Annotated in this window: 105 protein-coding genes, 1 tRNA gene and 1 pseudogene (2 of these 107 only partly in view); 45 read left to right on the forward strand and 62 right to left on the reverse strand. The window is 70.5% G+C overall.

The genetic code is table 11. The features are described 5' to 3' along the window. From ABZX61_RS46620 to ABZX61_RS46635, 4 genes are all read right to left on the reverse strand, one after another. Window positions 1–1696, reverse strand: partial view of a vitamin B12-dependent ribonucleotide reductase gene (locus tag ABZX61_RS46620; protein WP_355204636.1) — the 5' portion only. Its footprint begins 1145 nt before the window's first position; only the first 1696 of its 2841 coding nucleotides appear in the window; its start codon is at window positions 1694–1696; the stop codon falls past the left edge of the window. After that, the gene (gene nrdR / locus ABZX61_RS46625) at window positions 1693–2148 is read right to left on the reverse strand and encodes a transcriptional regulator NrdR (RefSeq protein ID WP_185078046.1); all 456 of its coding nucleotides are present in this window, start codon (window positions 2146–2148) and stop codon (window positions 1693–1695) included. Before nrdR ends, ABZX61_RS46620 begins: the two co-directional genes overlap by 4 nt. Window positions 2149–3046: 898 nt before the next feature. After that, on the reverse strand, window positions 3047–3358 hold the full coding sequence (locus ABZX61_RS46630; RefSeq protein ID WP_355204640.1) for a LysM peptidoglycan-binding domain-containing protein: 312 nt from the start codon (window positions 3356–3358) through the stop codon (window positions 3047–3049). Continuing rightward, complete coding sequence (locus tag ABZX61_RS46635) at window positions 3349–3684, reverse strand: hypothetical protein (protein WP_355204642.1); 336 nt, start codon at window positions 3682–3684, stop codon at window positions 3349–3351. The genes ABZX61_RS46630 and ABZX61_RS46635 overlap by 10 nt, the downstream gene beginning before the upstream one ends. A 1189-nt stretch (window positions 3685–4873) precedes the next feature. Between ABZX61_RS46635 and lexA the strand changes: the two genes are divergently transcribed. Continuing rightward, window positions 4874–5581, forward strand: coding sequence for a transcriptional repressor LexA (gene lexA, locus ABZX61_RS46640; protein ID WP_350739229.1), 708 nt, complete (start codon window positions 4874–4876; stop codon window positions 5579–5581). A 750-nt stretch (window positions 5582–6331) separates the two neighbouring features. On the opposite strand, the gene ABZX61_RS46645 is transcribed toward lexA, so the two are convergent. Further along, window positions 6332–7177, reverse strand: coding sequence for an aminoglycoside adenylyltransferase domain-containing protein (locus ABZX61_RS46645; RefSeq protein ID WP_350739232.1), 846 nt, complete (start codon window positions 7175–7177; stop codon window positions 6332–6334). Window positions 7178–7242: 65 nt separating this feature from the next. On the opposite strand from ABZX61_RS46645, the gene ABZX61_RS46650 reads away from it, so the two are divergent. Further along, the gene (locus tag ABZX61_RS46650; RefSeq protein ID WP_350739234.1) at window positions 7243–8352 is read left to right on the forward strand and encodes an aminotransferase class I/II-fold pyridoxal phosphate-dependent enzyme; all 1110 of its coding nucleotides are present in this window, start codon (window positions 7243–7245) and stop codon (window positions 8350–8352) included. Window positions 8353–8916: 564 nt separating this feature from the next. On the opposite strand, the gene ABZX61_RS46655 is transcribed toward ABZX61_RS46650, so the two are convergent. Further along, window positions 8917–12018, reverse strand: coding sequence for a PDZ domain-containing protein (locus ABZX61_RS46655; protein ID WP_355204646.1), 3102 nt, complete (start codon window positions 12016–12018; stop codon window positions 8917–8919). Between the two features lie 165 nt (window positions 12019–12183). On the opposite strand from ABZX61_RS46655, the gene ABZX61_RS46660 reads away from it, so the two are divergent. Further along, window positions 12184–12606: a hypothetical protein gene (locus ABZX61_RS46660; protein WP_355204649.1), complete on the forward strand. Its 423-nt coding sequence runs from the start codon at window positions 12184–12186 to the stop codon at window positions 12604–12606. Between the two features lie 29 nt (window positions 12607–12635). Then, on the forward strand, window positions 12636–13604 hold the full coding sequence (locus ABZX61_RS46665; RefSeq protein ID WP_350739242.1) for a TIGR03557 family F420-dependent LLM class oxidoreductase: 969 nt from the start codon (window positions 12636–12638) through the stop codon (window positions 13602–13604). A 1-nt stretch (window position 13605) separates the two neighbouring features. On the opposite strand, the gene leuS is transcribed toward ABZX61_RS46665, so the two are convergent. Continuing rightward, the gene (leuS, locus tag ABZX61_RS46670; protein ID WP_355204652.1) at window positions 13606–16056 is read right to left on the reverse strand and encodes a leucine--tRNA ligase; all 2451 of its coding nucleotides are present in this window, start codon (window positions 16054–16056) and stop codon (window positions 13606–13608) included. A gap of 562 nt (window positions 16057–16618) precedes the next feature. On the opposite strand from leuS, the gene ABZX61_RS46675 reads away from it, so the two are divergent. After that, entirely contained in the window at window positions 16619–18523 is a 1905-nt protein-coding gene (locus ABZX61_RS46675) for a hypothetical protein (protein WP_355204655.1), read from the forward strand. Here ABZX61_RS46675 and ABZX61_RS46680 read toward each other — a convergent pair whose 3' ends face one another. After that, window positions 18524–19765 carry a cytochrome P450 gene (locus ABZX61_RS46680; protein ID WP_355204658.1) on the reverse strand — a complete coding sequence of 414 codons (1242 nt, stop codon included), beginning with the start codon at window positions 19763–19765 and terminating at the stop codon, window positions 18524–18526. Between the two features lie 217 nt (window positions 19766–19982). Between ABZX61_RS46680 and ABZX61_RS46685 the strand changes: the two genes are divergently transcribed. Next, window positions 19983–21035 (forward strand): methyltransferase domain-containing protein, encoded by a 1053-nt coding sequence (locus tag ABZX61_RS46685; protein ID WP_355204660.1) that lies wholly within the window; start codon window positions 19983–19985, stop codon window positions 21033–21035. On the opposite strand, the gene ABZX61_RS46690 is transcribed toward ABZX61_RS46685, so the two are convergent. Continuing rightward, a complete protein-coding gene (locus ABZX61_RS46690; protein ID WP_355204663.1) occupies window positions 21025–21906 on the reverse strand; it encodes an alpha/beta hydrolase in 882 nt (293 codons plus the stop codon). The two genes, ABZX61_RS46685 and ABZX61_RS46690, sit on opposite strands and share 11 nt — an antisense overlap. 75 nt (window positions 21907–21981) lie before the next feature. Between ABZX61_RS46690 and ABZX61_RS46695 the strand changes: the two genes are divergently transcribed. Beyond that, window positions 21982–23274 (forward strand): MFS transporter, encoded by a 1293-nt coding sequence (locus ABZX61_RS46695; protein ID WP_355204665.1) that lies wholly within the window; start codon window positions 21982–21984, stop codon window positions 23272–23274. On the opposite strand, the gene ABZX61_RS46700 is transcribed toward ABZX61_RS46695, so the two are convergent. Beyond that, a complete protein-coding gene (locus ABZX61_RS46700) occupies window positions 23262–24515 on the reverse strand; it encodes a cytochrome P450 (protein ID WP_355204668.1) in 1254 nt (417 codons plus the stop codon). The two genes, ABZX61_RS46695 and ABZX61_RS46700, sit on opposite strands and share 13 nt — an antisense overlap. A gap of 44 nt (window positions 24516–24559) precedes the next feature. Then, window positions 24560–26104, reverse strand: coding sequence for a GMC family oxidoreductase N-terminal domain-containing protein (locus ABZX61_RS46705; RefSeq protein WP_355204671.1), 1545 nt, complete (start codon window positions 26102–26104; stop codon window positions 24560–24562). 141 nt (window positions 26105–26245) lie between these two features. Here ABZX61_RS46705 and ABZX61_RS46710 point away from each other — a divergent pair, with 141 nt between their 5' ends. Both ABZX61_RS46710 and ABZX61_RS46715 read left to right on the forward strand, forming a co-directional pair. Then, window positions 26246–27781 (forward strand): long-chain fatty acid--CoA ligase, encoded by a 1536-nt coding sequence (locus tag ABZX61_RS46710; RefSeq protein ID WP_355204674.1) that lies wholly within the window; start codon window positions 26246–26248, stop codon window positions 27779–27781. Window positions 27782–27845: 64 nt separating this feature from the next. After that, window positions 27846–28394, forward strand: coding sequence for an AAA family ATPase (locus ABZX61_RS46715; RefSeq protein WP_355204677.1), 549 nt, complete (start codon window positions 27846–27848; stop codon window positions 28392–28394). On the opposite strand, the gene ABZX61_RS46720 is transcribed toward ABZX61_RS46715, so the two are convergent. Then, window positions 28360–28788: an SgcJ/EcaC family oxidoreductase gene (locus ABZX61_RS46720; protein WP_350739271.1), complete on the reverse strand. Its 429-nt coding sequence runs from the start codon at window positions 28786–28788 to the stop codon at window positions 28360–28362. The genes ABZX61_RS46715 and ABZX61_RS46720 overlap by 35 nt on opposite strands. 80 nt (window positions 28789–28868) lie before the next feature. On the opposite strand from ABZX61_RS46720, the gene ABZX61_RS46725 reads away from it, so the two are divergent. The 7 genes from ABZX61_RS46725 to ABZX61_RS46755 all read left to right on the forward strand — a co-directional run bounded on the left by ABZX61_RS46725 (window position 28869) and on the right by ABZX61_RS46755 (window position 33463). Then, a complete protein-coding gene (locus ABZX61_RS46725; RefSeq protein WP_355204679.1) occupies window positions 28869–29315 on the forward strand; it encodes a MarR family transcriptional regulator in 447 nt (148 codons plus the stop codon). Next, window positions 29312–29959: an HAD-IA family hydrolase gene (locus ABZX61_RS46730; RefSeq protein ID WP_355204682.1), complete on the forward strand. Its 648-nt coding sequence runs from the start codon at window positions 29312–29314 to the stop codon at window positions 29957–29959. Before ABZX61_RS46725 ends, ABZX61_RS46730 begins: the two co-directional genes overlap by 4 nt. Window positions 29960–29985: 26 nt before the next feature. Then, window positions 29986–30918, forward strand: a complete 933-nt coding sequence (locus ABZX61_RS46735; RefSeq protein ID WP_355204685.1) for a phosphotransferase — start codon at window positions 29986–29988, stop codon at window positions 30916–30918. A 1-nt stretch (window position 30919) separates the two neighbouring features. Then, window positions 30920–31789: an aminoglycoside phosphotransferase family protein gene (locus ABZX61_RS46740; RefSeq protein ID WP_355204688.1), complete on the forward strand. Its 870-nt coding sequence runs from the start codon at window positions 30920–30922 to the stop codon at window positions 31787–31789. A gap of 293 nt (window positions 31790–32082) precedes the next feature. Then, window positions 32083–32679, forward strand: a complete 597-nt coding sequence (locus ABZX61_RS46745; protein ID WP_355204691.1) for a winged helix-turn-helix domain-containing protein — start codon at window positions 32083–32085, stop codon at window positions 32677–32679. After that, complete coding sequence (locus ABZX61_RS46750) at window positions 32676–32855, forward strand: hypothetical protein (RefSeq protein WP_355204694.1); 180 nt, start codon at window positions 32676–32678, stop codon at window positions 32853–32855. Before ABZX61_RS46745 ends, ABZX61_RS46750 begins: the two co-directional genes overlap by 4 nt. Window positions 32856–32917: 62 nt before the next feature. Continuing rightward, the gene (locus tag ABZX61_RS46755) at window positions 32918–33463 is read left to right on the forward strand and encodes a YceI family protein (protein WP_355204697.1); all 546 of its coding nucleotides are present in this window, start codon (window positions 32918–32920) and stop codon (window positions 33461–33463) included. On the opposite strand, the gene ABZX61_RS46760 is transcribed toward ABZX61_RS46755, so the two are convergent. The 8 genes from ABZX61_RS46760 to ABZX61_RS46795 form a co-directional block, all read right to left on the reverse strand. After that, window positions 33464–33841 (reverse strand): hypothetical protein, encoded by a 378-nt coding sequence (locus ABZX61_RS46760; RefSeq protein ID WP_355204700.1) that lies wholly within the window; start codon window positions 33839–33841, stop codon window positions 33464–33466. Beyond that, the gene (locus ABZX61_RS46765; protein WP_355204703.1) at window positions 33838–35088 is read right to left on the reverse strand and encodes a hypothetical protein; all 1251 of its coding nucleotides are present in this window, start codon (window positions 35086–35088) and stop codon (window positions 33838–33840) included. The genes ABZX61_RS46760 and ABZX61_RS46765 overlap by 4 nt, the downstream gene beginning before the upstream one ends. After that, the gene (locus ABZX61_RS46770; RefSeq protein ID WP_350739297.1) at window positions 35081–35587 is read right to left on the reverse strand and encodes a SigE family RNA polymerase sigma factor; all 507 of its coding nucleotides are present in this window, start codon (window positions 35585–35587) and stop codon (window positions 35081–35083) included. Before ABZX61_RS46770 ends, ABZX61_RS46765 begins: the two co-directional genes overlap by 8 nt. Window positions 35588–35712: 125 nt before the next feature. After that, window positions 35713–36189: an SRPBCC family protein gene (locus tag ABZX61_RS46775; RefSeq protein WP_355204706.1), complete on the reverse strand. Its 477-nt coding sequence runs from the start codon at window positions 36187–36189 to the stop codon at window positions 35713–35715. Window positions 36190–36494: 305 nt separating this feature from the next. Beyond that, a complete protein-coding gene (locus ABZX61_RS46780) occupies window positions 36495–37754 on the reverse strand; it encodes a cyclopropane-fatty-acyl-phospholipid synthase family protein (RefSeq protein ID WP_350739302.1) in 1260 nt (419 codons plus the stop codon). Window positions 37755–37757: 3 nt separating this feature from the next. Next, the gene (locus ABZX61_RS46785) at window positions 37758–39107 is read right to left on the reverse strand and encodes an FAD-binding oxidoreductase (RefSeq protein WP_350739336.1); all 1350 of its coding nucleotides are present in this window, start codon (window positions 39105–39107) and stop codon (window positions 37758–37760) included. 131 nt (window positions 39108–39238) lie between these two features. Continuing rightward, complete coding sequence (locus ABZX61_RS46790) at window positions 39239–40222, reverse strand: 2-hydroxyacid dehydrogenase (RefSeq protein WP_355204709.1); 984 nt, start codon at window positions 40220–40222, stop codon at window positions 39239–39241. Continuing rightward, window positions 40219–41757, reverse strand: coding sequence for a serine/threonine-protein kinase (locus ABZX61_RS46795; RefSeq protein WP_355204712.1), 1539 nt, complete (start codon window positions 41755–41757; stop codon window positions 40219–40221). Before ABZX61_RS46795 ends, ABZX61_RS46790 begins: the two co-directional genes overlap by 4 nt. Before the next feature lie 119 nt (window positions 41758–41876). Here ABZX61_RS46795 and ABZX61_RS46800 point away from each other — a divergent pair, with 119 nt between their 5' ends. Then, window positions 41877–42998: a CaiB/BaiF CoA-transferase family protein gene (locus tag ABZX61_RS46800; RefSeq protein WP_355204715.1), complete on the forward strand. Its 1122-nt coding sequence runs from the start codon at window positions 41877–41879 to the stop codon at window positions 42996–42998. Here the strand turns inward: ABZX61_RS46800 and ABZX61_RS46805 are convergent. Continuing rightward, window positions 42953–44182 carry an FAD-dependent monooxygenase gene (locus ABZX61_RS46805; RefSeq protein ID WP_355204718.1) on the reverse strand — a complete coding sequence of 410 codons (1230 nt, stop codon included), beginning with the start codon at window positions 44180–44182 and terminating at the stop codon, window positions 42953–42955. The two genes, ABZX61_RS46800 and ABZX61_RS46805, sit on opposite strands and share 46 nt — an antisense overlap. 78 nt (window positions 44183–44260) lie before the next feature. On the opposite strand from ABZX61_RS46805, the gene ABZX61_RS46810 reads away from it, so the two are divergent. Then, window positions 44261–44779: a TetR/AcrR family transcriptional regulator gene (locus ABZX61_RS46810; protein ID WP_355204721.1), complete on the forward strand. Its 519-nt coding sequence runs from the start codon at window positions 44261–44263 to the stop codon at window positions 44777–44779. Here ABZX61_RS46810 and ABZX61_RS46815 read toward each other — a convergent pair. Continuing rightward, a complete protein-coding gene (locus ABZX61_RS46815) occupies window positions 44776–45228 on the reverse strand; it encodes an effector binding domain-containing protein (protein WP_355204723.1) in 453 nt (150 codons plus the stop codon). The genes ABZX61_RS46810 and ABZX61_RS46815 overlap by 4 nt on opposite strands. A gap of 97 nt (window positions 45229–45325) precedes the next feature. Here ABZX61_RS46815 and ABZX61_RS46820 point away from each other — a divergent pair, with 97 nt between their 5' ends. Continuing rightward, complete coding sequence (locus tag ABZX61_RS46820) at window positions 45326–46765, forward strand: GuaB1 family IMP dehydrogenase-related protein (RefSeq protein WP_355204726.1); 1440 nt, start codon at window positions 45326–45328, stop codon at window positions 46763–46765. A 99-nt stretch (window positions 46766–46864) separates the two neighbouring features. Here the strand turns inward: ABZX61_RS46820 and ABZX61_RS46825 are convergent, their stop codons facing one another. Continuing rightward, window positions 46865–47620, reverse strand: a complete 756-nt coding sequence (locus tag ABZX61_RS46825) for an SDR family oxidoreductase (RefSeq protein WP_355204729.1) — start codon at window positions 47618–47620, stop codon at window positions 46865–46867. A 72-nt stretch (window positions 47621–47692) separates the two neighbouring features. Here ABZX61_RS46825 and ABZX61_RS46830 point away from each other — a divergent pair, with 72 nt between their 5' ends. Beyond that, window positions 47693–48067, forward strand: a complete 375-nt coding sequence (locus ABZX61_RS46830) for an FKBP-type peptidyl-prolyl cis-trans isomerase (RefSeq protein WP_319720114.1) — start codon at window positions 47693–47695, stop codon at window positions 48065–48067. A 780-nt stretch (window positions 48068–48847) separates the two neighbouring features. Further along, window positions 48848–50371 (forward strand): ATP-dependent DNA ligase, encoded by a 1524-nt coding sequence (locus ABZX61_RS46835; RefSeq protein ID WP_355204733.1) that lies wholly within the window; start codon window positions 48848–48850, stop codon window positions 50369–50371. 48 nt (window positions 50372–50419) lie between these two features. Here the strand turns inward: ABZX61_RS46835 and ABZX61_RS46840 are convergent, their stop codons facing one another. Beyond that, window positions 50420–51679 carry an RNA-guided endonuclease TnpB family protein gene (locus ABZX61_RS46840; RefSeq protein ID WP_355204736.1) on the reverse strand — a complete coding sequence of 420 codons (1260 nt, stop codon included), beginning with the start codon at window positions 51677–51679 and terminating at the stop codon, window positions 50420–50422. 22 nt (window positions 51680–51701) lie between these two features. Here ABZX61_RS46840 and tnpA point away from each other — a divergent pair, with 22 nt between their 5' ends. Together tnpA and ABZX61_RS46850 are read left to right on the forward strand one after the other, a co-directional pair. Then, window positions 51702–52118, forward strand: coding sequence for an IS200/IS605 family transposase (tnpA, locus tag ABZX61_RS46845; RefSeq protein WP_355204739.1), 417 nt, complete (start codon window positions 51702–51704; stop codon window positions 52116–52118). Between the two features lie 508 nt (window positions 52119–52626). Next, window positions 52627–53349 carry a septal ring lytic transglycosylase RlpA family protein gene (locus ABZX61_RS46850; RefSeq protein ID WP_355204741.1) on the forward strand — a complete coding sequence of 241 codons (723 nt, stop codon included), beginning with the start codon at window positions 52627–52629 and terminating at the stop codon, window positions 53347–53349. A 796-nt stretch (window positions 53350–54145) separates the two neighbouring features. Here ABZX61_RS46850 and ABZX61_RS46855 read toward each other — a convergent pair. Further along, the gene (locus tag ABZX61_RS46855; RefSeq protein ID WP_355204744.1) at window positions 54146–54694 is read right to left on the reverse strand and encodes a DUF1707 and DUF4870 domain-containing protein; all 549 of its coding nucleotides are present in this window, start codon (window positions 54692–54694) and stop codon (window positions 54146–54148) included. A gap of 180 nt (window positions 54695–54874) precedes the next feature. Here ABZX61_RS46855 and ABZX61_RS46860 point away from each other — a divergent pair, with 180 nt between their 5' ends. Continuing rightward, a complete protein-coding gene (locus tag ABZX61_RS46860; RefSeq protein WP_350741812.1) occupies window positions 54875–55222 on the forward strand; it encodes a hypothetical protein in 348 nt (115 codons plus the stop codon). 788 nt (window positions 55223–56010) lie between these two features. Here ABZX61_RS46860 and ABZX61_RS46865 read toward each other — a convergent pair. From ABZX61_RS46865 to ABZX61_RS46890, 6 genes are all read right to left on the reverse strand, one after another. Further along, window positions 56011–57072 (reverse strand): DUF4192 domain-containing protein, encoded by a 1062-nt coding sequence (locus tag ABZX61_RS46865; RefSeq protein ID WP_355205049.1) that lies wholly within the window; start codon window positions 57070–57072, stop codon window positions 56011–56013. A gap of 776 nt (window positions 57073–57848) precedes the next feature. Next, window positions 57849–58583 carry an EI24 domain-containing protein gene (locus ABZX61_RS46870; RefSeq protein ID WP_355204747.1) on the reverse strand — a complete coding sequence of 245 codons (735 nt, stop codon included), beginning with the start codon at window positions 58581–58583 and terminating at the stop codon, window positions 57849–57851. A gap of 10 nt (window positions 58584–58593) precedes the next feature. Further along, a complete protein-coding gene (locus ABZX61_RS46875) occupies window positions 58594–59175 on the reverse strand; it encodes a Maf family protein (RefSeq protein ID WP_355204750.1) in 582 nt (193 codons plus the stop codon). Between the two features lie 34 nt (window positions 59176–59209). Further along, window positions 59210–59929 carry a DUF937 domain-containing protein gene (locus tag ABZX61_RS46880; protein WP_355204753.1) on the reverse strand — a complete coding sequence of 240 codons (720 nt, stop codon included), beginning with the start codon at window positions 59927–59929 and terminating at the stop codon, window positions 59210–59212. A 67-nt stretch (window positions 59930–59996) separates the two neighbouring features. Beyond that, the gene (ftsH, locus tag ABZX61_RS46885) at window positions 59997–61931 is read right to left on the reverse strand and encodes an ATP-dependent zinc metalloprotease FtsH (RefSeq protein WP_350741801.1); all 1935 of its coding nucleotides are present in this window, start codon (window positions 61929–61931) and stop codon (window positions 59997–59999) included. Between the two features lie 36 nt (window positions 61932–61967). Continuing rightward, window positions 61968–62552, reverse strand: coding sequence for a hypothetical protein (locus tag ABZX61_RS46890; RefSeq protein WP_355204756.1), 585 nt, complete (start codon window positions 62550–62552; stop codon window positions 61968–61970). 390 nt (window positions 62553–62942) lie between these two features. On the opposite strand from ABZX61_RS46890, the gene ABZX61_RS46895 reads away from it, so the two are divergent. After that, window positions 62943–63902, forward strand: a complete 960-nt coding sequence (locus ABZX61_RS46895; RefSeq protein ID WP_355204759.1) for a DUF3616 domain-containing protein — start codon at window positions 62943–62945, stop codon at window positions 63900–63902. On the opposite strand, the gene ABZX61_RS46900 is transcribed toward ABZX61_RS46895, so the two are convergent. Both ABZX61_RS46900 and ABZX61_RS46905 read right to left on the reverse strand, forming a co-directional pair. Continuing rightward, window positions 63892–64551, reverse strand: coding sequence for an aminoacyl-tRNA hydrolase (locus ABZX61_RS46900; RefSeq protein ID WP_355204762.1), 660 nt, complete (start codon window positions 64549–64551; stop codon window positions 63892–63894). The two genes, ABZX61_RS46895 and ABZX61_RS46900, sit on opposite strands and share 11 nt — an antisense overlap. Beyond that, window positions 64548–65813 (reverse strand): MFS transporter, encoded by a 1266-nt coding sequence (locus ABZX61_RS46905; protein WP_355204765.1) that lies wholly within the window; start codon window positions 65811–65813, stop codon window positions 64548–64550. The genes ABZX61_RS46900 and ABZX61_RS46905 overlap by 4 nt, the downstream gene beginning before the upstream one ends. 71 nt (window positions 65814–65884) lie before the next feature. Between ABZX61_RS46905 and ABZX61_RS46910 the strand changes: the two genes are divergently transcribed. Both ABZX61_RS46910 and ABZX61_RS46915 read left to right on the forward strand, forming a co-directional pair. Further along, the gene (locus ABZX61_RS46910) at window positions 65885–66832 is read left to right on the forward strand and encodes a helix-turn-helix domain-containing protein (RefSeq protein WP_350741791.1); all 948 of its coding nucleotides are present in this window, start codon (window positions 65885–65887) and stop codon (window positions 66830–66832) included. A 70-nt stretch (window positions 66833–66902) separates the two neighbouring features. Continuing rightward, window positions 66903–67733, forward strand: a complete 831-nt coding sequence (locus ABZX61_RS46915; RefSeq protein WP_355204768.1) for an SAM-dependent methyltransferase — start codon at window positions 66903–66905, stop codon at window positions 67731–67733. Here the strand turns inward: ABZX61_RS46915 and ABZX61_RS46920 are convergent. Both ABZX61_RS46920 and ABZX61_RS46925 read right to left on the reverse strand, forming a co-directional pair. After that, window positions 67730–69181, reverse strand: a complete 1452-nt coding sequence (locus ABZX61_RS46920) for an FAD-dependent monooxygenase (RefSeq protein ID WP_355204770.1) — start codon at window positions 69179–69181, stop codon at window positions 67730–67732. The genes ABZX61_RS46915 and ABZX61_RS46920 overlap by 4 nt on opposite strands. A 9-nt stretch (window positions 69182–69190) precedes the next feature. Further along, on the reverse strand, window positions 69191–69796 hold the full coding sequence (locus tag ABZX61_RS46925; protein WP_355204772.1) for a TetR family transcriptional regulator: 606 nt from the start codon (window positions 69794–69796) through the stop codon (window positions 69191–69193). 99 nt (window positions 69797–69895) lie between these two features. Here ABZX61_RS46925 and ABZX61_RS46930 point away from each other — a divergent pair, with 99 nt between their 5' ends. The 3 genes from ABZX61_RS46930 to ABZX61_RS46940 all read left to right on the forward strand — a co-directional run bounded on the left by ABZX61_RS46930 (window position 69896) and on the right by ABZX61_RS46940 (window position 71879). Next, the gene (locus tag ABZX61_RS46930) at window positions 69896–70459 is read left to right on the forward strand and encodes an ABATE domain-containing protein (protein WP_355204775.1); all 564 of its coding nucleotides are present in this window, start codon (window positions 69896–69898) and stop codon (window positions 70457–70459) included. A 74-nt stretch (window positions 70460–70533) separates the two neighbouring features. Continuing rightward, window positions 70534–70977, forward strand: a complete 444-nt coding sequence (locus tag ABZX61_RS46935; RefSeq protein ID WP_350741781.1) for a VOC family protein — start codon at window positions 70534–70536, stop codon at window positions 70975–70977. Beyond that, window positions 70977–71879: a pyridoxamine 5'-phosphate oxidase family protein gene (locus ABZX61_RS46940; RefSeq protein WP_355204779.1), complete on the forward strand. Its 903-nt coding sequence runs from the start codon at window positions 70977–70979 to the stop codon at window positions 71877–71879. Before ABZX61_RS46935 ends, ABZX61_RS46940 begins: the two co-directional genes overlap by 1 nt. On the opposite strand, the gene ABZX61_RS46945 is transcribed toward ABZX61_RS46940, so the two are convergent. Beyond that, window positions 71818–72717 carry a bifunctional helix-turn-helix transcriptional regulator/GNAT family N-acetyltransferase gene (locus tag ABZX61_RS46945; protein WP_355204782.1) on the reverse strand — a complete coding sequence of 300 codons (900 nt, stop codon included), beginning with the start codon at window positions 72715–72717 and terminating at the stop codon, window positions 71818–71820. The two genes, ABZX61_RS46940 and ABZX61_RS46945, sit on opposite strands and share 62 nt — an antisense overlap. 38 nt (window positions 72718–72755) lie before the next feature. Next, complete coding sequence (locus ABZX61_RS46950; RefSeq protein WP_355204785.1) at window positions 72756–72989, reverse strand: hypothetical protein; 234 nt, start codon at window positions 72987–72989, stop codon at window positions 72756–72758. 84 nt (window positions 72990–73073) lie between these two features. Between ABZX61_RS46950 and ABZX61_RS46955 the strand changes: the two genes are divergently transcribed. Together ABZX61_RS46955 and ABZX61_RS46960 are read left to right on the forward strand one after the other, a co-directional pair. After that, entirely contained in the window at window positions 73074–73670 is a 597-nt protein-coding gene (locus ABZX61_RS46955) for a TetR/AcrR family transcriptional regulator (protein WP_355204788.1), read from the forward strand. Further along, a complete protein-coding gene (locus ABZX61_RS46960) occupies window positions 73667–74152 on the forward strand; it encodes a DUF6653 family protein (RefSeq protein ID WP_355204791.1) in 486 nt (161 codons plus the stop codon). Before ABZX61_RS46955 ends, ABZX61_RS46960 begins: the two co-directional genes overlap by 4 nt. Before the next feature lie 65 nt (window positions 74153–74217). Here the strand turns inward: ABZX61_RS46960 and ABZX61_RS46965 are convergent. Continuing rightward, window positions 74218–74290: transfer RNA gene (locus ABZX61_RS46965), tRNA-Ala, on the reverse strand. Between the two features lie 105 nt (window positions 74291–74395). Between ABZX61_RS46965 and ABZX61_RS46970 the strand changes: the two genes are divergently transcribed. Together ABZX61_RS46970 and ABZX61_RS46975 are read left to right on the forward strand one after the other, a co-directional pair. Then, on the forward strand, window positions 74396–75079 hold the full coding sequence (locus ABZX61_RS46970) for a tRNA-dependent cyclodipeptide synthase (RefSeq protein WP_355204794.1): 684 nt from the start codon (window positions 74396–74398) through the stop codon (window positions 75077–75079). A gap of 75 nt (window positions 75080–75154) precedes the next feature. Further along, entirely contained in the window at window positions 75155–75628 is a 474-nt protein-coding gene (locus ABZX61_RS46975; RefSeq protein WP_350741768.1) for a hypothetical protein, read from the forward strand. Window positions 75629–75634: 6 nt separating this feature from the next. Here the strand turns inward: ABZX61_RS46975 and ABZX61_RS46980 are convergent, their stop codons facing one another. The 3 genes from ABZX61_RS46980 to ABZX61_RS46990 all read right to left on the reverse strand — a co-directional run bounded on the left by ABZX61_RS46980 (window position 75635) and on the right by ABZX61_RS46990 (window position 78828). Further along, window positions 75635–77110, reverse strand: a complete 1476-nt coding sequence (locus ABZX61_RS46980) for a von Willebrand factor type A domain-containing protein (RefSeq protein WP_355204797.1) — start codon at window positions 77108–77110, stop codon at window positions 75635–75637. A gap of 153 nt (window positions 77111–77263) precedes the next feature. Further along, window positions 77264–77767 (reverse strand): isoprenylcysteine carboxylmethyltransferase family protein, encoded by a 504-nt coding sequence (locus tag ABZX61_RS46985; RefSeq protein ID WP_355204800.1) that lies wholly within the window; start codon window positions 77765–77767, stop codon window positions 77264–77266. Beyond that, window positions 77764–78828: a 3-oxoacyl-[acyl-carrier-protein] synthase III C-terminal domain-containing protein gene (locus ABZX61_RS46990; protein WP_355204803.1), complete on the reverse strand. Its 1065-nt coding sequence runs from the start codon at window positions 78826–78828 to the stop codon at window positions 77764–77766. The genes ABZX61_RS46985 and ABZX61_RS46990 overlap by 4 nt, the downstream gene beginning before the upstream one ends. Here ABZX61_RS46990 and ABZX61_RS46995 point away from each other — a divergent pair. Next, window positions 78827–79798, forward strand: coding sequence for a helix-turn-helix domain-containing protein (locus ABZX61_RS46995; RefSeq protein ID WP_355204806.1), 972 nt, complete (start codon window positions 78827–78829; stop codon window positions 79796–79798). The two genes, ABZX61_RS46990 and ABZX61_RS46995, sit on opposite strands and share 2 nt — an antisense overlap. Window positions 79799–79801: 3 nt before the next feature. Here the strand turns inward: ABZX61_RS46995 and ABZX61_RS47000 are convergent, their stop codons facing one another. Both ABZX61_RS47000 and ABZX61_RS47005 read right to left on the reverse strand, forming a co-directional pair. Next, window positions 79802–80890 (reverse strand): class I SAM-dependent methyltransferase, encoded by a 1089-nt coding sequence (locus tag ABZX61_RS47000; protein WP_355204809.1) that lies wholly within the window; start codon window positions 80888–80890, stop codon window positions 79802–79804. 44 nt (window positions 80891–80934) lie between these two features. Continuing rightward, window positions 80935–81573, reverse strand: a complete 639-nt coding sequence (locus tag ABZX61_RS47005) for a TetR/AcrR family transcriptional regulator (protein WP_355204812.1) — start codon at window positions 81571–81573, stop codon at window positions 80935–80937. Window positions 81574–81595: 22 nt separating this feature from the next. Between ABZX61_RS47005 and ABZX61_RS47010 the strand changes: the two genes are divergently transcribed. Next, window positions 81596–82012 carry a hemerythrin domain-containing protein gene (locus ABZX61_RS47010; protein WP_355204815.1) on the forward strand — a complete coding sequence of 139 codons (417 nt, stop codon included), beginning with the start codon at window positions 81596–81598 and terminating at the stop codon, window positions 82010–82012. Between the two features lie 37 nt (window positions 82013–82049). Next, a complete protein-coding gene (locus tag ABZX61_RS47015) occupies window positions 82050–82262 on the forward strand; it encodes a hypothetical protein (protein WP_355204817.1) in 213 nt (70 codons plus the stop codon). Window positions 82263–82274: 12 nt separating this feature from the next. Here the strand turns inward: ABZX61_RS47015 and ABZX61_RS47020 are convergent. Next, window positions 82275–83165 (reverse strand): annotated as a pseudogene (locus ABZX61_RS47020) (LLM class flavin-dependent oxidoreductase); the annotation flags it as partial. Continuing rightward, entirely contained in the window at window positions 83166–85292 is a 2127-nt protein-coding gene (locus ABZX61_RS47025; protein ID WP_355204820.1) for an LLM class flavin-dependent oxidoreductase, read from the reverse strand. It lies immediately after the preceding pseudogene. A gap of 53 nt (window positions 85293–85345) precedes the next feature. Between ABZX61_RS47025 and ABZX61_RS47030 the strand changes: the two genes are divergently transcribed. Both ABZX61_RS47030 and ABZX61_RS47035 read left to right on the forward strand, forming a co-directional pair. Continuing rightward, entirely contained in the window at window positions 85346–85807 is a 462-nt protein-coding gene (locus tag ABZX61_RS47030) for a MarR family transcriptional regulator (protein ID WP_350741750.1), read from the forward strand. Window positions 85808–85877: 70 nt separating this feature from the next. After that, window positions 85878–86840, forward strand: a complete 963-nt coding sequence (locus ABZX61_RS47035) for a hypothetical protein (protein ID WP_355204823.1) — start codon at window positions 85878–85880, stop codon at window positions 86838–86840. On the opposite strand, the gene ABZX61_RS47040 is transcribed toward ABZX61_RS47035, so the two are convergent. The 3 genes from ABZX61_RS47040 to ABZX61_RS47050 all read right to left on the reverse strand — a co-directional run bounded on the left by ABZX61_RS47040 (window position 86816) and on the right by ABZX61_RS47050 (window position 89320). Then, the gene (locus tag ABZX61_RS47040) at window positions 86816–87208 is read right to left on the reverse strand and encodes a DUF3224 domain-containing protein (RefSeq protein WP_355204826.1); all 393 of its coding nucleotides are present in this window, start codon (window positions 87206–87208) and stop codon (window positions 86816–86818) included. The genes ABZX61_RS47035 and ABZX61_RS47040 overlap by 25 nt on opposite strands. 35 nt (window positions 87209–87243) lie before the next feature. Continuing rightward, window positions 87244–88020 carry an LLM class flavin-dependent oxidoreductase gene (locus tag ABZX61_RS47045; RefSeq protein ID WP_355204828.1) on the reverse strand — a complete coding sequence of 259 codons (777 nt, stop codon included), beginning with the start codon at window positions 88018–88020 and terminating at the stop codon, window positions 87244–87246. 91 nt (window positions 88021–88111) lie between these two features. Then, window positions 88112–89320, reverse strand: coding sequence for an FAD-binding protein (locus tag ABZX61_RS47050; protein WP_355204831.1), 1209 nt, complete (start codon window positions 89318–89320; stop codon window positions 88112–88114). A 79-nt stretch (window positions 89321–89399) separates the two neighbouring features. Between ABZX61_RS47050 and ABZX61_RS47055 the strand changes: the two genes are divergently transcribed. Beyond that, complete coding sequence (locus tag ABZX61_RS47055) at window positions 89400–89744, forward strand: PLD nuclease N-terminal domain-containing protein (protein WP_355204834.1); 345 nt, start codon at window positions 89400–89402, stop codon at window positions 89742–89744. On the opposite strand, the gene araA is transcribed toward ABZX61_RS47055, so the two are convergent. The 11 genes from araA to ABZX61_RS47110 form a co-directional block, all read right to left on the reverse strand. After that, window positions 89741–91195 (reverse strand): L-arabinose isomerase, encoded by a 1455-nt coding sequence (gene araA / locus ABZX61_RS47060; RefSeq protein WP_355204837.1) that lies wholly within the window; start codon window positions 91193–91195, stop codon window positions 89741–89743. The genes ABZX61_RS47055 and araA overlap by 4 nt on opposite strands. Next, complete coding sequence (locus ABZX61_RS47065; RefSeq protein WP_350741736.1) at window positions 91192–91839, reverse strand: L-ribulose-5-phosphate 4-epimerase; 648 nt, start codon at window positions 91837–91839, stop codon at window positions 91192–91194. Before ABZX61_RS47065 ends, araA begins: the two co-directional genes overlap by 4 nt. Then, window positions 91836–93458 (reverse strand): ribulokinase, encoded by a 1623-nt coding sequence (gene araB, locus ABZX61_RS47070; protein WP_350741825.1) that lies wholly within the window; start codon window positions 93456–93458, stop codon window positions 91836–91838. Before araB ends, ABZX61_RS47065 begins: the two co-directional genes overlap by 4 nt. A 58-nt stretch (window positions 93459–93516) precedes the next feature. Then, window positions 93517–94500 carry a LacI family DNA-binding transcriptional regulator gene (locus ABZX61_RS47075; RefSeq protein WP_355205051.1) on the reverse strand — a complete coding sequence of 328 codons (984 nt, stop codon included), beginning with the start codon at window positions 94498–94500 and terminating at the stop codon, window positions 93517–93519. Window positions 94501–94564: 64 nt separating this feature from the next. Further along, window positions 94565–95824, reverse strand: coding sequence for a multiple monosaccharide ABC transporter permease (mmsB, locus tag ABZX61_RS47080; RefSeq protein ID WP_355204840.1), 1260 nt, complete (start codon window positions 95822–95824; stop codon window positions 94565–94567). After that, window positions 95821–97353, reverse strand: coding sequence for a multiple monosaccharide ABC transporter ATP-binding protein (gene mmsA, locus ABZX61_RS47085; RefSeq protein ID WP_355204843.1), 1533 nt, complete (start codon window positions 97351–97353; stop codon window positions 95821–95823). Before mmsA ends, mmsB begins: the two co-directional genes overlap by 4 nt. Before the next feature lie 59 nt (window positions 97354–97412). Next, a complete protein-coding gene (gene chvE / locus ABZX61_RS47090) occupies window positions 97413–98528 on the reverse strand; it encodes a multiple monosaccharide ABC transporter substrate-binding protein (protein ID WP_350741730.1) in 1116 nt (371 codons plus the stop codon). 192 nt (window positions 98529–98720) lie between these two features. Continuing rightward, window positions 98721–99704: a galactofuranose ABC transporter, permease protein YjfF gene (yjfF, locus tag ABZX61_RS47095; protein WP_350741728.1), complete on the reverse strand. Its 984-nt coding sequence runs from the start codon at window positions 99702–99704 to the stop codon at window positions 98721–98723. Beyond that, window positions 99701–100714, reverse strand: a complete 1014-nt coding sequence (locus ABZX61_RS47100) for an ABC transporter permease (RefSeq protein ID WP_355204847.1) — start codon at window positions 100712–100714, stop codon at window positions 99701–99703. The genes yjfF and ABZX61_RS47100 overlap by 4 nt, the downstream gene beginning before the upstream one ends. Continuing rightward, complete coding sequence (locus tag ABZX61_RS47105; RefSeq protein ID WP_355204850.1) at window positions 100711–102222, reverse strand: sugar ABC transporter ATP-binding protein; 1512 nt, start codon at window positions 102220–102222, stop codon at window positions 100711–100713. The genes ABZX61_RS47100 and ABZX61_RS47105 overlap by 4 nt, the downstream gene beginning before the upstream one ends. A 222-nt stretch (window positions 102223–102444) precedes the next feature. Continuing rightward, entirely contained in the window at window positions 102445–103416 is a 972-nt protein-coding gene (locus tag ABZX61_RS47110) for an ABC transporter substrate-binding protein (RefSeq protein WP_355204853.1), read from the reverse strand. A 348-nt stretch (window positions 103417–103764) separates the two neighbouring features. Here ABZX61_RS47110 and ABZX61_RS47115 point away from each other — a divergent pair, with 348 nt between their 5' ends. After that, a complete protein-coding gene (locus tag ABZX61_RS47115; RefSeq protein WP_355204855.1) occupies window positions 103765–107172 on the forward strand; it encodes an alpha-L-arabinofuranosidase C-terminal domain-containing protein in 3408 nt (1135 codons plus the stop codon). A gap of 39 nt (window positions 107173–107211) precedes the next feature. Here ABZX61_RS47115 and ABZX61_RS47120 read toward each other — a convergent pair whose 3' ends face one another. Beyond that, window positions 107212–107961 (reverse strand): metallophosphoesterase, encoded by a 750-nt coding sequence (locus ABZX61_RS47120; protein ID WP_355204858.1) that lies wholly within the window; start codon window positions 107959–107961, stop codon window positions 107212–107214. 78 nt (window positions 107962–108039) lie between these two features. Here ABZX61_RS47120 and ABZX61_RS47125 point away from each other — a divergent pair, with 78 nt between their 5' ends. The 3 genes from ABZX61_RS47125 to ABZX61_RS47135 all read left to right on the forward strand — a co-directional run bounded on the left by ABZX61_RS47125 (window position 108040) and on the right by ABZX61_RS47135 (window position 111327). Beyond that, window positions 108040–109506, forward strand: a complete 1467-nt coding sequence (locus tag ABZX61_RS47125) for a PLP-dependent aminotransferase family protein (protein ID WP_355204861.1) — start codon at window positions 108040–108042, stop codon at window positions 109504–109506. Window positions 109507–109557: 51 nt separating this feature from the next. Next, on the forward strand, window positions 109558–109761 hold the full coding sequence (locus ABZX61_RS47130) for a DUF4236 domain-containing protein (RefSeq protein WP_355204864.1): 204 nt from the start codon (window positions 109558–109560) through the stop codon (window positions 109759–109761). Between the two features lie 102 nt (window positions 109762–109863). After that, window positions 109864–111327: a pyridoxal-dependent decarboxylase gene (locus ABZX61_RS47135; RefSeq protein WP_355204867.1), complete on the forward strand. Its 1464-nt coding sequence runs from the start codon at window positions 109864–109866 to the stop codon at window positions 111325–111327. Between the two features lie 34 nt (window positions 111328–111361). Here the strand turns inward: ABZX61_RS47135 and ABZX61_RS47140 are convergent, their stop codons facing one another. Next, a complete protein-coding gene (locus tag ABZX61_RS47140) occupies window positions 111362–112306 on the reverse strand; it encodes a WYL domain-containing protein (RefSeq protein WP_355204870.1) in 945 nt (314 codons plus the stop codon). 90 nt (window positions 112307–112396) lie between these two features. Here ABZX61_RS47140 and ABZX61_RS47145 point away from each other — a divergent pair, with 90 nt between their 5' ends. Further along, on the forward strand, window positions 112397–112786 hold the full coding sequence (locus ABZX61_RS47145) for a VOC family protein (protein WP_355204873.1): 390 nt from the start codon (window positions 112397–112399) through the stop codon (window positions 112784–112786). Between the two features lie 9 nt (window positions 112787–112795). Here the strand turns inward: ABZX61_RS47145 and ABZX61_RS47150 are convergent, their stop codons facing one another. Continuing rightward, window positions 112796–112897: the end of a GNAT family N-acetyltransferase gene (locus ABZX61_RS47150; RefSeq protein WP_355204876.1), read on the reverse strand. Its footprint extends 330 nt past the window's final position; 102 of the gene's 432 nt are visible here — the last part of the coding sequence; its start codon lies off the right edge, out of view; it ends in the stop codon at window positions 112796–112798.

Raw genomic sequence — 112897 nt, forward strand, 5'->3', positions numbered from 1 at the left:
GGTCCGGCTCGATGCCGGTGGTGTCGCAGTCCATCATCAGGCCGATGGTGCCCGTGGGGGCCAGCAGGCTGGCCTGGGCGTTGCGGTAGCCGTTCTTCTCGCCGAGCTTGAGGCACTCCGACCACTGGCGGGACGCCTCGGAGTGGATCTTCGCGTCCATGGAGCCGACGGTGCGCAGGTCGTCGTTGGCCGCCGCGTGCTTACGCATGACGCGCTTGTGCGGCTCGGCGTTCCGGGCATATCCGTCGTACGGGCCGACCACCGCGGCCAGCTCGGCGCTGCGGCGGTAGGACACGCCCGTCATCAGCGACGTGATCGCCCCCGCCACGGCGCGGCCGCCGTCGGAGTCGTAGGCGTGGCCCGTCGCCATGAGCAGCGCGCCGAGGTTGGCGTAGCCGATGCCGAGCTGACGGTACGCCCGCGAGGTCTCGCCGATCTTCTCGGTCGGGAAGTCCGCGAACGTGATCGAGATGTCCATCGCGGTGATGATCAGCTCGGTCAGCTTGACGAAGTTGGGGACGTCGAAGGAGTTGTCGTCCTTCAGGAACTTCAGCAGGTTGATGCTGGCCAGGTTGCAGGAGGAGTTGTCCAGGTGGACGTACTCGGAGCACGGGTTGCTGGCCGTGATCCGCCCCGTCTCGGGGGTGGTGTGCCAGTCATTGATCGTGTCGTCGTACTGCACGCCCGGATCGGCGCACTCCCAGGCGGCCTTGGCCATCTTGCGGAAGAGCTCCCGGGCGTCGACCGTCTCGATGACCTCGCCGGTCAGGCGGGCACGCAGGCCGAACTTCTCGCCCTTGTCCACCGCGCGCATGAACTCGTCGGAGACGCGCACGGAGTTGTTGGCGTTCTGGTACTGGACGGAGACGATGTCCTTGCCGCCCAGGTCCATGTCGAAACCGGCGTCGCGCAGCGCGCGGACCTTGTCCTCTTCGCGCGCCTTGGTCTCGATGAACTCCTCGATGTCGGGGTGATCGACGTCGAGCACGACCATCTTGGCCGCCCGGCGGGTGGCGCCGCCGGACTTGATCGTCCCCGCGGACGCGTCGGCGCCGCGCATGAAGCTCACCGGGCCGCTGGCCGTGCCGCCGCTCGACAGCAGCTCCTTCGAGGAACGGATGCGGGACAGGTTGACACCCGAGCCCGAGCCGCCCTTGAAGATCACACCCTCTTCCTTGTACCACTCGAGGATCGACTCCATCTGGTCGTCCACCGAGAGGATGAAGCAGGCGCTCACCTGCTGGGGCGACTTGGTGCCCACGTTGAACCAGACCGGCGAGTTGAACGCGAACACCTGGTGCGCCAGCGCGTGCTTGAGCTCGTGATCGAAGATCTCGGCGTCCTCGTCACTGGCGAAGTAGCCGTGCTCGATCCCCGTCTTGGTGTAGACGCCGACGACCCGGTCGATCAGCTGCTTCAGACTCCACTCGCGCTGCGGGGTGCCCACGGCGCCGCGGAAGTACTTGGTCGTCACGATGTTGGCCGCGTTGACCGACCAGAACTCGGGGAACTCGACGCCCCGCTGCTCAAAATTGATCGAGCCGTCGCGCCAGTTCGTCATGACGACGTCGCGGCGCTCCCACTGGATCTCGTCATACGGGTGCACGCCGGGCGTGGTGAAGATCCGCTTCATCTTCAGCCCCTTACGCGGACGCTTCCCCCCGCGCGCGACTGAACCGCTGGCCGTCTCCGTCATGACTCCCCCTTCTCCGCCTTCAACTGTGAGATCTCGGCCTCGAAGTCCGCCAGGCTCTCGAAACCGCGATATACCGATGCGAACCGCAGGTAGGCCACCTCGTCGAGGTCCCGCAACGGGCCCAGGATGGCCAACCCCACCTCGTTGGAGGGGATCTCGGCCGCGCCCTTGGCCCTGATGGCCTCCTCCACCCGCTGCCCGAGCTGCGCCAGCGAATCCTCGCCCACCGGTCTGCCCTGACAGGCCCGCCGCACGCCCGCGACGACCTTGTCCCTCGAGAACGGCTCTGTCACTCCGCTGCGCTTGCTCACCATCAGCAGTACGGTCTCCTGCGTGGTGAACCTGCGCCCGCACTCGGGACAGGTGCGGCGTCGCCTGATGGCCGCGCCGTCATCCGTGGAGCGGCTGTCGATGACCCTCGTGTCAGGGTGGCGACAGAACGGACAGTGCACGCTTTCGCCTCCTAGACCTACGGCCACCACACGCCGCGAAACCGCCGTCGAGGGACGCTCGCGCACACTCCACGACTAGCCGTGGAGCGGTACATAAAACACAAGGTGTGGTGAACTACATCGGTGTAACTACTAGATGTTGTGGTCCAACCGTAGAAGCGAGCGACCATGAACGCAAGTTGAGCAAGCCCATCGAACCGAAGTCGCTGATCAGCCCGCCGTCACCGGCGGAGCTTGGGCGTGTCGCCCGTCGAGGTGATCTTTGTGCTGCTGGAGGCGTCACACGAGTTGCTTACGCACCCCTTCGTGAACAAACCTCACAACGGTACCCAACCCCCAAACCTTCCCCCACCAGCCCCACCACCGCACCCCCCAAACCACCTCACAACCGCACAGCCTCGCAACGCCGACGGCCCCACGGGCGACCGGCCCCACGACCCGCCGACGGCCCCACGGGCGACCGGTCCCACGACCCGACCCGACCCCTGCCTCCAGGCAACTTCGCACCCCATGCGACACACCGCCGGCCAGCCACACCCGAGCAGCCTGCCGACGCGCGCTCCCACGCGTGGCCTCGCGACCCAGACGGACTCGCGACCCAGACGGACTCGCGGTATCGAGCAGACCCACAGCCCAGCCGAACTGGCGGCCCGAGCAGACTCACAGCCCGAAGCAGGGTTGCGACCCGGGCGGACCGGCAGCCCGAGCGGACCGGCAGCCCAGCCGAACTGGCGGCCCGAGCAGACTCACAACCCGAAGCAGGGTTGCGACCCGGGTAGACCGGCAGCCCGGGCGGACCGGCGGGCCGGCCGAGCTGGCGGCCTGGGCGGACTTGCGAGCCGAGCGAACTCACAGCTCGAGCGGACTGGCGGGCCGGACTCACCCGCGAGTCGGGCGGTCAGCGTAAGGCGGCGGTGTTGCTCGGGACGTACAGGCGGGTGCCCGGGCGAATGGGGGAGTCGGACAGGCCGTTCAGGCGCTTGATCTCCTCCACCACAGGGCCGGGATCGTCCCCCTGGGAGAGCGCCTCCCCGATGGCCCAGAGCGTGTCACCCTCGCGCACCTCCACCCACGGCAACCCCGCATGGCCGGTCACGACGACCTGCACCGCCGCCTGCCCCACCGCACGCGTACCGAGCCAGAACCCGCCGAGCGACAGCAACGCCACGGCGACCACCAGCACGACCCGCCCGCGCCGGGTCAGCCGCAACGGCGGAGCGGACCGCCGACGCACGCGCGCCAACGCCCGCCGCTCGCGCCACCTCGCCACCCGACGGCCCCACCGCCGAGTTCCCCAGCGCGTGCCACCTGTGCCACGTCGAGATCGGCCGGCCCGGACGACGCCTCCCCGCGTAGCCCGATCACCCCCGCCGGCACCCCGAACGCCCTTCCCGACCCCCCGGACACCCCCACTCCGAACACCACGAACGCCTCCCCCGGCACCTCGGACGCCACGCCGGACACCCCGAGCGTCCCTGCCAGCGCCTTGGACACCACTCCGGAGCTCCCGCACGTCCCCGCCAGCACCCTGGACACCACTCAAGGGCTCCCGAGCGTCCCCATCAGCGCCCTGGACACCATCCTGGGGACCGCGAGCGCCTCCCCCCGCACTCCGGGCACCACTCAGCGGGCCGCGAACGCCTTCCCCAGCGCCCTGGGCGGCACGACGACCGCCGCGAGCGCCCTTTCCAGCACTTCGGCCATCACCCCCGAGACCGAAGTCCTTTCCCCCAGCGCTTCGGATGCCGCCCCTGGGGCCAAGGATCTTTCCGACGGCTTTCCGGACGCCACCCCTGGAGCCAAGGGCCTTTCCCACGGCTCTCCTGGCGGGACCCCGGGGACTGCGCGCGCCTTCCCCAGTGCTCCGGGCCAGGCCCCGGGCACCGCGAACGCCTTCCCCGGAGCCCCGGACACCACCCCCGAGACCGAAAACCTCTCCCCCAGCACCCCGAGCTCCGTCGACGTCTCTCCCCTCGATCTGCGCGGGGCGCCGACTGTCGCGTGTGCCTCCCTCGGCGGACTGGACGCCACCTCGAGGGCCGACGGCGCCTCCCGCATCTCTCGTCCCGGAGCCTCCTGGTCCGCGCGCCCGCGACCGCGCGTCGCCCGCAGGGGCGCGTGCACCCCGATCGTCCACCCTCGTCCCCCGCCCAGCGTCGGCGCCCCCGCCCAAGCGCCGTTGGTCTCTGTCTGCGCCGGATCTCCGGCCGGCCGCCGTTTCGTCGCCCTCGTCCGCGCGGGCTCCTCCCCTGCCCGGCGGTACGGTGGCGTCCGCGTCGGAACCCGGACGCGGCGGCGGTACCAACCGCAAATGGGGCCTTCCACCATGAGCCGTGCGGGGCCCCAACCTCTTCCCCGAATTCCCGCGGGAACCGGCCTCAGTCCGCGTATTGTCTCCCCGTCGATCGTTACCCTGCGTGGCGTCGGCGATGAGTGTGAGTCGTTTGGCGTCTTGGCTGGTCATGTCGGTATTTGTGGGCGTTCGCATGGTTGACCTCCTGCCGTGCGGCCCGAGGAAAAGGCCAAATAAAGATCAGCAAATCGAACACGGTGTCGATCGAACTCCCGTACGATGTTGTACACCACGCTGGCGACAATTTCGAGGAAGACTCGAACAATTGTTTGAAGATGATCTTCAACAGCGATACGGTCGCTGTGTGCGACATTGGGACCACAGACCGGGAGGTGCGCCGGTGAGGCGGGCCGCCAGGCGAGGAGGAAGAGCATGAGCGAGCAGGATGGCGCAAACGGGGTCAGCGACCTCGCGGTGCGCCGGCGCGACTCTCTGGGCCTGACGCCCAGGCAGCGCAAGATCCTTGAAGTCATCCGCGACTCGGTGCAGCAGCGCGGTTATCCGCCCTCCATGCGCGAGATCGGCGAGGCGGTCCAGCTGACCAGCACGTCGAGCGTGTCGCACCAGTTGACGGCGCTTCAGCGCAAGGGTTACCTGCGTCGCGACCCGCACCGGCCGCGCGCGCTCGAAGTGCGCCTCCCGGGCGAGCCCGTGCTGTGGGTGGATCCTGACGCGACCGACGATGAGCCCACGATCAACCGCCCCACGGCCGCCTATGTCCCGCTCGTCGGCCGCATCGCCGCCGGTGGTCCGATCCTGGCCGAGGAGAGCGTGGAAGACGTCTTCGCGCTGCCCAAGCAGCTCGTCGGCGAGGGCACCCTGTTCCTCCTGCAGGTCGCCGGTGACTCGATGATCGAGGCCGCCATCGCCGACGGCGACTGGGTGGTCGTCCGCCAGCAGCCGGTGGCGGAGAGCGGCGACATCGTGGCCGCCATGATCGAGGGTGAGGCCACCGTCAAGACCTTCAAGCGCAAGGACGGCCATGTCTGGCTCGTCCCCCACAACCCCAACTACGAGCCCATCCCCGGCGACGAGGCCAGCGTCCTGGGCAAGGTCGTGGCGGTCCTGCGCCGCCTCTAGCAGCGGTCAGGGCCCGAAAGGGTCTCGGGCGCGCGTCCAACCGCTCGCGCCGCGTTCCGGCGCGCGCCGAAACACACCTGTTCCTGGGGTACGTACGGCTCCGACTCCACCTCGCCCTCGGGCCGAAGCCCCGTCACCGGCCATCCGGACCGGCGAGGGACGCCATGCCCTTGGGGGCTGAGCCGTCCGGGGGCGCCATCCAGTCCCATGTTGTCGGTCGCGGCGCTCAAGGCCACCCAACGCCGACATCGCACCGTGTCGCCACCCCGCCATGGGACATTGACGCCGAACTCGGTCTCGGCATCGAACCATTCCGCGGAACTCGGTCTCAGCATCGCTCCATGTCGCCACCCGGCCCTCGGGCACTGGCGCGGAACTCGGTCTCAGCATCGCACTGTGTCGCCACCCCATCCTTCGCCAACACCCGCAGTGCCCGGAAGTCGCCGCCTCCATGACCGCTTGACGAAGCCACAAGCCGCCCGCTCGACTCGATCAAGGGCCCAGATCTGAAGGGCGTCTACAACGCACCGCCTTCAGCAACGCCCGGGGAGGAAACGTCGCGCCGTAGGAGCAGCCGCTCGGATGCGCGCCCGGCGCGGTGCAGGAAGTCGCCGCACCGGCCCACTCACTCCGGCACGAAGCTCGCGCTGCCCTTGAAGGCGCTCGACCCGTCGTTCTGCTCGACCCGTCGTTCTGCTCGACCCTCGAGTCGCGGCCCGCGTGCGGCACCGACTGAAGGTCCCGGGGCTTCTAACGGGCCGCGTACAGCTCGTGCGCGGCCATGATCGCCTGATCGGCGAAGGCGAGCACGTCGCGCCGCCGTTCGAACGGCGAGCCGTACAGGGACTTACGGGGAGTGCCGAAGTGCTCGCTCAGCCCGCTGACCGCGCCCGAGAGCGTCGGCAGTGCGGTCTCGTCCTCCTCGCGCAGGCGTAGCGCCTCGTTCACCACCCGATGCCAGCGCTCGGGGAACACCGCCAAGGCGTACTGCCCGGCCCTCGACTTGGAGGTGATCTCGCCGGTCGCCAGCGTGTAGTGGAGCCGGGCGACGCCCGTGACGACCCAGACCGTGTTGTAGCCGCCGAGACAGGCCAGCCCCCAGGGCGAGGCCAGGTGGGAGGACCTGGCCACCAGGCGGCGCCAGTACCGGTCGAGGTTGCCGTCGGTCCAGGCCGCGAGGGCGGCTGGATCGTGCCAGATATCGAGCTCGTCCGGCTTGGGGCCGCGGCAGGTCAGGCCGTTCTGGGCCAGCGTGTGCCAGGTGACCGGGTTGAGGCCGCCCCGTGGGTTGATCTTCCCCGCGTGTGCCCGGGGACGTGTCCCCAGCTCAGCGGGGTCCCGGCCGAGGTCGTCCCACGTGAGGTAGCAGCCCTCGAACGGGTACGCGCCCAACCGGGCGTGAATGCGCTCCACCACCCCGAACGGCGCCTCCGAGGCCGTCACCGCGACGAAGTCCACGTCACTCGCGCCGGGACGGTAGTCGCCCAGCGCCGCCGAGCCCTCCAGATAGAGACCCTCCACGAGCCCGGGAGCCTCCGCGTCGGCCACCGACAGGTAGGTCTCGACAATGGCATCGACCTTGGGGTTAGACATCATCGCCGTCCAGCCTCCCATAAGCGGCCTCGCCACCTCATCACAATCAATAATCCTAGAATTGCCGCGTGAATGAGGCATATACCCCTGAAGACCTCAAGACATCCCACGATGGCATCAAGTGGTCAGAAGTCCCGCCGGGCGTCATCCCCGCCTGGGTCGCCGACATGGACCTGTCCACCGCTCCCGAGGTGATCGAGGCACTGCGGCGCCGGGCCGCCGGCGACCTGGGCTACCCGACCTGGCTCGAACAGCCCTCAGCCGGGCCGCTGGCCGAGGCGTTCGCCGAACGCATGGCGAACCGGTACGGCTGGCAGGCCGATCCCTCGCTCGTACGCTCGTTCAACGACCTCAACCAGGCGCTCCAGGTCCTTCTCCAGGTCTGGACCCGGCCGGGCGACGGGGTCGCGTTGCACACTCCGGCCTACCATCCGTTCCTGGAGACGCTGAAGGTCATGGAACGGCCCCTTCATCCGATCCAGTTGGAGCCCGACGGGGACGCGTGGCGCTTCGAGGTGCCCGACCTGTCGGGCTGCCGGGTACTCCTGCTGGTCAACCCGCACAACCCGACCGGCCGCTCGTTCACCCGCGAGGAGCTGACGAAGCTGGCCGAGCACGTCGAACGCCATGACCTGCTGGTCATCGCGGACGAGATCCACGCGGACCTCACGTTCGAGCCGCACCAGCACATCCCGTTCGCCACGATCCTCCCCGAACGCACCGTCACACTCACGTCCGCCACGAAGGCGTTCAACCTGGGCGGCATCCGCTGCTCGGTGGCCCACCTGGGACACGCGGGCGTCCGCAAGGCCCTGGAGGCGCAGCCGCCCTTCGTGTACGGCTCGGCGAACCTCTTCGGCGTGGAGGCCACGGTGGCGGCGTGGCGGCACGGGGACGCCTGGCTGGAGTCGACCCGCGCTCTGCTGGACCGCAACCGCCGCATCATCGCCTCCCGGCTGCCGGCGTCGGTCGGCTATCGGGTTCCGCAGGCCACGTACCTGGCGTGGCTGAACGTGGGGCGGCCGGGAATGGCGGAGGTGTACGAGCGGGAGGCCAGGGTGCGGCTGGTCGACGGCGCGGTCTTCGGGCCTGGCGGCGAGCATTACGTCCGGCTGAACTTCGCCACCACGGAGGCGATCCTGGACGAGATCCTCGACCGGCTGACCCAGATGCCCTGACCCTGGTTTTCCCAAGGGGCGTGGCGGGATCCCCACGACACTCCTGCCACGCCGCCCGGCTGGGTGGTGACGGACCCGCGCACCGGACAACGGGGCGCCAGGCAGGCGCCCGTCCCACTGGGCGCGCGAATGGCGCGGCGCACGAGGTGGCGCGGCACGCATCGCGTGGAGAAGGGGCACGGCGGGCTGCGCAGAGCGAAGGCGTGGGCGGCCCAGCAGTGCCGCGTACCGGCGCCAAAGGCGCGCGGCGCGGTGTGGCGGCATGGTGTGGCGGCATGGCGTGGCGGCATGGCGTGGCGGCATGGCGTGGCGGCATGGCGTGGCGGCATGGCGTGGCGGCATGGCGTGGCGGCATGGCGTGGCGGCGCGGTGTGGCGGCGCGGCGCGGCCCGGCGTGGCACGTCGGTGTGGACGTGAGGCGCAGGGGGGTGGGCCCGACGGCGAGGGTGGCGGCCAGGTGGCGAATGGGGGGTGAGTGGGCAGAGGCCCCGACGGCGAGGCTGGCGGCCGGGTGCCGGTCGGGGCGGTGGGTGAGGCGGTGAGTGGGGGGTTACCGCAGCGAGGTTACTGCAGCGGCGGGAGGTCCGGAGGCGTGGCGGGTGGGTGTTCTTCGAGGGCGGCCAGCGCCAGCTCGATCGCCTTCTCGAGCTGCGGATCCCGCCCCGCCACCCGGTCCTGTGGCGTGATCACCACCTCGATGTCCGGCTCCACCCCGTAGTTCTCCACGCCCCAGCCGTGCCCTTCGAGCCAGAACGAGTACCGGGGCTGCGTGACCCGCGTCCCGTCGACGAGCGAGTACCGGGAGTCGATGCCGATCACCCCGCCCCAGGTCCGCGTCCCCACCAGCGGGCCGATGCCGCGGATCTTGATCCCGGCGCTGACGATGTCCCCGTCCGAGCCCGCGAACTCGTCGGTGATCGTCACGATCGGCCCCCGGGGCGAGTCCTCCGGGTAGCGCATCGGCTCGTAGCCGCGTGCCCGCGCCCACCCCGTGACCTTGCGGGACAGCTTCTCCAGCACGAGCTCCGACAGGTGCCCGCCGCCGTTCTCGCGCACGTCCACGACCAGCCCGTCGAAGGCCATCTCGGTACGCAGGTCGCGGTGGAACTGCGCCCACCCCGTCGCCACCATGTCAGGCACGTGCAGGTATCCGAGCCTGCCGCCGGAGGCCTCCCGGACGCGGGCGCGGCGGCTCTCCACCCAGTCGTGGTAGCGCAGCCGGGTGTCCTCCGCGATCGGGCTGACCACGACGCGGCGGGTGTCCCCGCCGGCGGCCGGCCGTACGGTCAGCTCAGTGGGCTGGCCGGCGGTGCCCGCCAGGAGGGCCAGCGGACCGCGTACCGGATCCACGGGACGCCCGCCAACCGCGACGATCGCGTCGCCGGGACGGACGGCCACCCCGGGCGCGAGCAGCGGGGAGCGCGCGTCGTGGTCGGAGGACTCGCCGGGCAGGATGCGTACGACCCGCCACACGCCGTCGTCGTCCCTGGCGAGGTCCGCGCCCAGGAGCCCCTGGCGGAGACGCGGGTCGACGCCGGCGCCGTTGGCGCTCGCGTACGCGTGGGAGGTGCCCAGCTCGCCCTGCGTCTCCCAGAGCAGGTCGATCAGCTCGGAGTGAGCGCCGATGCGTCCCACCAGGGGCTCGTAGCGGTCGAGCACGCCCTGCCAGTCGACGCCGTTCATGTCCTCGCGCCAGAAGTGGTCGCGCATGAGGCGGCCGGCCTCGCGGAAGCCCTGCCGCCACTCGGCGATCGGGTCGATCTCCACGGCGATCCGGTCGAGGTCGATGGAGACGACCTCGTCGCCCTCGGTGGCGGCGCGGGTCTGCAGGCCGTTCTTGCCGTTGGTGACGAGCCTGCCGCCGTCGCCGCTGACCTCGAACGCACGCACCTCCTTGCCCAGCTCGGACTTGGCGCGCTTCTTGAGGTCGTAGCGTTCGAGCACGATCTCGGTGACCGGCTCGGTGCCGTCGCCGAGCTGCCCAGCGAGGGGGTGGCGCAGCCAGAGCAGGGCGTCCTTGGCGGTACGCAGGTTGCCGTAGCGGCCCGCGGGCACCGGCACCGGCACCACGCGCGAGGGGAGCCCTTCGGGATCGACCTCGGTACGCGGTGCGGCGTCGTCCTTCTTGTCGTCCTTGGCGGGCTTGTCGTCCTCGCCGTTGAACCCGCGTCCCTGCAGGGAGGGGTCGAACGGCGACGGCGTGGTGGCCTGCAGGGGCACGATGTACGGCTTGCACCCGCCATGGAAGGACATGTCGAAGACGTGCGCGTCGTACACCGGGTCGAAGGTCCGCACCGACAGGAACGCCAGGTGCTTCCCGTCCTTGGTGAACATCGGGTCGAAGTCGGAGAACCGCACCGACGTCACGTCGATCACCGACGTCCCGTCGACCCGCCCCATCTTGATCTGCGACAGCGGCTCGTGGTGCGGGTGCACCCAGGCCAGCCACCCCGAGTCGGGCGAGAACGTGAGCCCGCTGACGTCTCCCTGCGTGGTCCGGTCGAGCTGACGGATATTTCCGGACTCGATGTCGACGACCAGCAGCCGCCCGTCATGCGTGGCGACCGCCACGTGCTTGCCGTCGGGCGAGACCGTCAGTTCGAGCACCCGCCCGAGCTCCCCGGTGGCCAGCGTCCTGACCTCGCCGCCCGGCGTGCCGATCTCCAGCCCGTCCTCGCCGCTGGCGTCCGACACCCAGACGGCCCGGCCGCCCGCGTCGAGCACCTGCGGCAGCCGTACGCGGACACCCGGCTGCGCCCGCAGCACGCCCGCGGGCCCGTCGCGGTGGGTCACCCAGTGGGCGGTGCCACGGATCTCCACGGCGCTGGCCCGCCCGCTCGCGTCCGGCGAGAACGCGCCGACCCGCAGCGGCGCGGGGCGCTTGGCCCGCCCCGGCCGCGGCCCGCCCAGCGTCACGTCCAGCCGGTACGGCTCCGCGTCCAGGCTCTCCAGCAGCCAAAGGTCCCCGGCGTGGCTGTAGATGACCCGCTCCCCGTCGCCGACGGCGTGGCGAGCGTAGAACTCCTGGTGATCGCTGTGCCTGCGCAGGTCGGACCCGTCGGGCAGGGCGGAGTAGACGTTGCCGACGCCGTCGACGTCGGACAGGAAGACGAGCCGGTCCCCCACCCAGTTGACCGCCCAGTACTGCGCGGTGCTGTCGGCGAACAGGCGGGCGAACTCCCCGTCGCCCTCCGCGTCGACCCAGATCTTGCCGGCCGTGCCACCCCTGTACCGCTTCCACTGCGACGGCTCGCGCCACATCGGCGACACGGTGGCCACCCGCGCGCCGCTGACGGCCACGTCGCTGACCCACCCGTACGGCAGGCGCGTGGCGGGGCCGCCGTCGAGCGGCACCGCGTACGCCCAGGTCCGGCCCCGCTCGCTCTGCCCGGCCGCGGTGATCGCCAGCACGTCGCCCTCGCCCGTCCAGCCGCGTACGCCGGTCGTGGCGCTACCCCAGTAGGTCAGCCGCTCGCCCTCGGGGCCGTCGATCCCGGCCGCGAACACCTCCGGCGCGCCCTCCTTGCCGCCCGTCCACGCGATGCGCGTGCCGTCGGGCGAGAATCTCGGGTGCGACACCGGGACGCGGTCGGCGGTGAACCGCCAGGCCCTGCCTCCGGACAGGGGAGCCAGCCAGACATCGTCGTCTGCGACGAAGGTGACCATGTCACCGTGGATATGCGGGTATCTGAGGTATGCGCCGTTTGTCACATGTGCACATTAATGCCAGATGCCAAGGTCAGCCCAAGAATTCTCCCTCGAACGGGCCCACCACGTCCCGCGAACTGTCAAGTAGGGGATGTGCCTGAAATGCCGGGAAGAGGGTGGACTATGAAGTTTTGCGCCCGTCCACACCAGCTCCCGTCCCGCCTGGCGGCCGCGGCCGTCATCCTCAACTCCGGGCTCAGCAAGGTCCACGCCGACGAGCAGACCGCGGCGGGCCTGCACGGCATGGCCGCGAACACGTACCCGTTCCTGCGTGACATGGACCCGGTGGCCTTCACCAAGCTGCTCTCCAGAAGCGAGATCGCGATCGGGACCGCGCTACTCGTGCCGATCGTGCCGTCGCTGGTGGCGGGGGCCGCTCTGACCGGGTTCGCGGCGGGGCTGGTCGGCCTGTATCTCAGGACGCCGGGGATGCGGCAGGAGGGCAGCCTGCGCCCGTCCGAGCAGGGCATCGGGCTGGTCAAGGACATCTGGCTGCTCGGCATCGGCGTAGGGCTGGTGCTCGAGGAGCTCCAGTCCACCGACTAAGACCGACAAACCAGGGTACGCGGCACCATATGGTACAAATCGGCTACACCTTGATGTCCGAGCAGACCCCCGCGCGGGAGCTGGTCGATCACGCCGCGGTGGCCGAGCGGATCGGCTTCGACTACGCGGTCATCTCCGATCACTACTTCCCGTGGATCGAGGAGATGGGGCACTCGCCGTACTGCTGGTCCGTGCTCGGCGCGGCGGCCCAGGTCACCCGGCGCCTGCCGCTCATGACGTACGTGACCTGCCCCATCATGCGCTACCACCCGGCCGTGGTGGCCCAGAAGGCGGCGACCATGGGCGTGCTGAGCGAGGGCAGGTTCACGCTGGGCCTCGGGGCGGGCGAGAACCTGAACGAGCACGTCATCGGCGAGGGCTGGCCACCCGTGGACACCCGGCACCGGATGTTCGCCGAGGCGATCCGGATCATCAAGCTGCTGTTCGGCGGCGACTACGTCACGTACCAGGGCGAGTTCTACGACGTCGACTCGGCCAAGCTCTACGACCTGCCGGAGCGGCCGGTCCCGCTCGCCATCGCCGCCTCGGGCGGCCAGTCCGCGGAGATCGCCGCCGAGTACGGCGACGTGCTGGTGGTCAACGAACCGCTGCCGGACGTGGTCAGGCAGTTCAACGCCGCGGGCGGGCACGGCAGGCCCGTGTACGGGCAGCTGCCCATCGCGTACGACACCGATCCCGAGGCAGCCAGGGATCGGGCACACCGCCTGTGGCGCTGGGCGGCCGCCGGCGGCTGGAAGGTCATGGCCGAGCTGCCCGGTCCGGTGAACTTCGCCGCCGCGACCGGCACCGTACGGCCCGAGGACGTGGCCCAGAGCGTGCCGTGCGGGAACGACGTGGACGCGGTCGTGCAGGGCGTCAGGCAGTTCGCCGACGCCGGGTACACCCACGTCGCGCTCGTCCAGATCGGGCACGACCAGCAGCAGCCGTTCTTCGACTGGGCGGAGAAGGAGCTGCTGCCGGCCTTGCGCGAGCTATGAGTTACGGGACGATGTTGACCAGCTTGGGCGCCCGGACGATCACCTTGCGGGGCGAGTTCGTCAGGTAAGGGGCGACCTTCTCCGAGGCCAGCGCCAGCTGGCGCAGCTCGTCCTCGGTGATGTCCGGCGAGACCTCCAGCCGGTCGCGCACCTTGCCCGCCACCTGCACCACGCAGGTGACCGACTCCTGCACCAGCAGCGCGGGCTCGGCCACCGGCCACCCGGCGAAGGCGACGGCGCCGGTGCGGCCCAGCCGCTCCCAGCCCTCCTCGGAGGTGTACGGGGCCACCAGCGACAGCATGATCGCCAGCGTCTCCGCGGCCTCGCGCACCGCGGGGTCGCCCGCGCCGGGGCCGGAGTCGATGGCCTTGCGCGTGGCCGAGGTCAGCTCCATCATGCGCGCCACCGCGACGTTGAAGCGGTAGGACTCGACCAGCTTGGTGACCTCGTCGATCGTGCGGTGGGTGACCTTGCGCAGCTCCACGTCGCCGCCCTCGAACGCCACGCCGGGCGCGCTGTCCACCTCGGACATGACGCGCAGCGCGCGGGCCAGGAACTTCAGCGACGCCGCCGGCGAGAGGTCGGCCCAGTCGATGTCGTCCTCGGGCGGCCCGGCGAAGACCATGGTCAGGCGCACGGCGTCGACGCCGAAGTCGTCGATCTGCTGGCCCAGATCGACGCCGTTGCCCAGGGACTTCGACATGGCCTTGCCGCCGTTGATCACCTGGCCCTGGTTCAGCATGCGCCGGAACGGCTCGGTGAAGTCGACCATGCCCATGTCGTGCAGGACCTTGGTGAAGAACCGCGAGTAGAGCAGGTGCAGCACCGCGTGCTCGATGCCGCCGACGTACTGGTCGATCGGGCCCCACTTGCGCACCCGCTCGACGTCGAACGGGCCGTCGGTGTAGCCGGGCGAGCAGTAACGCAGGTAGTACCACGACGAGTCGACGAACGTGTCCATCGTGTCGGTGTCGCGCTTGGCCGCGCCGCCGCACTTGGGGCACTCGACGTTGACCCACTCGGTGGCGCTGGCCAGCGGGGAGACGCCCTTGGGGGCCAGTGCCTCGCCGCGCATGTCGGGCAGCGTGACCGGCAGCTGCTCGTCGGGGACGGGCACCTCGCCGCAGTCGCCGCAGTGGATGATCGGGATCGGGGTGCCCCAGAACCGCTGGCGGGACAGCAGCCAGTCGCGCAGCCGGTAGTTGACCGCGCCCGTGCCCCTGCCCTCGCGCTCCAGGATCTCGATGATCTTGGAGATGGCCTCGACCTTGGTCAGGCCGTCGAGCGGCCCGGAGTTGACCAGCGTGCCCTCGCCCGGCGTGGCCTCGCCGGTCTCTCCCGGGTCGGCCAGGCCGGTGTGCACGACGACCTTCACCGGCAGCTCGAACTTCACCGCGAAGTCCAGGTCGCGCTGGTCGTGGGCGGGCACGGCCATGATGGCGCCGTGTCCGTAGTCGGACAGCACGTAGTCGGCCGCCCAGACCGGGATGCGCTCGCCGTTGACCGGGTTGACCGCGTAGCGGCCCAGGAAGACGCCGGTCTTCTCCTTGTCGGTGGACAGCCGCTCGATGTCGCTCAGCTTGGCGACCTCGGCGCGGTAGGCCTCGAACTCGGCGCGGTGCTCGTCGGTGACGATCTCGTCGGCCAGCTTGGCGTCCACGGCGACCACGAAGAAGGTGGCGCCGAACAGCGTGTCGGGCCGCGTGGTGTAGACGTGGACCGGCTCCTCGCGGCCCTCGATCTCGAACAGCACGTCGGCGCCCTCGGAGCGGCCGATCCAGTTGCGCTGCATGGTCAGCAGCCGCTCGGACCAGCCCTCCTGCAGCTGGTCCATGTCGTCCAGCAGGCGCTGCGCGTAGTCAGTGATCTTGAAGTACCACTGCGTCAGCTCGCGGCGGACGACGTCGGCGCCGCAGCGCTCGCACTTGCCGGCCACGACCTGCTCGTTGGCCAGCACGGTCTGGTCGTTGGGGCACCAGTTGACCAGGCCGCCCTTGCGGTAGGCCAGGCCGCGCTCGAAGAACCGGTTGAACAGCCACTGGTTCCACCGGTAGTAGTCGGGGTCGCTGGTGTGCAGACGGCGCGACCAGTCGAAGGACAGCGCGTAGCGCTTGAACGAGGTGACCTGCGTCTCGATGTTGGCGTAGGTCCACTCGGCCGGGTGGGCGTTCCGCTTGATCGCGGCGTTCTCCGCCGGCAGACCGAAGGAGTCCCACCCGATCGGGTGCATGACGTTGTAACCCTGCTGGTACCAGTAACGAGCGACCACGTCGCCCAGCCCGAAGGCCTCGGCGTGCCCCATGTGCAGGTCGCCGGACGGGTAGGGGAACATGTCGAGCATGTAGCGGCGCTCGCGCGGGTCAGCCGGGTCTTCGCTCGCCCGGTAGGGTTCCTGCTCCTCCCACCGCTGCTGCCACTTGGCCTGCAGCGCCTGCGGATCGTACTCACTCACGGCTACTGTCCTTCTGGCTTGATTCGGACCCCATAAGAAAACCCCCCGTGCACACAACGAGGGGTAGCCGCGACGGCGAGAATCTTCAGGGCCGTCGCGGCCCGCTAAGAAGCAGGGTCGCGGAACGCATGTGTCAAGCCTAGCGCACGTCTTCGGCTGAATGCAGATACTCGATCGAGGTCCGCAGGCACAATGGACCCTTCAGGTCCAGCGAGACCTGATGGTGATGTATCCGTTGTGACCTCATTCGTCCCCTATGAATACCCTTGTCACCGTGGTGTACCCAGCTGAGCCCGAGCGACCGGAGGCAGGCCTGCCCATGCAGGACCCGCCGACGGATCCGCACGGCTTCCCTCGTTTCGCTGCGGAACCACCTGTATCTCCTGGAAAATCCCATGAGATCATGCCTGGTACGTCAAATCCGGATATAACGGGCTATCCGGACAGATACTCGGGAGGGCCGGCAGCAATGGCAACGGAGAATTCCGGACCACACCTGCCACCGTCCTGGCCAGACGCACCGCGCCGCGACGCGCCCGGCTCCCCCGCAACGGAGGTCCCCATGTCCTGGCCCGAGGCCCCGAGGTCCGCTCAGCAGGACCCGGCGTGGCCCGAGCCGCCGCGCACGGACGACGCCTGGCCGGAGCCACCCCGCAGGTCCCGCCCCGAGCCCGCCCGTTCCCAGGCCGGGGGCCCGCAGTCGTGGCCGGACCTGCCGCCCCAGGGCGCCACCGGACCCTCCTGGCCGGCCCCGCCGGCCCGCGACGCCACCGGCCCCTCCTGGCCCGAGCCCTCCCCGCAGGGCGCCTCCGGACCTTCCTCCTGGCCGGACGTGCCGCCCCCGAACGCGGCAGGCCCTTCCTCCTGGCCCGACTCGTCGCCGCAGAGCGCCGGACCGTCCTCCTGGCCGGAGGCGTCGCCGCAGAGCGCGCCGACCGCCTGGTCCGACTCTCCTCCGCAGAACGGGCCTTCCTCCTGGTCCGACTCCCCGCCGCAGAACGGCCCGGCCTCGTGGACGGATGCCGCACCGCAGGGCGGGCGGGCCTCCCGGCCCGACCTTCCGCTCCCCGGCGGACCGTCGCCGCTCCCGGGCGGGCCGTCCTCGCTCCCCGGCGGGCCGTCCTCATGGCCGGACGGGCCTCAACAGGGCAGCGCCGGGCCGGCCTCCTGGTCCGAGGCGCCGGCACGGGGCGGCTCGGAGTTCCCCCCGCGAGGCGGGGAGCGCCCGGTGCCGGACCCGATCCCCGCGTGGGAGCAGCCGCCGGACCCGATCCCGGCGTGGGAACAGCCGCCCCCGGCCGCCGGCTCCTGGTCGAACCTCTCCTCCCCCGCCCCCTGGCCCCCCGCCGAGCGGGACAACGCCGGCTCCCCGGAGCAGGCGACGGCCATGTACCAGGTCGACGACCTTCCGCAGGGCGCGCACGCGCCGCCCCGGCAGGCACACCCTTCCGAAGAGCGGACGATGACGTACGCCCAGCACACGGAGAACCTGCTCAACGACCGCGCCACCCCCTCCCCCACCATGGACTCATCGAACATCAGCGCCACACCCCCCGCCGAGGACACCGGCGCCCCGCGCCCCGGCTCGAACCTGAACCGCGACCCCTCGGACCCCGACCGCCCGTTCGTGACCGCAGGCCAGATCAGCGGCTCCCGCACACCGCCGCCGGAGCGCCAGCAGGAGCTCTGGAACACCGTCTTCGGCGACGACTACCAGGCCATGGGCGAGGACTCCCTGGAGGAGGAGAGCCAGGGCAGGCCCATCTGGATCTACGCGCTCGGCGGCTCCGTGGCGATCGCGCTGGTCGCCGCGCTGCTGTGGGCGTTCCTCGCCGGCCCGCTGGCCGGTGACGACCCGGCGGCCTCCAACACCGTGGCCGAGAAGCCCACGACCCCGCAGAAGCCGAGCTCCACGAGGTCCTCGACCACGATCGGCGCGCTGCCGAAGTACCCGGGCAAGGCCGCCCCGGTCCTCGGCAGGGTGCCCGACGCCGCCGCCGGGATCTCACTCCCGCGCCTGGGCGGCACGTGGCGGCTGGACACGCGTACCACCGTCAAGGCCACGTACAACTACGACACCCGCCAGTTCGTCCCGATCACGCAGGACACGAGCGCCCAGCTCATGTCGGGCCCGCTGCCGCAGAAGCTGGCCTCGTACTACGAGAAGGACAACCTGGAGCCGGTCATCAAGCAGGTGGTGCTGGACGCGCGCAAGCGCTTCTTCCCCACCGGCAACAAGGTCCGCAAGATCGCCCAGCAGCCGATCAAGGTGGGCGACAACACGGGACGGCTGATCGCGTACTCGCTGACGTCGGAGACCGAGAAGGCCACGATCGTGACGATGGCCGTCAACACCGGGGGCAACCTCCCGGCCATCGTCTACATGTCGATCCCGGCGGACAGCAAGCAGCTCCTGCCCGACATCCGCACGGTCATGAACCAGCTGAGGATCGGCGCCCAGGGCTGATCAGAAGTCGCACTCCATGTGCTTGATCCCGTTGATGAACATGGAGTGCAGCCGGTCGGGACGGCCGCCCTCGATGCGCGGCACGCGGCGCAGCAGCTCGCGGAACATCACCGTGATCTCCCGCCGGGCCAGGTGCGCGCCCAGGCAGAAGTGGGGCCCGGGCCCGCCGAAGCCGACGTGCGGGTTGGGCTGCCGGGTGATGTCGAAGCGGTGCGGGTCGGCGAACACGCTCTCGTCCCTGTTCGCCGACCAGTAGAACAGGACCGCCTTCTCGCCCTTGCGGTAGAGGTGCCCGTTCATCTCGTGGTCCCTGGTGACCTTGCGGCGCATGAAGTTCACCGGGGAGGCCAGCCGGACGATCTCCTCCACGGCGCCGGGCGCGTGCCCGTCGATGTCCTCCAGCCAGAGCGCGCGCTGGTCGGGGTTGTTGGTGAGCAGGCGCAGCCCGTACGAGATGGCGTTCCTGGTGGTCTCGTTGCCCGCCACCACCAGCAGGATGAAGAACGACCCCAGCTCCTGCATCGTCAGCCGCTCGCCGTCGATGTTGGCGTTGACCAGGGACGACGTCAGGTCGTCCGTGGGGTTCTCGGCGCGGTGGGCGGCGAGGTCCTGCACGAGCTGCTGGAGCTCCATGCCGGCGGTGAGCAGGCGCTCGGCGAGCTGGGTGAGGTCGGCGCCGCCGTATTCGGGGTCGAAGCCGCCGAGGATGACGTTCGAGTGCTCGAAGACGAACCGGTAGTCCCGCTCGGGGATGCCCATCATGTCGCAGATGATCTTCAGGGGGAGGCGCGCGGCGACCTCGGTGACGAAGTCGCCGCCCGGCCCCTTCGCCAGCAGGTCGTCCACGATGCCGGCGGCCGCCGCCTCCACGTCCGCCTCGAACTGCTTGATCATCTTGGGCGTGAACGCGCGCGAGACGATCCTGCGCAGCCTGGCGTGGCGCGGGTCGTCCATGTTGATCATCGAGCCGAAGTACTCGGCGAACTCGGCGGGCATGTCGGGGATGTTCGTCGCGCCGCCGTCGCCCGAGCAGAAGACCTCGGGGTTGCGGCTGGCCTCGAGGATGTCGGCGTGCTTGACCAGGGCGTGGTAGCCGGGGCCCCTGGGCGCGAAGTCGATCTCCATCTCCTGGAAGAAGGCGGGGGTCCGCAGCGCGCGCAGCCGCTCGAACGCCTCCTCGCGCTCGCTCATGGGCCTGGCCCAGAAGTCGCGATCAGACAGATCGAAGTCAAGGACGCTCATAAGGCCATCTTTTGTGAAAGCAACCACTTACGTCAATGTGCTCATGGCCCGGAAAACCAGTGGCTCCCGGTGGTGGGCGGGCTCTAGGGTGGCGCGCATGACGTTCTTCTTCCACCTCCGGTAGCGATCCGCCGGCGGGTCGCGGACGACCCCACCGCCGGCGATGCGGGACGGCTGAGCGAGCGCCGTTCCGGGTCGCGACGTGGGAGAAGGACACGTGCATACCTTTGCCGTGGCCAGGGCGGTGCATGGCATCGAGCCCCTGGTGGCCACGGAGATTCGACGTTCCCGGCTGGGCGTGGTGCACGGGGTGCGCCATCGCGAGGTGTGGTTCGAGGCCGCGCCTGGGGCCGACCTGACGGGCCTGCGGACCGCGGACGACGTGCTGCTGGCCGCCGCCGTGGTGGACGGGATCGGCCACGGCCGCTCCGCGCTGCGCCGGCTGGCCCTCGCGGCCCGCTCCGTGAGCCTGGGAGGGCTGACGGGCAGCGGGGTGGAGGTGTCGGCGTCGTTCGTCGGGCGGCGCAACTACACCCGGTTCGAGATCGAGGACGCGGTCGGGGCCGAGCTGGCGCGGCCGCTGCGGCTGCCGTACCACTCCAGGAGGGACGGCGCGCGGCCGCCGCGGGACGCGATGTCGTGGCGGGTCACGATCGAGGGCGACCGGGCGCTCATCGCGCTGCGACTGGCGGACCGGCCGCTGCACCGGCGGGCGTACAAGACGGACTCGATCCGGGGCACGCTGCACCCGCCGGTGGCCGCCGCCATGGCGGCGCTGGCCCGCCTCGGGGGCGCGGGGACGGTGCTCGACCCGTGCTGCGGCGCGGGCACGACGCTCATCGAGGCCCACGCGCTGGCCCCCAGGGCGCGTCTCCTGGGCTTCGACCACGACCCGGCCGCACTCCGCGCCGCCACCGCCAACGCACGGGCCGGGGGCGCGGCAAGCGCCGGGGTCGGGGGCGGGGCGGCGTTCGGGTGGGGGGTGGCGGACGGCGGGCGGATCCCGCTGGCCGACGGGAGCGTGGACCGGGTGCTGGTGAACCCGCCCTGGGGGCGTCAGGTGCCGCCCCGCGGGCTGCTCGCGCGGGACCTCGGCCGGCTCTGGCGGGAGGTCCGGCGGGTGCTGGCCTCCGACGGGCTCGCCGTGGCGCTGGTGCACGACGGGATCCCGCGCGGGTTCGCGCTGGAGGAGGCGGTCCGGGTCAGCCTCTCGGGGCAGCATCCGGAGATCGCGGTCCTCAGGAAGGAGGCGGGCCGCGTCAGGAGGTGAACCCCCGCGGGCGGACCTGGGTCATCTCGGCCGCGGACGGCGCGCCGAGCCAGTCCAGGATCAGCCGGTTGACCTCGGCCGGGCGCTCCAGGTGAAGGAAGTGCCCGGCGCCCGCCACCAGCTCGGCCCGCGACCCCGGGGGCAGGTGGCTCATCGCGTTCTTGGCCAGCTCGGCGCTCAGGCCTCCGTCCTGGGCGCCGTGCAGGTACAGGACGGGGCCGGTGATCCCGCCCTCCAGGGCCGGGTAGCGGCCGGACGGAGGCGTGGTGCCGAGCATGGCCCGGTAGTAGCCGAGGGCCGCGCTCAGGTTGGCGGGCTGGCCGATGCTGCGCCGTACGAACTCCAGGTCCTCGCGCGCGTCGTAGCCGGGCGACCAGTCGCGCCAGAGGCCCTCGAGGAAGCCGGGGCTCGCGGCGGCCGCCTCGCCCACGGCCGTCTGGAAGAGGAAGACGTAGAACGACCGCTTGAGCTGCTCGTACTCCAGGAACCCGGCGCCGAGCGAGCCGGGCGGCGGCACCGCGAGCGTGACGGCGCGCCGGAAACGTCCTGCCAGGTGGTACACGGGGAAGGCGCCCCAGTCGTGCCCGATGACGACCGCGTCCTCGTCGCCCCCGAGCTCCTCGTGCAGCGCGCGGACGTCGGCGACCAGCGCGGCGTCCTCGTACGCGCCGTCGGCGGGCACCTCGGTGGGCGCGTATCCCCGCATGAACGGCGCGACCGCGCGGTAGCCGCGCTGGGCCAGCGCGGGCATCAGGTGCCGCCAGGTGTGTGCGGAGTCGGGGAAGCCGTGCAGGCACAGCGCCAGCGGCCCCTCACCCAACGACAGATACGCGAACTCCACCCCGTTGGCGTGGATAGTCCTGATCTCCATGACTGCGAAACCTAGCATTCGACCCGCCTCGGAGGTACCACTACTCGAAGGGGCCTGTCTCACAGAGGAGAACACATGCGGCGGGGATGGGTGCTCGCGCTCGCGTCATTGACCATCGTGCTCGTCGTGGTGGACCTGACCGCCGTGACGATCGCGCTGCCCGACATCCGCTCCGGCCTGGGGGCGAGCCTGCCCGAGGTGCAGTGGGTGGTGGACGCGTACGCGCTCACGCTGGCCGCGGTCCTGTTACCCGCCGGGGTCCTGGCCGACCGCTACGGCAGGCGCCGGCTGCTGACGATCGGGGTCTCGGTCTTCACCCTGGCCTCGCTGGCCTGCGCCCTGGCCCCGACGGCGCCCCTGCTCGACCTGGCCAGAGGCGTGCAGGGCCTGGGCGCGTCGGCGCTGTACGGGACCACGACACCGTTGATCGCCTCCGTCTACCCCGAAGGGCCGGAGCGGGGCAAGGCGCTCGGGATCTTCAGCGCGGTCTCCGGCCTGGCCATGACGCTGGGCCCGGTCGTGGGCGGGGCGCTGACGGGGGCGTTCGGCTGGCGGGCGATCTTCCTGATCAACCTGCCGATCGGCGCGTTCGTGCTGGTGGCGCTGCGGCAGCGGGTGGCGGAGTCGCGCGGCAGTGGCCATCTCGACCCGGCGGGGATCGTGCTGATCGCGGCGGCGCTGTTCGCGATCATCCCGGCGCTCATCCACGACCTCCCGTGGCTGCTGGTGGCGGGGCTGGTCCTGCTGGCGGCGTTCGTGGTCGTGGAGCGGCGCTCGGCCGAGCCGATGATCGACTTCGGGCTCTTCAGGAACGGGGTGTTCGCGGTCGGCTCGGGAACGACGCTGCTCATGCTGGCCGCGCTGCTGGGCGCGTTCACGTACCTCACGCTGTACGTGCAGGGCGAGCTGCACACCAGCCCTGTCGAGGCGGGCACCCGTTTCCTGGCCTTCAGCGCGGCGGCCGTCATCGGGCCCGTCGCGATCGGCCGGGTGCTGCACCGGTGGCCGATGGGCGTGCTCATCGCCGCCGGCCCGGCGCTGATCGCGGTCGCGCTGCTGGTCATGAGCGTCCCCGCGGCCGACCCGTGGACGCCGATCATGTTCGGGCTGTTCGTTGGCGGCCTGGGCCTGGGCGCCGGGAACGTCGTCGCCAACCAGGTCGGCCTGACCGCGCCGATGGACCGGGTGGGCATGGCCACCGGCGTCGTGAACACGGTCAAGCAGGTCGGCACGGCCGTGGGCGTGGCCGTGCTGGCGGCGCCGTACCGGGCGGGGGTCACCTCGATGTTGCTGGTGGCGGCCGGGCTGGCGCTGGCCGGAGCGCTGCTGCCGGTGGCGCTGCTCCGGCGCGCAGGTCAGAAGGTGTAGCTCATGTGCTTGATGCCGTTGATGAAGTTGGACAGCAGGTGGTCGGGCTCGCCCACGGCCTTGATGTGCGGCACCCGGGTGAACAGCTCGCGGAACATCACGGTCATCTCCCTGCGCGCCAGGTGCGCGCCCAGGCAGTAGTGCGGCCCGGGCCCGCCGAAGCCGACGTGCGGGTTGGGGTCGCGGGTGATGTCGAAGGTGTCGGGGTCGGCGAAGACGGCCTCGTCGCGGTTGGCGGAGTTGTAGAAGAGCAGCACCTTGTCGCCCTTCTTGTACCGCATGCCGTTCATCTCGTGGTCCCGCGTCAGCGTGCGGCGGAACTGGATCACCGGCGTGGCGTAGCGGATGATCTCGTCGCACGCGGTGACGATGTGGCCGTCGAAGTTGTTCAGCAGGATCGCGCGCTGGTGGGGGTGCTCGGTGAAGAGCCTGAGGCCGTGCGCGATGGCGTTGCGGGTGGTCTCGCTGCCCGCCACCACGAGCAGGATGAAGAACGACCCGAGCTGCTGCGGGCTGAGCCGCTCCTCGCCGTTGACCAGCAGGCTGACCAGGTCGCCCGTGGGGCGCTTGCGCCGCTCGTCGCCGAGGCGGGCGGCCAGCCGGTTGAGGGAGTAGCCGGCGCGCAGCAGCTTGCCCAGGCCCTTGGCGACGTTGCGGCGGGTGAGGTCGGTGCCGACGCCGGTGTACTCGGGGTCGGTGTTGCCCAGGATGACGTTGGTCTGCTGCAGCACCATGTCATGGAACTCGGCCGGGATCCCCATCATGTCGCAGATGACCCGTACGGGGAGCTTGGCGGCCACCTGCGCGACGAAGTCGCCCGGCCCCTGCTCGATCGCGTCGTCCACGATCTCGGCGGCGGCCCTGGCGAGGTCCTCCTCCATCTTCGCCAGGATGCGCGGCGTGAACGCCCTGGAGACGATCCGCCGTAACTGCGCGTGCTTGGGGTCGTCCATGTTGATCATGGAGCCGAAGTACACGCTCAGCCAGCGGGGCATGTCGGGAATGCTGTTGGAGCAGGGCTCGCTGCTGAACACGGCTGCGTTCCTGCTGGCCTCGGTCACGTCGGCGTGGCGCACCAGGGCGTAGAAGCCGGGGCCGCCGCCGATGAACGGCAGGATCTGCTCCCGCATGAAGACCGGGCGGTCCATCTGTCTCAGCCTGCGAAAGGCCTCATTGCGCTCGGACTGCGGCAGGCCCCAGAACGGGATCTGCGACAGGTCCAGGTCAGCGGACAGTGTCATATCACACAAGCCTTCTGCAAGTGCCCACTTACGTCAAGAGGCACTTACCGGTGCTTCCCGATCAGATCGGCTGCCTTTTCGCCGATCATGATAGCCGGGGCATGGGTGTGGCCGCGGTTCAACGTCGGCATCACCGACGCGTCGACGACCCTGAGCCCTTCGACCCCGCGTACGCGCAGGAAGGGGTCGACCACGGAGGCGTCGTCCGTCCCCATGCGGCAGGTGCCGACCGGGTGGTAGAGCGTCTCGCCGCGCTCGCGCACCCACCGCGCGAGCTCCTCGTCGCTCTCCGGCGCCCAGTACGGCGCCATCGGCCCGCCCGCCCACGGCTTCATCGCCGCCGTGGCGAAGACCTGCTTGGCCGTCTTCAGCCCCGCGACCAGGCGTTTGACGTCGGCCTCTGCGCTCAGATAGCCGGGGTCGATGACCACGTCCCGGCCGTTGAGCCCGACCCTGCCGCGGCTCTCCGGCTGCAGCAGCACGACGCCGACGGTGAGCCCGTGGCCGGTCGGCGGGGTGAGGCCGTGGTCGACGAACGGCCCGGGCGCGAAGATCAGCTCGATGTCGGGGGCGGGCTCCTCGGCCGAGGTCCTGATGAACGCGACCGCCTCGCCCACGTTCGTGGTGAGCATGCCGGAGCGCAGCACGATGTAACGCAGCAGGTTGCTGATCGACTCGGCCTTGGTCAGCGTCACCGGCTGCTTGCACTCGACGTACACGCCGCTCGAAAGGTGATCCTGGAGGTTCTTGCCGACCTCGGGCAGCTCGTGCACGACCGTGACCCCCGCGTCACGCAGCTCGTCGGGGGCGCCCACCCCGGAGCGCATCAGCAGGTACGGGGATCCGATCGCGCCCGCGGACAGGATGACCTCACCCTTGGCCCTGACCTGGGCCCCGCCGCTGTGCTCGATGCCGATCGCGCGCCTGCCCTCGAACACCACCCGGTCCACGGTGGCCCCGGTGATCACGTGGAGGTTGGACCGGCCCTTGGCCGGGCGCAGGTACGCGTCGGCCGAGCTCCATCTGCGGCCCCGGTTCTGGGTGACGGGGGTGGGGCTGCAGCCCTCGTTGGAGGGGCCGTTCAGCTCCTTGAGCCGGGTGAGCCCGAGCTCCTCGCACGCCTTGAGGAAGGCGGCGGTGGTGACGTTGGGGCTGCGCAGCTCGGAGATGTAGAGGGGCCCGGAGGTGCCGTAGACGCCGCCCTCGTTGCTGCCGACGCGGTGCTCGGCCCTGGTGAAGTACGGCAGGACCTCGCTGTACGACCAGCCGGGGACGCCCCACTGGTCGTAGTCGCGCTCGCAGCCGCGCACCCACATCTGGGCGTTGAGCGAGGACGAGCCGCCGATCACGCGGCCGCGGGGCCAGTAGAGCTCGCGGCCCGACATCTCGCCCTGTTTGGCCGTGGTGTAGTTCCAGTCGTAGTCGGTCTTGAACAGCTTGGCGAAGCCCGCGGGCATGCGGATCTCCAGTTTGTCGTCCTGGCCGCCCGCCTCGACCAGCGCGACCGTCACGCCGGGATCGGCCGAGAGCCTGTTGGCCAGCACGCATCCGGCGGATCCCGCCCCGACGATCACGTAGTCGTACTCCATGGCTCCTCCAAGTAACTTGTTACTTGCTTACTCCAGGCCAGGCGGCACGTCCATACGCAGTTGTGACCTCCGTTACCTACCGGTCGGTATGGCCTGCTGCGAGGATGGCGCCCAAGCCCCGGCTTTGAGGAGGAAGGCGTCATGCTCAACCTGTCGACCGTCCTGGAGGACAGCGCCAGGAACACCCCTGACGGCACCGCCATCGTCTTCGGCGACATGCGACTGCCGTACTCCATGATCGACACCATAGCCAACCAGGTCGCGAACCTCCTGGTCGCCCGCGGTGTCGGCAAGGGGGACAAAGTGGCGCTGGCGTGCCCCAACCTGCCGTATTTCCCGTTCGTCTACTTCGGCATCCTGAAGGCCGGCGCCACGGTGGTGCCGCTCAACGTGCTGCTGCAGTCGCGGGAGATCACCTACCATCTCGGCGACAGCGACGCCAAGGCCTTCTTCTGCTTCGAGGGCACCCCCGAGCTGCCGCTGGGCGAGCGCGGCAAGGCGGGCTTCGAGGCCGCGGAGGGCTGCGAGCACTTCTTCGTGCTGCCCGCGACCCCGCTCGCGACCGAGTCCGAGTACGGCGAGTCGGTCTGGGCGGCGTTGGGCGGCATGGCGGGCGAGTTCGAGACTGTGCAGACGTCGCCGGACGACACCGCGGTGATCCTCTACACCTCGGGCACCACGGGCCAGCCCAAGGGCGCCGAGCTCAGCCACCAGAACATGCTGCTGAACGCCATGGTCAGCGACAAGATGTTCCCCCGCTCCGACGAGGGCGACACGTACCTGGCGGTCCTGCCGCTGTTCCACTCCTTCGGCCAGACCGTGGTCATGAACACCGGCTTCCTGCGCGGCGCCACCGTCGTGCTGCTGCCGCGCTTCGACCCGGGCGACGCGCTGGCGCTCATGGCCAAGGAGGGCGTCACGTTCTTCGCCGGGGTGCCGACGATGTACTGGGGCATGCTCACCAAGATCCACGCGGACGGCGTGGAGGTGCCCCGCTCCCTGCGCGTCGCCGTCGCGGGCGGCGCGTCCTCGCCGGTGGAGGTGCTCAAGGACTTCGAGCGCACTTTCGGCATCGGCATCCTGGAGGGGTACGGCCTGTCGGAGACGTCGCCGGTGGCCAGCTTCAACCAGCTCGGCCGTCCCACCAAGCCCGGCACCATCGGCACCCCGATCTGGGGCGTGGAGATGAAGCTGGTCGACGGCGACTGGAAGACGGTCGAGGGCGAGGGCCCCGGCGAGATCGCCATCCGCGGCCACAACATCATGAAGGGCTACTACGGCCGCCCGGAGGCGACGGCCGAGGTGATGAACGACGGCTGGTTCCGCACCGGCGACATCGCCACCCGTGACGCGGACGGCTACTATTCCATCATCGACCGGGCCAAGGACATGATCATCCGTGGCGGCTTCAACGTCTATCCGCGGGAGCTCGAAGAGGTCCTGATGACCCACGAGGCCGTGTCGCTGGCCGCTGTGGTGGGGGTCGCGCACGAGTCCCACGGCGAGGAGATCAAGGCGTACGTCATCCCCGCGCCGGGCTCTGCGATCACCGAGGACGAGCTGATCGCCTGGGCCAAGGACAACATGGCGGCCTACAAGTACCCCCGGATGGTCGAGTTCCGCGACTCCCTGCCGATGACGGCCACGGGCAAGATCCTCAAGCGCGAGCTGCGGTAACCGGTCGATTCCTTTCCCTCAGGCGCGGGCACTCTGCCCGCGCCTTTCTCTTTGTGGAGGTCTCGTGGCGGACGGGTACGTCGTCATCACCGGAGGGCCGGGCGCCGGGAAGAGCACCCTGGTCGAGCACCTCGCCTCGCTGGGGTTCCGGGTGCAGCCGGAGGCCGGGCGGGCGATCATCCGGGACCAGGTGGCGATCTCGGGGCCGGCGTTGCCGTGGCTGGACCCGGAGCTGTTCGCCGAGCTGATGCTGGCGTGGGACCTGCGGTCCTACCACGCCGCCTCGGGGACGGGGCCCGTGGTCTTCGATCGGGGGCTGGTCGACACGATCGGATATCTGCGCATGCTGGGACGTACCGTGCCGCGGCACCTGCACAACGCGGCGCGGACGTACCGCTATCACCGGCGCGTGTTCGCCGCGCCGCCGTGGCCGGAGATCTACGAGCACGACAGCGAGCGGAGGCAGAGCCTCGGGGAGGCCGAGCGGACGTACGACGCGGTCGTGCGGGCCTACGCCGACTACGGCTACTCGGTGGTCACGCTGCCGCGGGCGCCGGTCGAGGAGCGGGCCGCGTTCCTCATCCGCGAGGCCGGCTGGCCGGCACGTACGTGAACGACACCGCCTCCATCAGCGGCCGGTGCCGGGTGTTGTGGAAGGACGCGATGCGCCACCTGCCGTCGGCCTCGCGGACCAGCGTGTACGTCTGCACCTTGGCCAGCTTGGCGGGGCGCTTCTTGGCCACGTCTCCCCTGCCGGTGACCACGGCGGCGCCGGGACCGTAGAAGCGCACCTCCGTGATCTCGTTGAACATCTTCGTGCCCTTGAGCACCGTGTCGAAGAGGGCCTGGTGACCGGCGGCCAGGTCGTCGCGGCCGTGGTAGACGGTGCCGACGAAGGTCGTGTAGCTGGCGTCCTCCGTGAAGCACGCCCCGTACGCGATGCCGTCGCCGCGGTCCCAGGCGCCCTCCAGCTCGGTGAACAGGTTCTGGATCTCGCTGGTGATCATTTCCGCTCCCTCTGATATTATTTGCACTGGTTAAATCTCTGCTCTCATGCAGATATCAACTTAAGGAAGAGGAGTTGGGCTTGTCAACCGACCCGAGCGCCGTCTTCCGGCGCTACCTGAGCGCGATGGTGCTCAACAGCCTGGCCGCCGCCGAGGCCGCCGGGCTCAACGCCACCGACTACTACGCGCTCAACCTGCTCGACCTCACCGGCCCGCTCACCTCCGGCGAGCTGGCCGCCCAGACGGGGCTGACCACCGGCGCCACGACGCGGCTCATCGACCGGCTGGAGCAGGGCGGGTACGCACGCCGCGCGCCGGACCCCGCGGACCGGCGCAAGGTGATGGTCGAGTCGGTGGGCCGGCCGGAACGGCTCGACGAGGTGCTGGCGGGGACCAGGGCCCGGCTGGCCGAGCTGCTGCAGGGCTATCCGGAGGCGGAGCGGGCCACGTTGTTCGACTACTTCGAGCGGGCCGCGACGGCGTACCGGTCTGCCACCGACGAGCTCATCGCGGCGCGGGACTCATGACCCGACGCCTGGCCCTCTTCGACCTGGACAACACGCTGATCGACCGGCTGGCCGCCTTCGAGCTGTGGGCCGCCGAGTTCGCCGCCGAGCGAGGGCTCGGCGAGAGGGCGGCGGCGTGGATGGTGGCGACCGACGCGGACGGGTCCCTGCCCATGGACGCGTTCTTCGGGCTGGTACGCGAGCGGTTCGGGCTGGCCGAGCCGGCCGACGAGCTGTGGGCGGCGTACCGGGCCCGGCTGCCGTACCTGGTCCGCTGCCCCGGCGAGGTGCTCGACGGGCTCGACCGGCTGCGGGCGGCCGGATGGGCGGTGGGCATCGCGACGAACGGGATGGCCGACAACCAGACCGGCAAGATCGAGCGTACGGGGCTCGCGACCCGCGTGGACGGCTGGGCGATCTCCGGGGCGGAAGGCGTGCGGAAGCCCGACGTACGGCTGTTCGAGATCGCCGCCCGGAGATGCGGCGCGTCGCTGGAATCGGGCGGCTGGGTCATCGGCGACGACCCCGAGAAGGACATCGAGGGCGGCCGCCGGGCAGGGCTGCGGACGATCTGGCTCGACCGGGGAGTCACCGGCGGGGTCGTGGCCGATCACACGGTGACCGACGCGCTCTCCGCCATCGAGCTGCTTATCCAGCTGAATTGAACCGCCCGGATCGATAGCGTGGCCGGATGCGGGACAGGCCGGATGCTTTCGACGAGGGGTTGCTGCTGCCCGCGCTCGGCGCGTGGGGCATCGGGGCGCGCACGCTGGACTACGCGCCGGTCGGCTTCGGCGACTACCACTGGGTCGCGGACGGGCGCTGGTTCATCACGGTCGCGGACGTGCGGCGGCGCGGCTTCGACGGGCTCGGGCTGGCCATGGACACGGCCGCCGCGCTGCGGGCCGAGGCGGGGCTCGACTTCGTGGTGGCGCCGCTGCGCACCGCCGACGGCGCGACGCTGCTGCGGCTCGACCGCCACCGGTGGGCGATGAGCGTCTTCCCCTACGCGAACGGTCTCGCCGGCGAGTTCGGCGAGGAGCAGCCGGCCGGAGACCGCGCCGCGATCATCGACCTGCTCGCCGCCCTCCACGCCACGCCGCCACCCCTGTCCGCTCCCCCGCGCCCCCTGGAGCTCTCGGGCCGGGCCGTCCTGGAGCAGGCGCTCCAGGACACGCGCCTGCCCTGGCCGGACGGCCCGTACGCGGAGCCCGCCAGGGAGGTGATCGCCGACCACGCCGGGGTGCTGCGCCGCAGGCTCACGGAGTTCGACCGGACGGCGGCCGGCACCGGCGAGCCCGTCGTGACGCACGGCGAGCCGCACCCGGGCAACCTGCTGCGGTCCGGCGAGCGCTGGCTGCTGGTCGACTGGGACACGGTGGGGCTGGCGGTGCCCGAACGCGACCTGTGGCTGGTCGCCAGGGACGCCGACGACCTGGCCCGCTACGCCGACGCCACCGGCCGCACGCCCGACCCGGCGGCGCTGGAGCTCTACCGGCTGCGGTGGGCCCTCGACGACGTGGCCGAGTTCGTGGAGTGGTTCCGCTCGCCGCACGGGCGCACGCCGGACGCCGAAGAGAGCTGGATCGCCCTGACGGGCACCCTCAAGACGCTGGCCTCCTAGGGTGGCGGCCGGGCGATCCACCACGCACGACATCGAGATCCGCGACGACATCGTGATCAAGCGATACCGCTCGTGGGAGCGTGGCGAACACCGCCGCGAGTGGGCCGCGCTCAACGTGCTCGCCTTGCACGCCCCCGGCCTCGCGCCCGCTCCCGTGCGCGCCGACCTCGACGGATCGCCGCCCACGGTGGTCATGAGCCGCCTGCCCGGCACCCCGCTCCGCGGCCTCCCCACCGGCCCCGAGCAGGTCCGCGCCCTCGCCACCGCCCTCACCCACCTCCACCAGGCCATCCCCGGAGCAGACCCGCTCGCCCCCGCCTCCCGGCCCCCGCTCAACCCCACCCCCGGGCACGTGCTCAAGCCTGCCGCCTGGCATCCGGCCGCGGCCGTCGCGCACGTGCGCGCCCTCGCCGCCGCCCACCCCGACCTGGGCGACTCCCCCGGCACCCGTCGGGCCTTCACCCTCGGGACGGCCTGGCTGTCCGACCCGTCCCTCGACCGGCTGCCGGCCAACCCGTTCCCGCCCGTGCTCGGCATGGCCGACGGCAACCTCGCCAACTACCTCTGGGACCCTGACACCGCCCGCGTCCACATCATCGACTGGGAGGACTCCGGCCTCGCCGACCGTGCCTTCGAACTCGCCGAGGTCGCCGAGCACATCTCCCACGTCGACGGCGACCTGGACAGCGGCCTCCTCCTGGCCCACCTGGACCTGGCACCGGCGGAGGCGGCCCGCGTACACGAATTCCGGCGGCTGCTCGCGCTCGGCTGGCTCCTCATGCTCGGCCCCGACGGCCCCGCCACCCGCCGCAATCCCCCCGGCACCCTCGACCGTCAGGCCGAACGCGTGCTCGCCCTCCTGGATTCGTGAATCTTACTCTTGCTTCAATGCATACTGTAGCCATATGGTCACCCTTAGCAATGACGTTCGCCAAAGGAGATCACGTGGGCAGGCACGCCAAGCCCCATAGTCCCAAGGACGAGCTACCAGAGCCCCAAGAGGACTCCACCGAGGACGAAATCCACACCAGTCGCGGAAAACACGCCAAGGACCGGCAGCCGTCACAGTAGACGCGCACCGCTCCCCACCAGGGGACGGTGCGCCGCCGCTCCACACCCCTGACAGCGTTGAACTTGCATAAACTGCAAGCTACCTTGCAGTTTATGAAACAACCGCCGCCCGTCCTGCTCCCGTTGTTGCGATCCCCCTTCCAGGGCGAGCTGCTGGCCTGGCTGTTCCTGCACCCGGGCGAGGAGTATTCCCAGGTCCAGCTGGCCACGAGGTTCAAGGTCTCACCCTCGACCGTGACCCGGGAGATCGATCGCCTGGCCGCGGCAGGCTTGGTGGGCACGCGGAAAGCAGGCAACATGCGGATGGTCAGCGCCGACACGAACGTGGTCGTGGCCCGCCCGCTGACCGAGTTGCTCGCCTTGACCTACGGCCCGGTGGCCGTGCTCGGCGAGCAACTGTCCGGCATCGCCGGCATCGAGGAGGCCTGCATTTACGGCTCCTGGGCCGCACGCTACTCCGGCGAGCCGGGCAGGGTGCCGAACGACGTGGACGTCCTCGTCGTCGGCACCGCGGACGAGGACGAGCTCTATGACGCCGCCAGGGCCGCGGAGCGGCAGCTCGGCCGCGAGGTGAACATTCGCCGGCTGAGTCGCGAGGACTGGGACTCCCCGGAGGGGGATCCTTTTCTGGAGACGGTCAAGGCCCGGCCGCTCGTACGCCTCACGATCGACAAGGGTGAGGATCAATGAGGTGGGAACAAGGACGCGCCGCGATCGAGGGCATGCTGGCCCGCGGCGAGCTCGAGAAGGTCGCGGCGAGCCGTTCGCAGGCCGAGGAGCTGCTCGACCAGGCCGGGAGGCACGCGGCCGTCCGCGAGGCTGAGCCGCCTGCCCTGATCCCACTGGATAGTTGCGCGCTGAAATAAGTCAGAGATAGTCTCGCACTAAATCTTCCAGCGCTGAACTAACAGTGGAACGGAGCACCGGCATGCACCCCAGCGACCTCACCGGCACCTACACTCTCGACCCCGCGCACAGCCGGTTCGGCTTCGTGGCCCGCCACGCGATGGTCACCAAGGTTCGCGGCGACATCCCCGTCAAGGAGGCCACCGCCTCCCTGGACGCGGGCGACCCGGCCGCCTCCACCGTTCACGTGGTCCTCGACGTGGCCGGCATCCAGACCGGCAACCAGCACCGCGACGACCACCTGCGCACCGGCGACTTCCTGGACGCCGCCGCGCACCCGTACATCACCTTCGACGCCACCGACGTCAAGCACCTCGGCGGCGACAGCTTCGAGGTCACCGGTGAGCTGACCATCCGCGGCGTGACCCGGCAGGTCACCGTCCCCCTCGACTACACCGGCACCGCGATCGACGCCCAGGGCCTGACCCGGGTCGGCTTCGAGGGCAGCACGGTGATCAACCGCAAGGACTTCGGCATCACGTACAACGCGGTTCTGGAGACGGGCGGCGTGATGATCTCCGAGAGGATCACGCTCGAGTTCGACCTGTCCGCCGTCAAGGCCGCCTGATCACCGCACGTCGCCGTCCCGGCGCCACGCCCGCAGTGCCAGCACGAGTCCGGCCGTGTAGGCGAGTGCGTACCAGAGGGGCAGCGGGGCCCCGGTCGCCGCGGCGGCGAGGCTGACGGCGCCGACCAGGGCCAGCAGTGTCGCGGCCACGGCCCGCTCCGCGACGGCCGTGGCCGCCACCGCGAGGCCGCCGAGCACACCCACGGCGGCGAGCAGGTCGGCGACCAGCCAGATGTCCAGCAGCCCCGCCTCCGTGACCAGACGCAGCAAAGGCATCGGGAGTGACGGCGTCCAGATCCACGTCGGGCCGCCGCCGGCCAGGTTCGCGACGGTCGGGATCGCGACGAGCACGAGCAGGACGCCTGCCGGAGACCTCAACGAAGGTTGGCCAGCCGGTAGCCGTCGCCGGACCTCCACAGCAGCCAGTCGCCTGCCGCCAGGACGACGTCCGGGCTCTTGTACCGCCGGCCGGTGACCGGATCGAGCACGAACGAGGTGGCCCCGGTGTTGTAGGTGATGATCCGGTTGCCCGCCGTCATCCAGGGCGAGACGCCCTTCTTCGGCGTCGGAACTCCGGGCAGCACCGACACGGCCCCCCAGGTGTCGCGCGGCGTCCACCGCAGCGTGTCGCCGGCCACCCAGGCGAACCACTTCCCGGACGCCGCCGCGTACCACTTCTGGTCCGGATCACCCATCCCCTGCGCGCGGACGCCGTCGGGCAGCGGATGCTCGGCTGTCACCTTGCCGGTCTCGACGTCGACGATGCGCAGCACCTTGTCGTTCGCCCGCTCGGCGGTGAACAGGTCGGGGTAGGAGAACGCCACCGCCGGCCCGCTCGCCGGGTCCCCTGACTTGACGACCGTACCCACCTGCGCACATCCCTTGGCCATCCAGGGCTGCCGCATGACGTCGTTGCCGACGACCACGCCGCCGTCCACCCAGACCCTCCCCCGGGGGTCCGTGCCCTGCGGGCTGATCGTGCGCGCGGTCCCGTCCGCCGTGCGGCACCGCTGGTCGGCCGCCGAGCCGTTCAACTCCGTCCAGGTACGGAAGGCCGCGGCCGTCCCCAGCCCCGACCGAGCCCGGAAGCCGAGTCCCTCGGGCGTGCCGCCGCCGGCGTCCACCTCCGCCACCTGTCCGTCGGGCGTCGCGCCCAGGACCGTCCCGTCGCTGCCCAGGGCCGCGGGCACGAACGGCTGGCCTTGCGCCGTGCGGCCCTCGACGTCCACGACGCTCGTCACGTTCATGAACTGACGCAGGGCCTGTTCGAGGCGGACGCCGGCGGGGAGGCGGACGTCAGCCTGGTCCGGGGTGGTCGTCACGGTCTGGGTCACGGTCGGCTCGGGCCGCTTGGGCGCCGTCACGGTCGGCTCGGAAGGTGCGGTCGAGGCGGGGGGCGGGCTCACGTTCGCCGTGGTCGCGGCGTCGCCGTTCCCGCCGCGTACGGCCAGGGGCACGCCCACCAGCACCGCCGTCGCCCCCGCCGCCACGGCCAGCGCCAAGGCCCGCTCGTTCCTGCGGCGCGTGGCCACGGCCCGGTGGATCCGATCGGCCAGGCCGGGTGGCGGATCGTCCGGGGAAGGCTCGCTGAGCAGCGCGGCGAGACGGCGTTCCAGGTCATCCATGCTCGATCTCCTCGGTCTTGACGGCCTCACGCAGCCGGGCGAGCCCCCGCGACGCCTGGCTCTTGACGGTGCCGCGGCTGCAGCCGAGCAGCCGGGCGATCTCCTCGTCGCCGCGTTCCTCGACGTAACGCAGCACCAGTACGGCCCGCATGCGCGGAGGCAGCTCGGCGATCCTGGCGCGGAGGCCGTCGTCCAGCAGGCGTTCCAGCCCGGCGTCCTCTGTCGCGGGCTCGGGCGGATCCGGCACGCTCACCTCACGCTTCGGCCGCCGCCAGCGGTTGGCCATGATGCGGACCATGGCCGTGCGGACGTACCCTTCCGGGTCGTCCTTGCGCCTGATCGCGCTCCACCGCAGGCCGGTACGGGTCAGCGCTTCCTGCACCAGGTCCTCGGCGTCATGCCTGTTCTGGGTCAGGACCATGGCGTAGCGATAGAGCGCCGGCAGCCGCTGCTCCGCGAATCTCTCAAACGTCGGGTCGTCCACTCCTACCTCCGGCATCCAAGGACACTTCAGTCGGCCGGATGGTTGAGTGACGACGGAAAAATGCCGCGGACAGCACTCGGGCCGGGAGCCTCACCAGGTGTTGCGGACCTTGGCCATGGTGAACGGCGACAGTGGCGTCGTCACTGCCTGGCGGTTTCGGTCGTCTCCTTGATGTGCGCGTTCCGCAGCAGGATCAGCTTGGTCATGTAACGCCGCAGGACGAGAGCGTCGGCGAGAGTGCCCAGTGGACCGGCGGGTGCGGCGAAGTCGACGATGTCTTTCATAAGGGTGGCCTCGACGCCGCCGTCGCCGTCGCGTGCCGGTTCGAAGGTGTGCGCGTGGCGCCAATACCGGAACGGGCCGCTCACCTGTTCGTCGACGAAGTACGACGGGCGGATGTGGGCGCTGATCGTCGAGGTCAGGTGCCAGGTGAAGCCGAAGTGCCGCGCTCGCCACGTGACCTGCTCGCCCAGGGAGAGCTGTCCGGAAGTGACCCCTGCGACCGCTTGCTCGCGCGAGCCGCGCATGGAGGAGGTGTGCAGCTCGACCGACAAGGACGCATCGAAGACGACCGGCGGCGGCGCGAGGACCAGGGTGGCCACCTCGAAACGGGACATGCGCGGATCTTAGCCATCAGGTGAAAGGCGCAGGGACGTACCCGGGGAGCTTCCCCCCGGAAGCCTCACGGTGGAGGTTCTTCCTACCCGGGGGAAGGATCCTCCGCTCTGGAGGAGAAATAGCATCCCGTGCCATGCCGATCATTTGAGCCGCGAGGAACCTTCGAGCCCAATGCTCAGGTAGGGCCGCAAGCGGGCCAGGGTGGAGGCACGTTGTCGGCCAGGTGCGGGCGGCAGCCCCCCTTGGGAGGCGCTGGCTGAGCGCTCGCATGGCGCGTAGCGCCTCCCAAGGTGAAGGCCGTGTTTCAGGGCCAGTCGAGGGCCGGGCGGAGGGGGATGCTGGAGCGGCCGTTCTTGTCGAGCTTGACGCCCAGCACCTGGTGCAGCTGGACCTTGTTGCGCTCGAAGCCCACGATGCAGCCCGCCATGTACAGGGCCCACACCCGGGCCGTGCCCATGCCGACCTCCTCGACCGCGTCCGACCAGTTGGCGTCGAGGTTGTCGCACCAGTGGCGCAGCGTCTTGGCGTAGTGCTCGCGCAGGTTCTCCTCGTGGCGGATCTCGAAGCCGGTGTCCTCCATCTGCCTGACCAGCCAGCCGACCGACTCCAGCTCGCCGTCGGGGAAGACGTACCGGTTGATGAAGCCGCCCTTGTTGAACGTCTTCTCCTTGCCGGTCGGCCGCGTGATGCAGTGGTTGAGGATCCGGCCGCCCGGCTTGAGCTTGCCGTACAGGAACTCGAAGTACGACGGGACGTTGTCCTTGCCGATGTGCTCGGTGAGGCCGATCGAGCTGACCGCGTCGAAGTTCGACTCCTTGACGTCGCGGTAGTCCATGAAGCGGACCTCCGCCAGGTCCTGCAGGCCCGCGTCCGCGATGGCCTTCTGGGCCCACTCGGCCTGCTGGCGGCTCAGCGTCACGCCGAGGGCCTTGACGCCGTAGTGCTTGGCGGCGTGCATGACCATCCCGCCCCAGCCGCAGCCGACGTCCAGCAGGCGCATGCCCGGCTTGAGGTCGAGCTTGCGGGCCACCAGGTCGAACTTGGCGTACTGGGCCTCCTCGAGCGTCGACTCCTCCGAGGGGAAGACGGCGCACGTGTACGCCATGGACGGCCCCAGGACCCACTCGTAGAAGCGGTTGGAGACGTCGTAGTGGTGGTGGATGGCCTCGGCGTCACGCTGCTTGGCGTGACGGGAGCCCAGCCTGGCCAGAGCGCTCTGCCGCATCTCCTGTGGTGGTGGTGGCACCCGCATGAGGAGTGGTTTGACGCCCAGGGCGCGGACGGCGGCGATCTTCTCTTGGGTGGTCAGGTCGTTGGTGGTGATGTTCCACATGCGGTCGAGCAGTGCGTACATGTCGCCGTGTACGTCGATGTGGCCGGAGATGTACGCCCTTGCCAGGCCCAGCTCGCCGGGTGCCTGCGCCAGATAGGCGACCGCGATCGGCGACTTGACCTCGATGCTCAGGTCGGACCCGTCCGGACCTGCCTTGCTGCCGTCGTACGCCTGGAACGCGACGTTCGCTTCCGAGCCGACGATTTTCTCAAAGATGGTTGCCAGCGCCACAGCTCACCTTCCCGCTACACATTTTTCGTAGAGGTCAAGCAGGCGACCGTTCGGGTCGTATTCCCGCTTGACAGGCCAGTAGGCGTCGCCGTTGTACAGCTGCCAGAACTGCTCGCGAGCATAGAACGAGGTCGAGTAGAGCGACTTGTGACCGTCGAGCTCGTGCACTTCGCGCTCGATCAGCCGGTTGTAGTAGCCGTCGAACTGCCCCCGCGGCAACGGCACCATGCCCCAGAATCCGAAGTTGACGTAGAGCCTGCCCGGCTCCAGAGGGTAGAGCGGCCAGCGCGAATTCGAGCGCAGCGGGCACATCCACACCGGTGTCATGCCCACCTTGTCGTGGAAGAACTCCAGGAACTCCGCCCCCCGCTCGACCGGAGCCTCGACGTCCTGGATCACGGACTCCTGCACGGGCTGGTCGCGCCACCTGTCGATGCGGGCGGTGACCCCGTGCTTCCTGTCCAGCGCCACGAGGCGACGGTAGACGTCGGAACGCATCCAGCGGCGCGGCATGAGGGAGCGCACGACGGGCTGCTGCACGCCGAACGCCCGCGAGCACCAGAACCAGTCGGTGTCCCAGCGCCACAGGTAGTCGCGCACGGTCAGCCAGTCGCGGTTGCGCTGCCTGATCGACTGGTAGTAGATGCGCATCCCCGTGTAGTCCGAGGCATAAGGGGCACGCTCGGCGAACCGGCCGACCGTGATGTACATCTCCCCCGGGTTGAAGTAGACGCCGTCGACGAAGTCGACGCTCTCCCCGTCGTGCACCATGCTGTCGCAGATCTCCTGCAGGGCCAGCATGCACTTGGCCGCGTCCGTGAACTTGACGTGCGTGAGATGCACGTAAGGCTGGACCTTGCGGAGCTTGATCCGGATGCGCAGCGCATAGCCCAGCGTGCCGTAGGAGTTGGGGAACGCGCGGAAGAGCTCCCGGTGCTCGTTGTCGTCGCGGGCCACGACGACGCGCCCGTCACCGGTGAGGATCTCGAGCTCCTCCACCGACTCGTGCGGCAGGCCGTCCCGGAAGCTCGTGGACTCGATGCCGAGCCCGGTCACGGCGCCGCCCAGCGTGATCGTCTTGAGCTGCGGCACCACGTACGGCATGAGCCCGTACGGCAAGGTGGCGTCCACCAGGTGCTCGTACGTCGTCATGCCCTGGACCTCGGCCGTCATGGTCTCGGGGTCGACGCTGATGACCTCGTCGAGATCCCTCGCCGAGAGCTTGGCCGTCCTGCCGCCGTCGCGGAACCTGAAGAGGTTGGACGTGGACTTGGCCAGGCGCGGGGCGGCACCGCCCGGGATCTCGGCGTACGACTGCCGGATCTGCTCTACTGCCCGTTGGTGTGTCGACATCTTCGTCGGCACGGCAAGCACCCCCTTGAGCTGGTAGAGATCGTCCGTAAGAAGGTATCTCCCGTGAGCGACCTCGAATAGACCGGGGTCGTTAAAGACACGAAAACTGTTCATAGTGACAGGTGAAATGCCTACTTGGTGGGCGATTGCGTAAACTTTCTGAAGATCACGGAGCTTACGCCGTTAAGCACGTTATGCACCTCGCGGCCCTCGACGGCGGCGGTGAGGTTGTCCAGAGTCGCCGTGAGCAGACGGCCCGTGGCCTCGGGCGTGACGCCGGCGACATGCGGCGACAGCAGGACGTTCGGGAGGTCCCTCAGCGGGTCGTCAAGCGGCAGCGGCTCCACGTCGAACACGTCGAGCGCCGCGCCGCCCAGGTGCCCCTCGCGCAGCGCCGTGACGAGCGCCTGCTGGTCCACGACGCCACCCCGCGCGGCGTTGACGAGCAGGGCGCCCTGCTTCATGCGGCCGGGGTCGACGAGGCCGCGGGTCTCGTCGGACAGCGCGATCACCACGACGAGCACGTCACTGGAGGAGAGCAGCTCCGGCAGGTCCGCGAAGCCGGGGTCCGCGCGGGGCGTGCGGGTCCAGTAGGAGACGTGGCAGCCGAGAGCGCGGAACATCTCCGCGCAGGTGGCGCCGATCGGGCCGTACCCGACGATGCCGACGCGGCGCCCGCGCAGCTCGTACGGCTGCAGGCCCTGCTGCGGCCATTCACCCGCGCGTACGGCGGCGTCGGCGGCGGCCAGCTTGCGCGACAGCGAGAACGTGGCCGCCAGGCACCACTCCGAGACCGCCACCGCGCTGACGCCCGGCGTGTTGGCCAGCGGCACCCCGGCCGCCGCCAGGGCGTCGAGGTCGTGGCCGTCCACGCCCACGGACGGCTGCTGCACGAACGCCAGCAGGGGCGCGGCCTTGACCGCCTCGGCGTCCATCGCGAGCGTGCCCGTCCAGTCGCCGAGCACGATCTCCGCCTCCGGCAGCGCGGCCAGGAGCGCGTCCCTGTCGCGGGCGGCCGGCACACGTACGGTCACCTGGTCGCCCAGCGGGGCGAGCAGGTGGCGCAGGAGCTCTTCGGGGAGCGGGGGCAGAGCGAGCAGGTTCCAGGGGCTCATGCCCCCACAGTAAAGCTGCTGATCACCTGCCGCATCAGTCCTCTGTTACGCATCCACTGGGCCTCGTCGACCGTCCAGGACAGGATGTACGCCGTGTCGCCGATCGCGACGGCCCGGCGTATCTCGTGGTACCGGGTGCCCGGCGTGGCCCACGGGGCGTCGCCCCCGGTGCCCGCGGTCCAGGAGAACTCCCACTCCACGGCCTTCGTGCCCTGGTGCACGACCACCCTGCGGCCGCGGCTGACGACGTTCTGGGCGTTCTGGGCGACGGTCTCCTGCGCGGCGCGCATGATCTGGTGCGGGTCGACGACGGAGTAGACGGCCTCCACCCCGAGATGCGCGCTCCGGTCCCGGCGCGTCCACTCCGTGTAGGCCTCCTTGAGGGCTCCGCGCCAGCCGGTGGGCCGCATGATGGACCAGCCGTCACGCGACCTCCACATGCGCGTGATCGGGACGGCTCTTGTCACGCTGGGCGTCGGGGTGGGTGTCGTGCTCGGCTCCGGCGTGTCCGTGGCCGCCGGCGTGAGCGGGCGGGTCGCGGCGGCCGGCTGAGCGGTCTGCCGCGGGGAACCCTCCGCCGGGGGCGCGAGCTGGAAGTACGCCACCGAGCCGCCCGCGATCACCAGGACCGCCGCCGCGGCCGCCGCGAGCACGGCACGGCCCCGGCCGCCGCCGGATTTCCGCTCCGGCACGTCCCGGTCGGCGCTCGCGGGCCTGGCCGTGAGGATGTCCTGGAGCAGCCGGTCGGCCTCCGCGGCGTCGACCCGCTGCTCCGGCTCCTTCTTCAGCAGCCCGCGCAGGACCGGATGCATGATCGGCGGGATCCTGCGGTAGTCGGGCTCCTCGCTGAGCAGCGCGTTGAGCGTCGACATGGGGTCGCCCCGCTCGAACGGCGAGCGGCCCACCATGCACGCGTACAGCGTGGCGCCGAGCGACCACAGGTCGGAGGCCGGTCCCGCGTGCTCGGCGCGGACCCGCTCGGGAGCGAGGAAGCTCGGCGAGCCCGTGACCATGCCGGTCTTGGTGAGCGACGGGTCGCCCTCGGCGGTGGCGATGCCGAAGTCCATGAGCACGGCCCGGCCGTCCTCGGCCATCAGGATGTTGCTCGGCTTGACGTCGCGGTGCAGGATGCCCACCTCGTGGGCGGTCCGCAGCGCCGACAGCACCTGCCGGCCCAGCTCGGCCGCCTCCCGCACCGGGAGCGCGCCGGAGGTGAGCACGACCTCCTCGGCCGTGGGGTGGCGCAGCAGCTCCATCACGATCCACGGACGGCCGCCCTCCTCGACGACGTCGTAGATCGCGACGACTGACGGATGGCTCAGCTTGGCCGCGGTGCGGGCCTCACGGGCGGTCCGCAAAAGCTGGCGCTCCTGCTCGCCCGGCGACAGCCCGTCGGGCAGCAGCACCTCCTTTATGGCGACCTGCCGGTTGAGCAGGGTGTCCTGCCCTTCCCAGACCACGCCCATGCCCCCGCGGCCCAGTTCGCGTACTAACTGGTAGCGGGCCGCGATGAGCCGGTTGCTATCCGAAACCATGTCCTACCCCTGTTGACCACCCGAACACAGTGGGCAAGTTTCCCATACCTCCCACCTCTTCGCCGGAAGGTCGCGAAGGCCGCTTGCGATAGATCACCGAATGTTGTTCTACTGGGGAGATGCCTGAAGTTCACAACGGCCCGCTCGCCGGGGTACGCGTACTCGAGCTCGCAGGGCTCGCACCTGGGCCGTTCGCCGGGATGATGCTGGCCGACCACGGCGCCGAGGTGCTGCGCGTGGACCGGGTCAAGGCGGTCTCCGACCGGCCGCGCGGCGATGTCATGGATCGCGGGAAGCGCACGATCGGGCTGGACCTGAAGTCCCCCGAGGGCGTGGCCGCATTCAAGGAGCTGGCGCGGCACGCCGACGTCGTGATCGAGGTGTTCCGCCCGGGAGTGGCCGAGCGGCTCGGCATCGGCCCCGACGACCTCCACGCGGTGAACGAGCGGCTGATCTACGGCCGGATGACCGGCTGGGGCCAGGACGGGCCGCTCGCGTCCACGGCCGGCCACGACATCGACTACGTCGCGATCTCCGGTGTCCTGTCGATGCTGGGGCGCGAGGGCGGCCGGCCGACCCCGCCGATCAACATCCTCGGCGACTTCGCCGGCGGCGGGCTGATGCTGGCGTACGGGGTGCTGCTGGCCCTGTTCGAGCGGGAGCGCACGGGCAGGGGGCGGGTGATCGACGCGGCCATGGTGGACGGGGCGTCGATCCTGTTCTCGATGTTCTACCAGGCGGCGCAGAGCGGCTACTGGGGGCCGCGCGGCACGAACCTGCTCGACACCGGCGCCCCGCAGTACGACACGTACGAGACGGCCGACGGCGAGTTCGTGGCCGTGGGCTCGCTGGAGCCGCAGTTCTGGGACGCGATGGTGAGCCTGATGGGGCTGGCCGACCTGCCCGACAGGAACGACAGGACGCAGTGGCCCGCGCTGAAGGCCCGCCTGGCCGAGGAGTTCAGGAAGCGCACGCGGGCCGAGTGGGAGGCGCTCTTCGAGGGCTCGGACGCGTGCGTCTCGCCCGTCCTGTCCATGGCCGAGGCCCCCCACCACCCGCACAACACCGCCCGGGGCTCCTTCGCCGAGGTCGGCGGCGTCACCCAGCCGATGCCCGCGCCCCGCCTGCTCGGCGCGCCCCGGCCGGACCTCTCCCCCGCGACCCGCCTCAGCGACCTTTCGGAGTGGGGGCTGTCTCAGGAGGAGGCGGACAAACTTCGCGACCAGGGGGTGCTCGCGTAGTCCTTCAGCACGATCGAGTCGTGCAGCCGCACGCCCTTGCTGCTGATCTTGGCGGCCGCCGTGGTGAGCGCGACCGGCAGGTGGTTGATCAGCCGCACCGTCGCGGCCAGCGCCCAGAGGTCGAACCGGCTGCCGGGGACGATCTTCTTGGCCGCGTTGATGGCGAACGTACGGCTGCGGCGCACGTAATCGCCTATCTCGGCCTCATAGGCGGGGAAGGCCCGCGTGTGGTCGCCGCCGTAGGTCGCGAGCTCGCCCGCCAGGATGTACGCCCCGACGACCGCCAGGCTCGTGCTCCCGCCGACGGCCGGACCGGGGCAGTACCCGGCGTCGCCCACGAGCGTCACCCGGCCGCGTGACCAGGTGTCCATGCGGAGCTGCGTGATCGAGTCGAAGTAGAAGGCCGGCGTGCGGTCCAGCTCCTCCAGCAGCCGCGGCACCTCCCAGCCCATCCCCTCGAAGTGCTCGCGCAGCAGCTCCTTCTGCCGGGGGACGTCGCGGTGGTGGTAGTCGAGCTGCCGCGGCGTCCTGAACAGGAACAACGCCCGCGCGTCGCCCATGTCCACGGTGCCGATCCCGGCCATCCGGCCCGCCCCCGCGATGACCTCCGTCCGGCCGTCGAGCCCGAGGTAGTCGGGCACCGAGACGACGGCCAGATAGGCGCCGATCCACGTGGCGTAGTCCGACTCCGGGCCGAAGACCAGGCGGCGGACGTTCGAGTGCAGGCCGTCGGCGCCGATGACCAGGTCGAACGTGTCCGTCCTGCCGCTGTCGAAGGTGACCTCGCCGTCGTCGGAGATCGAGGCGATCGAGTCGCCGAAGACGTAGTCGACGTCGTCCCTGGTGGCGTCGTAGATGATCTCGCTCAGGTCGTCGCGCATGATCTCGACGTGCCGGTCGGAGACGGCGCTCATCACACGGCGCAGCTCCAGGTCGATGGGCCGCGACTCGCCCTCCCGGTGCATCGTGAGCCGCTCGATGCCGGTCTTCTTCGCCATGACCTGCTCCAGCAGGCCCATCTTCTCGACGATGTCCATCGCCGGCCTGAACAGGTCGACGGCGTGGCCCCCGGTCTTCCTGAGCGCCGGGGCCCGTTCCACGACGGTGACGGTGAAGCCGTACCTGGTGAGCCAGTACGCGAGAGCCGGGCCCGCGACGCTCGCTCCCGAGATGAGGATCCGCATGACCGCCTCCTTACTTAACGATAGGTAAGTGCCAGGCTAGCAGCTTACTTAACGATAGGTAAGGGGTATTCTTCAGCCATGCCCAGTGACACGAGGACGCGCATCCAGGAGGTGGCCCGCGAGCTGTTCGTCTCCCAGGGCGTTCAGAACACGAGCCTGCGCCAGATCTCAGACCGCCTGGGCATCACCAAGCCCGCGCTCTACTACCACTTCGCCTCGCGCGACGACCTCGTCCGCAGCATCGTGCAGCCGATGGTGGAGGACATCGAGCGGTTCGTCGCGACGCGTCAGCCCGGCGACGCCCGGCAGCTGCTCGACGACTACTTCGAGCTGATCTGGCGGCACCGCGAGGTGACCATGATGATGGTGCGGGAGCTGTCCGTGCTGGGCTACCTCGACCTGGGCACCCGCATGTTCGACTGGCGGCGGCGGATCATCACGCTGCTGCTGGGCCCGGAGCTCACACAGGCGCAGCACATCCGGGCGACGGTGGCGCTGGGCGGCATGTCCGACTGCTCGGTGGAATACGCGAACCTGCCGGTCGAAGAGGTCAAGCCGGCGGCCGTCGAGGCGGCGGCCGCCGCGCTCGGTCTCTAGATGGCCAGGTAGAGGTCCACGCCTTCTGGGTGGTGGACCTCGAGGTCAGTGGTGAACGCGCGGGACGGCGTACCCCCTGACTCGGTGTGCTTCCACACCTGCTGCCACATGTCGACGAGGGCCTGCGGCATCGGGCCGCGGACCTCCACCCGCATCGACGGGACCGCCGGCACGCGCACGGCCACCATGCCCTCCGGCAGCCGCGGCACGGTGCGCACGCCGGTGCCGACGATCTGCGTGTACGCGCCGTGATGGTCGCTCTCGTAGTCGGTCAGCACCGCGTACAGGTTCTCGTCCACGCGCCCCGGCACGTGCGCGAAGGCCCCCGGAGCGCCGGCCCGCTGCCAAAGTACGGGCAGCTTCGCCCGCGACGGATCCATCTCGTCTGCATTCGTGGTGCGTACGGCGAAGCCGACCACGATCAATTCGCCCCGTTCGGTGACGTCCACAGGGCCCTCCCTCCCCCAAAAGTGTCCCGGCCGATCATAAGCCCCATCCAACGGGGGAAACCCCTCAATGGGCGGTCACCGCATAAGATGAATGAACGTGAAGTTTCTCAACGACCTCGAGCCTCATTACGACCTGACCTATAGCGACGTGTTCATGGTGCCGTCGCGATCCGCGGTCGGTTCGCGGCTCGCAGTCGATCTGTCGACGAACGACGGCACGGGCACCACCATTCCCGTCGTCGTGGCGAACATGACCGCGGTCGCCGGCCGGCGCATGGCCGAGACCGTGGCACGGCGGGGCGGCATCGCCGTGATCCCGCAGGACATTCCGCAGGACGTCGTGACCGACGTCGTCGACTGGGTCAAGAAACGCGACCTCGTCCACGACACGCCGCTCACGCTCACCCCCCACGACACCGTCGGCGAGGCGCTGCAGCTGCTGCCCAAGCGGGCGCACGACGCGATCATCGTGGTCGACTGGGACAACCGGCCGGTCGGGGTCGTGACCGACGCCGACTGCCAGGGCGTCGACATGTACACCCAGCTCTCGCAGGTCATGTCGAGCGAGCTGCTGACGCTGCCCGCCGGGCTGGACCCGCGCACGGCCTTCGAACGGCTGCACGGCGGCCGCCACCGGCTGGCCCCCGTCGTCGATCCCGGCGGGCGGCTGGTCGGCATCCTCACCCGCCTCGGCGCGCTGCGCGCCACCCTCTACCAGCCCGCGACCGACGCGCAGGAACGGCTGCGCATCGCGGCCGCGGTCGGCGTGAACGGCGACGTGGCCGCCAAGGCCAAGGAGCTGCTCGACGCCGGGATCGACTGCCTGGTCGTGGACACCGCGCACGGCCACCAGGAGAAGATGATCTCGGCCCTGCGCGCCGTCAAGGCCCTCGACCCCGGCGTGCCCGTCGTGGCGGGCAACGTGGTGACGGCCGAGGGCGTGCGCGACCTGGTGAACGCCGGGGCCGACATCCTCAAGGTCGGGGTCGGGCCCGGCGCCATGTGCACCACGCGGATGATGACCGGGGTGGGCCGGCCGCAGTTCTCCGCCGTGCTGGAGTGCTCGGCGGAGGCCCGGCGGCTGGGCCGGCACGTGTGGGCGGACGGCGGGGTACGCCATCCGCGCGACGTGGCGCTGGCGCTGGCCGCGGGGGCGTCGAACGTGATGATCGGCTCATGGTTCGCGGGGACGTACGAGTCGCCCGGCGACACCCACACCGACGCGAACGGGCGCAAGTACAAGGAGAACTTCGGCATGGCCTCCGCGCGGGCCGTACGCCTGCGGACGGCCGACGACTCGGCGTTCGAGCGGGCCAGGAAGGCGCTGTTCGAGGAGGGCATCTCGACCTCCCGCATGTATCTGGACCCGAAGCGGCCGAGCGTGGAGGACCAGATCGACGGCATCGTGGCGGGGCTGCGGTCGGCGTGCACGTACGCGGGGGCGTCGAACCTGGAGGAGTTCCACGCGCAGGCCGTGGTCGGGATCCAGAGCTCGTCCGGGTACGCCGAGGGGATGCCGCTGCACCAGAGCTGGTGACTTGTGCGTTCTTCTTCGGCTGTTCCGGCTTCCGCTGGTTCAGCTTCGGCTGCTTCAGCTTCGGCTGCTTCGGCTTCGGCTGCTTCAGCTTCGGCTGCTTCAGGTTCGGCGCCAGCCGCCGGCGGCGTGGATGCCGCCGTCCACGTGTAACGTCGCCCCCGTGACGAACCTGGCCAGGTCGCTGGCCAGGAACACGGCCGCGCCGGCGGCCTCCTCCGGGCCGCCCAGCCGACCGAGGGGCGGGACGCGTACCGGCTCGTAGGGCAGGGGGCGGGCCAGCATGCGCTCGCGCACGCCCGACTCGCCCTCGGTCCGCAGCGCGTCGGGCGCGATCGCGTTCACCCGGATGCCCCTGGGAGCCAACTCCAGGGCGAGCGTCTTCGTCAGGCTCTCCAGACCGGCCTTCATGGCCGCGTACACCGCGAACCCCGGAGCCGCCTGGTGGGCCTCGCTCGAGGTCACGTTGATGATCGACGCGCCCGGCGACATCATCGGCAGCAACCGCCTGATCATGCCGGTGACCTGCGTGAAGTTCTCCTCGACGAGGATCTGCTCGCCGCGGGGCGAGGTGTCGGCGAACGCCGCGTGGAAGGTGCCGCCCGCGTTGTTGACCAGGATGTCCACCCGGCCCCACCGCTCACGGATGGCCTGGGCGAAGATCTCCACCGCCACGTGATCGCGTACGTCGAGCTTCATCGCCAGCTCGGCCCGCGGCTTGTCGCGGTCGCACACCGCGACATGAGCGCCGAACGCGGCGAACGTCTCCGCGATCGCCAGCCCGATCCCCCTGGCCGCCCCGGTGACCACGGCGACGCGCCCGGTGAGCAGGATCCCATCCGGAGAAAGGGCGGTCATGAACGATGACGATATCCCGACCGCATAGAGTCGTCGGGTCTCATTGTCAGCAATCATCAACAGGAGCACTTCGTGGCACTCGAAAAGCCCGAGATCGACTTTCCCGAGGGCAACCCGCCCGCCGACCTGGAGATCGTCGACCTGACCGTGGGCGACGGCCCGGAGGCCAAGCCCGGCCACAGCGTACGCGTCCACTACGTGGGCGTGGCCTTCTCGACCGGTGAGGAGTTCGACGCGTCGTGGAACCGCGGCGACGCGTTCGAGTTCCCGCTCGGCGCGGGCCGCGTCATCGCGGGCTGGGACCAGGGGGTCGCGGGCATGAAGGTCGGCGGGCGGCGCAAGCTCGTCATCCCGCCGCATCTCGGTTACGGCAGCCGGGGGGCCGGCGCGCGCATCAAGCCGAACGAGACGCTCATCTTCGTCGTCGACCTGCTCGGCGTCAGCTAGCACCTCCCGGGGCGGGCCACCCAACCCAAAACGGCCCGCCCCACCCCTTCCCTCCCGACACCCCACCCGTTTCCAAACCCGACATTCCTCCCCACGCCGCCCGCCCGAACCCGACGCCCCCACACCACCCGCCCCACCCTCTCGGGCCCGACGCTCCTCCTCACACTGGCCGCCCGCCCGCCCGGACCCGGCGTCCCCACGCCACCCACCCCACCCCGTAAGAGCCCGACGCCTCCACACCCACCCACCCCACCCCCTCCGGACCCGACGCTCCTCCTCACACTGGCCGCCCGCCCGGATCCGACGTCCCCACACCACCCACCCCCGCCGCTTCCGGACCCGCGCCCCATGCGCTCCCGCCTCGCGCCTCCGGACCGACGCCCCCACACGTCCTGCGCCGCCTTTCCAAACCGACGCCCCCGCTCCCTCCCGCCCCCTCCTTCCCGACCGACGTCCCCGACGCGCCTTGCCCCGCCTTGCCCCGATACGTCAGCCCACCCCGCTACGGCGATCGCCCATTCAACGCGACAGCCGCCCTGGCGCATGTACCACCGTGGCACCGCATCACCCTCGCCCCCGAAACGAGAGGCCCCGCCCGCGCACCCGAGTTCCCCCGCCTGAGAAGCCCCAAATGAGGGCCCTATACGCGACACCCATATACGAAACCCACGCGAGGATCCCAAAAGGGAGCAACCGTACGAGGGGCCGTGCCGGGAACAAGGCAGACACTTGGCCGATATCGGGTGGGGAAATGTCGGCACCATAAGGCAACATAGGCGTGTGCTTCTGATCGACGTGGTCCGGGTTTCCGAGGCGGTGGCGCGCACGTCCGCTCGGCTCGGCAAGGTGGGCCATCTGGCGGAGCTGCTGGGCCGGGTCGGCCCGGAGGAGGCGGAGATCGCGATCTCGTACCTCTCGGGCGAGCTGCCTCAGCGGCAGGTGGGCGTGGGCTGGCGCACGTTGGAGGACATCCCCCAGCCCAAGCTGGCCGCCACCGCCACTCTGACCGCGGTCGACGAGCTGCTGAGCAGGATCAAGGCGGTTTCCGGGCCGGGCTCGCAGGCCGCGCGCAAGGCGCTGGTGGCCGAGCTGTTCGCGGGGCTGACGAGCCAGGAGCAGCAGTTCATGCGCCGGCTGCTGTTCGGTGAGCTGCGGCAGGGCGCGCTCGACGGCGTCATGATCGAGGCGGTGGCCAAGGCGTCCGGCGCGCCGTCGGCCGACGTGCGCCGCGCGCTCACGCTGCGCGGCTGGCTTCCCGCCGTCGGAGCGGCCGCGCTGAGCGGCGGGGTAGAGGCGCTGCGCGCGTTCCGGCTGCAGGTGGGGCAGGCGGTCTCGCCCATGCTGGCGGGCAGCGCGCCCAACGTCGCCGCCGCGCTGGAGAAGGCCGGCACCCCCGCGGCGCTGGAGTGGAAGCTCGACGGCATGCGGGTGCAGGCCCACCGTTCGGGCTCTGAGGTCAAGGTTTTCACGCGTACGCTCGACGACATCACGCCGCAGGTTCCCGAGCTGGTCGAGGCCGTGCTCGACATGCCGTACGACGATCTCGTGCTGGACGGCGAGGTGCTCGCGCTGCGTCCTGACGGGCGGCCGCACCCGTTCCAGGTGACGGCGAGCCGCGCGACCAGCAAGACCAACGTCGCCCAGCTGCGCGAGCAGACGCCGCTGAGCGTGTTCTTCTTCGACGCTCTGCGGGTGGACGGCGCCGACCTGCTCGACCTGCCCTATTCACAGCGCCAGGAGGCGCTCGCCCGCGCGGTCCCCCAGGGGCTGCTGACGCCGCGGCTGGTGACGGGGGACGTTGCCGAGGCGGAGAAGTTCTTCACCGATGTGGTCAAGGCGGGCCACGAGGGCCTGGTGGTCAAGTCCCTGGCCTCCCCTTACGCAGCCGGCCGCCGGGGCGCCGGATGGATCAAGGTCAAGCCGCGTCACACGCTCGACCTGGTGGTCCTGGCCGCCGAATGGGGTCATGGGCGACGCGAGGGCAAGCTCTCCAACCTCCACCTCGGAGCGCGTGACCCTTCTGGCGGGTTCGTGATGCTCGGCAAGACGTTCAAGGGCCTGACGGACGAGCTGCTGGCCTGGCAGACCGAGCGCTTTCTCGAGCTGGCCGATGGGCCCACCGACAACTGGACGGTCACGCTGCGACCGGAGCTGGTGGTGGAGATCGCCTTCGACGGGGTCCAGCGCTCCCCCCGCTACCCCGGCGGCATGGCCCTCCGTTTCGCCCGCGTCCTGCGCTACCGCCCGGACAAGCGCGTCGAGGACGCCGACACGGTCGACACCGTGCGCTCTCTGATGCTTTGACGCGCTCCCCGGCGTGAACGCCGTGGATTCAGCCTGTGCCGTGTGGTGTCACGCGGCACTTCTGTGGCTTCCTGTTTCATCGACCGTGCCCCCGCGCTCGCCCCGAGGAGCGGGCGGAGGGGTCTTACCAGTCTCCGCAGGCGTTTTCCGTCTCCGCTTCCCGCCCATCTCAGGCACGGGTTTCCGTCCAGCGGCGACGATCCGGCGTCCCTCAGCCCGGATGTTGATCTCGGCGTTGACATCCCGGTCATGGGTGAACCCACACGGGCAGGTCCACTCCCGTCCGGCCAGCGGCATCTGTTCGGCCAGCGCCCCGCAGGCCGAACAGAGCTTGGAGGAGGGGAAGAACCTGCCGATCTTCACGAACGTCCGACCGTACAGCTTCGCCTTGTACTCCACCATGCCGATGAACGATGCCCAGCCCGAGTCCTGCACGCTCTTGGCCAGTCCGGTGCGCGCCAGTCCCTTGACCGCCAGATCCTCCACATAGATCGCTTGGTTTTCGCGGATCAGCACCGTGGACAACCGGTGGTGGAACTCGCGGCGCGCGTCGGTGACCTTGGCATGCCGGCGGGCGACCTTCACTCGGGCCTTGGCCCGGTTCTTGCTGCCTTTCTCCTTACGTGACAGGGCCTTTTGTGCCCGCTTGAGCTTCTTCTCCGCTCGGCGCAGGAACCGCGGGCTGTCGATCTTCCGTCCGCCCGACAGCACCGCGAAGTGCGTCAGGCCCAGGTCGATCCCGGTCTCGGCCTCGGTCGCAGGCAAGGGGGTTTCGGCTGCTTCGACCACAAACGAGGCGAAATACCTCCCGGCGGCATCCTTCACCACGGTGACGGAAGAGGGCTGGGACGGCAGGCTCCGTGACCAGCGCACCGCCACATCGCCGATCTTCGGCAGCCGCAACTTGCCGGCTGCGGTGATGGCGAAACGGGCGTTGCGGGTAAAGCGGATCGCCTGCCGGTTGTCCCTGCGGGACCGGAAACGCGGCCGCCCCAGCTTGGGCCCCTTGCGGGTCTGGGCCAAAGAAGCGAAGAAGTTCCGGAACGCCGCGCAGGCGTCGGCCAGCGCCTGCTGGAGCACCACCGCCGACGCCTCGCCCAGCCAGGAGCGTTGCGGTGTCTGCTTCGCCTGGGTGATCACCAGGCGGGACAGTTCGGCGTCGGTGATGAACGGCAAGCCCCGCTCATGGGCGTGGTTGCGCAGTGCGACCGCGTCGTTGAACACCACCCGGGCGCACCCGAACGCCCGCGCGAGCGCGATGCGCTGGCCCGAGGTCGGGTCGATCCGGAAGAAATACCGCAACCGCACACGATCAACCTACGGTTGGGTTATGGCCGACGACGGCGATATCAGGACCGGCAGACATTGTGTTTTCGTGCTGCATGCGCATTTGGTCTTCGTAACGAAGTTCCGCCATCGCGTGTTCACCGGTGAGCACCTCACCCGACTGCAAGAGATCATGAGATCCGTGTGCGCCGACTTCGAAACCGAACTGCGCGAGTTCAACGGCGAAGACAACCACGTCCACCTGCTGGTCAACTTCCCGCCCAAGGTGGCCCTGTCCAAGTTGGTCAACAGCCTCAAAGGCGTGTCCTCGCGCCGGATGCGTCAGGAGTTCCCCGAACTGGCCCGCCACTACTACCGGGCGAACAAGCTGTGGTCGGGCTCTTACTTCGCCGGATCGGTGGGCGGCGCTCCGATCAGTGTTCTGCGCCAGTACATCGAGCAGCAAAACCGGCCCGTCTGAGCTGGGTGAACGCCGTTTCGCCCGGCGGCGAAACGGCTGTTCCTGCCCCGCTACGCGGGCTGGTCGGCTTCACCCCCGGCCTGAAGGCCGGAGCACCGCCGACGACTCCGGTAGCCGGTCCTGCCTGCAATCAGCAAGCAGCAACCGTCAAGAACAAAAAACACCCACGATTGACGGCTTGATCACCAGGCGCTCGGCATATCACCCATCCAACTCGGCCTATCACCCGCCCGAGCTGCACCATTTGCCGATCAAGCCTGCTTTCTCGCGTTTCCCGGAGCCCCAAAGATCCACGGCGCATGCTGGGCGTTCTTAGCAATCTTGTGACTTAAGTGAGATATGTCACTGACTGTCGCATTAAGTTGCCTTTACTCGGGCTTTGTCGCATATGTTCGTCCTCACTGCGCGGGATCCCCCTCCCCGCCTATGGATCGGCCGCCGTACGCCCTCCACCCCCTCCGGCCCGGCCTTTCCCTGCCCTATCCCCTAGCTAGGACTGTGGTTTACCTTGGGCCAGCATTCCCTCAAGCCGACCCCTCAGTACCGCAAGCTCATCGCAGGCAAGCGCCGCTGGATCACCCTCGCGGCCGGCGCCGCCGTCGTGGCCGCGGCCTCCACCGCTGCCTGGGCCGCCATGGACACCACCGGCTCCCCCAACCACCCCTCGGCAGCCCCCACCCCACTCCAGGCCAAGCCGCTTAACGAAGCCGCTCGCCAGGCGACCCCCCAGTCGCCCTCGCCGCTCCCCAAGCCCGCGGCGGCCCGCCCGAGGCCCACCAAGTCCCCGGCGACCGCCCAGCCGAACACCACCGCCTCCCCGGCAGAGTCCTCCTCGAGCCCGGCCGCCAAGCCCACGGCGACCAAGCGCTCAACCCCCGGGGCCACGTCGCCCACGCCCACGAAGGCCGCCAAGTCCCCGACCCACAAGCCGAAGACCCGCGTACTCTCATCCGGAACCTGCGGCGCCTCCTACTACGGCGACCCCCAGATGACAGCCAGCGGCGAGCGCTTCGACCCCTCGGCCATGACCGCCGCCCACAAGACCCTCCCCCTGGGCAGCAAGGTCCGCATCACCAACCCCAGCACGGGCGAATCGGTCACGGTCCGCATCAACGACCGCGGCCCGTACGTGGGCGGCCGCTGCCTCGACCTCTCCGAAGCCGCCTTCTCCGCCATCGGCAACACCAGCGCCGGCGTCATGCGCGTCAAGTACGAGGTCCTGTCCCGCTAACCCCGTCTACCCAAGGCCCTGCCCCGCGTACGCCTCCAAGGTCCCCACCCGCGTACGCCACCCCAAGGTCTTGCCCCGCTTACGCCACCCACCCCAAGACCCTGTCCCGCGTACGCCCGCCGAGGTCCCGACCCGCTTACGCCACCCCACCCCAAGGTCTTGCCCCGCGTACGCCACCCACCCCAAGGCCCTGCCCGCTAACGCCGCCCCGTCGCGAGATCCTGCCCCACTACCGCCAGCATGCTCAAAGCTCCTGCCCCACTACCGCAGCCCCCTCACCGCATCTGAACCACGCAGCCATTCAGTGTGACGCCGGCACGGGACGCCCGGCTCAACGGTGACGTCAGTCCACCGCACCTCTACGCCTGGCCGGAGCCCCGCAGCCCTTCCACCGCACCCAAGGCACTCACCCGACGGCACCAGACGGGGCGCGGTCGGCACACCGAACCACCACCCACCCCGCACCCAAGCCTCGCCCAGCCAGACCCCCACTCTTAACCAGCCGGCGCGACCGTTCGACCGACCCAGTGCCCGCCCACATCAACTCCCGCCCTGACGCCCACCCCAAAGCCAGTCGACACGACCGTTCTACTGAACCAGCACGCGCCCGCATCAACCCCCAACCGCGACACCCACCCCAAAGCTGGTCGGCGTGCGTTCGTCACACCGAACCAGCGCACTTCGCGCTGAACCCCGACCCAGCCACCACTCCGAAAGGGCCTAACTGGATGCGGCCCCTTGCTGGGCTGGACCAGGCCGGGCTCGTACAGATCTCGGCGGGTGCTGGCGAGTGGAGTCACTTCACCAGGCGCAGCGTCATCGGGTAGCGGAAGTTGCCCTCCGTCAGGGACGTAATGCCACCGACGATGGAGAGGACGACAGCGGCGACCCAGATGACCGGGAGCAGCACGACACCGATGACCGTGAACGGCAGGAGAATCGTGGCCCCCACCACCGTGAGCTGGAAGTTGAGTGCCTCGAGCGCCTGCCTGCGGATGTAGGGCGAGGTCTTCGCGCCAGTGAGCAGAAGGATCAGAGGGCCGGCGATCGGGATGCCGACAACCATCAGCAGGTGGCCGACGGCGGCGGCGAGACGTTCGTTGCTCTCCGGCGCCCGCTCAGGGCGGACCGGGGGCGTGAGCGGGGCGAGCCGGGGTACGGCTTGAGCGCCGTACAGCTCGGTCATGATGGGCATCAGGTCACCGTGCGTGCGCGCCGTCATCGCGCGCTCCAGACGGTCGTCGAACTCGAGCTTGTCGAAGCGGCCCTCCGCGTAGGCGGCCTTGACGTGCTCGACCACGTGCTCTCGGTCCTGGTGGGTGACGCGCAGATGAGCTGGCTGCACCTGTCCCGGCCCAGGGGTTTGCGGTACCCCAGCCATAATCGCCATGCCTCTCCTTTGAGAATCGGGCAGTCACCTCTCATACTGCGTCCCTCGGACCCTCGGTGCTATCGGGAGAATCCCGGATGTGACCCCTAGATCATCCCCGACGCACGGAGGCTCCAGACGGTATAAAAAGGATGCATGAGATGGCGAGACCGCTACGGCATTCGTCGACTGCGCGGCCCCAAGGTCGCGAAGTTCGACCGCGAGGCGACTGACGCCGACATCGAAGCGCTTATCGCTTTTGCCCGCTCGCGCCGCGGCGTCGAGTTTTACGTCGAGCCAGAGACTTTCGCCACCGACACGACCGCCGTGGCGGTCGCCGACGACGGCGAATGGACCAGGCGCAGGGTGGGCTCCCCTGCCGTGATCCACAAGGTTGCCCGCGATCTTGCCCTCCCGGTTTATGACGTACAACTCACCGGCTATCCGCCGCGCATGCGCGCTTACAACGAGCGCCGCCGCCGCGAAGAAGGCACCGGCAGCTGACCCCCGACAACCGTCCGCCAGCGGGTCACCCGTTGGCGGACCACTGACTAACTGGCGATTGGCGCAGTGTCTGCTGACGCTGGCGGCCGCGAACTCACAACCGGCGGCCAGCGACCGGCAGCCAACCGACTTGCGGCCAGGCTTGCGGCTCACAACCAACAGCCGCCGTCCCACGGCCAGCGCGACCGGCGACCAACAACCGGCGATCGGCGATCGGCGACCAACAACCGGCGACTGGCGATCGGCGACCAACCCGCTTGCGGCTGCGACCGTCAAGCGCAAACAGCAGCCCGCGGCTGGCGGCCAACCGCTCACGATTGGCAAACGGCGACCGACAACCCTCCGAACTGCGACCCGACCAACAACCGCCACCTCGCGGCCAGCGACCGGCAGCCAACCGTTCACGGCCAATAACCGGCAGTCGGCAGCCCTCAATCAGCAACCCCGCAATCGGCAACCCGCGACCGACCGCTCCAGCTCACGCCAGCCGGCCGCGGCCAATCGCTCACGACCGCGACCAACCGCCCGCAATCGGCAACCCGCGACTGACAGCCAGCGGTCGGTGGCCCGCGACCTGCAACCGGCAGTCGGTGGTTTACGACTGGCGACTGGCGGTTGGTGACGATCCGCTTCCGCGCGGCGGGCAGTGGACGACGATCCGCTTTCTTGTGGCTGGTAGATGGCGACGATGGGTGCCTCTCTGTGGATCGGGTCGTCCCCCATTGCGTTGTTGCTCGGTGGCCTCGATTGGTGCTCTTGGCAGGGGGCTTGTGGGTGGTGGGTGGGCGTTAGTCGGGTGGGGAGTGCGGGTCGTCTTCGTCCAGGAGGTTCACCAGGGGGAGGAGCCAGGAGGCGTGGGGTGGGCCCATGGCGGCGTCGAGTTCGGCCGGGGTGGGGAGGCGGTCTCGGAGGATCGTGGGAGACAGGAGGTTTTGGAGGGCGTGCATGAGGAGGTTGGCCATCGAGTAGCTGGGGTCGATGGTCAGGGCGCGTTCCAGGGCGATGGTGGCCTGGACGTTGTTTCCCGCGCGCCAGGAAGCCATCGCCAGGAGGGATGCGGCCGGTGGGATGAAGCGGGGCTCCAGCCTGCGGGTCAGGTCCTTCCAGAGGAGCACGTGGGAATCTTGCATGAGGGTCCAGGCCTCGTCGCGGGCTCGGGTGATCGATAGGGCCAGGCCCAGTTTCGCCGCCTCCGTGTCGTCCAGGCGGCCGCCTTCCTCGTGGGTCTGGAGGGCTGATCGGACTCTGTTCAGGCTTTCGGCGATGAACTGCGTCGCGAAGGTGTCGAGGTTTGTGGTGGCTGTCAGGTCGACTCGGAATTCTGCGATCGCGTCGGCTGTGGCTCGGCGCATGGCCATGCGTACGGGGCCTGCGATGGGGGCGATCGTACGTTCCAGGGACTCGCGATCGGGGAGAGCTACCAGGCCTCGGATGGTCGCCTCGGCGGAGATCTGGCTGGTGGTCAGGTCGTACGGAGTGCCTTCGGCCGGGCAGCATGTCGCGAGATCGCAGATGTAAGACCAGTAACGGCCCTCGTGTGCTCGTAGTGCTTCGCCTACATGGAGTTCGGTCTTGGCGGCGAGGAGTCTGGCCTCGTCGGCTGCCGGGGTCACCAGCTCCCCCGGGCCGTAGCCGACGACGACGATCTCTGTCACGCCCTCCCGGTCGAAGACCGGCTCCAAGGAGGCGAGAGTGCCGGGCGGGAACGGGAGGCTCCATCTGGCCACCAACTTGGCCTGGCGACGGTCGAGGCCGATCACGATGAGGCTGGTCTTCGGGTGGAAACCGACGAGGTATGGCACGGCGGCCAGGATGTCGGTGGGGCTGGTGAGGGTGAGACAGGGCTCCAGCGACGTGAAGCTTGATGAGGGGGAGGAGGGAGGGGAGGGCGGGGATGGTGACGTAGGGGAGGTTGAGGGTGACGGCGAGGGAGCGACGGTGGTGGGGTCGGAGTCCTCGGAGGGGGAAGTGGGAGTGGGGTTGGGGGTTGGGGTGGAGTGGTTGGTCGTCATGGGCCCTTAGGGTGCCCGGGCGAGGGCTGTGGGATCGGGCCCGAATGCGATTCTGGGGATGGTGGGGGCGTACAGGAGTGACGTTGTGGATAACTGCCTGCCGGTTTTCGGCTGGGGCTCTTTGGGTGATGGTGGTTCTTGCTGCCCAAACCAGGGCTGGTGCTGGTGCTGGTAGCGGGCGGCGGTGACGGCTGGTGCCCGATGGGTGATGACGGGTGATTGGGCCCGCGAGGCCCCCAAGCGAAGTGGCCGGAGCCGGAATGGGTGACCGGAGCCGGAATGGGTGACCGGAGCCGGAATGGGTGACCGGAGCCGGAATGGGTGACCGGAGCCGGAATGGGTGACCGGAACCGGAGGGGGCGGGCCGAGGGGTGGGCCGAGCCGAAGGCTCTGGGGGTGAAGGCCCTGGGAGCCAAGGCCCTGGGAGCCAAGGCCCTGGGAGCCAAGGCCCTGGGAGCCAAGGCCCTGGGAGCGAAGGGCTGGGATCAAAGGGCTGGGGCTGAAGGCGCTGGGGGTGAAGGCGCTGGGGCTGAAGGCGCTGGGGGTGAAGGCGCTGGCCGAGGAGGGATGAGGTGGGGGGGCTAGGAGGCGGGGGGATCGGGTGGAAGTGAGGGTTATGAGGTGGGGGTCAGGTGGGCGCGGACCAGGAGGGCGGCGCCGGCTACGGCGGCGGGCATGGCGATGACCGCGACGAACGGCACCAGGAACAGCAGGAATCCCACCACCCCGAACCCCAACGCGCTGGCCTTGTTCGCGCGCAGCAGCGCGAAGCGTTGCTTACGGGCCATCCCCCGCCGCTCCAGCGCCAGGGTGGTGAGCTCCACCGTCAGGAAGAAGCCCGAGACGAGCGCCCCGAGGACCGGCACCACCGTCTGGCCGACCACTGGCACGAAGCCCAGGAAGAACAGCGGGATCGTGAAAAGGAGCACGTAGAACAGCGTGATCAGGCTGTCCCTGAGCGAGCGCGGCAGGGTGCGCCACCACGGCTGCTCGTCGGCGTCCGGAAGCGGGTCCACCTCGGCCGACAGCCGCTCGTAGAACGGCTCCCCGATCGCCAGGGTGAGCGCGGTGAAGGTGAGTACGGCCAGCGCCAGCCCTCCGAGGAACAGCAGGATCCCCACCAGCGTCCTGAACAGGTCACGCCAGCCCCACGACTCCGCGAACGGCGTCAGGAACGCGGCCAGGTCGGTGGCGTGCGTGCCCAGTAAGATCAGCGCCGCGACGTACACCGCGAACGCGATCAGCGCCGGGATCAGCCCGAACAGCCACCACCGCCCATGCCTGGCGACCCACCCCAACCCCTGGAAGAAGAAGCCGACGCCGGACGTGAAGTCGCGCAGTGATCGCATGCCCGGCAGGCTAGCGCCAGAACGACGTCACCGCGTAGCCCAGCTCCGCGAACAGGTCGTGCAGCAGCGGCAGCGAGATGCCGATCACATTGCCGTGGTCGCCTTCGATGCCCTCGACGAACCAACCGCCGCGCCCGTCGATGCTGAAGGCCCCTGCCACGCTGAGCGGCTCCCCCGTGGCGATGTACGCGGTGATCTCCTCGTCGGACGGTCGGCCGAAGCGGACCACGGTGGTGGCGACCTGCGCCGCCTGCTTGCCCGCGGCCACGTCGATCACGCAGTGGCCCGTCACCAGGCGTCCCGTGCGCCCGCGCATGAGCCGCCACCGCTCGGCGGCCTCCTCCGGCGTGGCGGGCTTGCCGTACGGGCGGCCGTCCAGCTCCAGGATCGAGTCGCAGCCGATGACCAGGCCCTCGTCGAGCTCGTTCGCGACCGCCTCCGCCTTGGCCTTGGCGAGCACGAGGCTGAGTGCCGCCGGGGTGTGCGCGGAGAACGAGTCTTCGTCGACGCCGCTGACGATCACCTTGGGGTCGAGCCCGGCGCTGCGGAGGAGGGCGAGGCGGGCGGGGGAGGCTGAGGCCAGAACGATCACCGCATAAGCCTACCGTTGACCTGCGCCGCGTCATTCACCAGTCGGGGTTGGAGGTGCCGGGGGCCACCTCGTGCGGGTCCCCCTCCTCATGACCGTCCGGGGCGCCGCGGCGGCCCACGGTGCCGGTGTCAGGGCCGGAGCCGGTGCCGGTGCCGGTGCCGGTGCCGGTGCCGCGGCCAGTGTCAGGGCTGGCGCCGGAGGGCGGGCGGGACTCGTACGGCCCGCCCTGCGCGGGCACCCCGCCGCCGAAGACGGCGTCCAGCAGCCCCTGGAGCAGCTCGCCCAACTCCCCCGGGCAGGCCGGCTGCTCGCGGTCCAGGTCGTCGGCCAGAGCGCCCGCGTTCATGCCGCGGCTCTCGGCCCGGTTGGCGAGCAGGGACATGATCATGGGCGCGACGAGGGGCAGCAGCCTCATGATGATCCCCGGGTCGACTCCGGCGAACCGCGCCAGCGCGTCCGCGGCATCCTCCGTTCCCTGACCGCCCAGGACGTGGCCGAGGATGTTGTGCCCGTCGCGGGTCAGCGAGGCCACGTCGCCGGTGAACGGATCGGTGTCCACGTGGTCGTCCAGGGCCGCGCGCAGGGCATCGGCGCCGTCCGGGTGACGGGCGTTGCGGGCCATGCCCCCGACGATGACGCCCGACACGGCCTCGACCACGTCGCGGGCCATGGTCGTGTCCGTGCCGAGCATCCCTGCGATCTGCTCCAGCCCTGAGTCTCCGAGCTCGGTGAGGAGCTCGTCCGTCAGTGTCACGACAGTCCCCCGATCGTTGTTCCGGGAGAGCTGCCCTGATCAGGGCCGGAGCAATGCCCGATTTGCGCTAATTCTCGGAAAAGCCGCTCACGGGGACGGGAGTGGCCGACGAGGCCAGGCCCGCCGCCGTGTAAGCACCCGCCTCGTCGAGCGTCTCGTGTTCGAGCAGGGCCTTCACGATGGCGTCGAGCTTGTCGCGGTTGTCGGTGAGGATCTGGATCGCGCGCTCGTAGCACTCGTCCACGATCCGCCGCGCCTCCTCGTCGACGGTGGCGAGCGTCGCGGGCGAGGCCTGCGGCTGCTGTCCGTCGTTGGGGAGGATGGTCAGCGGGCCGACCTTCTCCGACATGCCCCAGCGCCCGACCATGCCACGGGCGATCATGGTGACCTGTTCCAGGTCGTTCTCGGCGCCCGTGGTGATGACCCCGTACACGACCTGCTCCGCCGCCATGCCGCCGAGCGCGCCGGTGATGCGCCCGCGCAGGTACTGCTCGTCGTAGGCGTACCGGTCGGTGTCGGGGGTGGACAGCGTGACCCCGAGCGCCCGCCCGCGCGGGATGATCGAGATCTTCCTGACCGGGTCGGCGCCCGGCTGGAGCATGCCGAGCAGCGCGTGACCGGCCTCGTGGAAGGCGGTCCTGGTGCGCTCCTCCTCCGGCATCACGATGCTGCGGGCCGCGCCGAGCTGCAGCTTCTCCAGCGCGTCGGCGAAGTCGGACATCGTGACCTTCTCCTTGCCGCGCTTGGCGGCGAGGAGGGCGGCCTCGTTGACCAGGTTGGCCAGGTCGGCGCCGGTCATGCCGGGGGTGGTCTTGGCGAGCTGGTCGGGGCTGACCTCGCCGTCCAGCGGCACGCCCCGCGTGTGCACCTGCAGGATGGCGGTGCGGCCGGCCGCGTCAGGCAGCCCCACCTGGACGGTACGGTCGAAGCGTCCGGGACGCAGGAGCGCCGGGTCGAGCACCTCGGGACGGTTCGTGGCCCCGATGACGATCACGCCCTCGGCGCCGGAGAAGCCGTCCATCTCGGTGAGGATCTGGTTCAGCGTCTGCTCGCGCTCGTCGTGGCCGCCGAGGCCGCCGGCACCGCCGCGGGCCCGGCCGATGGCGTCGATCTCGTCGATGAACACGATCGACGGCGCCACCTTCCGCGCCTCCTCGAACAGGTCGCGCACCCGCGAGGCGCCCACACCCACGATCATCTCGATGAACTCGGAGGCGCTGGCCGAGAAGAACGGCACCTTGGCCTCGCCCGCGACCGCCCTGGCCAGCAGCGTCTTACCGGTGCCGGGAGGGCCGGCGAGCAGCACGCCCTTGGGCAGCTTCGCGCCGAGCCTGCGGTATTTCCCGGGGTCCTTGAGGTAGTCGACGATCTCGACGAGCTCGTTCTCGACCTCGTCGATGCCCGCGACGTCGTCGAACGTGACCCGCACCTGCCCGGCCTCGACCGGCTTGGCGGCCTTGGACTTGCCGATGCCGCCGAGGCCGCCGCCCATCAGGCTGGCGCCGCGGCGCATGACCCAGATCCACAACCCGGCCAGCAGCAGCACGGGCAGCAGCGAGAGCAGCAGGTTGGAGAAGAAGCCACGGGTGATCGGCTTGGAGGTGATCTCGACCTGGCCGGTGGACAGCTGCTGGTCGAGCTGGTCGGTGTTGGCGAAGGCCGGGATCTCGGTCGCGAACTTCGTGTAGGACTCGTTGCTCTCGGGGTTCTTCGCCGCCGACCGCAGGTCGCCCTCGACGGACAGGCCCTGGGCGTAGATGTCCTTGACGTTCTTGGAGTTCACCTGCTTGGTGAACTCGGTGTACGAGATCGTCTCGACGGATCCGCTGTCGACGAACGACGACACGACGAAAAAGCCTGCGTACACCACGAGCAAGGTGACGACGAATCGCCACCAGTTGATCTTGGGCCGGCCTCCGGGCGTGCCTGGCAGGCCCTCCGAACGCCAGGGCGGCTTGCCCTTGCCGTTCTTCGGTGCCTGCGGCTGTCCCGAGCGTTCCACGGCGTCACTCCCCACATCGCCGCATACATGATCCTTTTAGCCTAGAACACGCACCCCGGCGACCACGCGGCTGATGTCACGCCACTGCTTGCGCTGCGAGTCAGGCACTGTGACGAACGCCAGCCCCGGCTTACTCATTCCCCCGTCCATCACGACGACGGCCGCCCGCGACTGATGCTTTCCGTATTTGACGCGATATACGAGCATCCAGCCGCGCTTGACGGGTTGCGAGGCGAGCCAGGTGATCCTGGAGCCTTCGGGGTGGTGGTTGAGCGTCCAGCGGGCCGCGAGCAGCGCCGTGTCACGTGGGGACTTCTGCCGCATGATCGGGAGCGGACATGTGACGAACATCCCACGCAGGCCGGCGCGCGTCTTGGGGAGCACCTGCTTGGAGGTGAACGGCGCCGCGCCGTACGACTTCCACGGCTTGGAGAGGTTCGGCACCGCCAGCCCGATGCGACTGTCCTTCACGACCTTCCTGGACGGGGAGGCCAGGGAGATCCGCTTGATCCGGCCCGTCAGCTTGGGGACGCGCGGGTCGGCGTACAGGGCCTGCATGGCCGTGTAACCGGGCGCGAGCGACGAGCCGGGCGAAGGCATCGCCTCCGCTGTGGGGGTCACAGACGGAGGGGTCTCAGACGGAGGGGCCGCAGACGGAGGGGCCGCAGACGGAGGAGCCGCGGTGGAAGGCGCGGGGCCGGACGAGGACGGTGCGGCCGGCGGCGCGGTTACCGGCCCCGCCGCGACCTCGTCCGGCCCTGACGGGAGCACCACGACCAGTGTCGCGGCCGCGGCCACGACCAGGCCGATCGCGGCGAGCCCCCGGTACACCACCCGCATCCGGATATCTCCGATACGGGAGCGTTTGGGCGGAGAAGCAGGGGTTCCGGGCCTCGCCGCGGTCCTCACTTGGGAACCCTTGATCTCTTCTTCCCCATCGAGCACGAGCGGAGCGTACGACATATCCAGCCATTGCGCCTTGGAAGCTACCGAAGTGCAATCATGGACGGCGTGGAACAGGTTGAGCTGCGATTCGACCACGCCGCGCGAGCGGCCCAAACGCACACGAACCTCTCAGCGATCCGGCAGGGCTCCGCCGGGCTCTGGGTGGCCGGCGACGAGACCGCGACCTTCGAGCACCTGACATGGCTGGGCGACCATTTCGGCGCCCAGCGCACGTTCCCGCTGGCCGACTACGTCGAGCTGCCCGCGGGCCCCGAGGACGAGGCCGACATCGAGGGGCTGGCCCGCGCGAACGGCTACCTCTGGCTGGTCGGCTCGCACAGCCTCAAGCGCAAGAAGGTCAAGTCGAAGGACCCGGAGAAGGCCGCCGACCGGCTGGCCACGGTGGTCAGGGAGGAGAACCGGTTCATCCTGACCCGGCTGCCGCTCCACGACGAGACTCCCGGCCCTGGAACGATCCTCGCCGGCAGGGACAACCTGACCACGCATCTGCGCGACGACCGGCACCTGGCGCCGTTCCTGGAGCTGCCCGGCAAGGACAACGGGCTCGACGTCGAGGGCATCGCCGTCGTGTCCGAGCGGATCTATCTCGGGCTGCGCGGCCCCGTGCTGCGGGGCTGGGCGGTGCTGCTGGAGCTGCGGCTCGAGGAGGCGGGCAGGTCACGGCTGCGGCTGCGGGAGCCGTACCGCAAGCACTTCCTGGACCTGGGCGGGCTGGGCGTGCGGGACCTCTGCCCGGACGGGGACTCGCTGCTGATCCTCGCCGGCCCGACCATGGACCTCGACGGTCCCGTGCGGATCGTGCGCTGGCGGCCCGGCACCAGGCAGGGGGTCGTCCCCGAGGGCGAGCTGGAGACGGTGATCGAGCTGCCCCACGGCGTGAAGTGCGACCACCCCGAAGGGCTGGCGCTGCTGGCCGACGGCAGGCTCATGGTCGTGTACGACAGCCCGTCGCCCGCGCGGTTCACCCCGGCGGGCGGCGTGCTGGCGGACGTCTTCACGATCTAGCGACGCGTCCGCGCAACCAGGGCGCCTCGGCCACGAACGTGCACGAGCCCGGCTCGATCTCCGTGAACCCGGCATCGCGCACCACGGGCAGCCCCGCGGCGGCCATGGCGTCGAAGTCGCCCTGGGAGGCCGCGGTGCGCACGGACACCGCGAGCCCGCGGGCGCGCCAGGCCTCCCGCTCGGCCGCGTCGCTGGCCCACCAGGCGAGCTGGGCGGCGTGCCCGGCCTGCGCCATGGCCTTGCCCGCGGACATGGCCAGGCCCGGGTTGGCCCACAGGACCGGCGGCTCCGCGGGCGGCGGATCGGCGGTGTCGTTCAGCTCGGTGCCGCCCACCTGCAGCCGCGCGAGGTCCCGCGGCCAGCCGTCGAGTGGCACGGGCGGATGGACGCGCACCTCGGCCGTGCGGTGCTCGACGGTGCGCCCCGGCAGCGCGACCGCCCTGCGCCACTCGGCGCCCCTGGCCCGGCGGACCACCTTGCGGATCTTGCCGGTGGACTCCCAGGAGTGCAGCTCGGCTGCCCACTCGCCGGGGTCGTCCAGCAGGCTCAGCACGGCCATGGCAGCCGCTTCCAGCGCGTCGGTGCGTTCGGGAGGCGCGGCTCTCTCGATCCTGACGACCAGCGGCAGGACATAAAGCTCAGAATTCATCGCCCTCTAGCATGCACGATGGCCATGGACATGCCCGCGGCGAGGAGGCACAAGGCGCCGGCGCCGTACCAGGCGAGGTCGTAATTGCCCAGGTGGTCGCGGGTGAGCCCGGCGGCGACGGCGGCGAACGCGGCCCCCACCTGGTGCGAGCCGAACACCCACCCGAACACCACGGCTCCGTCGGCCCCGTAGATCCGCCGGCACAGCGCCACCGTGGGCGGCACGGTCGCCACCCAGTCCAGCCCGTAGAACACGATGAAGATCAGCATGCTGGGCTCGGTTGTGGCCGCGAACAGGCTCGGCAGCACCATCAGGGAGAGCCCGCGCAGCGCGTAGTAGACGCCGAGCAGCACCTTGGGGTCGACCCGGTCGCTGAGCCAGCCGGACGCGATCGTGCCCGCGATGTCGAAGATCCCGATGACCGCCAGCAGGCCGGCCGCCACGGGCTCGGCCATGCCGTGGTCGTGCGCGGCGGGGATGAAGTGGGTGCCGACCAGGCCGTTCGTGCTGGCGCCGCAGATCGCGAAGCCGCCGGCGAGCAGCCAGAACGGCCGGGTCCTGGCTGCCGAGGCGAGCACGGTGACCGCCCTGACCGCCGCGTTCACCTTGCTCGCGGGCGCGGTGCGAACGGCCGATGGCTCCGCGCCGAGGGCTGTCGTGCCCACGTCGGCGGGGTGGTCGCGCAGCAGCCACCACACGAACGGCGCCACCGCCAGCGCCGCACCGGACACGGTCAGCGAGGCGAAGCGCCACCCCGGCCCCTCGGCGAGCTGGGCCAGCACGGGGAGGAAGATCAGCTGCCCGGTGGCGCCGGCCGCGGTGAGCACGCCCGTGACCAGCCCGCGGTGCCGGACGAACCAGCGGTCCACCACGGTCGCGGCGAACACCAGCGCCATCGAGCCCGTCCCGAGCCCGACGAGCACGCCCCAGAACAGCAGGAGCTGCCAGCTCGCCGTCATCAGCACGGTCAGGCCGCTGCCCGCGGCGATCAGCAGCAGCGCGAGGGAGACCACGCGGCGCATGCCGAAGCGGTCCATCAGGGCGGCGGCGAAGGGGGCGGTCAGGCCGTAGAGCACCAGGTTGATGGAGACCGCGAGGGAGATCGTGCCGGCCGACCAGCCGAACTCCTCCTGCAAGGGGGTGATCAGTACGCCGGGGGTGGCGCGGAACCCGGCCGCGCCCAGGATCGCCACGAAGGCGACGGCCGCCACGAACCAGGCCCGGTGCAGGCGGCGCGTGGGGGCGGTGGTGCTCAACGTCATGCGCCAATCCTGCTTTATCCCCTTTCAAGGTCACGAGTGGCCGGATGGTCAATATGTGAAAGAATTCGGCCATGACACATCGCGTGGCAGTCGTCGTGCTCAACCACTTCGCCACGATCGACCTCGGCGTGCCCGGCCAGGTGTTCGGGACGGCCGAGACGGCGGACGGTGAGAAGTTGTACGAGGTGGTGACCTGCTCGGAGGGGCGGATGCCGGTCCGCTGTGAGGCGGGTTACAGCGTGCTGCCCGACTACGACCTCGACGTGCTCGACACCGCCGACACGGTCGTGGTGCCCGGCATCCACGCGGGCCGGGCGCTGCGGGACGGGACGATCTCGGACACGCTGGCCGAAGCGCTCCGGGGGCGGCCCAGGATCATGTCGATCTGCACGGGGGCGTTCGTGCTGGCGGCGGCGGGCCTGCTCGACGGGCGCCCGGCCACCACCCACTGGCGCAATGCCGACCGGTTCACCCGGCTCTTCCCGCAGGTCAAGCTCGACCCCGACGTGCTGTACGTGGACGACGGCGACGTGCTGACCTCGGCGGGCGTGGCGGCCGGGCTCGACCTGTGCTTCCACGTGATCAGGAACGACCACGGCAGCGAGGTGGCCAACCGCGCGGCCCGCCGCTGCGTCATGCCGCCGTGGCGGGACGGCGGCCAGGCCCAGTACATCGACCGGCACCTGCCGGAGGCGGGCGGCGGCACGGCGGCCACCCGCGACTGGATGCTGGCCCACCTGGAGCGCCCGCTCGACCTGACCGCGCTGGCCGAGCACGCCAGGATGAGCGTGCGCACGTTCACCAGGCGCTTCCGCGACGAGACCGGCGTGAGTCCGGCCAGGTGGCTGAACGGCCAGCGGGTCCAGCACGCCAGGCACCTGCTGGAGACGACCGAGCTGGGCGTGGAGGAGGTGGCCAGGAAGGCGGGGTTCGGGACGGCGGTCTCGCTCCGTCAGCATCTGCACGCGGCCGTGGGGGTTTCGCCGCTGGCGTACCGGCATACGTTCCGGCGACTCTGATTCCTCCGGCAAAAGCCACATTTCGGCCCTACAATCGGCCCCAGGAAGATCGACTAGAAAGGGTCGTCACATGGCCGAGGCGGATCGCGTACCCGCCGGGATCAACCCGAACGTGCCCAGCGTCGCCCGCATGTACGACTACTACCTCGGGGGCCGCGACAACTTCGCCGCCGACCGCGAGGCGGCCGAGAAGATGATGGAGATCGGCCGGCGGATGGGCAACGACGCCCGCGAGATCGCCCTGGCCAACCGCGCCTTCATCGGTCATGCCGTACGCATGCTCGCCGAGGCCGGAGTGCGCCAGTTCGTCGACATCGGCGCGGGCCTGCCCACCCAGGACAACGTGCACCAGGTGGCCCAGCGGCACGCCCCCGGCTCCCGCGTCGTCTACGTCGACAACGACCCCATCGTGCTGGTCCACGCCCGCGCGCTGCTGGCCAGGGACCCGGACGTCGTGGCGATCGAGGGCGATCTCAAGGATCCCGACGCCATCCTGGACGACCCGCGCGTCGCGGAGCACCTCGACCTCTCCCAGCCGTACGCCGTGCTGCTGGTCGCGGTGCTGCACTTCATCCACGACGACGCCGAGGCCGATCGGATCGCCGCTCGAATCCGCGAGCGCCTGCGGCCCGGGGGCCACCTGGTGCTGTCGCACCTGCTGTACGCGGGCCACGACATGGACGACGTCGCGACGGCCGGCCAGCAGGTCTACTCCAGCACGACCTCGGGCGGCCTGGCGCGGCGCGGCTACGACGAGATCGCCTCCTACTTCGACGGGCTGGAGCTGCTCGGGCCGGGTGTCGTGCCGGTGGCCGACTGGACGCCCGAGGGCTCCCCCGGCGGCTCGTACGACCTCTCCAAGGGCGGAATCCTGGCCGGGGTGGGCCGCCGCCCGGCCTAGGCCGCCACCTCCAGGCCCTCGCCGAACCAGGTCCTCAGGGCCTCGTCGAGGGTCTCGTCGGGCTCGCCGGCCCAGGCCACGTAGCCGTCGGGGCGCACCAGCACGGCGCCGTCGCCCTCGAAGGGCACCACGTGCACGCGCCCGTGCCGCACCCGCAGGCCGCCCGTCCCGTCGAGCAGCATGGGCCACGCGCGCGCGGCCGGCTCGGCCGGCAGGTCGGCCAGGAACCGGCCCGCCAGCGGATGCGCCGGCGCGGGCACCGGGTAGGCCAGGTCCGCTCCGGCCATCATGGCGGCGATGCGGCGGCGGGCGCCGTCGTCGCCCAGCAGCTCGCCGAACACCTCACGCAGGGCCGTGATCTCGGGCCCCGGCGCGGCCAGCGCGAGCTGCGCCTGGGTGTGCACGGCGACGCGCAGGGCGGCCGGGCGGCGCTCGGCGTCGTAGGTGTCGAGCAGCCCAGGCGGCGCCCAGCCCCGCACCTCGGCGGCCAGCTTCCAGGCCAGGTTGGCGGCGTCCTGCATTCCGAGGTTGAGGCCGGGCGCGCCCATGGCCGAGTGGACGTGCGCGGCGTCGCCCACCACGAAGACCCTGCCCTCCCGGTAGCGGTCGGCGACGCGGGTGTTGCGGCCCTTGAGCCGCCTGAGCAGGTGCGGGCCCTCGCCGGCGGGCTCGGCGAGCGGCAGGTCGGCGCCGAGCACGCGGGCCAGGCCGGCGCGCAGCTCGCCGACGGTCATCGGCACGTCGTCGTCGGGCGCGGAGGCGTCCCACTCCATGGCGCTGACCAGCAGGGTCCCGTGGTCCGCGGGGAGGATCGCGTACGCGCCGCGCTCTGTCCTGTGCCAGGCGTACATCACGTACGTGCCCAGCCCCGGCACCTCCAGCTCCACCGTGCCGGGCCGGATCACCGCACCCGGCAGGGTGACGTGGGCGCTGCGGCTCACGACGTCGGTCGAGGTGACGCCGGGAAAACCGATGCCCGCGAGCTTCCTGACCGTGCTGTGCGCGCCGTCGCAGCCCACCAGGTAGCGGGTGCGCAGCTCGTACGCGCCCTCGGGCCCCCGGAGCTCCACCGAGACGCCGTGGGGGTCCTGGGTGAAGCCGAGCAGCTCGTGCCCACGCCTGATCTCCACACCCAGCTCGACCGCCCGCCGCTCGATCAGCTCCTCCAGGGCGGGCTGCTTGATCCCCATCCCGTACAGCGGGTTGTCCTCCAGCCCGGCCAGGTTCAGCGGCAGCGCGCCGAACACGAACCCCGGCATCGGCGCGTCCCCCACGGCGAGGCCGCGCTGGTGGAGCAGCCTGACGACCTGGCCGACGATCCCGTTGGCCTTGGGCTGGTCGCTGCGCCTGGGCAGGCGCTCGACGACGGTCGGGCGGACTCCGGCCAGGGCCAGCTCGCAGGCCAGCATCAGCCCGTTGGGGCCGCCGCCGATGATCACGGTGTCCATGCGTTCTCCTCAGAGGGAAGGATCGGGCAGCCCCGCGGCCAGCGCGCCCAGGGCCTCGCGCAGCAGGGGCACGAGCGGGACCGGCGGGTCGGAGCGCAGCCAGTGGGCGACGGCCGCCTGCACGGCGGAGCCCACGGCGACGGCGACCAGGTGGGGGTAGAGGTCGCGGGCGGCGTCGGTGCCGGTGCGCTCGGCCACGGCCGCGGCCAACTCGTTGTTCCCGGCGAACACCATCTGCAGCGACTCGGCCCGCAGCGCGGGCTCTTCCGCCAGCATCCTGATGCTCGCCAGCACTTCGGGATCGGGCGCCACCTCCGTGCGGGCCAGCGCCCAGGGCTCGACCATGGCCTCGGTCAGCGCCTCCCACAGCGGCTCCGCCGGCGGCCGGGCCCGCAGCGCCGCCACCGAACGTGTGATGCGGTCGATGTGGCGGGCGGCGATCGCCTCGTACTTGCTGGAGAAGTAGTTGTTGAACGTGCGGGGCGAGACGCCGACCTCGGCGGCGATGTCCTCGACGCGTACGCGCTCCAGCCCGCGCTCGTGAGCCAGCCGGAGAGCGGCCGTCATCAGCGCCTCGCGCGTGGCCTGCTTCTTCCGCTCTCTCAGTCCGCTCATGGGCTCACCGTACGCAAAAAGTGCGGAGTCAGCAAATTTTCTGACCACGCATGTTTTAGACTAACGGATAACAGAGCCCTGGCGCGTTAGATTGGGAGCATGTCCCTGACCCTCGAATTCGTCAGCACGATCAGGGCCGAGCGGTCCGGATTGGTCGACAGGCTGGCCGACACGGACGGCATGACGGCCTGGGTGCGAACGCACGCGCCCGACCTGGGCGACCTCACCGTCACGGAGGAGCTGCGGCAGGAGACTGTGCGCCTGCGCCAGGCCGTACGCGCCCTGTTCGCCAAGGCCGTGGCGCCGGGCCCGCCGAGCCGGGCGGACGCGGCGAACCTGCCCGGGTTCGAGGAGTCGCTGGCCCTGGTCAACGCCACCGCCCTGGCCGCCCCCACCGCACCCCAACTGCACTGGGACGGCGAGCCGTCCCTCGCCACCGCGCCCGCGACGCAGGCCTCCCCCGGCACGCGACTGCTCGCCAGGCTCGCCACGGCGGCCGTGGAGTTCCTCGCGGGGCCGGACCGCGCACTGGTCCGCACCTGCCAGGCCCCGCGCTGCGTGCTCTATTTCGTCAAGGAGCACCCGCGCCAGGAGTGGTGCTCGACGGGCTGCGGCAACCGCGCCCGGGCGGCCAGGCACTACCGGGAGCACAAGAAAATCTAACGTTTGCAAGACCGAGTTGCCGTTATAGTGTTTCTAACGGCAACTCGGCCGCGCATGCGTTAGAGGAGTGGGGAATGTCCTTCCAGACCGGGCACGTCGGGCTCAACGTCACCGATCTCGACAAGTCCAAAGAGTTCTACACGCGGGTCTTCGGCTTCACGGTGGCGGGCGAGTCGCAGGAGGACGGCCGCCGGTACGCGTTCCTGACCCAGGACGGCACGCTGGTGCTGACGCTCTGGCAGCAGAGCGCGGGCCGCTTCGAGGCAGGCCGGCCGGGCCTGCACCACCTGTCGTTCCAGGTGGCGGACCTCGACGCGGTACGCCGGGCGGAGACGGTGATCAGGGAGATCGGCGCGACCCTCTTCCACGACGGCGTCGTGCCGCACCGCGAGGGCGCCTCGTCGGGCGGCGTGTTCTTCGCCGACCCCGACGGCATCCGGCTGGAGATCTTCGCTCCGGACGGCGCGGGCGACCGGCCCGCGCCCAGCTCTGAAGCGCCGACCTGCGGGTTCTTCTAATGAGGCATCCGGGTGAGGTCGCCGTGCAGCGCCGGACGGGGGTGCGGCTGGAGGACCACGGGAGCTCGCGGACGCGCCCGGAGATCCCGGATCCGGCCGCCGAGTTCCTGCGGAACCAGCACATGGTCGTCCTGGGCGCGGCCGACGACGGCGGGCGCGTGTGGGCGGGCGTGCTCACGGGCCCCGCGGGGTTCGCCTCCGCGACGGACGACCGCACGATCGTGCTGCACGCCCTGCCGGGCGCCGACGACCCGCTGCACGGGCTGTTCGAGCGGGAACGGGACGTCGGCCTGATCGCCATCGAGCCGCACACGCGGCGCCGGATGCGCGTGAACGGCACCGCCGTGCGGGCCGGTGACGCCCTGGTGGTGTGGACGGAGCAGGTCTACTCCAACTGCCCCAAGTACATCCAGACCCGCTCCCCCACCTCCGCTCCGGGCGAGCCCGCGGGGCTGGGGCGCGGGATCGCGCTGCCGGACCGGCACCGTACGTGGATCGCGGAGGCGGACACGTTCTTCATCGCCACGCGGGCCGAGGGGCTCGGGGCGGACGCGTCGCACCGTGGCGGCAACCCCGGATTCGTCCGGGTGACGGGGGCGCGCTCGCTGGAGTTCCCCGACTACCAGGGCAACGCGATGTACATGACATTGGGCAACCTGGAGCTGGACCCGGCGGCCGGGCTGCTGTTCGTGGACTGGGAGCGTGGGGAGACGCTGCAGCTCACGGGCCGGGCCCGGGTGGAATGGGGGGACCAGCGGACGGTGCGCTTCGAGCTGGACGAGTACGCGCACCTGGGCGGGACCGTGTCGGCCGGCTGGACCGCCCCCGGCTATCACCGCTTCAACCCCCCGGTCGAGGCAGGCGCTTCTCGAACCAGTGATGCGCGTACGGCTCGTCGCTGAACGCCGCCACCTCCCGGTAGCCGCTCGCCCGATAGAGGGCGACGGCTTCCGTGAGCGCCCGGTTGGTCTCCAGCCGCAGCGTGCGGACACCCTGGGCGGCCGCCTTTCCCTCCGCCTCGGCGAGCAGCCGCCGCCCCAGCCCCAGCCCGCGCACGGCCGGGTCCACCCACATCCGCTTGATCTCGGCGGACCCGGCCTCCGGGTGGAGCTTGAGCGCCACGCACCCGACCGGCTCGGCGTGCAGCGCGGCGACCAGCAGCATCCCGGCCGGGAGCCGCAGCTCTGCGTCGGTGGCGGAAATGCTGCGGGCCGGGTCGAAGCCGCCCTCGAACCGGCGGGCCAGCTCGTCGGCGTAGGCCTGCAGGCAGCGGCGGGCGCCGGGATGGCGCGGGTCGAGCACGTCGATGGCGATCATGGAGGCGAGCAGCAGGCGCTCGACCTCGGACATGGCGGCCACGAGGCGGTCGCGCTGCGCGTCGGAGAGCGGTTCGAGGATGCCCGCCGCCGCCTCGTCGGACCGGCGATCCAGCTCCTCCCGCTCGGCGAGCCCCGCCGGCGTGAGCCGGGCCGTGCGAACCCGGCCGTCGGAGCCGCCGTCGTCCATGACCACCAGCCCGTCGGCCTCCAGCGACCGCAGCAGCCTGCTCAGGTAGCCGGAGTCGAGGTCGAGCCGCGTCCGCAGGACGCGCACCTCGCTGCCCTCCGCGCCGATCTCCCAGAGCACCCGCGACTGCCCGAGCGCCCGATCCCTGGCCAGGAAGCTGTCGTCGAGCGCCCCGATCCGCTGCGTCACGGTCCGCTGGAACCTGCGCACCTGGCCGATCGCCGCACCGTCCATATCTCTGACTTTAGTCAGGGAATCTCTCCTTCGCGAGGTCACATCCACGGACCGGCGATCGGCACCGCGCTGTAGTCCTCCCCCGCGACCGGGCGGATGTCCTTCCAGTGCACCCATCGCGCGCCCTCGCTCGCCTGCGGCGGCCAGAGCAGGAATCCCCATCGCACCCCTTCGGTGTCGTCGCCCCAGGCCAGCAGGTAGCGGGCCGCCGTGGCGTGCTCCACGACGGGCGGGCGCCAGAGCTCGGGCAGGTCCTGCGTGTCGGTATCCATACCGAACATTATACGAACACGCATTCGATATCTCCAGGAGTGCTAGGCTATGACTGAATATCCGATCCAGTCATAGGGATACACATGGCTGTGGCATTCACGACCGAGGACCGGGCGCGCATCACCGCGTCCCTGCTCGACACCGCCGAAGAGCTCTTCGCCACCCAGGGCCTGAAGAAGACCTCGCTCGACGAGCTGGTCGCGGCCTCGGGCATCGCCAAGGGCAGCTTCTACGCGTTCTTCGAGTCCAAGGAGGAGCTGTACAAGGAGGTGATGATCCGCAGGGCGCCCATGCTCGGCAAGCGGCTGGCCGCCGCCCTGGACCGGCCGCCCGGCGTCGAGGCGCTCGCCCACATCATGCGCGAGTTGATCGACGTGCTCACCACCGACCCGTTCTACCGGCGGCTGCTCACCCGGCCCGAGGAGCTGGAGGCGGTGGCGCGCAGGGTCGGGGCCGAGGAGGTCGCCCGCGTCACACCTCACCTGCTGACGCCGCTGCTCGACTATCTCGCCCGTGGGCAGGCCGACGGCGTATTCGTCGCGGACGTCCCGCCCGAGGTGCTGGTCGGCGTGCTGCGCACGGCCGGCCTGCTGGTGCTCAACCGCGACAGGTTCGGGCCCGACCACTCCCAGGTGGTCGAGGCCACCATCAACGCGCTGGCCAGGGGACTCATCGCATGAATGTGCTGAAGAAGTACGCGCAGGCCGCGGGCATGACGGACGAGGCGTGGAAGCGGCACGCCAACCCGTGGAGCGTCTGGACCCGGTTCGCCGCGATCCCGCTGATGATCGCGGCCATCTGGAGCAGGGAGTGGCTCGGCTGGTGGGCCCTCGTCCCGGTGGGCCTGGTCGTCGTCTGGCTGGCGGTCAACCCGCACGTCTTCCCGGCGATCGAGCAGCCCGGCAGCTGGTCGGCCCGGGGCATCTACGGCGAGAAGCTGTGGCTGCGCGACCGGTCGCTGGTCACCGGCGACCACCGGAACGTGCAGCGGCTGCTCATCGGGGTGGGCTCGGCGGGGTTCGCGCTGCTCATCTGGGGGCTGATCGCGCTCGACATCTGGCCGACGGTGTTCGGGGCCACGCTGGTCACGCTCGGCCAGCTCTGGCGCATCGACCGGCTCGGCCAGCTCTACCTGGCCCACCGCGACACCGCCCGCGAGTAAGAACGCCGGGACAACGCGAAACCGCCCCTGCCCATCAAAGTGAGGCAGAGGCGGTCAGGTCGGGGTGGAGCTATGGGGATTCGAACCCCAGACCTCCTCCATGCCATGGAGGCGCGCTACCAACTGCGCCATAGCCCCTTGCTGCGTGTACGAGTGTATCCGACTTACGGACCCTTCAAGCACACGTTAAAAAGTAAGCATACGCAGGGTAAAAGCTTGCTACTGTCCGTTGCCGTGCCCAGCGTGCAACCACTGCCCCTGACCCCGCGATGCGCCCAGCTCCTCGACCGCCGCGAGCATGCCGTGATCGGCGTCAGCGCGCTCAACGGGTACTTCACCCCCCGCACCATCAGACACCTGCTCGACTGGGCGACCCGGACATTCGCCCGGGTGCACGTCCTCGTGCCCGGCGTCGAGCTGGCCGGGACGCTGGTCGCCAGGGGGTGTCCGGAGGCCAAGGCCGGGGCCAAGGCGAGGGCGGCGGCCAACAACACGCGCAACCGGGTGGTCCGCGCGCTCGACGCCCTCGACCCGCCCAACGCCACCGTGTTCGACTGGAACGAGCTGGCCTCCGTCCCGGCCTACGACTGCGCGCGGACGAGGCTGGAGCGGCTGTTCGCCACCGATCCGGTCTTCAGGGAGCACTGCATGGACGCGGTACGGCCCATCGTCGGCGCGCCGGAGCTCTCCCGCGAGCAGGCCGAGAACGCCCTGCCGTTCCTCCTGGCCGAGCTGCCCTTCGTGATCGACACCCCGTCGATCCTCGGCACGGGCTCGTCGGTGTTCTGCTACCCCAGGCCGATGCCGATGGTGGACCTGCTCTACGCCGGCCTGCTGCCGGTGCGCCCGGCATCCGCACAGGGATTCGTCTCCACCGCATTGACACAGGCAGCCCGCCCCGCCGACCATCTCAGTAACACTCTGTGAAAACATCGTCACCTGAGGTGGCCGGCTATGGATGCGGATGCTCGAAATGCTGGACATGCGTTCGACACGAGCGACATGGATCACAACGGCTACCTCGACCACCGCGACATGATCGTGGTCGCCTCCGCGCTGTGCGCCCGGCTCGGGCTCTCCGGGCAGGGCGCACAGCGGGTCGCGGACGCGTACGAGCGGGTCTGGCAGTACGCCGTCCACAACATCGGCACCGACCCCGAGGGGCGCATCAGCAGGGAGTCCTACATCGGCTACGCGCTGGCCCCGGAGCTCGACCGCGCCGAGTTCGTGGCCAACGTGGTCAGGCCGATCACCGACGCCCTCTGGGACGCGCTCGACGACGACGGCGACGACCGGCTCGACCGGGCCGAGTTCCTGCGCCTGTGGTCGGCGTACGACGTGGCGGGGGCGGCGTCACGGGCGTCCTTCGATCGGCTGCGCGGCAACAAGGTGGCGCACGTGTCGAAGGACGGGTTCGCCCAGGCGATGTACGACTTCTACTACAGCTCCGCCACCGCCGCCCCCATACTCGGCTGAAGCCCCTTACCCCACCGATCGGGCCTGGTCGATGAGCTGGACCAGCTCCGTCACCATCGGGTCCTCGGTGGCCGGCGCCAGCCGGGCCGCCTGCTCCTTGAGCTCGGGCAGGTCCATGCCGAACGCCTTGCGGTCCCGCAGGTAGACCGCGAACGCGGCCACCACCACGTCCACCTGGAACCGGACCGGCGCCTTGTCCAGCGACGCGGCCAGCTCGTCGGCCCGCAGCGACTTGCTCGCCTCGGAGGCGGACCGGGTGTCGGGGTCCTGCCAGCGCACGGTGGCCTGGGCGAGCTGCCCGTCGGCGCCCGGCTTGAGACGCAGCGAGTAGAGCGCGGTGACCGAGTGGCCCGGGCCGATCTCGCCGCCGTCCTGGGTGTCGTCGCGGAAGTCCTCCGTGTTCAGCGCGCGGTTCTCGTACCCGATGAGCTGGTAGCTCTCCACGACCGACGGGTTGAAGACCACCTGGGCCTTGGCGTCGCGCGCCCGCAGCTCGATGTTCGCGGGCAGTTGCGTGGTGAAGACCTTGTCGGCCTCCTCCTGGCTGCTGACGTACACGGCCATGCCGTCGCCGTTGTCGGCGAGCTGCTCCATCAGCTCGTCGCCGTAGTCGCGGCCGACGCCGACGGTGAGCAGCGTGACCTGCTTGCCCGCGTACTCCTTGACCTGGTCGAGGATGGTACGCCACTCGGTGGAGCCCTGGTTGGCCAGGCCGTCGGAGAGCAGGATGACCCGGTTCGTGGCGGCGGGACGGAACGCCTTGGACGCCTCCTGGTAGCCGGTGACGAGCCCGGCCGAGAGGTTCGTGCCGCCCGAGACGGTCAGCTCGTTCACCGCGTCACGCAGCTCCTGCCGCGCTGTCAGCGGGGTCATCGACGCCAGCACCTCGGCGTCGTCGCTGAACGACACGATCGACACCTGGTCGCCGGGCGCGAGCTGATCGAGCAGTTTGAGCAGGGCCGATTTGACCAGGTCCAGCCGCCCGGTCTCGGCCATCGAGCCGGACACGTCCACGACGAACGTGAGGTTGGCGGGCCGCCGCGCCGCCGCGTCCGAACCGCGCGTCTGCAGGCCCACGCGCAGGATCGCCCGGTCGCGCTCCGGCAGCTTCGCGCCGTCCACGTGCACCGCGAAGCCGTCGTCCGACGGCGGCGCGTAGTCCTGCCGGAACGCGTTGATCCACTCCTCCGGGCGGATCTCGCCGGGCGCGGGCCAGCGGCCTCCCCGGAGGGTCTGCCGGGCGTAACCGTACGAGGCCGTGTCCACGTCGAGAGCGAACGTGGAGATCTGGGCCGTGGTCGTGTCCTCCTCGCCGTTCGTCTCGGCGGGTGACGCGGACGGGCGGACCGGGGCCGGTTCCGCGTTCGCCGGAGCTTTCGCCGCGCGTTCACCGCTGGTCGAGCTTCCGGAGCCACCTCCGCACGCAGAGAGGGCGAGCAGCGCAACAATGCCGATTCCCGCCGCTAAAGGGCGAAATTTCATTGCAACCACCTCCATGCCCTACGACGGAACTTGATCTGCCCAGGCCGAGCCGGTGACGTAAGCGAGCACAAACCGCGATCGACGCGTGATCAGTCGTGACAGCCGCGACAACTGGGGTGACCAGGAGTACGTCCCGGCCACCGGGCTGTGGCCCTAGCGTGACAATGCCGCGTCCTCGACCCGCACCCGTACGGTGAGCAGCACCGCGTTGGCGGCGGCGAAGGCCGTCGCGGTGAGCCAGGCCGAGTGCACCAGCGGCAGCGCGAGACCCTCGGCGACCACGGCCACGTAGTTGGGGTGCCGCAGCCACCGGTACGGCCCCCGGTGCACCAGCGGCATTCCCGGCACCACGACCACGCGGGTGTTCCACTGCCTGCCCAGCGTGCCGACGCACCACCAGCGCAGCCCCTGGGCCAGGACGACGACCGCCAGCATCGGCCAGCCCAGCCACGGGACGAAGGGGCGGCCGAGCAGCCACACCTCGGCGGGCGCCGCCCCGAGGAGCGCCGCGTGGGCCAGGACGATCCAGGGATAGTGCCGCCGACCGTACTCGACGCCGCCCCTGGACCTGGCCCAGGCCAGGTTGCGGCGGGCCACCGCCAGCTCGGCCAGCCGCTCCAGCGCGACCAGCCCGATCAGGACGAGGTACGCGCTCACCAGTGCAGCAGCAACAGCTCGGCGGAGAACCCCGGCCCCAGCGCGAGGAGCACGGCGGGCGTGTCCGGCCGACCCCGCGTCTCCTGGAGCACGTGGAGCACCGAGACCGAGGACAGATTGCCGTGCTCGCGCAGCGACCGCCAGGTCACGTCGAGCGCCTTGGGAGGCAGGTCGAGGGTCCGCGCGATCGTCTCGATGACCTTGGGGCCGCCGGGATGGCAGACCCAGGTGGCGACCTGCCCGGGGGTCAGGCCATAGTCCGCCAGGAACGCCTTGATGTCACCGGCCAGCACCTGCTCCACGAACGTGGTCAGGTCCGGGTCCAGCACGATCCGGAACCCGTGCGGCCCGACCTCCCAGCCCATGAGGTGCTCGGTGTCCGGATAGAGCCGGCTGCGGGTGGCGACGACCTCGGGGCCCTGGCCGCGCCCGGTCGCCACGACGGCCGCCGCGCCGTCCCCGAACAGGGCGCTGGCAACCAGGTTCGCGACCGAGGTGTCGTTCCGCTGGATCGTCAGCGAGCACAGCTCCACGCACACCAGCATCGCGACGTGGTCCGGCCAGCCGCGCAGGTAGTCGTGCAGGCGCGACAGCCCCGACGCGCCCGCCGCGCACCCGAGGCCGAACACGGGCACCCGCTTGACGTCCGGCCGCAGCCCCACGCGCTGGGCCAGCCTGGCGTCGAGCGAGGGCGTGGCGATGCCGGTGGTCGAGCAGAGCAGCAGGTGATCGACCCGCTCCGGGCGCACGCCGGCCTTGTTCAGGGCGCCCTTGACGGCCTGTTCGGTCAGGTCGAGGGCTGTTTCGAGGTAGATGTCGTTCGCGCGGGCGAAGGAGTCGAGCTTGGTGTAGTCGGCCAGCGGGAGCGCGAGATTGCGGCCCTCCACGCCGGCCGCCGCATGGAATCGGCGCAGCAGCTCCTCGTCGCAGTCGGTCAGCCGGGAGAACGCCTCGGTGATCTCCACCTGCGCGTAGCGATGATCCGGCAAAACGGTCTGCACAGCCGATATATGCATATACCTCTCTTGCCGCTGAAAGGCTGGGGCTAACATGCGAGGCATGCTCCTGCCGTCTCCCTCCCGGCCGCACCGGGTGGCCGTGCTGGCGTTCGACGGCATGGCGCCGTTCGAGCTCGGCTGCGTCGTGGAGTTCTTCGGGCTGGCCCGGCCCGAGCTGGACCTCCCGTGGTACTCGCTCGCGGTGTGCGCGGAGACGCCGGAGCCGCTGCGGGTGGTGGGCGGGTTCACCATGCAGGCGGCGCACGGGCTGGACGTGCTGGCCGAGGCCGACACGGTGATCGTGCCCGGGGTGGCGGACGTGCGCGGAGAGGTCTCCGGCGCGCTCGTGTCCGCGCTGCGGCTCGCGCACTCGCGCGGCGCGCGCCTGGTGTCGATCTGCTCGGGCGCGTTCGCGCTGGCGGCGGCCGGGCTGCTGGACGGGCGCGAGGCCACCACCCACTGGAAGTACGCCGAGCTGCTCCAGGAGCGTTTCCCGCTCGTCCGGGTCAACCCCTCGGTCCTGTACGTGGACGCCGGCGACGTGCTGACCAGCGCGGGCAGCGCGGCGGGCCTCGACCTGCTGGTCCACCTCGTACGCGGCGACCACGGGCCGAACGTGGCCAACTCCGTGGCCCGCCGCCTGGTCATACCGCCGCACCGGGAGGGCGGTCAGGCGCAGTTCATCCAGGCCGCCGTGACACCGGTGGCGGACGACGGCGGGGTGGCCAGGGCGATGTCGTGGGCCCTGGAGCATCTGGCCGGGCCGATCGCCGTGGCGGACCTGGCCAGGGTGGCGCACATGTCGGAGCGCTCGTTCATCAGGCACTTCAAGCGGCAGACCGGCACCAGCCCGCTGCGGTGGGTGATCTCGCAGCGGGTGGCGGCCAGCCTGCCGATGCTGGAGTCCACGGGAGCGCCGGTGGAGGAGATCGGGGCGGCGGTCGGGTTCGAGAGCGCGGTGACGTTCCGGCACCACTTCACGCGGGCCATGCGGACGTCGCCGTCGGCGTACCGGCGGGCCTTCAGCGCGTGACCCTCAGGTCGTGAGCCTCCACAGGGAGGTGATCTCGGCGGCGCGGGCCTCGTGCAGCGGGTCCTGCTCGTCCTTCGGCCGGTGGTGCCGGGGCGGAACGTCCAGGCGCCCGGCCACGCGCAGCCCCGCCCGCTCGAACGCGGCCGACAGGTCGGCCCTGGTGCGCAGGCCGAGGTGCTCGGCCAGGTCGGAGAGGATGAGCCAGCCTTCGCCGCCCGGCTCCAGATGCCCGGCGAGACCGTCGAGGAACCCGTTCAGCATCCGCCCGCCGGGATCGTAGACGGCCTGGTCGAGGGGCGAGACCGGCTTGGCGGGCAACCACGGCGGGTTGCACACGACCAGCGACGCCCGGCCGGGCGGGAAGAGGTCGGCGCGCACGACCTCCACCCGGTCGTCCAGCCCGAGGCGGGCGAGGTTGTCCTCGGCGCACTCGACGGAGCTCTGGTCGAGGTCGGTGGCCACGACCCGGTGCACGCCCCGCCTGGCCAGCACGGCGGCCAGCACGCCGGTGCCGGTGCCGATGTCGAAGGCCAGCCGGTGGTCCTCCGGCAGCGGCGCCCGCGCGACCAGATCGACGTACTCGCCCCTGATCGGCGAGAACACGCCGTGGTGCGGGTAAATGCGGGCCTCGAGCGCGGGGACGTAGACGCCCTTGTGCCGCCATTCGTGGGCCCCGATCAGGCCGAGCAGCTCGCGCAGCTGGCCGACCGCCGGCGGGGCCTCGGCGCCGTACACCTCGGCGCACGCCTCGCGCACGTCCGGCGCCCTGCGCAGCGGCACCACGTGGTCTTCCGCGAACGGGACGAGCAGCATGCCCAGCGTGCGGGCGCGCTGGGAGCGGGCCTGGCGGTAGCGGTGGAACCCGGCGCCGGGGGCGGCGGGCTTGCACCGGCGCCCCATGGCCGACAGCAGCTGGCGGGCGTTCTGGAAGTCGCCCTGCCAGAGCAGCGCGGTGCCCTCGCAGGCCAGCCGGTAAGCGGTGTCGGCCGTCATCCGGTCGTCGGCGGTGACCACCCGCCTGGGTGGCGGCGCGCCCAGCGCGGAACGCCAGATCGCCGAACGTTCCTGCCCTGCCTCGGTCCAGTGGATCATCAGAACCCGACCGTTTCACATGCCGTGCCCGCGCGGCCACCCATTTACGGCAACAGGCCGTCCACCAGGGCGCGCAGCCCCCGGGCGTAGGTGTCCTGCGCGGTCAACTCCTCCCACCGTACGCCCACCGCGCCGATCAGCGGGAACTCTCCGGGATCCAGCTCGGCGAACACCCGCTCCCGATACGTCGGCCCCCCTTCCGCCCGCCGCTTCCCGGCCGCCGCCCGGGAGCCGAGCTCCCCCGCCGTGTAGTGCCAGATGATCCGGTACGCGTCCACGGCCCGCTCGACCGACAGCCCGGCGCGTACGGCGGCGTCGATGATCTTCTCCGGATACCAGAGCGCGCCGACCGAGAGCAGGTCGTCGGCCCTGAGCACGTCCACGATCCACGGACAGCCGGACAGCCCGTCGCGCATGGCAGTGGCCACGGCCACCACGCACTCGCGCGGCTCGTCCGGCAGCTCGGGCCTGGGCATGCCGGCGGCGTAGTCGTCGAGGAGGAGCAGGAGCAGCTCCTCCTTGTCGCGTACGTGGTGGTACAGCGCCATCGCCGTGCTGCCGACCTCCTTGGCGAGCCTGCGCATGGTGAGGCCGCCGACCCCGTCCTCCTCGATGACGCGGTGAGCGGCAGCCACGATCTCCGCCCGGGAGATCCTGGGCGGCCTTCCTGTACGTGCGGGCATCCTGCCATGCTACTTTCTATACATGTACGAAAATTCGGCGCGGCTCGTCGCCTGGGGTGACGAGCTGATCAAGCTGCACGACGGTTTCCGGCGCGACCTGGCCAACCTGCGCTCGTCGCGCGGGACGGACCTGCGTACGCACTGCCTGGCGTTCTGCGACGCCCTCCACGCCCACCACGAGGGAGAGGACGGCGCGCTCTTCCCCCACCTCGCAGGCGAGCACCCCGAGCTGGCACAGGCGCTGGAGCGGCTACGGGCGGAGCACGTGGTGGTGGCGCGGCTCATGGAGCGCATCCGCGTCCTGCTGGACGAGGACGGCGACGGCGTGGCGGCCGAGCTCGACCGCCTGGCCCGCGAGCTGGAGGCGCACCTGGACTACGAGGAGGAGCAGCTGGTGCCCATCCTGAACACGATGGAGACCCTCCCGGACGAGGTCTGACCCGGACTATCTGGCGCGCAGGGCGTCGAGGCTCAGCGTGAAGTGGCGGCGCCACCGCCTGGCCGAGGCGCTGGCCGCCCGGGGCGTCCACGTGGGCCACGTGCCGATCTCCGCCGCCGTCGCCCCGGGCTCCCCCGCCTCCCCCGAAGCGGTGGCCGAGACCCACTGGCGCCTCCACGCGGCCCGTGACCTCCACGAAATCGTCCTCGGCGACCTGGCCACCGTCAAGACGGCGATCAGCACGCTCTGACGGTCATTTTTCGCGTTCGGCCGTGACGAGCTCGCGGGTGGCCGGAGCGACCTCGGCCGCGAACAGCTCCACCACCGAGGGGTCGTCCGCCATCAGGATGAACGTGCTGACGCCGTGGTCCAGAGCGAGGCCGGCGAGCTCTTCCGCCCACTGGTCCGGTGGCCCGTCGAGCAGCCCGCGGCTGGAACTCGCGAAGCGGCCCGAGAGGTTCAGCAGCCGGCGTACGTCGGCGGGCGAGCGGCCGGCGGACAGCGCGGCCTCGTCGATGTGCTTGTTTCCCTCCGTGAGGTCCCCGGGGCCGCCCTGCAGGTAGGACAGCGACGGCAGCCAGCCGTCGGCGGCGCGGCCGGTCAGCTTGAGCATCTTCGGTTTGTAGGCGCCGAGCCAGATCCCGATGTCATGGGCCGGGGCGGGGCCGCGTTTGGCGCCTTTGACCTGGTAGTACTCCCCGTCCACCCGGACGCCGCCCGGCCCGTCGGCCGCCCAGATCTCGCGGAAGATCCGGATCGCCTCCTCCAGCGCGTCCACGGCCTGGCCGGGGGACAGCCGCCGGCCGCCCATGGCCTCGATGGCGTCCCAGAACCCGCCCGCGCCGATGCCCAGCTCGAAGCGGCCGCCGCTGAGCAGGTCCAGGCTGGCCGCGCTGCGGGCCAGCACGGCCGGGTGCCGCAGCGGCAGGTTGAGCACGTTGCCGCTGAGCCGGACGCGCTCGGTGCGGGCGGCGACGTAGGACAGCAGGGTCCAGGTGTCGAGGAACTTCGGCTGGTACGGATGATCCTGGAACGTCACCAGGTCCAGGCCGGCGCGGTCGGCCGCCACGGCCACCTCCACCGCGTGGGTGGCGGGCTGCGCCGTGGGGGTGACGAACGCGCCGAACAGCAGGTCGTGCCCGTAGTCGGTCATCTATGACTCCTCAGGTCGGATGTTGAAGTTGTCGCGGAAGACGTTGTCCGGGTCGTACCGTGCCTTGAGCTCGCGCAACCGCCGCAGGGTGCCCGGCGGGAACGCGTCGCCCAGCCGCTTGGGCCGCGCGTCGGTCTCGAAGCTGAGGTAGAGGCCGTTGACGTACGGCTCCAGCCGGGCCCACTCCTTGTCCACCCGCTGCCGGTTCGCCCCGAACGCGATGACCGAGAAGTTGGCGGAGCGGTGGGCGTAGGCGGTGGCGTCGGCAGGGACGTCGGCCACCGCGCCGCCGACCGAGCGGATCTGGAAGAAGTAGACCGCGCCGCTGTGGATCAGCCGCGCCGCGGCGGCGGCGAACTCCGGGGTGATGTGCTCGACCAGCCCGGAGCGGGTGACCGGCTCCCCCTGGCCGTTGTGGCCGTCGCCGGCCGCGTTGGCCATGACGGCGGCGTACGAGGTGATCACGACCTGCTGGTCGAGCAGCGGGGCGATGTCCGCCATCGGCTGGAGCCGATCGATGACGGTCTCCGGAACGCCCGCGTTGACCATGGCCATCACGTGCCCGGTCGCCGGACGTCCGGCGCGCGGCGGGCTCACGATGAGGAAGCTCGTGAGGTCGCGCGGGGCCGACTCCTGGACCGCGCCCCACCTTTCGAGGAACGTGGCCGTGTCCCTGGCGTCCATGACGAGCTGCGCCCACCCGACGTCGCCGACCTCGTCCACCTCGAACTCGAACGCCGTGACGACGCCGAAGTTCGCGCCCGCGCCGCGTACCGCCCAGAACAGGTCCGCGTTCTCCGTCTCGCTCGCCCGCACCACCGAGCCGTCGGCGAGCACCATCTCGACGGCGCGCAGGTGGTCGATGGTCAGGCCGTGGTCGCGGGCCAGGAACCCGAGGCCGCCGGCGGTGGCCAGGCCGCCGACGCCGACCCCGCCGTAGTCGCCGGAGCTGAGCGCCCACCCGTACGGCTCCAGGGCCGCGGCGACGTCCGTCCAGCGCGCGCCGGGCCCGATCCTGACCAGGCGGTTCGCCCGGTCGAGCACCTCGATGGAGTTCAGCCCGGACACGTCGACGACGATGCCGCCGTCGTTGGTGGAGCGGCCGCTGATCCCGTGGCCGCCGCTGCGCACCCCCAACGGCAGGTGCGGGTGGGCCCGCGCGAACGCCAGCGCCTCGGCCACCTGGCCGGCGTCGCCCGGCCGGATGACCAGCCCCGGCGCCCCGCCCCGCAGGTACGTCGACCTGACCCGCGAGTACCCCGGGTCGCCCGGCTCGATCACCGGGAGGGACGCGGGCACCAGGTCGTAGTCGATCCCGGCTCGCCGCACGGCGCGCACGGAGGCGCGGCGCAGCTGACGGCCGGTCGGTCCCACGGTCTCGCGCAGCGCGGGCGCCACCTCCAGAGCGAACCGTTCGACGGCCTCCGGGTCGTCCGACATGAGGATGAACGTCCCGATCCCGTCCTCGACGGCCAGCGGGAGCAGGTCTTCCACGCCGGACCGCGCCGGGACGTTGACCAGCCGGCGGATCTCCCGGGGATCGCGCCCGGCCGCCACCGCGGCCTCGTCGATGAGCTTGTTCCCGGCCCTGATCCGGTCCGGCCCGCACTCGTCGAGGGACACCAGCCAGCCGTCCGCCCGCTCCCCCACCAGCCGCAGCGATCCCGCGTCGTCCGCGCCCAGCCAGATCGGCACGTCGTGCGCGGCCGGCGGCCCCGGCTGCGCGCCCCCGAGCCGGTAGTGCTCGCCGTCGAACCGCAGCGGCCCGCCGTCCTCGTCCCACATGCCGCGGATCACGTCGATCGCCTCGCCGGCCCCCTCAGCGGCGCCCAGCGCGAGCGACAACCGGCCGCCGGACAGCAGGTCGAGGCTGACCGCCGCGCGGGCGAGCACGGCGGGCGGGCGCAGCGCGAGGTTCAGGACGTTGGCCGACAGGCCCACCCGCGAGGTCCGTCCGGCCACCCATGACAGAAGCGTCCACGTGTCGAAGGTGTCCGGATGATCCGGAAAGGTGACCAGGTCGTACCCCAGTTCCTCACTCCGGACCGCCAGCGACACCGCATCGGCTCCGGCGTCGGCTCCGGGGGTGATGAACGTGCCGAACGTCAGTGGATGGCCGTAGTTCATCCGAGCCCTCTCACACAATTAGGTTGATGCATCAACCATACTAGACTGTCGTCATGTCCACGCTCTCCACCCGTCAGGCGGCCCAGTGGGCCAGCTATCAGCGCATGCGCGTGCAGCTCACCGGGCGGATCAACCGGGAGCTCGCCGGGGCCACCGGCCTGTCGGAGGCCGACTACGAGATCCTCGCCCACCTCACCGAGTCGCCCGACGAGTCGATGCGGGCGCTGGCGCTGCGGTGCGGGCTGGCATGGGAGAAGAGCCGTCTGTCCCACCAGTTGCGGCGCATGGAGCAGCGCGGGCTGGTCACGCGCGCCGAGTGCGAGGAGGACAACCGGGGGTCGGTCATCCGGGTCACCGAGGAGGGCCGCCGGCTCGCCGCCGAGGCCAGGCTCCACCACGAGAGGGCCGTCCGGCGCTACGTCGTCGACGTGCTGACCCCGGCCCAGCTGGAGGCGCTGGGCGCCATCGCCGAGACCGTGCTGGGGCAGCTCACGGATGAGGAGCACCAGGCATAGGACGATTGTCATGCCGAGGTCAGGATCGATGGCACCGGTCAACGCCGCGAAATCGCCGGACCATCGAGGCATGAGAAGAATCCTCCTGGCCCTGGGGCTGGCCCTGCTCTCCCCGCTCGTCGCGGAGTTCCTGCTCGGCGACTTCCCCCTGACGTACCTGTACTTCCTGCTCCTGCTCGCCCCCACCTACGGCGGCGCCACGGTGATCATCCGGGAGGTGGCCAGGAGGAAGGGGCTCGGGTGGCCGAGCATCGTGCTCATGGCCCTCGCCTACGGCGTGTTCGAGGAGGGCATCATGACGATGTCGCTCTTCAACCCCGACTACGCCGGGCAGCGGCTGCTCGACCCCGGCTACGTCTCCGCGCTCGGGATCGGGGTGCCGTGGACGCTGTTCGTGCTGGCCCTGCACACGGTGTGGAGCGTGAGCGTGCCCATCGCGGTCATGGAGGAGCTGGCCGGCGAGCGGCGGACCACCCCGTGGCTGGGCAGGACCGGTCTCAGCGTGGCGGCGGCGCTGGCCGTGCTGGGAGCCGCGTCGACCACGCTGTTCTCCTATCAGAACGGGCACTTCCTCGCGTCCGTGCCGCAGCTCGTGGCCATCGTGGTGATCGTGGTCCTGCTGGTGGTGGCGGCCTTCCGGCTGCCGCGCCCGGGCCGGGCCCCAGAGTGGGCCACAGGGCGGGCGCCGTCACCGTGGCTGGTGCTCGGGGCGGCGCTGGTCGCCGGGCTGGTGTTCGAGCTGCAGACGGTGATCCAGGGGCTGCCCGTCTGGCTGACCATCGCCGGGCTCGTCGCGGCCGAGGCGGGCATCGCTTGGGCGGCGCTCACCTGGTCGGCGCGCGAGGGGTGGGACGGCAGGCACCGGATGGCGCTGGCCGGCGGGGCGCTGCTGACCTACGCCTGGCACGCGTTCTTCTCCCACCCGCTGGTGCCGTCGTCCCTCGGGCTCGACCTCGCCAGCCACCTGGTGTTCGGGCTGGGAGCGGTGGCGCTGCTGGTCGTGGCGCTTCAGAGGGTGAAGTCGAATGTGTAGGAGTGCGAGCCGTCAGGGGCGATGATGATGTCCATCTCGCCCCTGAGCCCCCGCAACTCCCCCGTCGCCGAGTCGGGGACGACCGAGATTCTCAGCGACCGCTCGCCACGGTCGCTGACCGCGTTGTGCTGCACGACGAAGGCCCCCGCGAGGCCGTCGAGGGTGCCCTCGATGCGCTCCAGCGCCACGTACGACCTCGAGTCCTCGACCTGTGTCGAGGCCGTCAGCAGGTGGACGACGCTGGTGGCCGTCAGGTCCCCGTGGAAGGTCTTGGACATGGTCACGAGCCCGATCGAGACGCCGTCACGCTCCACGAACGGTGCTTCGGCGTCCCAGTCTGCGGTGTCGAAGGTTCCCTTGGCGGTCATGGCTCTATCGTGCCGGTCATACCTGTCAGGTCCCGTCAGGTACCGGTGAGGCGTTCCACCACGGGCGCGAACTCGTCCAGGTACTGGGCGTTCACCGACACGTACGAGACGCCGAGCCGGTCGCGGCGCCTGCGCAGCGTGTCCGCCATCTCGTCCGCGGTGCCCAGCAGGACGCCGGTGCCGCCGGCCGGGACGTTCAGCCAGGAGGGCGGCTCGGCCCCGGCGGCCGCGAGGTTCATGCTGAGCTCCAGGTCGTGGAAGCGGTCGCCGGCCAGCTCGTACAGCTCGTCCAGCTTCGCCGCCACCTGATCCTCCGTGTAGTGCGGCGGCAGGCCGAGCGCCACGGTGTCGGCCTGCCGGGCGGCGAGCTTGAGGAGCCTGGTCCCGGACGCGGCGACCAGGACGCGTACGTCCTTGACCGCCTCGATCGTCCGGGCGACGCGCTCGATGCGCTGGCCGGGCGTGCCGTACCCGACGCCGAGCGCCGCGGCGTCCCGCTCCGCGTCCGGGCGTCCGGCGCCCAGACCGAGCTCGAAGCGCCCGTCGGTGAGCGCGTGCAGGGTGGCGGTCTCCCACGCAACGGCCTCGGGAGTCCGGTTGGCGGCGCTCAGCACGAACGTGCCGACGCGCAGGGTCGTCGTGGCCGTCGCGGCCACGGCGGCGGCGACGAAGGGCGACAGCGTGCCGAGCGTGTCGGGGACCAGCAGCGTCGAGTAGCCGAGGCTCTCCGCCCTGCGGGCCAGGCCGGTCCACGCGCCGGCGTCGGTGGCATGTCCGGCGACCGCGCCGAACCTGAACGGGTGATCGGTCATGCCACCAACGATCGCGGATCCGCGCTCCGGCGACATCGTCCCCCGGACCGGTGGTCTCCTACATCCGGGGGCGCATACCCGCGCGAGAGTGCTACTCCTGCAGCAGTATCCGCGTGAAGTCGTTGGCGAACTTGCCCTCGGGGTCGAGCCGCCGTGCCAGCGAGCGGAAGTCGCCGGGGCACTCGGGCCGGCGGGTGAACAGCTTGCCCCAGTGCGGCCTGGGCGCGAACGGCGCCAGCGTCTCCTCCACCAGCTCCAGCACCGGCAGCACCGCGGCCACGTCCCTGATCCAGGTGAAGTGGATGCCGACGCTGTCGCGACCGCGGAAGGGGCTCAGCCACAGGTCGTCGGGCGCGATCGAGCGCACCTCGGAGATCTGCAGGACGGGCCGGATCCGGTCGCCGATCGCGTACAGCTCGCGCAGCGCCTTGACCGCGTGCTCCCGGGGCAGGATGAGCTCCGACTGCAGCTCGTTGCCCGCGCCGCTCGGCTCGGCGTCCGGACGGAAGTGCGGCAGCCGCTCGTGCCACGGCCCGGGCACGCCGAGCTGGACCGTGCAGTTCTCCGCCGACATCGCGGGCAGGGGGTGGCGGGGGCCGTCGGCCGGGGTGGTGCCGTGCCAGTCGGCGTCGGTCAGCTCCTCGGTGCTCTTCAGCCAGACGCGGGTGTCGCGCCAGTCGGTGAAGAGGCTGACGCTGTAGGCGGCGGACATGATCTGGTCGAAGTCGGCGAGCGCGGCCGCGGTCAGGCCCTCGCGCACGTACTGGCGCAGCTCGAAGGACGGCACCAGGTCGAGGGTCAGCGAGGTGACGACGCCGAGCGCGCCGAGGGCCACCACCGCGCCGGGGAAGTCGGCGTCGCCGCGGGAGAGGGTGAGCACGGAGCCGTCGGCGGTGACGAGGTCGAGCGAGGACACGGCCGAGGCCAGGCCGGGGATGGCGTCGCCGGAGCCGTGCGTGCCGGTCGCGACCGAGCCGGCCACGGAGATGTGCGGCAGCGAGGCCATGTTCGCCAGCGCGAACCCGGCCCGGTGCACCTGCGGCGCGAGCCGCGCGTACGTCATGCGCGCGGGCACCCGCACCGTGGCCGCCGCGCTGTCGATCTCCACCGCGTCCGGCATCCGGTCGAGCACGACGAGGTCGCCGTCGGTGTCCGCGACGTCGTTGAACGAGTGGCCGCTCCCCAGCGCCCGCACGCGGGAGCCGGCCGAGACGAGCCGCTGGAGCTCGTCGAGCGAGGTCGGGTGATGGACATCTTGCGCCCGAAATGCGGTGTTTCCCGCCCAATTGGTCAGCGTCACGGCATTACCTTCCCACAAACCACCTTGTCAGCCCCGCCCGGGTGCCGCTAGCTTCGGGAGCCGCTGACGGAGGTGTGCCGTGCTCTACCTGTCCGAGGCTGTCGGCCTTGTCACGCTCGTGCTCTGGCTCTACTGCCTCTTCGACGCGATCACCACGCCCGACGTGCTCTGCAGGAACCTGCCGAAGATCGTCTGGGTGGTCGTCGTGCTGCTGTTCCCGCTGATCGGCTCCATCGCCTGGCTGGTGGCGGGCCGGCCGGACCGGTCGCAGTCGGCCACGCGGCCGAGCGCGTTCCCCGAGTACGACCGCCCGGGCCGCTTCGCCGCCGGCAACCCGGACGACGACGAGGAGTTCCTGCGCCGCTGCCGCGAACGCGCCGAGGAGCAGCGCAGGAACGCCCCCAAGAAACCGCCCGAGGACTAGAAGCCCTGGGCCAGGCGGTAGTACGCCTGGTTCCAGCGGATCTCCTTGGTGAACCGCTCGGTCGTCGTGTCGGCGTCGATGATCAGCAGCTCCACACCGAGCATGTCGGCCAGGTCGGTCAGCTCCGCGCGGCCGATCACCGTGGAGAGCACCGTGTGGTGCGGCGCGCCCGCCGTGAGCCACGACTCCGTGGACGTACGCAGGTTGGGGCGGGGGTTCCAGACCGCGCGGGCGACCGGCAGCTTGGGCAGCGGCTGGGGCGGGGCCACGAGGTCGATCTCGTTGGCCACCAGCCGGAACCGGTCACCCATGTCGGCCAGGCCCACCACGATGCCGGGGCCGGGCTCGGCGTCGAACACGAGCCGGACCGGGTCCTCCCGGTTGCCGATGCCCAGCGGGTGGATCTCGCACGACGGCGTGCCGGAGGCGATCGAGGGGCAGACCTCCAGCATGTGCGCGCCCAGGATGAGCTCCTGGCCGGGCGACAGGTCGTAGGTGTAGTCCTCCATGAACGACGTGCCGCCGGGCGCCATGGACTTCAGGGTGCGCAGGAGGACCGAGGTCTTCCAGTCGCCCTCGCCGCCGAAGCCGTACCCGTCGGCCATGAGCCGCTGCACGGCCAGGCCCGGGAGCTGGCGCAGGCCGCCGAGGTCCTCGAAGTTCGTGGTGAACGCCTTGAAGCCGCCCGCCTCCAGGAAGCCGCGCAGGCCCAGCTCGATCCTGGCCGCGTAACGCAGCGACTCGTTGCGCTCGCCGAGCAGCTCGGGAGCGACGGTGTACTGCTCGGCGTACTCCTTGACCAGCGCCGTCACGTCCGCGTCCGAGGCCGCGTCCACGGCCTCCACCAGGTCGTTCACGCCGTACGTGTTGACCGAGACGCCGAAGCGGAGCTGCGCCTCCACCTTGTCGCCCTCGGTGACCGCCACGTCGCGCATGTTGTCGCCGAAGCGGGCCAGCTTCAGCGTGCGCACCTCGGCCAGGCCCTTGGCGGCCCGCACCCAGGTCAGGATGCGCTCGCCCACGGACGGGTCGCTGACGTGCCCGGCCACGGTCTTGCGCGGCACGCCCAGCCGCGTCTGCACGAACCCGAACTCGCGGTCGCCGTGCGCGGCCTGGTTGAGGTTCATGAAGTCCATGTCGATGGTGCTCCACGGGAGCTCCACGTTGGCCTGCGTGTGCAGGTGCAGCAGCGGCTTGCGCAGCGCGTCGAGCCCCGCGATCCACATCTTGGCCGGGGAGAAGGTGTGCATCCACGCGATCACGCCGGCGCACGAGTCGTCGGCGTTGGCCTCCAGCATCACGCGCCTGATCGCCGCCGCGTCGGTGAGCACGGGCTTCCACTCGACGGGCATGGGCAGCTGCTCGGCGATCCGCTGAGACTGCTCGGCCACCTGGCGCAGCGTGTCCTCGCCGTACAGCCCCTGGCTGCCGGTCAGAAACCAGATCTTCAACGCGGGCTCCTCTGTCCGTAGACGTTCTGATAGCGGTCGTACAGGCGGTCGATGTCGTCCTGCGGGATCGGCAGCGGCTCGCCGAGCTGCCTGGCCACGTGGACGGTGCGGGCCACGTCCTCGCACATGACGGCGGCCTTCACGGCCGCCTTCGGGTCCTTGCCGATGCTGAACACGCCGTGGTTCTGCATGAGGACGGCCTTGGAGCGGTGGCCCTTGAGCGTCTCGACGATGCCCTGGCCGATCGAGTCGTCGCCGATCAGCGCGAACGGGCCGAGGGGGATCTCGCCGCCGAACTCGTCGGCCATCGCGGTCAGCACGCAGGGGATGGCCTCGCCGCGCGCCGCCCAGGCGGAGGCGTAGGTGGAGTGGGTGTGCACGACGCCGCCGACGTCGGGCATGTTGCGGTAGACGTACGCGTGCGCGGCGGTGTCGCTGGACGGCGAGTGCTCACCCTCCACGAGGTTGCCGTCGAGGTCGCACACGACCATGTTCTCCGGGGTCAGCTCGTCGTACGAGACCCCGGACGGCTTGATGACGAACAGGTCCTCGCCCGGGACCCGGCCCGAGACGTTGCCCGCGGTCCAGACGACCAGGTTGTAGCGGACCAGCTCCGCGTGCAGGTCTGCGACGATCTTCCTCATGCCTGGGCCTCGTTCCTGATCGCGCGGAGGGTGTGCAGCATCTTCCCGTCCCCGAAGAAGTCGTGGAGCCTGTGGTACTCGGCGTAGAGCCGGTCGTAGGCGTCGGCGCTGGCCTCGTCGGGCACGTACGCGGCCTCGGTGCGCTTGCCCATGGCCGCGGCGGCCTCCTGGATGCCCGGGTAGGCGCCGGCGGCGACGGCCGCGTGGATGGCCGAGCCGAGCGCGGGGCCCTGGTCGGAGCCGATGACCGACAGCGGGCGGCGCAGCACGTCGGCGTAGACCTGCATGAGGAAGCGGTTCTTCAGCAGGCCGCCGGCGACCACGAACTCCTCGACCGGCACGCCCGACTTCTCGAACGTCTCCACGATCATCCGGGCGCCGAACGCGGTGGACTCGATGAGCGCCCGGTAGACGTCCTCGGGCTTGGTGGCCAGCGTCTGGCCGATGATCACACCGGAGAGGTTGTGGTCCACGAGCACCGAGCGGTTGCCGCCGAACCAGTCGAGCGCGACCAGGCCATGCTCGCCGACCGCCTGCTTCTCGGCCAGCGCGGTGAGGCTCTCGTGGTCGAGGTCGCCCCCGAAGTTGTCCACGAACCAGGCGAAGATGTCGCCGACCGCGGACTGGCCGGCCTCGTAGCCCCAGAGGCCGGGCACGATGCCGTCGCGCACGACGCCGCACATGCCGGGCACCTCGGCGAGCTGGTCGCTGGGCATGATGTGGCAGGTGGAGGTGCCCATGATGGCCACCATCTGGCCGGGCCTGACGGCGTCGGCGGCGGCCGAGGTGACGTGCGCGTCCACGTTGCCGACGGCCACGGCCGCGCCCTCGGACAGGCCGGTCCACTGCGCGGCCTGCGCGGTCAGGCGCCCGGCGAGGCCGCCGAGGGGGGCCAGCGTGGTGCCGTTGACCTGGTCGCCGACCTGACCGGTGGCGAGCTTGCTCGCGAACCCGGCGAATCCGGGGTTGAGCTCGGCGAGGAACTCCTCGGACGGGTAGGAGCCGTCCTGGAAGATCCCCTTGTATCCCACAGTGCAGATGTTGCGGCTCTCGACGCCGGTGAGCTGCCAGATGATCCAGTCGGCGGCCTCGATCCAGCGCTCGGCCCTGGCGTACACCTCGGGGGCCTCCTCCAGGACCTGCAGGCCCTTGGCGAACTCCCACTCCGAGGAGATCTTGCCCCCGTAGCGCGGCAGCCAGCTCTCCCCCCGGCGCGCGGCCAGCTCGTTGATCCGGTCGGCGTGCGACTGCGCGGCGTGGTGCTTCCACAGCTTCGGCCACGCGTGCGGCTCGGACGGGGTCTCGACGCACAGCGGCGTGCCGTCCGCCGTCGTGGGCAGCACGGTGCAGGCGGTGAAGTCGGTGCCGATGCCGATGATCTGCTCGGGCGCGACGCCCGAGGCGGCGACCGCCTGGGGTACGGCGATCTTCAGCACGTCGATCCAGTCCTGCGGCGACTGCAGCGCCCAGTCCGGGCCCAGCCTCTCGTCGGATCCCGGCAGGCTGTGCTCGATGACGCGGTGGGCGTACTCGTGGACGGCACTGCCCAGCTCCGCGCCGTCACTCACGCGGACGACGACGGCACGCCCCGAGAGCGTGCCGAAGTCGACTCCGACCACGTAACTGTTAGCGTTCACATTCCACTCCAGGGGATTTTTTCTGTGGCCTGCACATCATCTACCGCCGAGCCGAGGTACTCGACCTCACGACGAAGCTGGGAGGGACGACCAGGCGCTCGTACGCGGTGGGCCCGGCGTCGATCTGGCGCAGCAGCACCTCGATGCAGTGCCTGCCCACCACGTCGAAGTCCTGCCTGACCGTGGTGAGCGGCGGCGAGAAGAACTCCGACTCGGGGATGTCGTCGAAGCCCACCACGCTGATCTGGTCGGGCACCCGCACGCCCGCCTCGCTGAGCGCGCGCAGCACGCCGAGCGCCATCTGGTCGTTGCCGGCGAACACGGCCGTGACGCCCTCCATCGCCGCCAGGCTCTTGCCGGCCTCGTAACCCGCGCGCGGGCTCCAGTCGCCGGCCAGCGGCTCGGGCACCGGCCGGCCCGCCTCCTCCAGGGCCGCGCGCCAGCCCTCGATCCGGCCCTCGGTCTCCAGCCAGTCGGGGGCGCCGCTGACGTGCCAGACGGTCTCGTGACCCAGCTCCAGAAGGTGGCGGGTGGCGAGCCTGGCGCCTTGCACCTGGTCGATGCAGACCACCGACACGTCGGCGGCGTGAGTGCCCTCGACCGCGACCGCCGGCATGCCGCTCGGCAGGTTCTCCAGTGCGCGCCCGGCCGAGCGCTGCGGCGCGACCACCACGACCCCGTCCACGCCCTGCTCGGCGAGGTAGTCGATGGCGTCGCGCACGCTGGTCGCGTCGATGGACTTCAGGCTGACGATGCTCACGAAGTAGCCCGCGGTCCTGGCCGCCTGCTCGATGCCGTAGATCGTGCTGGCCGGGCCGTACAGCGTGGTGTCGAAGCTCACCACGCCGAGCGTCCTCGACCGCTTGGTGACCAGGGCGCGGGCGACCAGGTTACGTCGGTAGCCCAGCCGGGTGATCGCCTCCTCCACCCGGGCGCGGGTGTCCGCCCGGACGTTCGGGTGGTCGTTGAGCACCCGGGAGACCGTCTGGTGCGACACGCCCGCCTCCTTGGCCACATCGGCCATGACCGGCAGGCGGCGCTTGGGGGTCGTCACGGTCTCTCCTTTCGCTGGGCTCAGGGGATCTTAGCTAACGCGCGGCACCTGCCCTGCGCTTGGTCCACACGTCGAACGCGACGGCCGCCAGGAGGACCGCTCCCTTGACGAGCATGACCCGCTCGCTGGGCGAGCCGATCAGGGACATGCCGTTGTTGATGACCGCCATGATCAGACCGCCGGTGATGGCGCCGACCACCTTGCCGACACCGCCCTGGACGGCCGCGCCGCCGATGAAGGCCGCGGCGATGGCGTCCAGCTCGAAGCTGTTACCGGCGGTGGGACCCGCCTGGTTGAGCCGGCCGGCGAAGATGATGCCGGCGATGGCCGACAGCACGCCCATGTTGACGAAGATCCAGAAGACCACCGACTTGACCTTCACGCCGGACATGACGGCCGCCTGGAGGTTGCCGCCGATGGCGTAGATCTGCCGGCCGAAGACCGTGCGGTTGGCCATCAGCGAGTAGCCGAGCACGAGCACCGCCAGCAGCACCAGCACCCACGGGAGGTTCTTGAAGCGGGCGAGCTGCACGACCAGGAAGAGGATCAGCGCGGCCCCGGCCGCTAGCTTCAGCACGAACAGCGCCATCGGCTCCACGGCCTGCCCGTAGCCCTGGCGCGCGTTGCGGGTGCGCCACTGGGAGACCGCCATGCCGGCGATGGCCACGACGCCGATCAGCAGGCTGAACAGGTCGGCGCCGCCGAGCGGGCCGAGGCCGATGTTCCTGAGGTAGCCGTTGGTGAAGCCGTTGGCCAGCGTGCGGACCTGGTCGGGGAACGGGCCGATGCCCTGGTTGCCCAGCACGGTCAGGGTCAGCGCCCTGAACAGCAGCATGCCGGCCAGCGTCACGATGAACGCCGGGATGCCGAAGTACGCGATCCAGTAGCCCTGCCAGGCCCCGATCAGCGCCCCGGCCACCAGCGTGACGAGCAGGGCCAGCGGCCAGGGCCAGCCCATGTTCACCATGAGCACGGCCGCCAGAGCTCCCGTGACCGCCACCACCGAGCCGACCGACAGGTCGATGTGCCCGGCGATGATGATCAGGATCATGCCGATCGCGAGGATCAGGACGTAGGAGTTCTGGACGATGATGTTGGAGATGTTCTGCGGCGTGAGCATCGCGCCGTCGGTCAGCACCGAGAACAGCACGACGATCAGCGCGAAGGCGATGTAGATGCCGCTGGATCGCAGGTTGAGCGACACTCCGCCGAGCGACACCCTGCCCGGCTGCCGTGGAGCTCCTCCGTCGCCCTTGGCGCCGACCTCCACGTCGGTGGGCGTGATGCTACTCATTTTTCCTGTCCCTTGGTCATCAGGTACATGAGGTGTTCCTGGGTGGCCTCCTGGCGCGGCACCTCGCCGGTGATCCGGCCCTCGGAGAGGGTGTAGACGCGGTCGCACAGACCGAGCAGCTCGGGCAGCTCAGAGGAGATCACGAGCACGGCCTTGCCCTGGTCGGCCAGCCGGTTGATGATCGTGTAGATCTCGTACTTGGCACCGACGTCGATGCCCCTGGTGGGCTCGTCGAGGATGAGCACGTCCGGCTCGGTCAGGATCCACTTGGAGAGCACGACCTTCTGCTGGTTGCCGCCGCTCAGCTTGCCCACGATGCTGTTGACCGTGGGCGCCTTGATGTTCATGCTCTTGTGGAACTGCTCGGCGACCTTGTACTCCTCGTTCTCGTTGACCCAGCCGCGCTTGGACAGCCCGGGGAGCCCGGCCGCCGAGATGTTGCGCTTGATGTCCTCGATGAGGTTGAGGCCGTACCGCTTGCGGTCCTCGGTGGCGTAGGCGATGCCGTGCTTGATCGCGTCCTGCACGTTGCGGATCTCGATCGGCTTGCCGTCCTTGAAGATCTTGCCGGAGATGTGCACCCCGTACGCGCGCCCGAACACGCTCATCGCCAGCTCGGTGCGCCCGGCGCCCATCAGCCCCGCGAGGCCGACGATCTCGCCCCGGCGCAGCGTGAGGGCGGCGCCGTCGACCACCTTCCGGCCCGGCTGGCTGGGGCTGTAGACCGTCCAGTCCTCGATGCGCAGCACCTCGTCGCCGATGGTCGGCTCGTGCGGCGGGAAGCGGTTGTCGAGCGCCCGGCCGACCATGCCGGCGATGATGCGGTCCTCGGTGACGTCGTCGGTGGCCATGTCGAGGGTCTCGATCGTCTGCCCGTCGCGGATGATCGTGACGGAGTCGGCGATGGCGGTGACCTCGTTCAGCTTGTGAGAGATGATCACGCAGGTGATGCCCTCGTCCCGCAGGCCGCGCAGCAGGTCGAGCAGGTGGGCCGAGTCGTCGTCGTTGAGGGCGGCGGTCGGCTCGTCGAGGATGAGCAGCTTCACCTCCTTCGAGAGCGCCTTGGCGATCTCGACGAGCTGCTGCTTGCCCACGCCGATGTCGGCGATCGGCGTCGTCGGGTTCTCACGCAGGCCGACCCGCTTCATCAGCTCGCCGGCCTCGTAGTTGGTGCGGTTCCAGTCGATGAAGCCGCGCTTGGCGCGCTCGTTGCCGAGGAAGATGTTCTCGGCGATCGACAGCTGCGGGCTGAGCGCCAGCTCCTGGTGGATGATGACGATGCCGGCGTGCTCGCTGTCGCGGATGCCGCCGAACTCGACCGTCCTGCCCTCGAAGGTGATCTCGCCCTCGTACTCGCCATGCGGGTAGACCCCGGAAAGCACCTTCATCAGCGTCGACTTGCCGGCGCCGTTCTCGCCGCAGATCGCGTGGATCTCGCCCCGCCGGACAGACAGGTTGACGTTCTGCAGCGCCTTGACGCCGGGGAACGTCTTGGTGATCCCGCTCATCCGCAAGATGTGCTCGGTCATATTTCCCTCGCTCAGAGAGGAAGCCCCGGGGACCCCTGGGGTCCCCGGGGCTCTGGCCCTTACTTGAGCTGGTCCTCGGTGTAGTAGTTGCCGCCGATGATGACTTCCTTGTAGTTGCTCTTGTCCACGATCACCGGGTCGAGCAGGTACGACGGGACGACCTTGTTGCCGTTGTCGTAGTCCTTCTCGTTGTTGACCTCGGGCTTCTGGCCCTTGAGCACGGAGTCGGCCATCTTCACCGTCTGCTCGGCGAGCTTGCGGGTGTCCTTGAAGATGGTGGAGTACTGCTCACCGGCGATGATCGACTTCACCGACGCGAGCTCGGCGTCCTGGCCGGTCACGATCGGGTACGGCTGGCCGCTGGTGCCGTAGCCGGAGCTCTTGAGCGCCGACAGGATGCCGATCGACAGACCGTCGTACGGCGACAGCACGCCGTCCACCTTCTTGCCGCCGTAGGTCTTGGTGAGGATGTCCTCCATGCGCTTCTGCGCCGTGGCGGGGTCCCACCGCAGGATGGCGGCCTGCTTGAAGTCGGTCTGACCGCTCGCGACCTTCAGGGTGCCGTCGTCGATCTTGGGCTTGAGCACCGACATGGCGCCGTTCCAGAAGAACGTGGCGTTGTTGTCGTCGGGCGAGCCGCCGAACAGCTCGACGTTGAACGGGCCCTTCTTGCCGTCCTCGACGCCGAGGCCCTTGAGCAGCGAGGTCGCCTGCTGCACGCCGACCTTGAAGTTGTCGAACGTGGCGTAATAGTCGACGTTCGGGCTGTTGCGGATCAGGCGGTCATAGGCGATGACCGGGATCTTGTTGTCGGCGGCCTGCTGGAGCTGGGAGGTGATGGCGGTGCCGTCGATCGAGGCGATGATCAGGAGCTTGGCGCCCTTGGTGATCTGGTTCTCGATCTGGTTGGCCTGCGTCGGGATGTCGTTCTCCGCGTACTGGAGGTCGACCTTGTAGCCCAGCTTCTCCAGCTGCTGCTTGACGTTGTCGCCGTCGTGGATCCAGCGCTCCGACGACTTCGTGGGCATGGTGACGCCGATCAGGGCGCCCCCGCTTCCGGCGGAGGCCGAGGCGGAAGCCTGGGCGTCGACGGTCTTCGTGCTCGACCCGCAGGCCGTCATCGTCGCGGCGAGCGCGATGACGGATACCACGCCCCCGATTCGTCCCAATCTCATGTCATCTCCTTGCGATGGGGGTCCGGCAGCGCTGGACGCGGCAACTGCCGGTAGAGCGAGGAATTCGATTACAGAAAGTAACGAATCAGAACATAATTCTCGTTCGCTTCCGCCGATTGTTATCGCTAACAACGCTCATGTCAACGGGCGCGCATAACCTACCGGAAACTTTCAGGTAACTTTCACCGCAGGTCAGCGCCTCGCACGGGCCGAAAACAGGCGCTGCAGCAAGATGAAGACGAAGAGCAACATTCCGATGAAGATCTTGGTCCACCATGAGGACAGTGTCCCCTCGAAACTGATGATCGTCTGGATCAGGCCCAGCACGAGCACCCCGAGGACGGTGCCCAGCAGGAAGCCGCTGCCGCCGGTCAGCAGGGTGCCGCCGATGACGACCGCCGCGATCGCGTCCAGCTCCATGCCCACGGCGTGCAGCCCGTAGCCGGAGAGCATGTAGAACGACAGCAGCACGCCGCCCAGCGCCGAGCAGAACCCGCTGATCGTGTAGACCGCGATCTTCGTCCGGCCCACGGGCAGCCCCATCAGCAGCGCGGACTGCTCGCTGCCGCCGGTCGCGTACACCGCGCGGCCGAGCCGGGTGTAGTGCAGCACGTACGCCGCCACCAGCACGACCACCACGGCGACGATCACACTGGGTGATATCCACATGTCGGCGAACAGGTCGATCCTCGCCTGCGCGAACGCCGTGAAGGTGGGATCGTTGATCGGGATCGAGTCCGTGCCGATCGTGTAACACAGCCCCCGCGCCAGGAACATGCCCGCCAGCGTCACGATGAACGGCTGGATGTCGAAGGCGTGCACGATGTACCCCATCACCAGCCCCAGCCCCGACCCGATGACCAGCACCAGCGGGATCACCAGGTACGGCGGCCACCCCGGCCCCGCCATGAGGCTGGCCGAGATCATCGTGGACAGCGCCACCACCGACCCCACCGACAGGTCGATGCCCCCGGTCAGGATCACGAACGTCATCCCGACGGCCACCACCAGCAGGAAGGCGTTGTCGATGAAGACGTTGAGCACCACCTGCCCGCTGGCGAACCCCTCGTAGCGGATCCCGCCGACCACGAACATGGCCAGGAACAGGCACCCGGTCACGAGGACCGGCAAATACTTGGCGGGCACGCTCGCCCGCCCGATCGTCAGCGTGCTCATGTGGTCACTCGCACCTTCTCCTCGGCCACCGGACCGGCGGGCGCGGCGCGGCCGCGTCTGCGGAACGCCTTCTCACGGAAGGACGGGGACTGGATGAGGCAGACCGCCGTCACGACCAGCGCCTTGAACAGCAGCGTGGTCTCCGGTGGCACGCCGATCGAGTAGATCGTCGTGGTCAGGGTCTGGATGATCAGCGCGCCCAGCACGGTGCCGCCGAGCGAGAACCGGCCGCCGGACAGCGACGTGCCGCCGATCACGACGGCCAGGATGGCGTCCAGCTCGATCCACAGGCCGGCGTTGTTGCCGTCGGCGCTGGAGACGTTCGAGCTGATCATCAGCCCGGCCACGCCCGCGCACAGGGCGGCGAACGCGTACACCATGATGATGATCCCGCGTGCCCTGATGCCCGCCAGCCGGCTGGCCTCGGCGTTGCCGCCGACCGACTCGATCAGCATGCCCAGCGCCAGCCGCCGGGTGAGGAACGCGGTGATCGCCAGCACGCCGAGCACGATGATGATGCCGAACGGCACGGTCAGCCAGTAGCCGCCGCCGATCACCTTGTACGCCGGGCTGTTGACGGTGATGATCTGCCCGTCGGTGATGAGCTGGGCCAGGCCGCGCCCGGCCACCATGAGGATGAGCGTGGCGATGATCGGCTGGATGCCGACGGTCGCGACCAGGAACCCGTTCCAGGCGCCCAGCACCAGGCAGAGCCCGAGCGCGGCCGCCACGGCGGTGAACACGCTCGCGTCCTCGCTGATCTGCAGGCAGGCCAGCGCGCCCGAGATCGCCACCACCGAGCCAACCGACAGGTCGATGCCGCCGGTGGCGATGACCAGCGTCATCCCGAGCGAGACCAGGATCAGCGGGGCGCCGAAGCGCAGGATGTCGATCAGGCTCCCGTACAGGTGGCCTTCCCTGACCTGGATCGAGAAGAAGCTGGGCGTGAAGAACACGTTCAGCGCCAGCAGCAGTACGAGGACCACCACCGGCCAGAGCAGCCGCCTCATGAGGTCCGGCCTCCGCTCGCGATCGTTTCCATGAGCACGTCCGTCGTGAGCTCGTCGTCGTTGGGCAGCTCGGCCACCAGCCGCCGGTCGCGCAGCACCTCGACCTTGTGGCTGAGCCGCAGCACCTCCTCCAGCTCGGCCGAGATGAACAGCACCGCCATGCCGCCGTCGGACAGTTCGGCCACCAGGCGCTGGATCTCGGTCTTCGCCCCGACGTCGATGCCCCGGGTGGGCTCGTCCAGGATGAGCAGGCGCGGCTCGAGGATGAGCCATCTGGCCAGCACGACCTTCTGCTGGTTGCCGCCGCTGAGGTTGCGTACGAGGTGCTCGGGGTTGGGCGGGCTGATCTTCAGGGCCTTGACGTACCTGCCGACCAGCTCGTCCTGCTGCTCGCGCGGCACCGGCCTGGTCCAGCCCCTGGTCGCCTGGAGGGCGAGGATGATGTTCTCGCGCACGGTCAGGTCGGGGATGAGGCCGTCGGCCTTGCGGTTCTCGGAGCAGAACGCGATCTTGTGGTTCATGGCCGCGCGGGGCGTGCGCAACGACGCCGGGGTCCCGCTGACCGCGAGCTCGCCCGTGCCCGCGTGGTCGGCGCCGAACAGCAGCCGCGCGATCTCCGTACGGCCGGAGCCGAGCAGCCCGGCCAGGCCCACCACCTCGCCCTCGTGGATCGTGAGCGTGAACGGCTCGATGGCTCCCGGCCGGCCCAGCTCGCGCGCCTCGACCAGCGGCCGGTCGAAGACCTTGGCCTCACCGTGCAGCCGTTCCAGCGCGGCCAGCTCCTGGCCGATCATCTTGGCGACCAGCTCGACCTGCGGGAGCCGATCGGTGAGGTACTCGCCGACGAGCCTGCCGTTGCGCAGGATCGTCATGCGGTCCGAGATCTCGTAGATCTGGTCGAGGAAGTGGGAGACGAAGAGGATGGCGATGCCCTCCTCCTTCAGCCGCCTCATCACCCGGAAGAGCTGCTCGACCTCGTCGGCGTCCAGGCTGGAGGTGGGCTCGTCCAGGATGAGCACCCTCGCCTCGATGTCGATCGCCCGCGCGATGGCCACCATCTGCTGGACGGCCAGCGAGTACGTCGACAGCGGCGCCGACACGTCCACGCTCAGCTCCAGCCGGGACAGCAGCTCGGCGGCCCTGGTGCGCATCCGTTTCCAGTCGATGCGGCCCCTTTTCCGGGGCTCGCGGCCGATGAAGATGTTCTCGGCCACCGAGAGGTTCGTGCAGAGGTTGACCTCCTGGTAGACCGTGCTGATGCCGGCCTGCTGCGCCTCCAGGGGGCTGCCGAACGCGACGGGCGCCCCGCCCAGCTCGATGGTGCCCGCGTCGGCGGGGTGGACGCCCGTGAGCACCTTGATCAGGGTGGACTTGCCCGCGCCGTTCTCTCCCATGAGCGCGTGCACCTCGCCCGGTAGCAGCCGCAGGTCGACGCCGTCCAGGGCCTTCACGCCAGGGAACTGCTTGCCGATCCCGCTCATCGTCAGGACCGGCGCGGGTGTGACCATGTCTCTCCTCATATGGCAGGAAAACCGCCGCCTTGCCTCGTCACTACGCCTCCCTTGCGCCCCGGTCCAGGGCCCGGAGGCGTCCAGAAGGACGGCCGCGCCCCCGCACCCCGGCTGGTGGAAGTGCCCAGGACCCCAGCCGGAGTACGGAGGCGCTTTCGCCGCTCCCTCCATCCCAAGGGACCCCGGCCGGAGTACGGAGGCGCACAGCCGGAAGGCGGGTCAGTACTGGCGGGAGGAGAGGACCTGCTTGGCCTGCTCCTGCGTGAACGTGGTCTCCTCGGTCACCACGCGGGCCGGCACCTGCTCACCCTTGACGACCTTCTTGGCCAGGTCCATGAGCTGCGGGCCGAGCAGCGGCGAGCACTCGACGATGTAGTTGATCTTCCCGTCGGCGAGCGCCTGCATGCCGTCCTTGACGGCGTCCACGGTGATGATCTTGATGTCCTTGCCGGGCACCTTGCCCGCGCCCTCGATGGCCTCGATCGCGCCCAGGCCCATGTCGTCGTTGTGGGCGTAGAGGACGTCGATGTCCGGGTTCGACTTCAGGAAGGCCTCCATGACCTCCTTGCCCTTGGCCCTGGTGAAGTCGCCGGTCTGCGAGGCGATGATCTTGAACTTGGGATCGGCCCCGATGACCCCCTGGAAGCCGGACTTGCGGTCGTTGGCCGGGGCCGAGCCCGTCGTGCCCTGCAGCTCGACGATGTTCACCGGGTCCTTGGCGTCCTTGTACTCGTTCACCAGCCACTGGCCGGCCTTCTTGCCCTCCTCGACGAAGTCCGAGCCGAGGAAGGTCTTGTAGAGGGAGGTGTCCTTGGAGTCCACGGCCCGGTCGGTCAGGATGACCGGGATCTTCGCGTCCTTGGCCTCCTTGAGCACCGTGTCCCAGCCGGACTCCACCACCGGCGAGAAGGCGATGACGTCCACCTTCTGCTGGATGTAGGAGCGGATGGCCTTGATCTGGTTCTCCTGCTTCTGCTGGGCGTCGGAGAACTTGAGCGTGATGCCCGCGGTCTTGGCCGAGTCCTGCACGGACTTGGTGTTCGCGGTACGCCACCCGCTCTCCGCGCCCACCTGGGAGAAGCCCATGGTGATCGAGCCGCCGCCACCGCCACCGCCGCCACCGCTGCCGCACGCGGTCATCGACATCGCGGTCAAACCGGCGAGAACCAGAGCCGAGATCCTCTTTAACACGTGGGGGGTCCCTTCTGATGTTCGCGCTAACATCCCAGAGCGGGACGCCTGCGCCTTCCTGCCTTGCGGTACGGCATACGCACCAGCCGCGCTGGTCCCCGAGGGCGTTGCCGACGCCTACCTTTTCGATGCGCTGAGGATGCTGACGAGCGTCTTGAAGTGCTTGGTGAGCTCGCCCCGACTGTGAACGTTAACAACCGGTCTCGTCAAGGGGCCGCCTGATTACGGTCGGATCACACGGGCTGGGCCTTGACGAGGGTCTGGGCCAGTCCTTAACTTGTCGCGGATCGCCGTTGTTAACGCTCACTTGCCTTGTTAACGCTAACAACCTTGAGGAGCCCCCCGCTCATGACGCGAATCGCCTTATCCGCCCTGCTCCTGGCGGCCTCGCTGGTGGCGCCACCGCCGGCGACCGCGGCGGCCTCGCTTGCCGAGCCCATCCCGGACGGCGCGGTGGTCGACCAGTTCGACGGCACCACGCTCGGCGAGGACTGGACGGTGTTGTCGCCGGACAGCTCCCGCTGGTCGCTGTCGGGCGGCGCGCTGCGCGTGGAGAGCCTGACCGGCGACATGTACCAGGGCACCAACACCGCCAGGAACCTCTTCCTCGTGGACGTCTCCGCCGGCGACTTCGAGGTGGTCACCAAGCTGAGCGCCCCGGTCGCGCTGGACTACCAGAGCGCGGGCCTGCTGGCCTGGCAGGACTGGGACAACTACGTACGCGCCGGGCTCGCTCACGTCGGGTCCGCGGGCGGGCCGGTGATCGAGACGGACACCGAGGTCGGGGCCTCGTTCAACGCGAGCTTCGCGGCCCGGCCCGGCTCGACCGGCGAGATCGTCAAGCTGGCCAGGACCGGGGACGAGTTCGTCTCCTCGTACTGGGACGGGTCAGCCTGGGTGCAGGCGGCCAAGGTGAGCGCGAAGCTGGACGTCAAGCAGCTCGGCCTGTTCGCGCTGTCGGCGCAGAACGGCACGTCGATGACGGCGGCGTTCGACTACATCGCGATCAAGGCGAGCGAGGGCAGGCCGGTGGTGCCGTCCGGGGCGTTCACGCTGCGCTCCGGCTCGCTGCCGTACCTGTCGGCCGGCCCGTCGGGGGTGGTGCGGGCGTCGGCGAAGGCGGGGATGACCAGCCTGGCCCTCACAGCCACGGCCGCCGGTGACGGCGTGACGCTGAAGGACGTGGCGAGCGGCGAGTTCCTGCGGGTCGCCGCCGGAAAGGTGCGGCTGGGCGGGACCGCGTCGGTCTTCCGGCTCAAGGACGCGGGCGGGGGCAAGGTCGTGCTCTCCTCGGGCGGCCAGAACATCTCCGTCGGCGACGGCACCCTGGTCGTGGGGAGCGCGATCACGAAGTTCAGGGTCGAGGGCTACAGCTCGGGCAAGCTGGCCGTGGACACCGGGGCCAAGGGCACCGAGGTCAGCCCCGACCTCTACGGGGTCTTCTACGAGGACATCAACCACGCCGCCGACGGCGGGCTCTACGCCGAACTGGTGCAGAACCGCTCGTTCGAGTTCAACAGCGTGGACGAGCGCTCCTACACGGGCCTGACCGCGTGGTCCAAGGCCGAACGCGGCGCCACCGCCGAGCTCGCAATCGGCGCCGACCGGCCGCTGAACGCGAACAACCGCAACTACCTGCGGCTCGACGTGACCGGCGACGGCACCGCGGGCGCGAGCAACGCCGGGTTCAACCGCGGCATCCCCGTGAAGCAGGGCAAGCGGTACGACGTGTCGCTCTGGGCCCGGCGTGACGCGGCGGGGCCGCTGACGGTCTCGGTGGAGAGCGGCTCCACCGTGCTCGGCACGGCCACGCTGCGGGTGAAGGCCGGCGGCTGGACGAAGTACACCGCGTCGTTCACGGCCTCGGGGACGACGGACGCGGGGCGGCTGGTGGTGCTGGCGCCGGGCGGCCGGACCGACCTGGACATGGTGTCGCTGTTCCCGCGTGACACGTTCAAGGGGCACGGCATGCGGACGGACCTGGCCAGGATGGTCGCGGGCCTGAAGCCCAGGTTCCTGCGCTTCCCCGGCGGGTGCGTGACGAACGTCGGCACGTACGACCCGTACGCGGACAACCAGGACCGGCGGCGCATCTACCAGTGGAAGGAGACGATCGGCCCGGTCGAGGAGCGGCCGACCAACTTCAACTTCTGGGGCTACAACCAGTCCTACGGCCTCGGCTACTACGAGTACTTCCAGTTCGCCGAGGACATCGGGGCGCGGGCGCTGCCGGTGCTGTCGGTGGGCGTGAACGGGTGCGGCGAGAACCGGCCACTGACCGACGAGGCCAAGCTGGCCCGGTGGGTGCAGGACACGCTCGACCTGATCGAGTTCGCCAACGGGCCGGTCACCTCGGAGTGGGGCGGGAAGCGGGCCCGGCTCGGGCATCCGAAGCCGTTCGGGCTGGAGTACATCGGGCTCGGGAACGAGGAGATCTACCCCGAGTTCTTCGCGAACTACCCGAAGTTCGCGGACGCCATCAGGGCCAGGTACCCGGACGTCAAGATCATCAGCAACGCGGGGCAGACGTCGCAGGGCGCCTGGTTCGACCGGATGTGGCAGTTCGCCCGCGACCAGAAGGCCGACCTCGTCGACGAGCACTACTACAACAGCCCGGAGTGGTTCCTGACCAACAACCACCGCTACGACGCCTATGACCGCGGCGGGCCGAAGGTGTTCGTGGGCGAGTACGCCTCGCGCGGCAACACGTGGCACAACGCGCTGGCGGAGGCGTCGTACATGACGGGCCTGGAGCGCAACTCCGACGTCGTGCGGCTGGCGTCGTACGCGCCGCTGCTGGCCAACGTGGACTACGTGGACTGGACGCCGGACCTCATCTGGTTCGACAACGACCAGGTCTACGGCTCGCCGAACTACTACGTGCAGCGCCTCTTCTCCGCCAACGTCGGCGACCGGGTGCTGCCCAGCACCTTCACGGGCGAGGGCAGGACGGTCGAGGACATCGGCGGCGCGGTGGGGCTCGGCGCGTGGAACACCGCCGTCCGGTACGACGACGTGCAGGTCACCGCGGCCGACGGGACCACGCTGCTGGCGGACGACTTCTCGGCCGGAGCCGGCAGGTGGACCCCCGGTCTCGGGACCTGGGCCGTGCAGGACGGCGCCTACGCGCAGACCGCCCAGGTGACGGACGCCAGGTCCACGGCGGGCTCGGCCGGCTGGTCGAACTACACGATGGAGGTCACCGCCAGGAAGACCGCCGGGGCCGAGGGCTTCCTGATCATGTTCGGGGTCAAGGACACCGGCAACTTCTACTGGTGGAACCTCGGCGGCTGGGGCAACACCCAGTCCGCCATAGAGAAGGCCGCCAACGGCGCCAAGTCGTCGATCGCCACCTCCGCCACCACGATCGAGACCGGCCGCGACTACCGGGTCAAGATCCAGGTGAGCGGGCGGCGGATCACGACCTGGCTGGACGGGCAGAAGATCAACGACTTCGTGGACGACGCCGTCGTGGAGCCGCTCTACCAGGTGGTGTCCAGGGACGGGAAGTCCGTGACGCTCAAGGTCGTCAACGTGCAGGACACGTCCGTCCGCGGCAGTGTGGACCTCGGCGCGGCGCGGTTCCGGCCGGTCGCCACGGTGACCACGCTGACGGGCTCGCCGTCCGACACGAACTCGCTCTCCGAGCCGGAGCGGGTGGCGCCGGTGGAGCGGCAGGTGCACGGCTTCTCCTCGGCCTTCACCTACGACTTCCCCGCGCACTCGGTGACGTTCGTACGGCTGACCGAGCGATGACGGCGCGGGCGGGCCTCCTCCTGGAGGCCCGCCCGGCGGCTACGCGACGACCCGGTAGTGCGTGGTCATCCGGCCCGTGTCGTCGAGCACGTGGAACGCGATCGCCGGCGGGAGGTCGTAGTCCGCGCAGTTGGCGAACGTCGTGCCGCCCTCCCACGGCAGCTTCAGCGTGGACACGACGCCGGGGGCGGCCAGCAGCGGGCGGCCGGCGAAGGTGGTGGCGGCGCCCGTGTGGGCGTGGCCGACCAGCACGGCGGGCACGTCCGGATGCCGCCCCAGCAGCTCTCCAAGAGGCTCGGACCGGTGCAGCCTGATGCCGTCGACCACCTGGCTGTGCAGCAGCGTGGGCGGGTGGTGGAAGGCCACGAACACCGGCCGGTCCGCGCCCGCGAGCACGTCGTCCAGCCAGGCCAGCGTCTCGTCGTCCAGGTGGCCCGAGTCCTCGCCGGGGATGGAGGAGTCGCACATGGCGTAGACGGCCCTGTCCGTGCGCAGGACCTGGTTGATCGGGCCCGCGCCGCCGCTCCGGTCGCCCAGCAGGACGCGGCGGAACTGCTCCCGCACGTCGTGGTTGCCCGGGCCGACCAGGACGGGGTGGCGGGAGGAGAGCAGCTTGCGCGCCTCCTCGTACTCCTCGGGGAGGCCGTGGTCGGCGATGTCGCCGGTGACGAGCACGGCGTCGAGGTCGGCGGGGAGCGCGTCGAGGTAGCGCATGACGGAGGTGGCGCGGTCGACGCTCTGGGGCGTCGCGCCGATGTGGATGTCGCTCAGGTGAGCGATCACGATCATGTTGACGTCGTCCTTCCGGGTTCTGCCTGCTCACCTACCGTAGGCCCCGGTACCGGACCATGCGTAAGATCCGGTTCTGTGCGGAAAGATTGGGCCGGTTTCGGGGTGGACCTGCATCTGGAGGTCTCCACCGGCGGCGGGCGGCGGCGCGGGCTGGAGGAGGCGCTGCGGCAGGCGGTCCGGGACGGGCGGCTGCCGCGCGGCACGCGGCTGCCTTCGACGCGGTCGCTGGCGGCGGAGCTGGGGCTGTCGCGCGGCACGGTGAGCGCGGCCTACGACCAGCTCGTCGCCGAGGGCTACCTGGCCACCCGCCCGGGCTCGGCCACCGAGGTCGCCGACGTGTCCCCCACCCCATCGTCCCGTCCGGAACCGCCGTCCGAGCCCTCCCCGGGGCCGGGCCATGACCTGCGGCTGCCGACCGGACCCTCTGCGGCACCGCTTTATGACCTGCGGCTGCCGGCCGGACCCTCTGTAACGCCGCTCCATGACCTGCGGCCCGGGCAGCCCGACCTGTCGGCGTTTCCGGCGCGGGCGTGGTTGCGGGCCACCCGGCACGTGCTCTCCACCGCACCCGCCGAGGTCCTCGGCCCGTGCGACCCGCGCGGCCGGATCGAGCTGCGGGCGGCACTGGCCGGCTACCTCGCCAGGACGCGCGGGGTGATCACCACGCCGGACCTGATCGTGGTCACGACGGGGTTCGTCCAGGCGCTCAACCTGCTCGTCCAGGTGATCGACGGCCCGATCGCCACGGAGGAGCCGGGGCACGACTTCTACCGCGAGGTGCTGCGCCGTGCCGGGCGCGAGACCGTACCGCTGCCCGTGGACGGGCTGGGCGCCCAGGTGGACACGCTCACCGGCGCCACCGCGGCGGCCGTCGTCACGCCCGCGCACCAGTACCCCACGGGCGTGCCCCTGCACCCCGCCCGCCGCCGCGCGCTGCGCGAGTGGGGCGGGCTCGTCGTGGAGGACGACTACGACGGGGAGTTCCGCTACGACCGGCAGCCGGTCGGCGCGTTCCAGGGGACCGCGCCCGATCGGGTCGTGTACGTCGGCACCACCTCCGAGTCCCTCGCCCCGGCCCTGCGCCTGGGCTGGATGGCGGTGCCGCCCTCCTTGATCGGCCCCGTGGCCGAGGCCAAGCTGCACACCGACACCCACACCGAGGTGCTCGGCCAGCTCGTGCTGGCGAGGCTGATCGAGACCCACGACTACGACCGCCACATCCGCGCCGCCCGCCTGCGCTACCGCCGCCGCCGCGAGCTGCTGCTTGCCCGGCTCGGCCCCGGGCCCGGCCAGCCGCTGCCCGGCGTCGCTTTGCCCGGGGTGGCCGCGGGGCTGCGCGCGCTCCTCCTGCTCCCGGAGGAGGGTCCCGCCGAAGGGGACCTGCTGGCCGAGTGCGAGCGCAGGGGCATCGCGCTGCGCGCCGCCTCCCCGCTCTGGCGCGGCGACGGCCCCGGCGGCCTGCTCGTCGGGTACGCCGCCGCGTCCGAACGCGCCTACCCCCACGCCCTCGAAGCCCTGGCCCGAGTACTCGCCGGAACCTGACGGCGGCCCCGTCCGTTGTCAGAGTGAGCGCACAAACGGCGAAGGAGGGACATGGGCTGGCACTACCGCAAGACCATCAAGGTGGGCCCGTTCCGGATCAACCTGTCACGTCGCGGCGTCGGCCACAGCTACGGCAACCGCCGCTTCCACGTCACGACCACTCCCGACGGCCGCCGCCACGTCTCCGTGCACCTGCCCGGCGGCTTCCACCTCGGCAAGTCGTTCGGCGGCCGGCGCCACCGCGGACATTACTGACCCAAGGCGGTCGATCGACCGCTCGACATAGACAGGCCGGAGGCGGCAAAGCCTCCGGCCCGTCCCCTTTCCCGACGCCCGCCAGGCGATCAGAGTGGTCGGATGAGCGGTCACATGAGCCCCGAGGAGTTCCGCCGCCACGGCAGGCAGGTCGTCGACTGGATCGCGGACTATCTCGCCGGCATCGAGTCCCATCCCGTGATGTCCCAGGTGAGACCGGGGGACATCCGCCGCGCGCTGCCGGCCGCGGCGCCCGAGCACGGCGAGCCGTTCGAGGCCGTGCTGTCGGACCTGGGGCGGATCCTGCTGCCCGGCATCACGCACTGGCAGCATCCCGGCTTCTTCGCCTACTTCCCCTCCAACGCCAGCGGCCCGGCCATCCTGGGCGACCTGCTGTCCGGCGGGCTCGGCGTGCAGGGCATGCTCTGGGTGACCAGCCCGGCGTGCACGGAGCTGGAGACGGTGGTGGTCGACTGGCTGGCCGGGCTGCTCGGCCTGCCGGAGCATTTCCGTACGGACCGGGCGGGCGGCGGCGTCATCCAGGACTCGGCGTCGAGTGCCTGCCTGGTCGCGCTGCTGGCCGCGCTGCACCGGGCGAGCGGCGGCCGGGTCGCCTCCGACGGCGTCACCCGGAGGTACACGATCTACGTGTCGTCCCAGACGCACTCGTCGCTGGAGCGGGCGGCCCGGATCACGGGGCTGGGGGCGGCCGGCGTACGGGTGGTGGACGTCGATCCCCGTACGCTGGCCATGGACCCCGGCCACCTGCGGACCCTGCTGGACCAGGACGAAGCGGACGGCGCCGTGCCGGTCATGGTGTGCGCCACCGTCGGCACCACCTCCACCACCGCCGTCGACCCGGTGCCCGCGATCGGCGAGCTGTGCCGCGAACGCGGGATCTGGCTGCACGTGGACGCGGCCTACGCCGGGGTCGCGGCGATCTGCCCCGAGCTCCGGTGGCTGAACGAGGGCGTGGCCGAGTACGCCGACTCCTACTCCACGAACCCGCACAAATGGCTGCTGACCAACTTCGACTGCACCCTGCTCTGGACGGCCGACCGCGCCCCGCTGCTCGACGCGCTGTCGGTCATGCCCGAGTTCCTCAGGAACCCCGCCACCGCGACCGGCTCCGTCGTCGACTACCGGGACTGGCAGGTGCCGCTGGGCCGGCGCTTCAGGGCGTTGAAGCTGTGGTCGGCGATCCGCTGGTACGGGGCCGAGGGGCTGCGCGCGCACATTCGCAAGGGGGTGGCGCTGGCGCAGGAGCTGGCGTCGTGGATCTCCGCGGACCCGGGCTTCGAGGTGCACGAGCCGCACCCGCTCGGGCTCGTGTGCTTCCGCCCGGTGTGGCCGGGCCTGGCGGCGGACGAGGCGGACCGGGCCACGATGCGGCTGCTGGAGCTGCTCAACGCCGGCGGGTCCATGTACATGACGCACACCAGGATCGATGACCGGGTGGTGCTGCGGATGGCCATCGGCGGCGTGGCGACGGAGCGGCGGCACGTGGAGCAGGCGTGGGAGCAGATCCGGTGGGAGCACGCGGCCCTGTCGGCCACGCTCCCCTGACGGCTCAGGCCCTCACAGCTCAGGCCCTCACAGCTCAGACGCGGTAGCGCTCCACGAGCTCGGACCCGATCCTGGCCAGCTGGACCCTGACCTCCTCCGGCTCCACGACCTCCACCGTCGCGCCCCATCCGGCCAGCTGCTCGGCGATCGACAACGCCATCGGCGCCGCCACGCGTGCCCTGACCCGCCCGTCCTCCTCGACGCGTTCGACCTCGCAGTGGCGCCCGAACTGGTGGCGCAGCACCGGCAGGAACCGCTCGGCGATGAGCACGGTCGCGGACAGCAGCGAGCGCCGCCGCTCCATCTCGTCCACGACCTTCCCCCACGCCTCCGACAGCACGAACCCCTCCGGCCGCTCGAAGGTCAGCTCCGTCACCTCGGCCTCGGCGATCCGGTCCACCCGGAACGTGCGCTGCCCGGCCTCGGTGCCGGCGATCAGGTACCAGACGTCGTCCTTGTCCACCAGGCCCCAGGGGTCGACGAGCCGGTGCGTACGTTCGCCGGAGCGGCCCTCGTACCCGAGCCTGACCTTGCGGCGTCTCACGGTGGCGCTCTGCAGGACCCGCACCAGCTCGGGCCGGTCGGGGTCGCGCTCGCCCCAGCCGGTGGGGTCGATCACCACGGCGTCGGCGGCGGCCTCGGCGTCGTCCCTGAACGTCTGGGGCAGGGCCCGCACCAGCTTGCGCAGCGCGGACTTGACCTCGGGTGTGGCGGACGCGGCCGGGCCGGCCAGCAGGAACAGCGCCTCGGCCTCGTTGGCGGTGAGGCCGCTGAGGTCGGTCCTGGCGCCGCCCAGCAGGGACCAGCCGCCCCCGCGCCCGGCCTGCGGATATACCGGCACGCCCGCCGCGGACAGCGCCTCGAGGTCCCGGCGCGCGGTGGCCACGGACACTTCCAGCTCCGCGGCCAGCTCGGCCGCGGTCACCCGGCCGCGCGACTGCATGAGCAGCAGGACGGCCACAAGTCGATCGGCTCGCATGGCTGGAAATTCTCCTCATTAAAGTGCTCATTGGATGAGCACTTTGACCGGAAGAATCATAGACATCACCCGGAAGGAAGGACCACACAGATGCTCCGCGGATTCGCCACGATCAGCTTCTACGCAGCCGACCTCGAGGCGGCCAAGGCCTGGTACACCGAGCTGCTCGGCATCGAGCCCTACTACCAGGTGCCGGGCTACATCGAGTTCCGCGTCGGCGACCACCAGCACGAGCTGGGCATCATCGACGCCCGCTTCGCCCCGGCGGGCGCGACCGACGGGCCCGCCGGCTCGATCACGTACTGGCACGTGGACGACCTGGAGGCCGCCCTCGACCGGCTCGTCACCCTGGGGGCCAAGGAGCACCAGGCGATCAGGCAGCACGGCGAGGGGTTCGTCACCGCGTCCGTGATCGACCCGTTCGGCAACATCCTCGGCGTCATGTACAACCAGCACTACCTGGACGTGCTCGCCAAGTGACGGGGCCGCTCAGGAGTTGTCGACCTTCAGCCCGAAGGCCGACAACCCCTGCTCGTGGTGCTCGATCAGGCCCATCCGCCGGTAGAAGGCATGGTTGGCGACCCCTTCGGG

This window comes from Nonomuraea sp. NPDC003709, from assembly GCF_040610775.1.
Lineage (GTDB): Bacteria > Actinomycetota > Actinomycetes > Streptosporangiales > Streptosporangiaceae > Nonomuraea > Nonomuraea angiospora_A.

Bases quoted from the DNA above. Each gene is read 5' to 3' on its own strand.
- lexA (WP_350739229.1), top strand. From the start codon at position 4,874: ATGAGCGAGCAGGATGGCGCAAACGGGGTCAGCGACCTCGCGGTGCGC.
- ABZX61_RS46645 (WP_350739232.1), bottom strand. From the start codon at position 7,177: ATGATGTCTAACCCCAAGGTCGATGCCATTGTCGAGACCTACCTGTCG.
- ABZX61_RS46655 (WP_355204646.1), bottom strand. From the start codon at position 12,018: ATGGTCACCTTCGTCGCAGACGACGATGTCTGGCTGGCTCCCCTGTCC.
- ABZX61_RS46660 (WP_355204649.1), top strand. From the start codon at position 12,184: ATGAAGTTTTGCGCCCGTCCACACCAGCTCCCGTCCCGCCTGGCGGCC.
- ABZX61_RS46665 (WP_350739242.1), top strand. From the start codon at position 12,636: ATGGTACAAATCGGCTACACCTTGATGTCCGAGCAGACCCCCGCGCGG.
- ABZX61_RS46675 (WP_355204655.1), top strand. From the start codon at position 16,619: ATGTCCTGGCCCGAGGCCCCGAGGTCCGCTCAGCAGGACCCGGCGTGG.
- ABZX61_RS46680 (WP_355204658.1), bottom strand. From the start codon at position 19,765: ATGAGCGTCCTTGACTTCGATCTGTCTGATCGCGACTTCTGGGCCAGG.
- ABZX61_RS46690 (WP_355204663.1), bottom strand. From the start codon at position 21,906: ATGGAGATCAGGACTATCCACGCCAACGGGGTGGAGTTCGCGTATCTG.
- ABZX61_RS46695 (WP_355204665.1), top strand. From the start codon at position 21,982: ATGCGGCGGGGATGGGTGCTCGCGCTCGCGTCATTGACCATCGTGCTC.
- ABZX61_RS46700 (WP_355204668.1), bottom strand. From the start codon at position 24,515: ATGACACTGTCCGCTGACCTGGACCTGTCGCAGATCCCGTTCTGGGGC.
- ABZX61_RS46705 (WP_355204671.1), bottom strand. From the start codon at position 26,104: ATGGAGTACGACTACGTGATCGTCGGGGCGGGATCCGCCGGATGCGTG.
- ABZX61_RS46710 (WP_355204674.1), top strand. From the start codon at position 26,246: ATGCTCAACCTGTCGACCGTCCTGGAGGACAGCGCCAGGAACACCCCT.
- ABZX61_RS46720 (WP_350739271.1), bottom strand. From the start codon at position 28,788: ATGATCACCAGCGAGATCCAGAACCTGTTCACCGAGCTGGAGGGCGCC.
- ABZX61_RS46730 (WP_355204682.1), top strand. From the start codon at position 29,312: ATGACCCGACGCCTGGCCCTCTTCGACCTGGACAACACGCTGATCGAC.
- ABZX61_RS46735 (WP_355204685.1), top strand. From the start codon at position 29,986: ATGCGGGACAGGCCGGATGCTTTCGACGAGGGGTTGCTGCTGCCCGCG.
- ABZX61_RS46745 (WP_355204691.1), top strand. From the start codon at position 32,083: ATGAAACAACCGCCGCCCGTCCTGCTCCCGTTGTTGCGATCCCCCTTC.
- ABZX61_RS46750 (WP_355204694.1), top strand. From the start codon at position 32,676: ATGAGGTGGGAACAAGGACGCGCCGCGATCGAGGGCATGCTGGCCCGC.
- ABZX61_RS46755 (WP_355204697.1), top strand. From the start codon at position 32,918: ATGCACCCCAGCGACCTCACCGGCACCTACACTCTCGACCCCGCGCAC.
- ABZX61_RS46765 (WP_355204703.1), bottom strand. From the start codon at position 35,088: ATGGATGACCTGGAACGCCGTCTCGCCGCGCTGCTCAGCGAGCCTTCC.
- ABZX61_RS46770 (WP_350739297.1), bottom strand. From the start codon at position 35,587: ATGCCGGAGGTAGGAGTGGACGACCCGACGTTTGAGAGATTCGCGGAG.
- ABZX61_RS46775 (WP_355204706.1), bottom strand. From the start codon at position 36,189: ATGTCCCGTTTCGAGGTGGCCACCCTGGTCCTCGCGCCGCCGCCGGTC.
- ABZX61_RS46785 (WP_350739336.1), bottom strand. From the start codon at position 39,107: ATGTCGACACACCAACGGGCAGTAGAGCAGATCCGGCAGTCGTACGCC.
- ABZX61_RS46790 (WP_355204709.1), bottom strand. From the start codon at position 40,222: ATGAGCCCCTGGAACCTGCTCGCTCTGCCCCCGCTCCCCGAAGAGCTC.
- ABZX61_RS46795 (WP_355204712.1), bottom strand. From the start codon at position 41,757: ATGGTTTCGGATAGCAACCGGCTCATCGCGGCCCGCTACCAGTTAGTA.
- ABZX61_RS46800 (WP_355204715.1), top strand. From the start codon at position 41,877: ATGCCTGAAGTTCACAACGGCCCGCTCGCCGGGGTACGCGTACTCGAG.
- ABZX61_RS46805 (WP_355204718.1), bottom strand. From the start codon at position 44,182: ATGCGGATCCTCATCTCGGGAGCGAGCGTCGCGGGCCCGGCTCTCGCG.
- ABZX61_RS46810 (WP_355204721.1), top strand. From the start codon at position 44,261: ATGCCCAGTGACACGAGGACGCGCATCCAGGAGGTGGCCCGCGAGCTG.
- ABZX61_RS46825 (WP_355204729.1), bottom strand. From the start codon at position 47,620: ATGACCGCCCTTTCTCCGGATGGGATCCTGCTCACCGGGCGCGTCGCC.
- tnpA (WP_355204739.1), top strand. From the start codon at position 51,702: ATGGCCGACGACGGCGATATCAGGACCGGCAGACATTGTGTTTTCGTG.
- ABZX61_RS46860 (WP_350741812.1), top strand. From the start codon at position 54,875: ATGAGATGGCGAGACCGCTACGGCATTCGTCGACTGCGCGGCCCCAAG.
- ABZX61_RS46870 (WP_355204747.1), bottom strand. From the start codon at position 58,583: ATGCGATCACTGCGCGACTTCACGTCCGGCGTCGGCTTCTTCTTCCAG.
- ABZX61_RS46900 (WP_355204762.1), bottom strand. From the start codon at position 64,551: ATGAATTCTGAGCTTTATGTCCTGCCGCTGGTCGTCAGGATCGAGAGA.
- ABZX61_RS46905 (WP_355204765.1), bottom strand. From the start codon at position 65,813: ATGACGTTGAGCACCACCGCCCCCACGCGCCGCCTGCACCGGGCCTGG.
- ABZX61_RS46910 (WP_350741791.1), top strand. From the start codon at position 65,885: ATGACACATCGCGTGGCAGTCGTCGTGCTCAACCACTTCGCCACGATC.
- ABZX61_RS46915 (WP_355204768.1), top strand. From the start codon at position 66,903: ATGGCCGAGGCGGATCGCGTACCCGCCGGGATCAACCCGAACGTGCCC.
- ABZX61_RS46920 (WP_355204770.1), bottom strand. From the start codon at position 69,181: ATGGACACCGTGATCATCGGCGGCGGCCCCAACGGGCTGATGCTGGCC.
- ABZX61_RS46925 (WP_355204772.1), bottom strand. From the start codon at position 69,796: ATGAGCGGACTGAGAGAGCGGAAGAAGCAGGCCACGCGCGAGGCGCTG.
- ABZX61_RS46930 (WP_355204775.1), top strand. From the start codon at position 69,896: ATGTCCCTGACCCTCGAATTCGTCAGCACGATCAGGGCCGAGCGGTCC.
- ABZX61_RS46935 (WP_350741781.1), top strand. From the start codon at position 70,534: ATGTCCTTCCAGACCGGGCACGTCGGGCTCAACGTCACCGATCTCGAC.
- ABZX61_RS46940 (WP_355204779.1), top strand. From the start codon at position 70,977: ATGAGGCATCCGGGTGAGGTCGCCGTGCAGCGCCGGACGGGGGTGCGG.
- ABZX61_RS46945 (WP_355204782.1), bottom strand. From the start codon at position 72,717: ATGGACGGTGCGGCGATCGGCCAGGTGCGCAGGTTCCAGCGGACCGTG.
- ABZX61_RS46950 (WP_355204785.1), bottom strand. From the start codon at position 72,989: ATGGATACCGACACGCAGGACCTGCCCGAGCTCTGGCGCCCGCCCGTC.
- ABZX61_RS46955 (WP_355204788.1), top strand. From the start codon at position 73,074: ATGGCTGTGGCATTCACGACCGAGGACCGGGCGCGCATCACCGCGTCC.
- ABZX61_RS46960 (WP_355204791.1), top strand. From the start codon at position 73,667: ATGAATGTGCTGAAGAAGTACGCGCAGGCCGCGGGCATGACGGACGAG.
- ABZX61_RS46975 (WP_350741768.1), top strand. From the start codon at position 75,155: ATGGATCACAACGGCTACCTCGACCACCGCGACATGATCGTGGTCGCC.
- ABZX61_RS46980 (WP_355204797.1), bottom strand. From the start codon at position 77,110: ATGAAATTTCGCCCTTTAGCGGCGGGAATCGGCATTGTTGCGCTGCTC.
- ABZX61_RS46995 (WP_355204806.1), top strand. From the start codon at position 78,827: ATGCTCCTGCCGTCTCCCTCCCGGCCGCACCGGGTGGCCGTGCTGGCG.
- ABZX61_RS46990 (WP_355204803.1), bottom strand. From the start codon at position 78,828: ATGCCTCGCATGTTAGCCCCAGCCTTTCAGCGGCAAGAGAGGTATATG.
- ABZX61_RS47000 (WP_355204809.1), bottom strand. From the start codon at position 80,890: ATGATCCACTGGACCGAGGCAGGGCAGGAACGTTCGGCGATCTGGCGT.
- ABZX61_RS47005 (WP_355204812.1), bottom strand. From the start codon at position 81,573: ATGCCCGCACGTACAGGAAGGCCGCCCAGGATCTCCCGGGCGGAGATC.
- ABZX61_RS47010 (WP_355204815.1), top strand. From the start codon at position 81,596: ATGTACGAAAATTCGGCGCGGCTCGTCGCCTGGGGTGACGAGCTGATC.
- ABZX61_RS47025 (WP_355204820.1), bottom strand. From the start codon at position 85,292: ATGAACTACGGCCATCCACTGACGTTCGGCACGTTCATCACCCCCGGA.
- ABZX61_RS47030 (WP_350741750.1), top strand. From the start codon at position 85,346: ATGTCCACGCTCTCCACCCGTCAGGCGGCCCAGTGGGCCAGCTATCAG.
- ABZX61_RS47035 (WP_355204823.1), top strand. From the start codon at position 85,878: ATGAGAAGAATCCTCCTGGCCCTGGGGCTGGCCCTGCTCTCCCCGCTC.
- ABZX61_RS47040 (WP_355204826.1), bottom strand. From the start codon at position 87,208: ATGACCGCCAAGGGAACCTTCGACACCGCAGACTGGGACGCCGAAGCA.
- ABZX61_RS47045 (WP_355204828.1), bottom strand. From the start codon at position 88,020: ATGACCGATCACCCGTTCAGGTTCGGCGCGGTCGCCGGACATGCCACC.
- ABZX61_RS47065 (WP_350741736.1), bottom strand. From the start codon at position 91,839: ATGAGGAAGATCGTCGCAGACCTGCACGCGGAGCTGGTCCGCTACAAC.
- ABZX61_RS47075 (WP_355205051.1), bottom strand. From the start codon at position 94,500: ATGGCCGATGTGGCCAAGGAGGCGGGCGTGTCGCACCAGACGGTCTCC.
- mmsB (WP_355204840.1), bottom strand. From the start codon at position 95,824: ATGAGTAGCATCACGCCCACCGACGTGGAGGTCGGCGCCAAGGGCGAC.
- mmsA (WP_355204843.1), bottom strand. From the start codon at position 97,353: ATGACCGAGCACATCTTGCGGATGAGCGGGATCACCAAGACGTTCCCC.
- chvE (WP_350741730.1), bottom strand. From the start codon at position 98,528: ATGAGATTGGGACGAATCGGGGGCGTGGTATCCGTCATCGCGCTCGCC.
- yjfF (WP_350741728.1), bottom strand. From the start codon at position 99,704: ATGAGCACGCTGACGATCGGGCGGGCGAGCGTGCCCGCCAAGTATTTG.
- ABZX61_RS47100 (WP_355204847.1), bottom strand. From the start codon at position 100,714: ATGAGGCGGCTGCTCTGGCCGGTGGTGGTCCTCGTACTGCTGCTGGCG.
- ABZX61_RS47105 (WP_355204850.1), bottom strand. From the start codon at position 102,222: ATGGTCACACCCGCGCCGGTCCTGACGATGAGCGGGATCGGCAAGCAG.
- ABZX61_RS47115 (WP_355204855.1), top strand. From the start codon at position 103,765: ATGACGCGAATCGCCTTATCCGCCCTGCTCCTGGCGGCCTCGCTGGTG.
- ABZX61_RS47120 (WP_355204858.1), bottom strand. From the start codon at position 107,961: ATGATCGTGATCGCTCACCTGAGCGACATCCACATCGGCGCGACGCCC.
- ABZX61_RS47130 (WP_355204864.1), top strand. From the start codon at position 109,558: ATGGGCTGGCACTACCGCAAGACCATCAAGGTGGGCCCGTTCCGGATC.
- ABZX61_RS47135 (WP_355204867.1), top strand. From the start codon at position 109,864: ATGAGCGGTCACATGAGCCCCGAGGAGTTCCGCCGCCACGGCAGGCAG.
- ABZX61_RS47140 (WP_355204870.1), bottom strand. From the start codon at position 112,306: ATGCGAGCCGATCGACTTGTGGCCGTCCTGCTGCTCATGCAGTCGCGC.
- ABZX61_RS47145 (WP_355204873.1), top strand. From the start codon at position 112,397: ATGCTCCGCGGATTCGCCACGATCAGCTTCTACGCAGCCGACCTCGAG.